At 30.7% G+C, this 115,343-nt stretch carries 80 protein-coding genes, 17 pseudogenes and 2 other annotated features (2 of these 99 only partly in view); of the genes and pseudogenes, 75 read left to right on the forward strand and 22 right to left on the reverse strand.

Going from position 1 to position 115,343, the window contains the following annotated elements:
- From MPTP_RS09835 to MPTP_RS01560, 6 genes and pseudogenes are all read left to right on the forward strand, one after another.
- Positions 1-22, forward strand: partial view of a PTS sugar transporter subunit IIA gene (locus MPTP_RS09835; protein ID WP_268746625.1) — the end only. It extends 257 nt beyond the left edge of the window; the window shows 22 of its 279 coding nt (coding positions 258-279); its start codon lies beyond the left edge, outside the window; it ends in the stop codon at positions 20-22.
- Positions 22-303: a PTS sugar transporter subunit IIB gene (locus tag MPTP_RS01540; RefSeq protein ID WP_013773255.1), complete on the forward strand. Its 282-nt coding sequence runs from the start codon at positions 22-24 to the stop codon at positions 301-303. Before MPTP_RS09835 ends, MPTP_RS01540 begins: the two co-directional genes overlap by 1 nt.
- A gap of 29 nt (positions 304-332) precedes the next feature.
- Complete coding sequence (locus tag MPTP_RS01545) at positions 333-1,697, forward strand: PTS ascorbate transporter subunit IIC (RefSeq protein ID WP_013773256.1); 1,365 nt, start codon at positions 333-335, stop codon at positions 1,695-1,697.
- A gap of 582 nt (positions 1,698-2,279) precedes the next feature.
- Positions 2,280-3,341, forward strand: a complete 1,062-nt coding sequence (locus MPTP_RS01550) for a DUF871 domain-containing protein (protein ID WP_013773257.1) — start codon at positions 2,280-2,282, stop codon at positions 3,339-3,341.
- Positions 3,334-4,223 (forward strand): annotated as a pseudogene (gene murQ, locus MPTP_RS01555) (N-acetylmuramic acid 6-phosphate etherase). The gene MPTP_RS01550 and the pseudogene murQ overlap by 8 nt, the downstream one beginning before the upstream one ends.
- Positions 4,224-4,235: 12 nt before the next feature.
- Positions 4,236-6,193 (forward strand): annotated as a pseudogene (locus MPTP_RS01560) (PTS transporter subunit EIIC).
- Between the two features lie 587 nt (positions 6,194-6,780).
- On the opposite strand, the gene MPTP_RS01565 reads toward MPTP_RS01560, so the two are convergent.
- Positions 6,781-7,641 (reverse strand): MurR/RpiR family transcriptional regulator, encoded by an 861-nt coding sequence (locus MPTP_RS01565; protein ID WP_013773260.1) that lies wholly within the window; start codon positions 7,639-7,641, stop codon positions 6,781-6,783.
- 1,251 nt (positions 7,642-8,892) lie between these two features.
- Between MPTP_RS01565 and MPTP_RS01570 the strand changes: the two genes are divergently transcribed.
- The 5 genes and pseudogenes from MPTP_RS01570 to MPTP_RS01585 all read left to right on the forward strand — a co-directional run bounded on the left by MPTP_RS01570 (position 8,893) and on the right by MPTP_RS01585 (position 13,062).
- Positions 8,893-9,570, forward strand: coding sequence for a ribokinase (locus tag MPTP_RS01570; protein WP_013773261.1), 678 nt, complete (start codon positions 8,893-8,895; stop codon positions 9,568-9,570).
- 4 nt (positions 9,571-9,574) lie between these two features.
- Complete coding sequence (locus MPTP_RS10170) at positions 9,575-9,817, forward strand: PfkB family carbohydrate kinase (RefSeq protein ID WP_013773262.1); 243 nt, start codon at positions 9,575-9,577, stop codon at positions 9,815-9,817.
- A gap of 226 nt (positions 9,818-10,043) precedes the next feature.
- On the forward strand, positions 10,044-10,754 hold the full coding sequence (locus tag MPTP_RS01575; protein ID WP_231849650.1) for a hypothetical protein: 711 nt from the start codon (positions 10,044-10,046) through the stop codon (positions 10,752-10,754).
- A 226-nt stretch (positions 10,755-10,980) separates the two neighbouring features.
- Entirely contained in the window at positions 10,981-11,517 is a 537-nt protein-coding gene (locus tag MPTP_RS01580) for a PTS sugar transporter subunit IIA (RefSeq protein ID WP_013773264.1), read from the forward strand.
- Between the two features lie 730 nt (positions 11,518-12,247).
- Positions 12,248-13,062, forward strand: a pseudogene (locus MPTP_RS01585) (aldo/keto reductase).
- Between the two features lie 270 nt (positions 13,063-13,332).
- On the opposite strand, the gene MPTP_RS09035 reads toward MPTP_RS01585, so the two are convergent.
- Positions 13,333-13,596: a helix-turn-helix domain-containing protein gene (locus MPTP_RS09035; protein WP_158309119.1), complete on the reverse strand. Its 264-nt coding sequence runs from the start codon at positions 13,594-13,596 to the stop codon at positions 13,333-13,335.
- A 38-nt stretch (positions 13,597-13,634) separates the two neighbouring features.
- Positions 13,635-14,309 carry an AraC family ligand binding domain-containing protein gene (locus MPTP_RS01590; protein WP_013773268.1) on the reverse strand — a complete coding sequence of 225 codons (675 nt, stop codon included), beginning with the start codon at positions 14,307-14,309 and terminating at the stop codon, positions 13,635-13,637.
- A gap of 253 nt (positions 14,310-14,562) precedes the next feature.
- Between MPTP_RS01590 and rhaM the strand changes: the two genes are divergently transcribed.
- The 3 genes from rhaM (at position 14,563) to rihA (ending at position 17,826) form a co-directional block, all read left to right on the forward strand.
- Positions 14,563-14,874: an L-rhamnose mutarotase gene (rhaM, locus tag MPTP_RS01595; protein WP_048589654.1), complete on the forward strand. Its 312-nt coding sequence runs from the start codon at positions 14,563-14,565 to the stop codon at positions 14,872-14,874.
- Between the two features lie 590 nt (positions 14,875-15,464).
- Positions 15,465-16,646 carry a NupC/NupG family nucleoside CNT transporter gene (locus MPTP_RS01600; RefSeq protein WP_013773270.1) on the forward strand — a complete coding sequence of 394 codons (1,182 nt, stop codon included), beginning with the start codon at positions 15,465-15,467 and terminating at the stop codon, positions 16,644-16,646.
- A gap of 238 nt (positions 16,647-16,884) precedes the next feature.
- Positions 16,885-17,826, forward strand: coding sequence for a pyrimidine-specific ribonucleoside hydrolase RihA (gene rihA, locus MPTP_RS01605; RefSeq protein ID WP_013773271.1), 942 nt, complete (start codon positions 16,885-16,887; stop codon positions 17,824-17,826).
- Positions 17,827-17,989: 163 nt separating this feature from the next.
- Here the strand turns inward: rihA and MPTP_RS01610 are convergent, their stop codons facing one another.
- Positions 17,990-18,274: a hypothetical protein gene (locus MPTP_RS01610; protein WP_013773272.1), complete on the reverse strand. Its 285-nt coding sequence runs from the start codon at positions 18,272-18,274 to the stop codon at positions 17,990-17,992.
- A 653-nt stretch (positions 18,275-18,927) separates the two neighbouring features.
- Here MPTP_RS01610 and MPTP_RS01615 point away from each other — a divergent pair.
- The 3 genes from MPTP_RS01615 (at position 18,928) to MPTP_RS01625 (ending at position 22,991) form a co-directional block, all read left to right on the forward strand.
- Positions 18,928-19,365, forward strand: a complete 438-nt coding sequence (locus MPTP_RS01615; RefSeq protein WP_013773274.1) for a MarR family winged helix-turn-helix transcriptional regulator — start codon at positions 18,928-18,930, stop codon at positions 19,363-19,365.
- A 79-nt stretch (positions 19,366-19,444) separates the two neighbouring features.
- Positions 19,445-21,214: an ABC transporter ATP-binding protein gene (locus MPTP_RS01620; RefSeq protein WP_013773275.1), complete on the forward strand. Its 1,770-nt coding sequence runs from the start codon at positions 19,445-19,447 to the stop codon at positions 21,212-21,214.
- On the forward strand, positions 21,207-22,991 hold the full coding sequence (locus MPTP_RS01625) for an ABC transporter ATP-binding protein (RefSeq protein ID WP_013773276.1): 1,785 nt from the start codon (positions 21,207-21,209) through the stop codon (positions 22,989-22,991). The genes MPTP_RS01620 and MPTP_RS01625 overlap by 8 nt, the downstream gene beginning before the upstream one ends.
- A 500-nt stretch (positions 22,992-23,491) precedes the next feature.
- Here MPTP_RS01625 and MPTP_RS01630 read toward each other — a convergent pair.
- The 3 genes and pseudogenes from MPTP_RS01630 to MPTP_RS01635 all read right to left on the reverse strand — a co-directional run.
- Positions 23,492-24,805 (reverse strand): annotated as a pseudogene (locus tag MPTP_RS01630) (MFS transporter); the annotation flags it as partial.
- Positions 24,806-24,838: 33 nt separating this feature from the next.
- Positions 24,839-25,048: a hypothetical protein gene (locus MPTP_RS09840; protein WP_013773278.1), complete on the reverse strand. Its 210-nt coding sequence runs from the start codon at positions 25,046-25,048 to the stop codon at positions 24,839-24,841.
- Positions 25,049-26,710, reverse strand: coding sequence for a polysaccharide lyase family protein (locus MPTP_RS01635; protein WP_013773279.1), 1,662 nt, complete (start codon positions 26,708-26,710; stop codon positions 25,049-25,051).
- 451 nt (positions 26,711-27,161) lie between these two features.
- Here MPTP_RS01635 and MPTP_RS01640 point away from each other — a divergent pair, with 451 nt between their 5' ends.
- Together MPTP_RS01640 and MPTP_RS01645 are read left to right on the forward strand one after the other, a co-directional pair.
- A complete protein-coding gene (locus MPTP_RS01640) occupies positions 27,162-28,859 on the forward strand; it encodes an SGNH/GDSL hydrolase family protein (RefSeq protein ID WP_013773280.1) in 1,698 nt (565 codons plus the stop codon).
- A 547-nt stretch (positions 28,860-29,406) separates the two neighbouring features.
- A pseudogene (locus tag MPTP_RS01645) lies at positions 29,407-30,098 on the forward strand (MgtC/SapB family protein).
- A 317-nt stretch (positions 30,099-30,415) separates the two neighbouring features.
- Here MPTP_RS01645 and MPTP_RS01650 read toward each other — a convergent pair.
- On the reverse strand, positions 30,416-31,825 hold the full coding sequence (locus MPTP_RS01650) for a C69 family dipeptidase (RefSeq protein ID WP_013773283.1): 1,410 nt from the start codon (positions 31,823-31,825) through the stop codon (positions 30,416-30,418).
- Positions 31,826-32,155: 330 nt separating this feature from the next.
- Between MPTP_RS01650 and MPTP_RS01655 the strand changes: the two genes are divergently transcribed.
- Both MPTP_RS01655 and MPTP_RS01660 read left to right on the forward strand, forming a co-directional pair.
- The gene (locus tag MPTP_RS01655) at positions 32,156-33,238 is read left to right on the forward strand and encodes an ABC transporter permease (RefSeq protein WP_013773284.1); all 1,083 of its coding nucleotides are present in this window, start codon (positions 32,156-32,158) and stop codon (positions 33,236-33,238) included.
- Positions 33,239-33,249: 11 nt separating this feature from the next.
- Positions 33,250-33,933, forward strand: coding sequence for an ABC transporter ATP-binding protein (locus MPTP_RS01660; RefSeq protein ID WP_013773285.1), 684 nt, complete (start codon positions 33,250-33,252; stop codon positions 33,931-33,933).
- Between the two features lie 235 nt (positions 33,934-34,168).
- On the opposite strand, the gene MPTP_RS01665 is transcribed toward MPTP_RS01660, so the two are convergent.
- Both MPTP_RS01665 and MPTP_RS10335 read right to left on the reverse strand, forming a co-directional pair.
- A complete protein-coding gene (locus tag MPTP_RS01665; protein WP_331449790.1) occupies positions 34,169-35,194 on the reverse strand; it encodes a glycosyltransferase family protein in 1,026 nt (341 codons plus the stop codon).
- A gap of 929 nt (positions 35,195-36,123) precedes the next feature.
- A complete protein-coding gene (locus tag MPTP_RS10335; RefSeq protein WP_158309122.1) occupies positions 36,124-36,258 on the reverse strand; it encodes a phage tail tip lysozyme in 135 nt (44 codons plus the stop codon).
- Between the two features lie 186 nt (positions 36,259-36,444).
- Here MPTP_RS10335 and MPTP_RS01670 point away from each other — a divergent pair, with 186 nt between their 5' ends.
- From MPTP_RS01670 to MPTP_RS01700, 8 genes and pseudogenes are all read left to right on the forward strand, one after another.
- Positions 36,445-37,209: a DeoR/GlpR family DNA-binding transcription regulator gene (locus MPTP_RS01670; RefSeq protein WP_013773287.1), complete on the forward strand. Its 765-nt coding sequence runs from the start codon at positions 36,445-36,447 to the stop codon at positions 37,207-37,209.
- A 574-nt stretch (positions 37,210-37,783) separates the two neighbouring features.
- Entirely contained in the window at positions 37,784-38,215 is a 432-nt protein-coding gene (lacA, locus tag MPTP_RS01675; protein WP_013773288.1) for a galactose-6-phosphate isomerase subunit LacA, read from the forward strand.
- Positions 38,216-38,245: 30 nt separating this feature from the next.
- A pseudogene (lacB, locus tag MPTP_RS01680) lies at positions 38,246-38,761 on the forward strand (galactose-6-phosphate isomerase subunit LacB).
- 13 nt (positions 38,762-38,774) lie between these two features.
- Positions 38,775-39,707: a tagatose-6-phosphate kinase gene (gene lacC, locus MPTP_RS01685; protein ID WP_013773289.1), complete on the forward strand. Its 933-nt coding sequence runs from the start codon at positions 38,775-38,777 to the stop codon at positions 39,705-39,707.
- An 18-nt stretch (positions 39,708-39,725) separates the two neighbouring features.
- A complete protein-coding gene (lacD, locus tag MPTP_RS01690; RefSeq protein ID WP_013773290.1) occupies positions 39,726-40,709 on the forward strand; it encodes a tagatose-bisphosphate aldolase in 984 nt (327 codons plus the stop codon).
- A 228-nt stretch (positions 40,710-40,937) separates the two neighbouring features.
- Positions 40,938-41,828: an ABC transporter ATP-binding protein gene (locus tag MPTP_RS01695; RefSeq protein WP_013773291.1), complete on the forward strand. Its 891-nt coding sequence runs from the start codon at positions 40,938-40,940 to the stop codon at positions 41,826-41,828.
- Entirely contained in the window at positions 41,825-41,965 is a 141-nt protein-coding gene (locus tag MPTP_RS09645; protein ID WP_013773292.1) for a hypothetical protein, read from the forward strand. The genes MPTP_RS01695 and MPTP_RS09645 overlap by 4 nt, the downstream gene beginning before the upstream one ends.
- 14 nt (positions 41,966-41,979) lie before the next feature.
- The gene (locus MPTP_RS01700) at positions 41,980-43,497 is read left to right on the forward strand and encodes a hypothetical protein (protein ID WP_231849651.1); all 1,518 of its coding nucleotides are present in this window, start codon (positions 41,980-41,982) and stop codon (positions 43,495-43,497) included.
- A 331-nt stretch (positions 43,498-43,828) separates the two neighbouring features.
- On the opposite strand, the gene MPTP_RS01705 is transcribed toward MPTP_RS01700, so the two are convergent.
- The gene (locus MPTP_RS01705) at positions 43,829-44,989 is read right to left on the reverse strand and encodes an ROK family transcriptional regulator (RefSeq protein ID WP_013773294.1); all 1,161 of its coding nucleotides are present in this window, start codon (positions 44,987-44,989) and stop codon (positions 43,829-43,831) included.
- Positions 44,990-45,136: 147 nt separating this feature from the next.
- Between MPTP_RS01705 and xylA the strand changes: the two genes are divergently transcribed.
- Positions 45,137-46,441: a xylose isomerase gene (xylA, locus tag MPTP_RS01710; RefSeq protein ID WP_013773295.1), complete on the forward strand. Its 1,305-nt coding sequence runs from the start codon at positions 45,137-45,139 to the stop codon at positions 46,439-46,441.
- Positions 46,442-46,450: 9 nt separating this feature from the next.
- A complete protein-coding gene (xylB, locus tag MPTP_RS01715; protein WP_013773296.1) occupies positions 46,451-47,944 on the forward strand; it encodes a xylulokinase in 1,494 nt (497 codons plus the stop codon).
- 802 nt (positions 47,945-48,746) lie between these two features.
- On the opposite strand, the gene MPTP_RS01720 is transcribed toward xylB, so the two are convergent.
- Entirely contained in the window at positions 48,747-50,432 is a 1,686-nt protein-coding gene (locus tag MPTP_RS01720; RefSeq protein WP_013773298.1) for a glycosyltransferase family protein, read from the reverse strand.
- 534 nt (positions 50,433-50,966) lie between these two features.
- On the opposite strand from MPTP_RS01720, the gene MPTP_RS10175 reads away from it, so the two are divergent.
- The 7 genes and pseudogenes from MPTP_RS10175 (at position 50,967) to MPTP_RS01750 (ending at position 59,012) form a co-directional block, all read left to right on the forward strand.
- The gene (locus tag MPTP_RS10175) at positions 50,967-51,095 is read left to right on the forward strand and encodes a hypothetical protein (protein WP_013773299.1); all 129 of its coding nucleotides are present in this window, start codon (positions 50,967-50,969) and stop codon (positions 51,093-51,095) included.
- A gap of 295 nt (positions 51,096-51,390) precedes the next feature.
- Positions 51,391-51,655 (forward strand) — a binding site (T-box leader).
- Positions 51,656-51,713: 58 nt separating this feature from the next.
- Entirely contained in the window at positions 51,714-53,108 is a 1,395-nt protein-coding gene (gene asnS, locus MPTP_RS01725) for an asparagine--tRNA ligase (RefSeq protein WP_013773300.1), read from the forward strand.
- A 646-nt stretch (positions 53,109-53,754) separates the two neighbouring features.
- Positions 53,755-55,062, forward strand: a pseudogene (locus MPTP_RS01730) (Sapep family Mn(2+)-dependent dipeptidase).
- Positions 55,063-55,488: 426 nt separating this feature from the next.
- Positions 55,489-56,442 carry a N(4)-(beta-N-acetylglucosaminyl)-L-asparaginase gene (locus MPTP_RS01735; protein ID WP_013773303.1) on the forward strand — a complete coding sequence of 318 codons (954 nt, stop codon included), beginning with the start codon at positions 55,489-55,491 and terminating at the stop codon, positions 56,440-56,442.
- 49 nt (positions 56,443-56,491) lie between these two features.
- Complete coding sequence (locus MPTP_RS01740; protein ID WP_013773304.1) at positions 56,492-56,827, forward strand: PTS sugar transporter subunit IIB; 336 nt, start codon at positions 56,492-56,494, stop codon at positions 56,825-56,827.
- Positions 56,828-56,845: 18 nt separating this feature from the next.
- A pseudogene (gene celB / locus MPTP_RS01745) lies at positions 56,846-58,201 on the forward strand (PTS cellobiose transporter subunit IIC).
- A gap of 481 nt (positions 58,202-58,682) precedes the next feature.
- Entirely contained in the window at positions 58,683-59,012 is a 330-nt protein-coding gene (locus MPTP_RS01750; protein WP_013773305.1) for a hypothetical protein, read from the forward strand.
- A gap of 385 nt (positions 59,013-59,397) precedes the next feature.
- Here MPTP_RS01750 and MPTP_RS01755 read toward each other — a convergent pair.
- Positions 59,398-61,092: pseudogene (locus MPTP_RS01755) on the reverse strand (oleate hydratase).
- A gap of 356 nt (positions 61,093-61,448) precedes the next feature.
- On the opposite strand from MPTP_RS01755, the gene MPTP_RS01760 reads away from it, so the two are divergent.
- From MPTP_RS01760 to MPTP_RS01805, 10 genes are all read left to right on the forward strand, one after another.
- On the forward strand, positions 61,449-62,072 hold the full coding sequence (locus MPTP_RS01760; RefSeq protein ID WP_013773309.1) for a DUF998 domain-containing protein: 624 nt from the start codon (positions 61,449-61,451) through the stop codon (positions 62,070-62,072).
- Between the two features lie 741 nt (positions 62,073-62,813).
- Positions 62,814-64,025 carry a glycine/sarcosine/betaine reductase component B subunit gene (locus tag MPTP_RS01765; RefSeq protein ID WP_197535932.1) on the forward strand — a complete coding sequence of 404 codons (1,212 nt, stop codon included), beginning with the start codon at positions 62,814-62,816 and terminating at the stop codon, positions 64,023-64,025.
- 35 nt (positions 64,026-64,060) lie between these two features.
- A complete protein-coding gene (gene prdC, locus MPTP_RS01770) occupies positions 64,061-65,353 on the forward strand; it encodes a proline reductase-associated electron transfer protein PrdC (protein ID WP_013773311.1) in 1,293 nt (430 codons plus the stop codon).
- Positions 65,354-65,402: 49 nt separating this feature from the next.
- The gene (gene prdA / locus MPTP_RS01775; RefSeq protein WP_013773312.1) at positions 65,403-67,259 is read left to right on the forward strand and encodes a D-proline reductase (dithiol) proprotein PrdA; all 1,857 of its coding nucleotides are present in this window, start codon (positions 65,403-65,405) and stop codon (positions 67,257-67,259) included.
- 1 nt (position 67,260) lies between these two features.
- On the forward strand, positions 67,261-67,704 hold the full coding sequence (locus MPTP_RS01780; RefSeq protein ID WP_013773313.1) for a CBO2463/CBO2479 domain-containing protein: 444 nt from the start codon (positions 67,261-67,263) through the stop codon (positions 67,702-67,704).
- 14 nt (positions 67,705-67,718) lie between these two features.
- The gene (prdB, locus tag MPTP_RS01785) at positions 67,719-68,444 is read left to right on the forward strand and encodes a D-proline reductase (dithiol) protein PrdB (RefSeq protein ID WP_013773314.1); all 726 of its coding nucleotides are present in this window, start codon (positions 67,719-67,721) and stop codon (positions 68,442-68,444) included.
- An 831-nt stretch (positions 68,445-69,275) separates the two neighbouring features.
- A complete protein-coding gene (locus MPTP_RS01790; RefSeq protein WP_013773316.1) occupies positions 69,276-69,929 on the forward strand; it encodes a hypothetical protein in 654 nt (217 codons plus the stop codon).
- Positions 69,902-70,108 carry a hypothetical protein gene (locus MPTP_RS01795; RefSeq protein WP_013773317.1) on the forward strand — a complete coding sequence of 69 codons (207 nt, stop codon included), beginning with the start codon at positions 69,902-69,904 and terminating at the stop codon, positions 70,106-70,108. The genes MPTP_RS01790 and MPTP_RS01795 overlap by 28 nt, the downstream gene beginning before the upstream one ends.
- Before the next feature lie 589 nt (positions 70,109-70,697).
- Entirely contained in the window at positions 70,698-71,537 is an 840-nt protein-coding gene (locus MPTP_RS01800) for a hypothetical protein (protein WP_013773318.1), read from the forward strand.
- Positions 71,537-73,201 carry a heparinase II/III family protein gene (locus MPTP_RS01805; protein WP_013773319.1) on the forward strand — a complete coding sequence of 555 codons (1,665 nt, stop codon included), beginning with the start codon at positions 71,537-71,539 and terminating at the stop codon, positions 73,199-73,201. The genes MPTP_RS01800 and MPTP_RS01805 overlap by 1 nt, the downstream gene beginning before the upstream one ends.
- Before the next feature lie 430 nt (positions 73,202-73,631).
- Here MPTP_RS01805 and MPTP_RS01810 read toward each other — a convergent pair.
- Positions 73,632-74,677: pseudogene (locus MPTP_RS01810) on the reverse strand (LacI family DNA-binding transcriptional regulator).
- Between the two features lie 175 nt (positions 74,678-74,852).
- Here MPTP_RS01810 and MPTP_RS01815 point away from each other — a divergent pair.
- The 15 genes and pseudogenes from MPTP_RS01815 (at position 74,853) to MPTP_RS01885 (ending at position 90,577) form a co-directional block, all read left to right on the forward strand.
- Positions 74,853-75,245, forward strand: coding sequence for a hypothetical protein (locus MPTP_RS01815; protein WP_013773322.1), 393 nt, complete (start codon positions 74,853-74,855; stop codon positions 75,243-75,245).
- Entirely contained in the window at positions 75,242-77,038 is a 1,797-nt protein-coding gene (locus tag MPTP_RS01820; protein WP_013773323.1) for a DUF2264 domain-containing protein, read from the forward strand. Before MPTP_RS01815 ends, MPTP_RS01820 begins: the two co-directional genes overlap by 4 nt.
- Before the next feature lie 19 nt (positions 77,039-77,057).
- Positions 77,058-78,200 (forward strand): glycoside hydrolase family protein, encoded by a 1,143-nt coding sequence (locus MPTP_RS01825; protein WP_013773324.1) that lies wholly within the window; start codon positions 77,058-77,060, stop codon positions 78,198-78,200.
- Positions 78,201-78,245: 45 nt separating this feature from the next.
- Entirely contained in the window at positions 78,246-79,523 is a 1,278-nt protein-coding gene (locus tag MPTP_RS01830) for an ABC transporter substrate-binding protein (RefSeq protein ID WP_013773325.1), read from the forward strand.
- A 526-nt stretch (positions 79,524-80,049) separates the two neighbouring features.
- A pseudogene (locus tag MPTP_RS01835) lies at positions 80,050-80,953 on the forward strand (carbohydrate ABC transporter permease).
- Positions 80,954-81,095: 142 nt separating this feature from the next.
- On the forward strand, positions 81,096-81,836 hold the full coding sequence (locus MPTP_RS01840) for a carbohydrate ABC transporter permease (protein WP_375782333.1): 741 nt from the start codon (positions 81,096-81,098) through the stop codon (positions 81,834-81,836).
- 15 nt (positions 81,837-81,851) lie between these two features.
- A complete protein-coding gene (locus MPTP_RS01845) occupies positions 81,852-82,535 on the forward strand; it encodes a hypothetical protein (protein WP_013773328.1) in 684 nt (227 codons plus the stop codon).
- 288 nt (positions 82,536-82,823) lie between these two features.
- Complete coding sequence (locus MPTP_RS01850; RefSeq protein ID WP_013773329.1) at positions 82,824-83,549, forward strand: GntR family transcriptional regulator; 726 nt, start codon at positions 82,824-82,826, stop codon at positions 83,547-83,549.
- Between the two features lie 12 nt (positions 83,550-83,561).
- Positions 83,562-84,734 carry an SIS domain-containing protein gene (locus MPTP_RS01855; RefSeq protein WP_013773330.1) on the forward strand — a complete coding sequence of 391 codons (1,173 nt, stop codon included), beginning with the start codon at positions 83,562-83,564 and terminating at the stop codon, positions 84,732-84,734.
- Positions 84,735-85,014: 280 nt separating this feature from the next.
- Positions 85,015-85,998 (forward strand): tagatose-bisphosphate aldolase, encoded by a 984-nt coding sequence (gene lacD, locus MPTP_RS01860; protein WP_013773331.1) that lies wholly within the window; start codon positions 85,015-85,017, stop codon positions 85,996-85,998.
- A 182-nt stretch (positions 85,999-86,180) separates the two neighbouring features.
- Entirely contained in the window at positions 86,181-87,974 is a 1,794-nt protein-coding gene (locus tag MPTP_RS01865) for a glycoside hydrolase family 35 protein (protein WP_013773332.1), read from the forward strand.
- Positions 87,971-88,453, forward strand: coding sequence for a PTS system mannose/fructose/N-acetylgalactosamine-transporter subunit IIB (locus MPTP_RS01870; RefSeq protein ID WP_013773333.1), 483 nt, complete (start codon positions 87,971-87,973; stop codon positions 88,451-88,453). The genes MPTP_RS01865 and MPTP_RS01870 overlap by 4 nt, the downstream gene beginning before the upstream one ends.
- Before the next feature lie 12 nt (positions 88,454-88,465).
- Positions 88,466-89,361: pseudogene (locus tag MPTP_RS01875) on the forward strand (PTS mannose/fructose/sorbose/N-acetylgalactosamine transporter subunit IIC).
- Positions 89,348-90,157 (forward strand): annotated as a pseudogene (locus MPTP_RS01880) (PTS system mannose/fructose/sorbose family transporter subunit IID). The pseudogenes MPTP_RS01875 and MPTP_RS01880 overlap by 14 nt, the downstream one beginning before the upstream one ends.
- 15 nt (positions 90,158-90,172) lie before the next feature.
- Positions 90,173-90,577 carry a PTS sugar transporter subunit IIA gene (locus MPTP_RS01885; RefSeq protein WP_013773336.1) on the forward strand — a complete coding sequence of 135 codons (405 nt, stop codon included), beginning with the start codon at positions 90,173-90,175 and terminating at the stop codon, positions 90,575-90,577.
- 805 nt (positions 90,578-91,382) lie between these two features.
- Here the strand turns inward: MPTP_RS01885 and MPTP_RS01890 are convergent.
- The 3 genes and pseudogenes from MPTP_RS01890 to MPTP_RS01900 all read right to left on the reverse strand — a co-directional run bounded on the left by MPTP_RS01890 (position 91,383) and on the right by MPTP_RS01900 (position 94,725).
- Positions 91,383-92,536, reverse strand: a pseudogene (locus MPTP_RS01890) (cation:proton antiporter).
- 96 nt (positions 92,537-92,632) lie between these two features.
- Positions 92,633-92,682, reverse strand: a sequence feature (sodium ion sensor (DUF1646 type); this cis-regulatory element may regulate processes involved in with the transportation of sodium ions).
- Positions 92,683-93,150: 468 nt separating this feature from the next.
- The gene (locus tag MPTP_RS01895) at positions 93,151-93,492 is read right to left on the reverse strand and encodes a hypothetical protein (RefSeq protein WP_013773341.1); all 342 of its coding nucleotides are present in this window, start codon (positions 93,490-93,492) and stop codon (positions 93,151-93,153) included.
- Between the two features lie 540 nt (positions 93,493-94,032).
- Complete coding sequence (locus tag MPTP_RS01900) at positions 94,033-94,725, reverse strand: GntR family transcriptional regulator (RefSeq protein WP_013773343.1); 693 nt, start codon at positions 94,723-94,725, stop codon at positions 94,033-94,035.
- A 98-nt stretch (positions 94,726-94,823) separates the two neighbouring features.
- Here MPTP_RS01900 and MPTP_RS09040 point away from each other — a divergent pair, with 98 nt between their 5' ends.
- The 8 genes and pseudogenes from MPTP_RS09040 to MPTP_RS01940 all read left to right on the forward strand — a co-directional run bounded on the left by MPTP_RS09040 (position 94,824) and on the right by MPTP_RS01940 (position 101,406).
- Positions 94,824-95,756, forward strand: coding sequence for a PTS transporter subunit EIIC (locus tag MPTP_RS09040; protein ID WP_013773344.1), 933 nt, complete (start codon positions 94,824-94,826; stop codon positions 95,754-95,756).
- Positions 95,717-96,136 carry a PTS transporter subunit EIIC gene (locus tag MPTP_RS10180; protein ID WP_268765773.1) on the forward strand — a complete coding sequence of 140 codons (420 nt, stop codon included), beginning with the start codon at positions 95,717-95,719 and terminating at the stop codon, positions 96,134-96,136. Before MPTP_RS09040 ends, MPTP_RS10180 begins: the two co-directional genes overlap by 40 nt.
- 23 nt (positions 96,137-96,159) lie before the next feature.
- Positions 96,160-96,705, forward strand: coding sequence for a PTS sugar transporter subunit IIA (locus MPTP_RS09845; RefSeq protein WP_231849652.1), 546 nt, complete (start codon positions 96,160-96,162; stop codon positions 96,703-96,705).
- 28 nt (positions 96,706-96,733) lie between these two features.
- Positions 96,734-98,161 (forward strand): annotated as a pseudogene (locus MPTP_RS01920) (6-phospho-beta-glucosidase).
- A 791-nt stretch (positions 98,162-98,952) separates the two neighbouring features.
- Positions 98,953-99,135, forward strand: coding sequence for a hypothetical protein (locus tag MPTP_RS01925; RefSeq protein ID WP_013773347.1), 183 nt, complete (start codon positions 98,953-98,955; stop codon positions 99,133-99,135).
- A gap of 519 nt (positions 99,136-99,654) precedes the next feature.
- Positions 99,655-100,274 (forward strand): annotated as a pseudogene (locus MPTP_RS01930) (ATP-binding cassette domain-containing protein).
- A gap of 3 nt (positions 100,275-100,277) precedes the next feature.
- Positions 100,278-100,994: an ABC transporter permease gene (locus MPTP_RS01935; protein WP_013773349.1), complete on the forward strand. Its 717-nt coding sequence runs from the start codon at positions 100,278-100,280 to the stop codon at positions 100,992-100,994.
- Between the two features lie 220 nt (positions 100,995-101,214).
- A complete protein-coding gene (locus MPTP_RS01940) occupies positions 101,215-101,406 on the forward strand; it encodes a hypothetical protein (RefSeq protein WP_041363302.1) in 192 nt (63 codons plus the stop codon).
- 721 nt (positions 101,407-102,127) lie between these two features.
- Here MPTP_RS01940 and MPTP_RS01945 read toward each other — a convergent pair.
- Positions 102,128-103,048, reverse strand: a complete 921-nt coding sequence (locus MPTP_RS01945; RefSeq protein ID WP_013773350.1) for a helix-turn-helix domain-containing protein — start codon at positions 103,046-103,048, stop codon at positions 102,128-102,130.
- Between the two features lie 739 nt (positions 103,049-103,787).
- On the opposite strand from MPTP_RS01945, the gene MPTP_RS01950 reads away from it, so the two are divergent.
- Positions 103,788-105,434, forward strand: a complete 1,647-nt coding sequence (locus tag MPTP_RS01950; RefSeq protein ID WP_013773351.1) for a peptide ABC transporter substrate-binding protein — start codon at positions 103,788-103,790, stop codon at positions 105,432-105,434.
- Positions 105,435-105,915: 481 nt separating this feature from the next.
- Here the strand turns inward: MPTP_RS01950 and nagB are convergent, their stop codons facing one another.
- From nagB to MPTP_RS01965, 3 genes and pseudogenes are all read right to left on the reverse strand, one after another.
- Positions 105,916-106,617 carry a glucosamine-6-phosphate deaminase gene (nagB, locus tag MPTP_RS01955; RefSeq protein ID WP_013773353.1) on the reverse strand — a complete coding sequence of 234 codons (702 nt, stop codon included), beginning with the start codon at positions 106,615-106,617 and terminating at the stop codon, positions 105,916-105,918.
- A 574-nt stretch (positions 106,618-107,191) separates the two neighbouring features.
- Positions 107,192-108,892 (reverse strand): cellulase family glycosylhydrolase, encoded by a 1,701-nt coding sequence (locus tag MPTP_RS01960; protein WP_013773354.1) that lies wholly within the window; start codon positions 108,890-108,892, stop codon positions 107,192-107,194.
- Between the two features lie 268 nt (positions 108,893-109,160).
- Positions 109,161-109,544 (reverse strand): annotated as a pseudogene (locus tag MPTP_RS01965) (hypothetical protein); the annotation flags it as partial.
- A 388-nt stretch (positions 109,545-109,932) separates the two neighbouring features.
- Between MPTP_RS01965 and MPTP_RS01970 the strand changes: the two are divergent.
- From MPTP_RS01970 to aspD, 3 genes are all read left to right on the forward strand, one after another.
- On the forward strand, positions 109,933-110,148 hold the full coding sequence (locus MPTP_RS01970) for a hypothetical protein (protein ID WP_231849653.1): 216 nt from the start codon (positions 109,933-109,935) through the stop codon (positions 110,146-110,148).
- A gap of 510 nt (positions 110,149-110,658) precedes the next feature.
- Positions 110,659-112,365 (forward strand): hypothetical protein, encoded by a 1,707-nt coding sequence (locus MPTP_RS01975; RefSeq protein WP_231849654.1) that lies wholly within the window; start codon positions 110,659-110,661, stop codon positions 112,363-112,365.
- Positions 112,366-112,674: 309 nt separating this feature from the next.
- Positions 112,675-114,315, forward strand: a complete 1,641-nt coding sequence (aspD, locus tag MPTP_RS01980; RefSeq protein WP_041363466.1) for an aspartate 4-decarboxylase — start codon at positions 112,675-112,677, stop codon at positions 114,313-114,315.
- A gap of 405 nt (positions 114,316-114,720) precedes the next feature.
- Here the strand turns inward: aspD and MPTP_RS01985 are convergent, their stop codons facing one another.
- Positions 114,721-115,343, reverse strand: the 3' end of a protein-coding gene (locus tag MPTP_RS01985) for a beta-glucoside-specific PTS transporter subunit IIABC (RefSeq protein WP_013773359.1). It continues 1,252 nt past the right edge of the window; 623 of the gene's 1,875 nt are visible here — the last part of the coding sequence; its start codon lies beyond the right edge, outside the window; its stop codon occupies positions 114,721-114,723.

Raw genomic sequence — 115,343 nt, forward strand, 5'->3', positions numbered from 1 at the left:
TATTAAAGGAGAAGATGAATAATGAAATTTGCGGCTGTATGTAGTTCTGGTTTAGGATCGAGTTTTATGGTAGAGATGAATATTAAAACAGCATTGAATACTTTGGGTATTCATAATATTGAAGTTACCCATTATGATATGGGAAGTGCTTCAGAAGGATTAGCAGATGCATTTTTTATAGGTGCAGACTTAGCAGAAAGTGCTACCCATTTAGGAAACATAGTTATACTGCATAGTATTATTGATATGGATGAATTAATAGTAAAAGTTAAAGCTGAATGCCAAAAACAAGGATTGCTATAAATAATTAATAATTAAAGGAGGATACATTTATGAAAGGCCTATTAAGTTTTGTTATCGATATTGTCAGTACACCAGCCTTATTAGTTGCATTTATTGCAATTTTAGGGAATATCTTACAAAAGAAAGATATTGCATCAATTGTAAAAGGCGGTATAAAAACATTTGTAGGATTTCTTGTTGTCACTGCCGGTGCAGGTATCATTGAAAATTCATTGGCTCCTTTTGGAGAAATGTTTAAAATTGCTTTTAATATGAAGGGAGTAGTGCCAAATAATGAAGCTATTGTTGCTTTAGCATTAGAAAAGTTTGGAACCTATACGGCATTAATCATGTTAACAGGTATGGCTTTTAACCTTTTAATAGCAAGATTTACCAAATTTAAATATATCTATTTAACAGGACATGCTACTTTGTATATGTCTTGCATGGTAGCAGTTATTCTAAGTATTAATAATATGAAAGTTATTCCATTAATTATTTTTGGTGGCTTGGCGGTTGGTCTGATTAATACTATTTCACCAGCAATATGTCAGCCATTTACGAAAAAAATAACCAATAATAATACCGTAGCGCTAGGTCATACAGGTGGACTTGGCTATGCTTTAAGTGGCTGTATTGGTCAAATGATAGGTAATAAAGAAAAGTCAACGGAAGATATTCGTTTTCCTAAGGGACTAGCCTTTCTAAGAGATTCTACTGTAAGTATTACGATTACTATGTCTGTTGTTTATATTATTGTAGCATTATTTGCTGGAAATGATTATATTACAAAAAATTTAAGTAATGAGACAAATTATATTATTTATTCATTACAACAAGCCGGATTATTTGCTGCAGGTATTTTTATTATTTTAGCAGGTGTACGATTAATTTTAGCAGAAATTGTTCCTGCATTTAAAGGAATATCTGAAAAATTAGTGCCTAATTCAATTCCTGCACTAGATTGTCCAATTGTATTTCCATATGCACAAAATGCTGTACTTATTGGTTTTTTAACCAGTTTTCTTGGTGGGATCGTTAGCTTAATTATAATGATATTGACTGGAACAACTGTAATTATTCCAGGTGTCGTCCCTCATTTTTTCTGTGGAGCAACTGCAGGCATCTATGGAAATGCTACAGGGGGAGTGAGAGGTGCTGTAGCAGGTTCATTTGTTCATGGCATTTTAATAAGCTTTATGCCATTACTATTGCTGCCAGTCATTGGAGGTTTAGGGCTGCAAGGCTCTACTTTTTCGGATACAGATTATAGTGTAACTGGTATTATTCTAAGCCAACTAGCAAATATTTCTGGGCAAGCTGGAATCATTATAGGTATTCTAATTTTGTTATCTGTATTGTTAATGCTAACAAAAATAAGTAAAAGGAAAAAAGAAACATCAATGGCAGAATAATAGAAAAAATCATAATAGAAATCAAAGCAAAAAAATTCAGTTAAAATATGAGCAATAAAAATAAATATATATAGCAATCAAAGATGTTAGAATATATCCTATAAGTAATATGATATTAACGAACTATTATATGATTATCTATTTTATATAAAAAATAAATTAAATGTTGAAAATTTAAACTATCTTATAGTAAATAAAAATAGAAATTTAGTATTCAAAGAAAAAGGATTGATTGTCAAAGAGAAATAATTTTGATAATCGATCCTTTGTTTATCTATTTTGATTCAACGCATGATTAAAAATGGAATTTTAACTGTTTCTATGGGTTGATAAATGATTAATTATTTATTTTAATACAGATTATTGGATTTATTATAACTATAAATTTTAACAACAAATAATTAAATTATCTGAGTATCATTCAATAAATAGATCACCAATATTGCCTTAAAAATCTAAACATAATAATAGAAATGTAATTTCATTATAAAATAAAATAATTGAAATATCATTGCTAATTAATGTAATAGTAGGTATAATTAATTTATAAATTGAAATCGATTTCAGAAAGGAGTTATCTAAATGTTTGGTTTTTCTATTTTTTTAAATGAAGAAATTAGTCAAAATACTAAAAACTATATAGAAAAAATGACTAATCATGGGTTTAAAGGAATCTTTACCTCGCTGCACATTCCAGAAGATAATGCTACTTGCTATAAATCTCGTTTAGTCGAACTAGGAAAAATCAGCAAGCAATTTAAGCTTGATTTAATGGTAGATATATCTGGAGAAGCGTTAAAACAAGCTGGTTTTTCTTTTGATAATTTAATAGAGATAAAAGAAATTGGTATAACTGGATTTAGAATAGATGACTGCATAAGCAACCAACTTATTGCAAAGTTATCTCATCAAATACATATTGCTCTAAATGCTTCAACAATTACAGCAAAGGATATGGATGAACTAGTTGATTATCGGGCAAATTTTGAAAATTTAGAAGCATGGCATAATTATTATCCACGTCCGAACACAGCTTTGGACCAAACTTGGTTTGATGAAAAGAATACTTGGTTAAAGAAATTTGGATTTAAGATTGAAGCCTTTATTCCAGGAGATAAGAATTTACGCGCTCCCTTGTATCAAGGTTTACCTACATTGGAAGCACATCGCTATATGAATCCATTCCCTGCAGCATTAGATCTAGTAGGAAAAATAGATAAGATTTATATTGGGGATGGTGGTCTTTTAGTTAATTGTTTAAAACAATTTGCCTGCTATAAAGAAAAAGAAATGATATGTCTAACTGCAGAAATTTATGATTCTAACATGGCATTTGTTTTAGGAGAACATACGAATAGGCAGGATGAAGCACGTGATGTCATTCGTAGTCTAGAAAGTCGATTCAATAAAACTGCCGATATTATGCCTGCCTTACCTGCTAAAAATCGAAAAATAGGTACAATAACTATTGATAATATAAACTATTTACGTTATCAGGGAGAAATTCAAATCATAAAAAATCAATTACCCGCTAATGAAAAGGTAAATATTATTGGTAGAGTGATAGAAAAAGATCGTGATTTGTTACGCCATATTAAAGGTGGACAAAAATTTAGAATAGAAAGTGTGACATGCCATGATTGATTTAGAAAACTTAACAACAGAAAAAAGAAATGAAACAACATTTGATTTGGATGAAATGTCTATTGCTGAAGCAGCAAGAATTATGAATCAAGAAGATCATAAGGTTGCAGAAGCAATTGAAGAACAAATAGAGAAAATTGAATGTGTTATTGAAGCGACAATTCAAACATTTAAACAGAATGGACGTTTAATTTATATGGGTGCCGGAACTAGTGGCCGACTAGGTGTTTTAGATGCTGCTGAATGTGTACCTACATTTGGTGTCACATCAGAAATGGTGGTTGGATTAATTGCTGGAGGAGAAAAAGCTATGACAATAGCAGTTGAAGGAGCAGAAGATTCAACTATGCTAGGAACGGAAGACCTAAAGAAAATCAATTTGACAAAACATGATATGGTTATCGAATTGCTGCAAGTGGCCGAACGCCTTATGTCATTGGTGGGCTTGATTATGCCAAAAATATGGGTGCAATGACTGCTGCATTGTCTTGTAATAAAAATGCAGAGAGTTCAAAACATGCGGATTATTTTATAGAAGTTGATTGTGGACCAGAATTTTTAACAGGTTCGACTCGTTTAAAATCAGGTACGGCTCAAAAATTGATTCTCAATATGATTTCAACTATCAGTATGATTGGAATTGGCAAAGTTTATAATAATTTAATGGTTGATGTTAAGCCGACAAATAAAAAATTAGTTGAACGTTCAAAACGAATTATCATGCAAGCAACAGAAGTGGATTACCAAACTGCTGAAAAATACTTTATAAAAGCACAAGAAAATGTAAAATTGGCTATTGTCATGATTCTAACGGGAAGCGATTTAAAAGAAGCCCAAACAAAATTAAATAAGGCAGATGGTTTTATTAAAAAAACATTATAGGAAGTGAATAAAATGGCCAAAGAAGAAATATCAATCAATGAATTAGCTGAAAAGATCTATGCAAGTGTAGGTGGTATGGACAATGTTCAAAGCATTGTCCATTGTATGACTAGAGTTAGAATGAATATACGAGATTTTAACAAAGTTAATGAAGAACAATTAAAAAATGTATCGGGTGTTTTGGGCGTGGTAAACGATGAACAATTGCAAATGATTATCGGTCCAGGCAAGGTAAATAAAGTGGCACAAGAAATGGTAAATTTAGTAGGTGTAAAATTAGGAGAAGAAATTTTAAAGAGTCATTTATCAGGTAAGGATAAGGTAAATGAAAAGGCTAATGAAATGAAAGCGAATCAAAAAGCGAAACAGAAACCTACTTTAATGAAACAATTATTAAAGGACGTTTCTAATATATTCGTTCCAATGATTCCAGCCTTTGTAGGTTCAGGATTAATTGCTGGAGTTGCTGCAATTCTTACAAACTTGGTTACTTCTAAAACAATTGATGGAACAACCTGGGGACAATTGATCCTAATTTTAAATATTATTAAAAATGGTATGTTTTCTTATCTAGCAATTTATACAGGCATTAATGCTGCTCAGGTATTTGGTGCAACTACAACACTTGGAGGAGTTATTGGAGCAACCATTTTACTTACAGGCATAGAAACAAATGCACCCATTAAAAATTTATTTACCGGACAAGCTTTAGTGGCTAATCAAGGTGGTATTTTGGGTGTTATCTTTGCAGTTTGGTTACTTGCCCAAATAGAAAAAAAATTACACAAAATTGTTCCCAACTCAATCGATATTATTGTGACGCCAACAATAAGTCTTTTATTAATAGGTTTAGCAGAAATTTATCTAATTATGCCTTTAGCAGGGGTAATTTCTGATCAATTGGTAGGTAGTATCAATTGGATTTTAAATATGGGTGGACCATTCGCAGGATTCGTACTTGGTTCATTATTTTTACCAATGGTTATGTTTGGACTACATCAAATCTTGACACCTATCCATATTCAAATGATTAACCAAACAGGTAGTACTTTACTTTTACCTATTTTGGCAATGGCAGGCGGGGGTCAAATTGGTGCTGCCTTTGCACTCTTAATCCGCCTTCGTAAAGACAAAGAATTGACAAAAATGATTAAAGGAGCATTACCAGTTGGAATTTTAGGAATTGGGGAACCTTTGATGTATGGTATTACCTTGCCATTTGGCAAACCTTTTGTTACAGCTTGTTTAGGTGGAGGAGTTGGTGGTGCTGTAATTGGTTTAATTGGAGGAGTTGGAGCAATTGCAATTGGACCTTCAGGTTTTCCTTTATTCCATTGATTGCAAATGGAAAATGGTGGGGATATGTACTCGGCTTATTTGCTTCATATCTAGGTGGTTTTATTTTAACCTATTTTTTTGGAATACCTCAAGATAAATTGATAGCAACTAATAATGCTATAAATCAGACTAACGATACATCTCAACCAAAGCAAGTAGTAACTAAAAAAGCAACAGAAACAAAAACAGAAATATAATTAAATGTGGCAAATGATGAAGTATACCAATTGTAGAAACAACAGATCAAGTTTTTTTACAAAAGATGATGAGCAATAGCTATTTTGTTATTTCAAGAAATGAAATATTTACTCACTAGTAAATGAGATAGTCACAAATATTTTTAAAACAAAACATACGATTAGCATCACTTAAGATAATGGATTAGAAATATTAATTCATATGGGTATTAATACAGTAGAACTAAAAGGAATGCCTTTTGAAATTCAAATAAAAGAAAGGTAAAAAGTTTTATTAAAAACGTTACTAGCAACAATGAATCTAGAAGAAATCAAACAATTAAAACATGCAACCGATATTTTAACTGTTATAACAAATATGGAAAAAAGCCAAAAATCTTCTTACTAACAACGGGTAGGCAAGCGGCAAAAGTAAATGTTTTGAAAGTAAACTAGATCGTTTTAACAAATTAGTCATTTTTAATTAATGAAATATAAATAGTAAACTAATTTATATAATAAATTCTATCAATTAATTAGAAAATAAAGTATATCAGATAGTAGTGAAAGTAAAATTGCATTATAATACTTTATTAGATATAAAAAAAGAATTGAAAGAAGAATTAAAAGAAATCAAAGAATTTATATAAACGAGCCAGTTTAGAAAAATAATCAATTTGGTAGAATAAAATAGAAAAACTTAAAACAAATATTTGGTTGATTCTCAATTAATAGTTAGTTAAATTTATTGCTATGTGTAAAGAGATTGATGAAAACTATCAATCTTTTTTTTATACATATATGATTATAGGAAAAGATATTTTCAGTTATTTTAAATATTCTTAAAATTTAGTTTTTTAAATTGTCCTATACTTTAATCAATTTTTATTAGAATAACCTAAAAAATTTTAGACTCTAAATTACTAAAGATATTTTGCTTTAAATTTCCTTGCTAAATTACTAAATATAAAACTGATTAATTTGTTGAAACTCTTTTAAATAAGTACTGATTATTAATAAATCATACAAAATCACACGTTTTTTCAATTTGGATTAAAGATATTTTTTCGATAATGTTCTATGATTTTTCTTGTTTGATAAATTCTTTTAGCATTTTCTGGATTACGACTAATGTATAAATAAAAAAGTAAATCAACTGTGACAAGTTGAGCAAAAATAGAGTCTGTTGCCGCACTTCGCAAAGCTGTTTCTTTAGGTCTAGACGTTTGTAGCTGTACTTCTGATACTTTAGATAAAGAATTTTGACCAAATTGAGTTAGTGTAATAATAGGAATGTTCAATTCTTTTGCTGTAGCAGCCAGAGAAATAAGCTCTGGTGTTTCACCAGAATTTGAAACGAGCCATAATACAGTGCTTTTTTGATGGGTAACTAGCTGTGGTAATAAAAAGTTATAGTCTGAATCAGTACTAATATTCTTCCCTAAACGTGCCCATTTTTGGACGATATCTAAAACAGCCAAACTGGAAGCACCACTTCCAACTACATAACAGAATTCTTTTTCTTCTAATAAAACACAAGCAGATAAAAAATCTTGTTCATTAAAAAGCTCTGTTGTTTTATCAATGGTAAAACGTGCATTATTGGCAAGTTTGTATTTTAAATTATAAAAAGATTCATCAGATTGGACATCACTATAGTTTTCAAAGACTCTTCCATGAATTGTTTCAGCAGATAAACTAATTTTAAAATCAGTTAAACTATTATAACCCATTTTTTTTGAAAAACGAACAACAGTTGGAGCACTTGTATTTGTTGCTTCTGCAATTTCACTTGCGGTCATGCTTGCTGTTTTTTCTGTATTTTCTCGAATAAATAGATAAATCTTTTTTTCAGCTGCTGACATTTCTTTTTGCATGCTTTCCATTTGCGAGAGAACACTCATTCTGTTTGCTCCTTACTTCTTTTTTCAAAGATAGTATCAAAAGTTTAATTCGTTTTAATCCTATCTTTGATTTTCAGCTAAATTGTTACTAATTCGCCTATGCTCAAAGATAAGTATAACGTATATTGAAATAAAACGATATATAAGAGAAAAATAGAATTAAATTAATTAGTAAACGATTAATGATCACTATTTCATTTTATAATGCTAGAACAATGGTATAAATTATAAATTTTATTTAATATTAAGGGTTCTTAATTGGATAATCTATTGATTAGATTTGATAAAGAACTTCTACTGATTAACAATGATAAAAAATAAATAGAAAAAATTTGGAAAGTAATAAGGGTATAATAGATAATAGGATCTGTATTATTTTATCTTTTTATTTAATTTATTTGAAACCGATTTCATGTTAAAATAACTATATAGGAATACTTGTATGAATTTTGTTGCAGATGGGCGAATAGAAAAATAGATTATAGATTTGTACGAAATTGTTAGTACACAGTATTTGTTTTCAGCGTAGGATATTCTACTAATGTTAAAAACAGTAAGAAAGATTAAATCAAATTGAATAATCGTAGTATTTGGTTAGGATCTGATCGATTCATATTCGGCTGAATATTTGGTTCACCTGGAAATTCAAAGCAAACAATAATCGATAGATTTGCAATTCAACAAATAATCTTCTTAGACACAAACTTGCCATTGATTAGAATCAACTATTAGAAATTTTTTTGTCACATATATCAAACTATTCACTTATCCTATTGAAATAATAGAATTAGCAGTGAAAAATAACCTAATTCTTTTTACTATATTTTTATCACATCTGTAGACACTTAATAAATTTCATTAATGAAATAATTGTAATATTGATAGTTACTTTTTCTTCATCTCACTATTAAAAGCTAGCTAGGTTTGTAAGATAAAACTTTTGATTATTCTTGTTTTTATTATGAGAAATCGCTTTTTAATCAATTTTATATTTTATATTATATGTTATTTAGCATTATGTATATATTCATATAATGTTCTATTACTCAATAAAAATATAAATTAAAATAGATATTATATATGAATTTAGATATTAGTAACATTTACAAAGATAATTCTAATAGTAGATGTCTTAAAATTATTTAGCATGATACTAAGGATTATGGGTTTAAAGCTTAGATAGGTATTTTGTTATTTCATCAGATAATAAATAGTCCCCCCATAAATTAACTTAATAAGAAGGAGAAATCAATGAACAAGGTAACTATTTTAGGTAGTAGTAATATCGATTTAGTAATTTCAACTAAAAGTCTTCCACAGGTTGGAGAAACGATTTTGGGAGATCAACTAGACTATTTTTATGGTGGAAAAGGCCAAAACCAAGCTATTTCTAGTGTGAGAATAGGTGCCAATGTTCAATTAATCGGAGCTGTAGGAACAGATTCTTTTGGAGAAAAAATTCTAGCAAATTTAAAAACGGAAGGGATATCGACTGAAAACATTAGGCAGGTAGAAGGAGCATTTACCGGACTAGCAATGGTTTTAAAATTACCTCAAGATAATTCTATTATTGTAGCACCTGGTGCAAATGAACTTGTTAATCCAGATTATTTAACTAACTTTACAAAAAAAATAATTACAAGTGATGTCTTGTTGGTACAAATGGAAATTCCTTTTGAAACTGTATTAGCGAGTATTAAAATAGCGAAACGAAATCAAGTCATTACAATTGTAAATCCAGCTCCCTATAGCGAAAGATGTCATGAATTGCTAGAATTTACTGATGTTTTAACACCAAATAAAACAGAATTTGAATATTTATATGGTGAAAAATTAACGAATGAAGCGATGCTTGAAGAGGCAATGCTGCATTTTGTGAAAGGATATGCTGTTTCTTTAGTTGTTACTCGAGGAAGTCGGGGGAGTTAGCTTTGTGGAAAATAATAAGGTCGTTACTTTTTCTTCCATTCCAGTTGAGGTTATTGATACAATAGGTGCTGGTGATACATTTAATGGTATTTTATCCACCTATTTATCTCGACAGTGTTCATTAAGAGAAGCCGTCAAGTGTGCTTCAATCGGTGCTTCATTATCTATAACAAAATTAGGAGCTCAAACAGGTATGCCAACAACAAAAGAATTAGAACAAGCCATTAAAAAATATACTATGAACTAATTTTGAGTAATAACAAGAATGTTAATAAGATATTATTTTTTATATTGTTTTTTAATTTATTAAATTATCTTTTCTTAAAAGAGAACAAAAATTATTAATTTTTTAAAGATGAATAAAAGAAATACTAATTTCATCATATAAATATTTAGTTTTTGTTGTATAAAATAAATTTGATTTATTAAAAAACAAAATAATTTTTTCTAATAAAGGGGCAATGAATTAGGTAATGAGTAAAAAAAAAGATTATCAAAAAATACACCATTCTAAAAGAAAGAAAAAATACTATAATTTGGCAATTGGAATTGGAATAAGCAGTATAATTTTACTTAGTTTATTTGCTATTTTTAATTACTTTTACCCAATAAGAAATATTATGAGAGCTTCAAAGGATACTTTTTCAACTACAACACAGTATTCAGTTGAAAATACAACAAAATATTCAAATTCTACTATGAATACAACTCAAACTGCAGAGAATACAATAGATACAGATCAAATAAATAATGAAGCTACCTTTGTATCAGAAGAAATATATGAGCAGCCTGATAGCTTAAACGAAAGATCCGTTGATTCCCAAACGACAAGCGAATCAGCTGAAAAGTTAGAAAATTTAAAAACAGTATCCCAGGAAGCAATTGTAGCATATTATAAAAATTATAATCGAACAGATTACCAGCAAGCATTAGAATTACTTACTCATTTGTATGGCATGGACTCAAGCAATAATGTAGAAAACCAGGTATATATCGATAAGAATCTTAACACATTGGGACAACCAGTTTCTAATGGTCAATTTCCACAAAAAATTTCAGCAAATATAATGGGTGGTGCTGGTGGCCCACATTGGAAATATAAGGGAGAGGAAGATTATGATGTCATTATGGGAACAAATTTTAGTGGGAAATATGCGAATAACTTGTTTGCAGATGCAAAGTAATTAAAAAGAAAGAATGTAATTTAGAATAATAAAATTTTATCTTCATCGCTATCTATTTGTAATCTATATCATTTATCGATAAGTTTGGCGAATCTGTAACTTAATCAGAATGTTAAACCATTTATATACGAAAGTAAGACAGACGAATATGTTGAAATGAAAATAGATCTAATTATAAAATAATTATTGATGAATGAAAAATAATTTAAAGAAAGAAGAATATTTTATGTTTAAACGACTAAGGAAAGCTAAAGTTCAAGAGAACAGAGGAATAGAAGATACTATTGAGCTGTATTCAATTGGCACTGGTGAAGCAATTGCCATTACAGAAGTCAATGATCCAGTGTTTGCAAACAAAATGTTAGGTGATGGTTTTGCTATATTACCAGAAACGGGTGAAGTCTTCTCACCATTTGAAGCAACAATACTGGCTATTTCACCAACAAAGCATGCATTTAGTCTAAAAACAGATCATGGAATAGAATGTCTAATCCATTTGGGTATCGATACAGTTGAATTAGCAGGACAGCCGTTTGAAATTTATGTAGAAGAGGGGGAGCGAGTAACAAGAGGAGAAGCCTTGGCAACAGTTGATCTGAGTTATTTAAAAAATGCTGGAAAATCTGCTGATTTGGTTATTGTTTTTACAAATAATAAAGATCAAGGTTTTTCTATGCAATTAGATAAATTAGGTAAAATTGATAAAGATACACGAATTGGAAAGGTAAGAATAGAGGATTACAAGCAGAAAAATGATTTATAATAGAAAAACTGACTGGAAAATAAAAATTATTCCATTAGGTAGTTAATTTTTACTAATAATTATATAGAAGAAAAAATGAAAGATTGCCCAGTTATTCATAATCTGCATTTATTTAAAATAAATAGGTTACCAAATATGAAAAATACCTAAATAATTTATCATCTTATGCTATAACTAAATATTTATACTTCTTTCATTCATGAATTATTACTTAATATTTTCTAGGGCTATTTTTAAAGGCTGTTACTATTTTTTGAATCAAATATAGGAAAAGTTAGCAGTGGGAAATTCTAACAATAGTTCAATTCCTAATTTTATAAGTGGTTTATCCTATATAGAAAAATATAGGTTATTCATAGTTAATTATTGTTTTTGATAAAAAATCAAATAATTAACAATGTTTATTTGTGTATTTAAATAACGATATGTTTAGTAAATTGATTACTAGTAATTTTTATAGAGATAGTTCAATTCACGATTTTATAATGAAATATAATATTATTAACATATTAATTGATGAAAAGTATCTTTTTTGAATAATTTTTATAAAAAGAGTACACTTAAATTGTAAACGATTTACTAATTTGTTATGTAGGTTATAAATTTTTAAATGAAACTTTGGTTTACTAGTAATTTAGTTATCATAAAAGGATCAAAACAGTAAGAATAAGTAAATAACCAGCTAGTATAAGATAGCTAAATAATAAAATGAAATAAATTGGAGGAAATAATAATGAATGAAACATTTACATTGGCAAATAATATAAAAATCCCTAAAATTGGTTTTGGCACATGGATGATCAAGAATGAAGATGCGGCAAAAAATGTTCAGGATGCTATTCAGGTCGGTTATCGACATATTGATACAGCAGAAGCCTATCAAAATGAACAAGGTGTGGGTGAAGGGATACACGCATCTGGTATAAATCGCAAGAAATTTTTGTGACAACCAAACTTGCAGCAGAGATTAAAAATTATCAAGAAGCAATTTCTGCTATTGATCAGTCGCTTAAAAATTTAAATTTAGATTATATTGATATGATGATTATTCATAGTCCAAAACCTTGGGAAGAATTTCAAGGAAAAAATCATTATTTTGAAGGCAATCTTGAAGCATGGCATGCATTAGAAAAAGCTTATCAAGATGGCAAACTTCAAACCATTGGTGTATCAAATTTTGAAATTGTAGATTTAGAAAATATTCTGAAAAATGGACATATCAAACCAATGGTAAATCAAATTCTCGTTCACATTGGACATACACCAATGGAATTAATTGAATTCTCGCAAAAAAATCATATATTGGTTGAAGCTTATTCGCCAATTGCTCATGGTGAAATGATTCATGACAAAACTATTTTAGCAATAGCGGATAAATATAATGTAACTATTCCTCAATTGGCAGTTCGTTATTGTTTACAGTTGGGCTTACTTCCCCTACCAAAAACAGAAAATATTGAGCATATGAAAAATAATAAAAATGTTGATTTTGTTATTTCTAATGATGATATGATGAAGCTAAAAAAGATTGATCATTTTGATTAGAAAAATAAGACATTGTTAGTTTTTTAAAGAAATCAATAAATGATGAACAGGATAATATCCTTATTTGATTAATCTTAGTCTTAGACTAAGATTAATTTTTCAATTTTTGAAAAAATATTGTTGTACTGTAGTATGAAGCAATCAATGAATAAAAATTAAACTCGGATAAACAAAAATTAGAAAGGAAGTAAGATTATTTATTATATTTAGGAAAGAGTTAAGAAACTGAAAAAACCTGGTTAGAAAATTGAACTAGCTAATTTATTTTTCTTAATATTTTGACTTTCTAAAAGCTGCTGGAAGTTTATGATAAGTTTCTTTAAATTGCTTATAAAAATAACTACGATTTTTAAGGCCTATCATTTCTATAATTTCACCAATTGAAAATTGTGTATTTTCAATTAGAAATTTTGCTTGTTTCATGCGTCGCTTTGTTACCAGCTCAGAAAAGGTAAAATCTGTTTTTTTCTTAATAATGTTACTTAGGTAGTTTTTATTATAGCCGAGTCGTTGGGCTGCTGTGTTTAAGCTCAAATTAATGTAATCGTTTTCAATTAATTTTAGAGTATCTACTACAATTTTGTGGTTGATTTTTTCTTTTTTTCTTGATGAAAGTCATAGGAACAATTACTGATTAATTCTGTAAAAAGAATTGGAATATATAATGAAATAATTTCATTAGCAAGGATTGTTTTTGTAAAATAAATATCGAGAATTTGATCTAAGATAACCTGTATGTGCTGATTTTTAGCACAGCGAAAAATCAGATAATTTTTATTTGAATTTGCAACAAGAGTTTGTGCTAAAAAATTAAATAATATACTGTCTTTGTTACTAAGATTTGATAACCAATTAATATCAACATTATCACTAGGAAAAATAATATTAATTAAGATATCATTTTTTTGATGTAATTCTAGAGCATGAGAGGTACCTTTGTCTAATAATAGAATCTCACCTTTTTTAATAAGTTCCTTTTCTCCATTGATTGTCTGAATGGATTGTCCAGAATACACATAATTTAACTCTAAAAAACGATGACTATGTTTAGGATATGAAGCAAAACGTGTATGTTTACTAATATAAATAAAATTATTTTTCAAAAAATATTCTTTTAGTAGAATGATGTTTGTTTCGGTATTTTGAAATGCTGCTAAAGGCAAATCGAATACAAATTTATTTTGTTTTAATTGTTCATGTTCAATATGTGTATAACCATGTAAATAATCAATTACTATTTTATTCATTTAAATCACATCCCTATAAATTCGTCATATCTATTCTATAACCTCATCATTGAAAGCGCAATCTAAAAATGGTAATCTAGCTATAAAGCGAAAAATAATCTTAAATTTTATATTTTTTATTTTATTTATCTTATTTATTTTATTATTATCCATTTAAAAAATTATGTTTTGATTAAATAAACTAATTAAGCTAGTTAGGAGCAGTCAATCATTGTTTTTTAGAAAAGTTTTATTGATAAAGGAGAGAAAATCATTGATAAAGAAAGCCATTCGAATGAAATTATATCCAGAATGTAAAGAGGTGTATATTCAACGACATCAACAACTTTGGCCGGAAATGCGACAAATGCTTAAAGAAAAAGGAATATTGAGTTATTCAATTTTTCTGGATTCAGAAACAAATTATCTGTTTGGATATCTTGAAATTGAAGATGAAAAAAAATGGGAAGAAATCTCTTCTACTAAGATTAACCAAAAATGGTGGCGATTTATGGAAGAAATAATGGAAACAAATCCTGATCATTCTCCGATAACACAGCATCTGGAAATGGTATTTGATCTTTAGGACAATTAGTTAATTTATTTTAAATGTTAGAGAGAATGAAAAAATTTATATTGTAATTATTGAAAATAGTAAAATAGCAAGGTTTGCTATAAACATAATCTTTTAAAAGTTAAATCTAGATTTTTAAAAAGTTAAGCAAATGATCTAACCTATTTTTTCAAAAATCTACTTTCTTTAATAAAAGAAATAAACAAAGAAAAATTTATATTTACTATGATTAAATCTACCTTTAAAAGAGAATAGGCTTAATGAATGTTAATCTAAATCTACGTTAATGGTTTATTGTTTGAAGCAGTAAGAATTAAATAAATAATAATATGAAAATAACAAACTTTCCTGACAATAATAGATAGCGAACATAGATAATTAGGCAAATGATTTAGAATATATAAACACAAAATTAAGAAAATGAAATGACATTTAACCAGTGATTATGGTATTCTTAATGGCAATGGGTAAAATGATTAGGATTATTATAGATGATATGATCTTTTCAAGAAATTCCATTAAATTATCAGAAATTTTATATTAAAAATGTATTTATAATAATTGAGAAACAATCAATTATTTTCAATACAAGGAGGAAAATGATGAATTTTGTGTTTCTTATTACTGGTTTAGTATTTATTTATGTTATTGGTTGGCTAATAAGTAGTGATCGGAGAAATATTAAATATAAACGAATAGGAATCTTACTAGTTTTACAATTGGTTATTGCCTTTTTATGTTTTCATACATCGGGTGGTGTTAAGGTATTAGCTGGGATTTCTACATTTTTTGGCTGGTTAATGAATCAAGCAGCAGGTGGTGTTGATTTTGTTTTTGGTGGTTTGATGATTAAACCTGGTAGCAGTGTATTCTTTCTCAATGTTCTGATGCCTATTGTCTTTATTTCTGCTTTAATTGGTATCTTAAACTATATTAAAGTATTGCCTTTTATTATTAAATGGACTGGATGGGCACTGAACAAGATTGCACATATGGGAGGGTTGGAAAGTTACTTTGCTGTTTCTACTGCTATCTTGGGTCAGCCAGAAGTATTTTTAACGATACGGGATCAAATGCCAAAATTGAATGAGAGACGACTATATACGATTTGTGCTTCAGCAATGAGTGCAGTATCAGCTGAAATGTTGGCTTCTTATATGAAGATGATACCTGGTAAATATGTTGTTGTGGCTGTTTTTTTGAATATTCTTTCGGCTTTGATTGTTTCATGTATTATTAATCCATATGATATAGATGCAAATGATACACTTGTTGAAATTCAAGAAGAGAAAACAGGTTCTTTCTTTCAAATTTTGGGAAACTATATTACAGATGGGTTCAAATTAGCTATCACTGTAGGTGCTATGTTGATTGGTTTTATTGCTTTAGTGACCTTTTTGAATAATTCATTTTTAGCTATTATTCATGTCTCCTTTACAACTATCCTTGGTTATATCTTTTCACCAATTGCGTGGATTATGGGCGTACCTGCGCATGATATAATAAAAGTAGGTAGTCTAATGGCTACTAAATTACTTACCAATGAATTTGTAGCAATGGGTGATTTACACAACCTAACAGGATTAAGCACTAAATCTCATGCAATTATTTCTGCCTATCTTGTTTCATTTGCCAACTTTGGTACAATTGGAATTATTACAGGATCTATTAAATCTATCAGTGAAAAGCAGGGTAGTTACGTGGCAAAATTCTCAATGAAATTATTGTTAGGAGCTACTTTAGCCTCTGTATTGACAGGAACAATTGTTGGCTTTTATTTTTAATTAAATAAATTTAATAACAATATTCTATATAAAAGAATAAATAGACCTACCTATCAAATAAATAATTAAATTTAAGTGCCCCTTGTTTGTATTAAAAGTGATAGAAGGTTTTATGAATTTCTGTTAAATGTATTTCAGTCATTTTTTTAATTACTTAGAATCATTTATTTTTACACTATTTTCTGATAATTAATTTATAAGTATTAAACAATAATAAATTAAAGGGTTGGTGTTAATAATGAGGAAAAGGATTATTTTAGATTGTGATCCAGGACATGATGACGCCTTAGCTATGTCTCTGGCGATTGCTTCTTCGAAAATTGATCTATTAGCTGTTACGACTTCTGCAGGGAATCAAACACCAGATAAAACATTGAAGAATGCTATGAATATATTAACGTTGCTGAAGCGTGAAGATATTCCAATTGCTGGTGGAAATCAAACGCCATTAGTTAAAGAAGAATTGGAAACGGCTGGTAATGTGCATGGTAAAAGTGGAATTGATGGAGCAGAATTGCCAAAAAGCCATTTTGAAGCACAAAATATGACAGCAATTGAACTAATTGCAAAGGTATTACATAAAAGTTATGAACAAGTTACACTAGTGGTTACAGGGCCAATGACAAATATAGCATTATTTCTACGTATTTATCCAGAATTGGCAAGAGAAAAGATTGATCAAATTGTTTTTATGGGTGGAGCTATTGGCCTAGGAAACTGGACACCGACCGTTGAATTTAATATTTTTGTAGATCCAGAAGCGGCTAAAGTTGTTCTTAATTTTGGTATTCCTTTGGTGATGACCCCATTAAATGTTACACATAAGGCACAAATTTTAAAATCTGAAATTGAAGAAATCAAATATATTGATAATCCAGTAGGTAAAGTATTTTATGGATTATTAAATTTTTATGAGACTTACCATGAGAATCCTAAATGGGAATTTGAAGGTACTCCATTACATGATCCTTGTACAATTGCTTGGTTGATCCATCCAGAAATGTTTAAAACTAAAAGAATGAATGTTGATGTGGAAATCCAGGGCACCTTAACAAGAGGGGAAACGGTTTGTGATTATTATGAACTTACCGATAAACCAAAGAACGTAGAGGTAATGTTAGACATTGACCGAGAATATTTTATTCAGTTGTTGATGAGTTCAATTTGCTCTTTTGATTAAGAGAGAATAAATGAATATACTTAAAAAACACTCCTGCCTAGTTAGGCTTGAGTGTTTTTGGTTCGTCTTTATAGTAAAAAAATATTTAGGTTACATAAATAACTGTTAATTCAATATGCAATGCAAATATATTAATAGTTAAAGCCAAACATATGAATTAAAATTAACGACGATGGGAAAGAAAATTTCTAATTATTCTAGTTGCTCTTTCTCCACTTAATCGATAAACAGCATTGAATATTGTTAAAGTTATGATAAGCCAGATGATTGGAACAATCCATAGAGGATTGTGATGAGGAAAATATTCCTTAAAAAGTTCATAGGTTAAAGAAGTTCCCTTAAAAAATCCAGCTAATGAAACAAAAAACCAAGCTGAAGCTCTATCAGAAAACATTAATAAGCTATAAAGGTCATTTTCATTCATGTTTCTTTCACGAACAATTTCCAATGCTCTTCTCCTTTCTAAATAAGGTTTTAGAAAAGGAACTACCCAAAACCAAGGAGATACTTCTTTATAGTTAGGATCTTCTCCAATTAATTTAGTTCACTAACTTGTTCCATAATTTCTAAACAACCTTGATAAAAAGGAAATGTATAAAGCAACCATTCTCCAATGAAAGATAAAAAATCCATAAAAGCATTCATTAAACTTCCTCCTAACAATTACACGATAGACATATAATACATAATTGAACGAATTATATCAAGTTTAACTGATGATTAGTTTTATTTTAATTATTTTTAGACACAATTTGTTTATATGATTTACTTTTTGATCAATTTAGGCAAGTAAAATATTATACATACTAAAATTAAGAACTAGTAGAAAAAATTTAATTGTTGAGGATATTAAATGGATGTTTAGCAAAACGATGCTTACTTTAAATGATATACACAACTAGATTAGCAAAGTCATTTAACTGAAGTCATAAAAAGCTTCAATTAGATAGTTGTTCATGATTATTATTAATGTCATGCACAACTATTAATTGATTTAAAGAAAAATGAAAACTCTAATGAAAATTTTTATAAGTATTGACTTATTATTTTTTATGTTTAAAATAGTTAGTGTATTAACTATTTTAGTGGGAGGTGAACAAAGTGGCAGACGAACAAAAAGATCTAGGATATGAGATTCGAGAATTAGCTATTTTGTTTGGGCGACGTATTAAGAAAGAAGCTTGTAAACGAAAAATAAAAAAATTAATGGGCCCTCAAGCAATGGTCTTAAATTTTATTTATTATAATCCAGAGAAAATTATTTATCAAAAAGACATTGAAAAAGAACTATCTATCCGAAAATCAACGGCTAGTCAACTGCTTGATCGTATGGAAGCCAATGGTTATGTTCATCGAATTGTATCAAATAAAGATAAACGCTTAAAGCAAATTATTTTAACAAAAAAAGCGTTAGAACAAAAACAAGCAATTAATGAAATGACGAAGCAAATTGAAAAGGAATTAATGAAAGATTTATCTGCAGAAGAAGTTGACGCTTTCTTAAAGACAGTTAATAAAATAAAAAATAATCTCAACTAATTATTAAGTAGATGGATTTTTACTTATAAATAATTAGGTAACTAACTAATTTAAAATCCCTTTTAGGAGGAAAGAATAAATGTTTAAAGTTTTAAAAAAAACCAATCGAACGGAGCGATTGCTTGTTGTTCTTAGTTTCCTATTTGTCCTTATTCAAGTGGGATTAGAATTAAAAGTTCCAAATTATATGTCAAAGATTACTGAACGGTTACAAGAACCAGGAACAACGACTTCAGATATTTTATCGTTAGGGCTAAAAATGGTTGCTTTATCATTATCTGGATTTGTTTTAGCTATTATTGTTGGTTTTTTTGCTGCTAGAATTTCAGCAAGTTTATCAAAAAGAATACGTGGCGAACTATTTGATCAAGTTGTTGATTATTCAACAAATGAAATTCAACATTTTTCGGTACCGAGTTTAATTACAAGAACAACCAATGATTTAACACAAATTCAATTAGTTATTGCAACGGGACTTCAATTACTAATTAAGTGTCCGATTACAATTATTTGGGCATTTACAATTATTGCAAATAAAAATTGGAAATGGACAGCAATGACTGGTGTAGCTATATTTATTTTGTTAATGATAGTTACGATTGTTATGACATTTGTTCGTCCAAAATTTATCCAAATTCAAGGCTTAACTGATGATTTGAACGGCGTGACAAAAGAAAGTTTAACAGGAATCCGAGTTGTACGTGCTTATAATGCTGAGAACTATCAAGACAAAAAATTTAAAAAAGTAAATGACAAATTAACAAATGCTAACTTGTTTACTGGTCGAATCATGGCAATATTTAATCCGACAATGACCTTGATTTCCAGTGGCCTAACATTAACCGTTTATTGGATAGGTACTTTTTTAATTCAAGCAGTAACAGGAATGGATAAAATTAATTTATTTTCTGATATGGTTGTCTTTACTTCTTATTCTATGCAAATTGTAATGAGCTTTATGATGTTGATCTCTGTTTTCTTTCTTTTACCAAGAGCAGCAGTTGCAGCAAAACGTACCAACGAGGTACTAGCCCTTTCCTCTTCTGTTCATTTTTCAAAAAAATCAATACAAAAAGAAGAAACGACCAACAATGGAAGCTTATCATTTGAAAATGTTTCTTTTACTTATCCAAATACTAGGGATGCTGTATTACATAATGTTAGTTTTTCAGCTAAAAAGGGTCAAACGGTTGCAATTATTGGTTCTACAGGAAGCGGAAAAAGTACAATTCTTAAGTTAATGGTACGATTGTTTGATCGTTCAAGTGGAGAGATTTGTTTAAATGGTAGAGAGATTAAAGATTTTAGTCATGAAGAACTGAATAATATCATTGGTTATATTCCACAAAAACCTATCCTTTATACGGGAACTATTCGTTCAAACATGGAACTAGGTAAAAGTCTTGCTACACCATTAGATGATCAAAAAATTTTAAAAGCTATTGAAATCGCCCAAGCAAAAGAGTTTGTTGATGAACAGGCAGATAAACTTGATGCCCATGTTTCACAGGGAGGAAATAATTTTTCTGGCGGACAAAAACAACGTTTAGCAATTGCTCGAGTCATTGCTCGTCAACCGGAAATTTTACTTTTTGATGACTCATTTTCAGCATTAGATTATAAGACGGATAATAAACTTAGAGCAACATTAAAAGAACAATTACCAAATACAACTAAAATAATTGTTGCTCAACGAATTAACACAATTATAGATGCTAATTTGATTGTAGTTTTAGAGAACGGTAAAGTGGTTGGTAAAGGAACTCACAAACAACTATTAGCTGAAAATAAAGCTTATCAGGAAATTGCTTATTCGCAATTATCAAAGGAGGAATTAGCAAATGAGTAAAAATAAATCCTCAAAAAAAATTAGTTGGACAAACTTAAAAAAATATGCTAGTTCGTATACCGTGCCATTTATCGGTGCGATTATTCTTTCGGCCTTGAGTAGTATAGCTACAATTTCAGGGCCAGATAAATTAAGTGAGATTACTGATACGATTACAGCTGGGTTAAGGACTTCTATTGATACAGATAAGGTTGTTCGAATTTGTATCTATTTAGCTTGTTTATATGGTATTGGTGTTTTGCTGAATTATTCTCAAGGATTTATTACAGCAACAATTGTTCAAAAATTTTCACAAAAATTGCGACGAAATATTTCTGAGAAGATTAATCGTTTGCCTTTAAAATACTTTGATTCAAATAGTCAGGGAGATACATTAAGTCGCCTAACAAATGATTTAGATACGGTTGGACAATCTTTAAACCAAGGATTTAGTATGCTAATACCTGCTACGACTCTACTTATTGGTTGTATTATTATGATGCTTCATAGTAATTGGATGTTAAGTGTTACAACTGTTTTATCTGTTTTAGTTAGTTTTGCTATTGCTATTGCCATTTTGTTGCTTTCACAAAAGCATTTTGCTGCCCAACAAAAGAAACTAGGTTTGATCTCTAGTTATGTAGAAGAAATTTATTCAGGACATAATACGATTTATGCCTATAATGCGAGACAGGAAGCAAAAGAAAATTTTAATGAGTTGAATGAAGATTTATATTCAAGTGGTTGGAAAGCACAATTTCTATCCGGTATTACACAGCCATTAATGGCTTTTATTGGTAATTTTGGTTTTGTCATGGTTTGTGTAGTAGGTTCAATCTTAGCATTAAAAGGAACCATTCACTTTGGGGTTGTTGTTGCCTTTATGGTTTATGTTCGGTTGTTTACAAACCCACTTTCTCAATTAGCACAAGCTTTTACGGTATTACAACCAGCTGTTGTTTCTTTGGATAGAGTATTTGAATTCTTGAATGAAGAAGAAATGGCAGATGAATCAACAAAAACATATCAGCTAACTAATGCGAAAGGAAATGTTTCTTTTGAACATGTAAGTTTCGGTTATCTTCCTAATCAAACGATTATTCATGATTTTTCAGTTAGTGCTGCTGCAGGCAGCAAGATTGCGATTGTAGGACCTACTGGAGCTGGTAAAACTACTATTGTAAACTTATTGATGAAATTCTATGAGATAAATAAAGGAAAAATTTTAATTGATGGTAAATCGATTAATGACATGACGCGGGAAGAAGTTCATGATCAATTTTGTATGGTGTTACAAGATACCTGGTTATTTGAAGGAACGGTAAAAGAAAATTTAATCTTCAATCAAAAAGATATCAGTGATGAAGAAATCATTAAAGCCTGTAAAGCAGCAGATGTCCATCATTTTATTACAACTTTACCGAAGGGATATGATACTGTATTAGATGATAGTATCGAATTATCAGCTGGGCAAAAGCAATTAATGACTATTGCTAGAGCACTCATTAAAAAAGCGCCAATGTTGATCTTAGACGAAGCAACTAGTTCTGTCGATACAAGAACAGAAATACTGATTCAAAAAGCAATGGATAAATTAATAGAAGGAAAAACCTCCTTTGTCATTGCTCATCGTCTTTCAACCATACGGAATGCAGATAAAATATTGGTTATGCAACATGGAGATATTATTGAACAAGGGAACCATGAAGAGTTATTACAAAAGCATGGTTTCTATGCAGAACTTTATAATAGTCAATTTTCAAAACAAAAAGATGTAGAAGCTATCTTTAATCAATAATAAATTGAATGATCACAGGTTGTAGAGGAAATGATGAATAAAACTAATTGAAAAAATCTTCTAATTAGTTTTCATTAAAATTATGAAAGAAAATGTTTTACGTATCTATTAAAAGCAAGATTTTGATAGATGTAATCAAGATAGCTTATTTGTTTTTTATAAAATTTTTTAATAAAAAACCAATTGCATGGTGAACGTATCTTTGATCGTTCGCCATGTTTTTTTATCTAATTGTTCAGTAAACGATTAGCCATTTATTTTATGATTGTCTGATAAAAAATGATAACTCTTTATTAAGTATATCTTTATTCTGATAAAAACTATGAATTTTTCAAGCAAAAAAATTAGAACTAATAAAGATAATTATTAGTTCTAAGAATTTTATTTTTAGTAAAGGGATTAATAATGAAAAGATTGTTCATTTTTAAAATTTAACGATTGAATAAAACTGCTTTAATAGTCATTTTCTGGTTATCAAAGTTTCAACTATGCTTTTTTAATTAGGTTGTTGTAGGACCTTCTTGCGAATGATCATTACGGGCACCTAGTTCTCGCATCGAATTATTCCCCCAACATTCTTCATAATTAAATCCAGTGAGCATTTCTACTACTTCCCTTGTTTCATCATCTACATCAGCCATCTTACCATGATTACGCAAACGAGAAATTTCTTTTAGTAAAACTTTATGATTATTAACAGTCAATTTAAAGAAATGAGCAATAATAATTCCAAGGATAGCGCATACAATTGGAACACCAACATATAAAATTAATAAGGCAGTTACCGTTTGAGAACTTTGAATTTTTGCTTTTTCGACAAAACCGGTTGAGGATAAAATAACGCCAATGACAATTGTTTCTAAGGTTGAAAATAAAACATCCAAGGTTTGATTAACACCACAATATTGGCCTTCTCTACGTTTGCCTGTAACCATTTCATCGATATCAGGAATAAAGGTAAAAATAAATTGAGCAGAATTAACGACACCTGTTTTTCCAAAATTCATGGCTATTGTAAGAACAATAAATAAGAAACTTAAATGATCTGGCTTAGTTAGGGCTAAAAATAGCATTCCTATACTAACAATAATAGTTGTAATGGATCCCATGATATAAGTAAAGGGACTATTTGTTTTTGCAGTTAACCAAACGTAGAAAAGTAAGAATAAAATCCCAAAGACGAAACCAACACTAGTGGATACAGAGACAGAAGTCGGACTCAGAAGTAGAACAAATATGACAAAATAAGTGTTAATGGTACAAAGTAAAGAACGAAACATTTGTTCTGAAAGATACATGCCTAAATAATAACGATATGATTTTAAGCGAATGGTAGAAAAGAAATTCCAAAAAACCGATAATACTGTTTTACGAATTGCTTTTCCAAGTGGAATTGACTCTTTTTTTTCTGATAGGATGGTTGATTCATCATAAGGACGTTCATAAACAGAAAAATAAAAGATCACTAGGAAAATAAAAGAAAGAATATCATAGATTAAAGCAGCGTAAAAGTAAGTACTTGCATGATCTTGCCCTAATGCTTTGAATAAATAAACAGTAAATAAAGAGGCAAAAATACCAGCACAAGCACCACCAATTTGATTAACTCCCGCTAATTGTGCACGTTGGCTTGAATCTTCGGTCATTTCGCTCATAAAGGTTAATTGAGAAAGTGACAAAATAGGCATAACAGCGTAATAAATCAAAAATAATAAGAAATAGGTGGCTGTTCCTAAGTTTGGAATCCAAAGTGTAATATACAAAATGGTTTTCAAGGGAATTCCTATTAAAAGGAGACCTTTTCTTCTACCAAAACGCCTACCAAATTTTGTTTGGTATAAGTGATCTTAGATATAACCATAGACTGGAGTAACAATTGAGCCAATGATTTTTCCTAATGAGAACATTACTGTAACAGTAACAATTGAAATACCAATGTAGGTAGTAAAATAATACATTTGCCATGTAGTGATCATTACTTCTGCTACTTGTGCTAATTGGAAAGTTGAAAAACCTAACTTATGTTTAAGTGTTAAACGATTTCCTAAATTTTCCATTTAATTGTTTTCCTCCTCAAATTTAATCATGTCATATAAAATGTAGCCGTCCGTTTCAAAATCAATTACATTTATATTTGTTAATTGTGCGGCATCAATTACTAATTCAAGTTTATGACTTTTACCGTTGGTAACGGTTGAACGATAGGCACTACGATCATTTTCAAAACTATACTTTTTAAGTAGATGACCGTTTAAACTTACAAAGAATTGTACGCCAGTCGCAGGTTCCATTTGCTTTTGGGTTGCTCCAGCCAAACAGATCGTTAAAAGAAATTTTTTATTTAATTTTTCTGGTTTAGAAAATTTAATTTGCCATTTTCCATGATCGTTTTGCAGATAATACCAATCCTCTGATGAGCCAACATGATAGGTCAAAGAGTTGGGTACTAATTCTTTCCAAATATAGTTTCTAAGCTGGTCACTGAATTTAAATGGTTCAGTTGTTTTAGAAAAATATCCAATTTTCCAGATAAGTTTTTTCATTTGATAGGGAATATCAAGTTGACCTAAATCTTCATTTTTAGTTAGTTTAAAACTACCCAGATAAAAGTCTTCTGAAATCTCTGTTCCTTTAATATAAGCATATAAATGGTATATACCTGGATGAATATGAGGAATGTGAAAGTGATTATCTTTATGGGTCTCTGTATAAAAAATTCGTCCAGCTTTTTGAGTATAAACATCTCCCTTTGTATCGGTTAAAATGACTATCCAATCATTAGCATTCTCCTTTCCTGTCAAATTTAGCTCTCCTGTGAGCTCAACTAAAAAATTTGGATAGCGTGGTTCTATTTTTGAAAACCAAGAACTATCTTGTTTTTTTGTTAATTGGTTAACTTTATTTTTAACATCACTTATTTTTTGCTCGCCTTGGTTAAGGTAGATACACCAAGGACCATAGAATTTTTCCCAATGTTTTGGTAGTTGAAAATTGCCTGTACCAAAATGGGCACCTGTTAAATAATTTAAAATAATGCCATCATAATGGACTAATAAATCTTGTTTTAAAGGACCGGATGGAAAATAACTTTGATCTATTGGGATAAACCAACAACCAAATTGGTCGCCATATTGTCCCCAAAAATTATTGTCCTTAAAATAACCAGCATAATCATACTTTGAATAAACTGAACTATTTGTATACTTACTTCCATCAGGCAATTCAAATGTCTCATCCTGTAATTGTTTAAACTTGGCTAAATAACTTGCTTTAGGTTGAATGCCTTGTCTTTCAGAAGTATAAGCAATAGGAAAAAGTGAATGATTTAAGCGATAAACGGTTCGCAATTCGCCGATTGTCATTTCTTGCTCGGTTGTTTTAGCAACGATATACCCATAAATACAGGCTTCATCATTTAATAAGAATATATGATATTCTAAATTTAGGGGACTTGTTAGATCAAGATAAGCGATATGCAGACAATGATCCGAATTTTCAATAATTTTCAATTGAGTAGGTTGTAAATTTCTAGGCTTTCCATCATGATAGTCACAATAGAAACTACTTTTTTTATTTGGGTCATTTTTTGCACCATCTAGATTTCCTAACAATTCTTTTCCTTGATACTTTAGTGAATGAACCGTACCATTTTGAGAAAATGATACTTGCAACTGTTTATTTTCTAAAAAACAATTTAAACCTTGAACTTCTAATTTCATTTTTTTCCTCTTTTATCAAATTTTTTATTTATTTAATAAGCAAAAAATCTAGCAATTTTAAATAGAATAAAAGAATGAACGATATTTTTATTGACCTTTTTGCTGATAAATAACCAATAAAATTGGACTTGCTTTCTATACAGAAAACGGATACATTATTTTTAGGGATTGCTTTTTTATGTATCTACCTTTAACCATACTTGAATTTTTTTTGTTTTCAATAATCAATATTAGGTTTTTGTGTATCCAATTTACATGTATAGGAAAACGCTATCTTTAATTTATAAGAGAACTAAAATTAGTAAATTGAAAAGGAAGGATTAGCATGGAAAAAATTGATAATAATGAAACAGCTAGATGGGAATTTTTTGATCGTTCGTATGCATAATCTGCTTTAGGGTGGGTAGATGAAGTTTATCATCCAAGAGAGGTAGTAGATACACAATTACAAGTGGATCAGTTATTTCCAATTTTATTTCAATTTCATTATTTTGAAGAAGAATCAGCACCTCTAAATCACGATACAGCTACAATTGGTACATTTCATTATTTTGAAGGAACACATGCGAGAATAATGACGCTAGCAAAAAACTATTCTATCAAATTACGTGTTCAAAATAGTCAAAATGCTTATGGGTCTTATCAAGTAATGATCAACAATTTGGTTAGCTATACTTTTTCGCTCAATGCTAAGGAAGAGAAGGAATTAACATTTGAAGTTTTTTTATCACAACATCAATTGGAATTAACCTTTAAAGCGATTGAAGCAGCAACGGAAGAACTTTTGGTCCACTCACTTTCCTTGGAAGAAAAAAAACAAGAAAAAGCAGATAAACCAACCATTTATATTGCTTCTGATTCAACCGCTCAAACTTATGAACCAAAAGATTTTCCACAAGCAGGTTGGGGAGAGTTTCTTTATTTTTATCTTTTTGAAGGACATAACGCTACAATAATTAGGGATAAAACAAGTAGCTATCCTCAGGCATACAACTATTCATCAGAAAACCTAACAATTGTTAATAGGTCAATTGGTGGAAGAAGTTCACGGTCATTTATTGAAGAAGGAAAATTTGCTCAATTATTAGCTTTCTTAAAAGAGGATGATTATTTATTGATTCAATGGGGAGACAATGACGCAACGACCTTTCGACCAATGCGTTATGTGGCAAGTCAAGATTTTGCAAAATATTTAGAACAATATATTTTAAGTGCTTTAGACCGAAAGGTCCATCCTGTATTAATTACTCCACCTCCTAGATACCATTTTGTTCATCCCTTTGAAGCAGTTATCAGTTTTGATGATTATCGACAAGTCACATTAGCAATGGCTGAACGTTACCAGATTCCAGTAATTGATTTAGGCAAGATGGGAGCTGAATTCTTGTCTTTATTAGGAGAGAAAAAAGCAAAATGTTTGTTTATGCAATTACCAAAACATCAATATAAAAATTTCGAGGATGGTTTAACAGATGCGACATATTTTAATCAATTAGGTGCAAAAATGATGGCAAAATTCATTGCTAAAAAGTTTACAGAAGAATTTCCTGAAATTCAATTTCAATCAGAACATTTTCCTGTTTTGCTAGATAAACCTACAAACCTAACTGCAACAATCTTAGAAAATAAAATTTTTGTTCGTTGGTCAGCAGTTTCTAATGCACTTTATTATTCTGTTAAAGTTATTCAGGAAGAAAATATAAAGACCATCATTACCTTACAGCCTTTTTTCAATGATATTGCTGTTAAAAATCATTATCACGTTTGCTATGAAGTAAGTGCTCATACGTTTAAATGTGGTTCACCTGTCGAACAATTCACTTTAGTGCATGAATTTATGAATAAAAAACAAACGAAAGAGAAAATAACAGGAGTTAATTTATATGAAAAAGATACGGATACTTTCCCTGATAAATTTGCTTTTTCTCTTCGGTTTAACCATTATACAGGCATAAACAATTATCAAATTATTTTAAAAGACATTATAAACGAACAAGAAAGTATTTTAGAAGAACTACCTGCTACCAGAGTAACAGATCTACACAGTTATCAAATCAAAAAAGGCAACCAATATGCCATAAAGGTTAGGGGATACAATGAGAAACAACATCAGGAAATATTTAGTGATTTAATTCCAATTACCTCGTAAATAACGAAGAACTATTGAAGAATAAATTAGGAAAATTACGGATTGTTAATAGCTAAAATTTGATGTCTTGAATAATAGATAAAATAAACCTATTTAACGATTAAATGGTATTTACTTGTTTCTAATCTGTATTGTTTTAAGCTATCTTAGCTATTTTCTAACTATAACTAGCTTTCTTCATAATTATTAAAATATTAAAATTATTCAATATATTTTGATGATACCTTATTTAAACATTGTATAGAATATTAATATTTGTAAAATACCTGTCTAATTTATTATAATAAGCAAAAAATAAAGTAGTTGACTATAAAGCTAATCTATTCTACATTGAATAGATTAGCTTTTTTTATGAATAATTGATAGAGCTAGACATGAATAAATAGAAAATATAAATTAAGTAAGTTCATTATCCTAATTTAGTAGTAAATTCTAACGGTCTAGAGATTAATACCTAGTAAATATGAACTAGATTAGAACGATTTATAAATATAAAAAAACTTAATATTTATTGTATATACTAAGAAAAAGAAAGAAGAGATGCATAATGACAATGCATGAAATTATCTTGCGCTTGGTTCTTGCATCTTTTGTTGCTGGAATCATTGGATTTGATAGAGAATTTAAGAATAGGCCAGCGGGAATCAGAACGTATATTCTAGTTTGTTTAGGAGCAACCATTGTTGCAATGATTCAAGAACAAATAGCGATTGATTCATTAAAGGTTTCACTTGCCCATCCAAAAACATTAGAGGTAATTCGTTCTGATCCGGCAAGACTGATTGCGCAAGTTGTTAGTGGGATTGGTTTTTTGGGAGCAGGTACAATTGTTGTTACAAAACATTCGGTTTCTGGATTGACAACAGCTGCATCAATTTGGGCGGTTGCAGGAATTGGTTTAGCTATCGGTATGGGTTATTATAAAATTGCAATTGCTGGATTTATTGCTATTACATTAATATTAACTTTTTAAAAAAAATCATCAAAGTCCCAACATTGAAGAAAGTTGAAGTGAAATATGTTCATCGAGTAGAAACAAAAGAATTTCTTACAGAATATTTTGTTGATAATCATGTAGAAATCAAAGACATCAATTTTGCAGTTGATTTACGTACAGACCATAAAGTATATACGAATATTTATACAGTTTCTTTGCCCAAAGGTATGTCCTATACAAGTATAATTGAAGATATATCAAAAAATAAAAATATAATGAAAATTCGTTTAATTACAGCTTAATGAATTGATTAGTCATTGAATGTATTATTTTAATATATTTAAACTGTTATCTTCGTAAAGTGTATTGTTTGTTAATAATAATTACTAGAAGATGATTGGCGAAAATAAATTTATATTATCTTTAATTGGATCATGAAGATATCTATCGATTATAGTGGATATAGAAAATCATCTAATAAAAAATAGAGACAGAATAAAGTTTATATTTTAACTTTGTTCAGTCTCTATTTTTTATTAGATGATTAATTGTGAAAGTCAATTAACCGAATTAGTTGGTAATAGCTCAATAATTAGAATTTCCTTTTACTTATATTTACCTAATCATTTAGTGTAAAGCGAAGATTCATATTTAATGTACCAACCTGAACCATTTCATAAAGCAATTTTTTTAGATTTTCCAAAGAAATATTTGCCATTTTTTGGTTGGCTTCTTCGAGTTCAGCTATAGTCATTTGATGGGTTAGTGCTTTGTCATCGATAGCATAATGAAGTTGTTTGCAAGCAGCCATTGTCTTTAGCTCATAATCATTTACTAGGTCACTATAAAGATGATAGTTAGCATCACCAATTACTGCAACAACTCTTGTTAACCAATAAACTGTTGTTGGATCAAATTCATGAACGGCACTATTATAGATTGCTGGTGTTTCTTCAATCATTGTATAGAAGGGAACCATCGCATTAAAGGTATTCGGACCAAAAGCAAGCCAATGAATGCCAGCAATTTCATCAGGCACGTTTGAACGGATTTGTAAAATATGTGCTTCTTGGTTTCTGTTAATACCAATTGGACGATAAAGTTTCTTTTCAATTTTTGTTCCATTCCCATAAGGATCAAAAGGAGTATTTTGAAAATGAGAACTTAATGCCCATTTTATATCCTCAATACTGATTTTTTTCTCTGGATAACAAATAAATGGTAAATCTTGATCTTCTGGTGAAATTTTATCAGAAATACTTGGATTAAAGTGCTTTTGAATATACCAAGCTCTAGGATTGTTATAAATAGTATCTTTCTCAGAAGAACTACCAAAAATATGGCGAAGATTGACTCCCTCGAAATCTGGATTTAATTGATATTTTTCAATCATGTCAGGTAAGTCATCTGAATATAAGGTATCAGAAGAATTAAAATCAAAATTATCAATATTCAATCGATTGGGTGCAACAACATAGGAAGCATCCGGAATTTTAATTGCTGCCCAATGATGGCCACCAAGTGTTTCAAGGTACCAGATTTCATTTTTATCTGAAAAGGCAATTGCATTTGGTTCATACGTACCATATTTTTTTAAAAGTGAACCTAAACGAAGCACACCTTCTTTAGCAGAATGAATATAAGGCAAAACAATCGTTAGTAAATCAGCTTCACCAATACCATTTTCTACAAATGGATCAATACTTTGCACTCTTATATTTGTGGTAATTGTTTCAGTAGCTGTCATTGCTACATTGGCACTATTAATGCCAGAAGCTCCCCAGACACCTTCAGAATCATCAGAATCTGGCGTTGCTGTATATCTTAATGGATTATCAGGTAAAGGAATATCAATGTTAGTAACGACTGAGTGAAAAATGTTTGGTTGCTGATCGGGTGTTATAACAACAAATTTTTGCGGATTTGGTTGTCCAAATGCATCTTCATTTCGTGCAATTAAAGTACTACCATCTAATGATGCCTTTTTTCCAACCAATATAGTTGTACAAGAACCAATTCTTTTCTCCATAATTATTACTTCTTTCTATACGCTATAGTTAATGAAAGTATATAATTAAAAAAAAGAAAAGCAAATAGCAGTAGATTCTAATGGTTCTATTTTTTATTTATTTTGAAAATCTGAAGAAACTACTGAAAGATCATTTTATTTTTCGTCTAATTTTGTTAAAAATATAAATGAATGAACATAACTATCCAAAATTGAAAATCTACATACACAACAATACTTAGAATTTATGAAACATTTTTCACAGGCATAGTTCTTTTCTAAAGGTACCTAATAATCTTAAAATAGAATTGATAGCTCACAGAAGTGACCGATAGAAGCGGAGGCAATTTAATGTTTTTAGCAATCAATGAAATTTTTTATTCTAAATTACGTTATATCTTAATTATTGGTGTTGTTATGCTGATTGCCTATTTGGTCTTTTTTTTAACCGGATTAGCTTATGGTCTAGCAGAGGAAAACCGTGAAGCAATTGATCGGTGGCAAGCAGATCAAATCGTTCTATCTCAAGATGCAAATGCAACATTAGATACATCTAGTATTGCTGAAAAAAGTGCACAGGCAGTTAAAGCAAGTCAAAAAGCTTATTTAACACAGACACCTGAAGTTATTGTGAGTAATCAACAAAAAAAGCAGCCAAAAAAAATTAATGTTCGTTTTTTAGGTATTGAAAAAGAACAATTCTTGATGCCCAATTTAATTGGAGGTAAGGCTTTTACAAAAAATGATGAGGCGATTGGCGATATCAGTCTAAAAAAGGAATACGGATTACATATTGGTGATACTATCAAGCTTGCTGGAAATTCAGAGACGTTTAAATTGGTCGGTTTTACCGAATATGCAAAGCTTAGTGTCTCACCCGTTGTTTATATTTCATTATCTGCTGCACAGCAGCTTCATTCTAAAGATAGCTATTCTAGTTCTGAGAAAAATAAAAAGATAAATGCAATTATTATAAGAGGAGAAGTTCAAAGATTGCCAAATACACTTGAGAAAATTACCATTTCTACATTTATTAAGCATCTTCCAGGGTATCAGGCACATCTGTTAACATTTGGTTTTATGATTGGTTTTTTAATTGTGATTGCAGCCACTGTCATTGGAATTTTTATTTATGTATTAACAATACAAAAAAGTAATATTTTCGGCATAATGAAAACACAAGGCATCACTGAAGCATTTATCACATGGTCATTATTTGTTCAAACCTTTTTATTAACATTTACAGGTATTTTACTTGGATTTATCGGAACTTTGGTAACTTCACTTTTACTGCCAGAGGTAGTTCCCTTTCAAAATAATTGGTTATTTTTTAGCATTATCGCCTTTTTGATGCTACTTATGGCATTGTTGGGAACACTTTTTTCAGTTAGAACCATCATTAAAATTGATCCCTTAAAGGTAATTGGGCAGTGAGGAGAAAAAAGATGCATACAATTGAATTTAAAAAGGTGGAAAAAAGGTTTAAGGATGGCGATCAAATAATTCAAGCTTTGAAGCAAACAAGTATATCGATAGATCAAGGAAAATTTATTGCCATTGTTGGTCCATCGGGTTCCGGTAAAAGTACCTTTTTAACTTTAGCGGGTGGACTACAGCAACCTTCAAGGGGAGAAATCTTCATTAATGGTCAGCCGTTTAGTTCAAAGAATGAAAGGGAACGCAGTAACTTGCGTTTTAAAGAGATTGGTTTTATTTTACAATCCTCAAATTTAGTTCCTTTTTTGACGGCAAAAAAACAATTAATTTTAGTAGATAAGGTGAACCGAACCAACCATCAATCTTATGCGATAAGTCTTTTTAATCAATTGGGAATTGCTCATTTAGCAAATAAATTCCCAAATCAACTTTCAGGTGGCGAGCGTCAACGAGTAGCCATTGCTCGTGCCCTATATAATGATCCTACAATTATCTTGGCAGATGAGCCGACAGCCAGTTTGGATTCAAAAAAAGCTTATGAAGTAGTTAAAATTTTAGCAAATGAAACTAAAGAAAAAAATAAAGCAATTGTAATGGTTACTCATGATACCCGTCTGGTTCATCTATGTGATACAGTATTTATCATGCAAGATGGTGTTTTACAAAAAGCAAATCACCCACTAGAAGAATAATTTTTAGAATAATTGTTTTTAATTAAAAAGAATAAATTATTGTTGTCCTATGTTATCTTCCTAGTAACCAAATAAAATAAATAAAAAAAGACAATAAAAAACTAATTTTTAGGTTGTCTTTTTTATTTATTGTTCTATAAGTATTAAATTTTATTCAGTTATTTTTTTAAATTATGATTTATTTCTAAATTGAGTCGTCGGTATAACTTGTTATATTTTCTAATTTTTAGCTTGTTTAAAATACTGGTTGTTCATCTGAAATAGAAAAATGTCTAGCATAACCCAGACCAGCTAAAAGATAAAACATTGGTAAATATTGAATGAGGTATCTAGAACGTCCACCTTCAAATAGCAATAAGAAAAGGAGACCTCCCAAAATTGATAGTTTTAATATTAATCCAATTTTAGCATTTTTTATTTCTTTATATGAGAAAAGCATGCCTACTAAAACAACGAGCCAAATACATTGCATAAAGAAACGTAAATCTTTATTTCTCGCATGTTGGTAAGAGTAGACTTCGTGGATGAACAGTTGAAATTTATTCTTAGCGGGTTTATTAAAGATTGGTTTTCCATCTTTTGACCAACCAAAATCACCATTTTGTGTGTTATACGCGTATTTGTTAAATAGAAATTTAACATATCCCATTGGACCATAATCTTTTAACCGATGAATAATTTCCTTTTTTGCATAAGCTATTTTTTGTTCTCTAGTTGGAATGGAAAGAATTTTAGCTGTGTCTTCACCATTGAAACCACCAGTTCCATGTAATCCCATCATCATAAAGAAAAGGCAAGGTTTCGCTTGATTTTGTTCTGTTTCAAAAGATACTAGATTTTGATGATTTTTAACATAAGAAAAACTCAGAAAAATACAGAAAAAGGAAAATACAAATAAAATGGTTAACATACCTTTTTTCCATGTTAAATTTTTATCCGTTCTTTTATTTTGAACGAATAAAGAAATAATAGGAAGAGCGATCAAGAATACAATTGAAGATGGTTTAAGCAAAAATTCAAACCCAACAAATAATCCTAAAAATATGTCTAATAGTAAGACAAATAAATACCTATTTTTTTCTAAATTATGTTGCAATAAACTATAAATAAAAAAGACACAAGAAGTTAAGAAAAAGGCAATTGTATCTGTATAGGGAACCAAAATCCAAGGTGAAAAGCCTAAAGAAAAAAGCGATAAATAAAAAACAATATAGGCCGTTTTTTTATTAAAAATAATAGTAGCTGTTTGAAAGAGTAGCAAAAATGAAAGATCTAAAATTAAACAATTAATCAGTTGAAAATAATTCCATAAGCTATCCGAGTCTAAAAAAATAAAATTTTGTATTCTGGAAAAAAAGCTTAAAATAAAAAAATATAAAGCATTATTTGGATTTTGAGATAAATAATTATTAATATTAGAACTAGGTGCTTTATTTATCCTGGAGATCAAACTAACATCCCAATTAAATTCACCAGTATAATTTAAAATAATAAGCATTTGAATGAGGATTAAAGAAACAAAGACAATCACTTGACATATACGGGCATTTTCTTTAAAAAAAAATAAAAACTTTATAAACCTTTTTTTTTCATTAGTTGATTTTTGGGTCATAAAAATAATCAGTAGACCAATTAATAATATAAAAAATAAAAATTTATTTGTTAACTGTGATAAATCAAAATTTTGTGATCGAATGGCATTCCATAAAATCAATAATATAGCTAGAAAAAAAAGATAGTTTATTGTATGTATTATTTTTGGCCGCAAAATAACATTCCTTTCTAATCATTACTTTTTTATTCATCTAAAAATTTATATACATAAGTTACATTATTTTAAATACTAAATAGATATAACGAATAAGTAAAAAGAAAATATCATTGAATTTGCTGCGATATTCTCTGTTTTTCAATTTATTATTAGCACCTCAATTACCGTTTTATTATACTTGATAATCGTTACCAAGTCGATAGACTTTATCAGTCATTTAGTAAAGTATAGAATTTAACTTTGAATTCCTAAATTGTTAATAATATTTGTAGCTAAATTGCTTAAATTAGGGATAAAATTATTCAATAATATCCTGATAAATCAATCTATTTGTTTTTGGCTTAATTAATGTATTTATTGGTAGATGTCTATTGAACTAATTCATAATCACCATTCATATTACCAATAATATCTGATTCCTAATGCTTAGCAATATTTCCACTTTCAGACTGTATATTGCCTAGAATGCCTATTACTGATTCTTTACTCCAAGTTTTGTTTGTTAGGTAATTCCAAACTTTTATTGCTATTTTTGTTGTAGAGTCGTTTTTTATCTAATAGATGGGATAATTTACATTTATTATTTCATTTATAGATAATTTGATTTGAAGATTTTTTTATGGTCATGATAGGTGTAAATCTTTAGAAATATAGGTAATTTAGGTATACTAGAAGCAAATAAGCTGACTGAGTAGAAAAGTGTCTAAATGAGGACTTTAAGATAGAAAAGAGGAAAAAAGTTGATAAGAGATGAACGATACAAGGCGATTATGAACTTGTTAACTATGTCAGATACTGGAACAATTAAGGTAAATGATATTATGGAAAAACTAAGTGTTTCTGATATGACAGTTAGAAGAGACCTGGCAACTATGGAAGTACAAGGATTGCTTAAAAGAGTTCATGGGGGAGCAAAAATTAATACATTTAACGAGGAACTATCTCATAAAGAAAAGCAAATTATTAACATAGCAGAGAAAAAGGCGATTGCTCAAAAAGCAGTTGAACTGATAAATGAGGATGAAGCTATCTTTTTAGGTCCAGGTACAACGATCGAACTTGTGGCAAAAGCAATCAATAAAAAAAATCTTTTGTTGGTAACGAACTGCTTACCTGTGTTTAAAATTTTAAACACAAAGAGAGAACAAAATCAGATTTATTTGATTGGTGGTGAGCTAAGAAATAGTACACAAGCTTTTGTAGGAGAAATTCCTAATAAAATTTTGATGACTATGAAATTTCATAAAACTTTTTTTAGTTGTAATGCATTGAAAGAACAAGCAATTATGACCGCTACTTTGGAAGAAGGGCAAACCCAGGCGATTGCCTTAGATAACTCACAAGAACGTTTTTTATTAGTAGATGCTTCTAAAATTGGAAAAACAGATTTTTGTGTTTATTATGATCTAAATAAAATGACCAAAATTATTACAAATAAAGACACACAACGGCATTACGAACAAATTAAAAATGAACATGTGTTATTAGTGGAAACTGATTTGTAGGAAATTTGAAAAAATAATACTTAAATAAGAAAAATAGACACATAAAATTTTGTTATTCTAGCTAATAAATTTAAATCAGTTAAGGATATTCAAAAAAATCCTTAACTTTGCATTAATAAGAAACATAATTTAATGAGCAATAAAGAAAAAATTAACATTTTTTAATTTTTGATCATTTTTTAACTTTGAATTATTTAATAAATTAGGTTGCTTTAATATAAATTAACAAAAAAAATCAAACTTAAAATGTTGATAAATGTTTATTTATCATTTATCATAAAGATATAAATTTATTTAGTAATGAAAAGTATAATTGTATTTATTTTTATTAGTAAAGAATACTTTTTTGTAAGGGAATTCATTAAGCACAAAAGATTTGATGATTAAGAAATAATCATAAAGAAAAAATAATTTAGCTGGTCATAAATGAAACTGCTTACTTTGCTATTGTTAATTTATCAGTGAAAGAGAATGTTTGATGGTTAACGAATCATTTAGTATAAGTAACAACGATGAAACGATATAACTAATAAGCATTTCTGACTAGTTTTAATTAATAGAGGAGGGAAACTGTATGAAGCGAGTTGTGATAGGAGCAGATACTGAAGGTATGATGTTAAAAAATTATATCAAACAGTATTTAATAGAAAACGGGTTTGAGCTCATCGATAAAAGCGAAGAACCTTCTGAAGACTTTGTTGAATCAACGGTTAAGATTGCTCAAGAAGTGCTAGCTAATCAAGAAAGTTTAGGAATTGCTTTTGATGGGTATGGTGCTGGGAGTTTTATGGTAGCAACAAAAATAAAAGGAATGATTGCAGCAGAAGTATCTGATGAACGTTCTGCTTATATGACACGTGAACATAATAATGCTCGTATGATTACTATAGGTGAAAAAATTGTTGGAGAGGAATTAGCCAAGAATATTGTAAAAGAATTTTTACGCGCAGACTATGCAGGTGGTCGGCATCAAATTCGTGTGGATATGTTAAATAAAATGGCATAAAGTAAAATTAACAAGAAAGGAAATAAGTTTATGAAAATTGCTATCGGTTGTGATCATATTGTTACAGATACAAAAATGGCTGTATCTGATTTTTTAAAATCAAAAGATTATGAAGTCATCGATGTGGGCACTTATGATTTTACACGAACCCATTATCCAGTGTATGGTAAAAAGGTGGGTGAAGCTGTAATAAATGGTGAGGCGGATCTAGGTGTTTGTATTTGTGGAACAGGTGTTGGAATAAATAATGCAGCAAATAAGGTGGTAGGTATTCGGAGTGCACTTGTTCGGGATATGACAACAGCCATTTATGCAAAACAAGAATTAAATGCAAATGTTATTGGTTTTGGCGGACGCATTACAGGAGAGTTATTGATTTGTGATATTATTGAGGCTTTCATTAATACAGAGTATCATCCAAGTGAAGCTAATAAAAAATGAATTAATAAGATTAATTCAATAGAAAAAGAACATCCTGAACAATTAGATTCACAATTTTTTGATGAGTTTATTGAAAAGTGGAAACAAGGTGTTTACCATGATTAAAGGAGAGTAGCAAATGATTGTTACGATTACAATGAACCCATCGATTGATATTTCCTATCCACTTGAACAGTTTCAACTTAATACTGTCAATCGGGTAAATCATGTGAAAAAGACAGCTGGTGGAAAAGGTCTAAATGTTACACGTACCTTAAAACAATTGAACACTGATGTTATTGCAAGCGGTTTAATTGGTGGCTTTTTAGGAGAACAAATTAAAGCACAATTAAATGAACAAGGAATTCAACATGCATTTTCTAGGATTGCTGGTGAAACAAGAAATTGTATTGCCATATTGCATGATGGAAAACAAACGGAGATTTTAGAAAAGGGACCTAAGATTACATCTGAGGAAGCAGAAAATTTTCTAAAGGAATTTAAGCAATTGGTTAAAAAGGCGGATATTCTTTCGTTTTCAGGAAGTTTGCCAGAAGGGCTCTCCAAAGATTTTTATATTCAGATGATTAAGATTTGTAATGAACAAAATAAACCTGTTGTTTTAGATTGTTCAGGTGAATCATTAGAATATGTATTAAAAGGTACTGAAAAACCTCTACTCATTAAGCCAAATGTTGAAGAGCTCTCAGGTTTGTTAAATAAAAAGTTACCAGAAGATCTAAATGAATTCCGATCCATTTTAGACCAACCGATTTTTTCAGGAATTGAGTGGATTGTTGTTTCAATGGGAGGTCAGGGAGCATTCGCTAAACATCAGGAAAATTTTTATCAAGTAAAAATACCAAAAATTGAAGTTAAAAATCCAGTCGGCTCTGGTGATGTAACTGTGGCTGGGTTAACTTACGCTCTTTCAGAAAATAAATCTGATTTAGAAGTCTTAAAAATCGCAAATACTCTAGGAATGTTGAATGCACAAGAAGCAGAAACTGGCGGAGTAAATATGGATCATTTTGACGATTTATCAAAACAAATCGAAATAATTAAATTTTAATAGGAAGGAATGGATTTTATGCGGTTAATATCTGAAAAAAAAGCTATCATGCAACAATTAGTCAATGAGAAACAAGTTATTAGTGCTATAGCGATTGATCAACGAGGAGCATTAAAGAAAATGATCAGTAAATTTCAGTCAGAAGCAGCTAGTGACAAACAAATTGAACGATTTAAAGAAATTATTTCTTCCGAGTTAACACCAGATACTTCTGCCATTTTATTAGATCCGGAATATGGATTACCTGCAGCTAAAGTGCGAGACAAGCAAGCTGGATTATTACTAGCCTATGAAAAGACCGGTTATGATGCAGCGACACCTGGACGTTTGCCAGATATCTTACCCGTTTGGTCTGTTAAGCGATTAAAAGAAGCAGGCGCTCAAGCATGTAAATTCTTATTATATTACGATATCGATGAGCCAGATGAAATTAATGAACAAAAAAAGGCATTTATGGAACGAATCGGTTCAGAATGTTTAGCAGAAAAATTACCTTTTTTCCTTGAACTTATTTCCTACGATGCAGGTAATCCTGATGCTAATTCAAAAGAATTTGCTGTAAAAAAACCAAATAAAGTTATTGCAACAATGAAGGAATTCTCAAATCCTCGTTATGCAATTGATGTATTAAAAGTTGAAATACCTGTAAATATGAATTATGTTGAAGGAATTGCAACAAGTAAGGAAGAAATCGTTTATTCTAAAGCAGAGGCAGCAACTTATTTTAAAGAACAATCAAAAGCAACCGACCTACCATTTATTTTTTTAAGTGCAGGCGTTACTGCTGAACTTTTCCAACAAACATTGCAATTTGCCAAGTCAGCTGGATCAACATTTAATGGCGTGCTCTGTGGTAGAGCAACATGGGCAAATGGTGTAGAATCCTTTGTCCTTCAAGGCGAAGCAGCAGCCAGAAAATGGATGCAAGATGTTGGTAGAAAAAATCTTTCAGAATTAAATGCTATACTAAAAGAGACAGCAACACCGATTGAGTGGTCGTAAAAGGTGGATACAAATAAAATAATGATAGCTATTTAGTCGACTTAATAACTAAAAATACTAATAATTCACGCACTTGTTGTTAAAACCCTTGTTAAAATTTTCTTAGCAAGGGTTATTATTTATATTGTTTACTTTAAAGATCAATCCTATGATTTTTTTAACAATTTGTTTAAATGAACAGTTTGTCCTGTCGTTTTTATGATAAAATCTATTTAAAAGGAGATTTTCATGGAAATCAGTATTGATAACCTAATAAAATTTTATACCAATGAATCTGTTGTACTTAAAGGAATAAATACAAATCTAAAAAATGGTATTACTGGTCTGATTGGGCCTAATGGTGCTGGAAAATCAACATTAATCAAAATTTTGGTTGGTTTGGAAAAAGTTAGTAGTGGTCATATTCATTATCTTGATCATTCGGAGCCTTCTTTTAACTTGAAAGCATCTTTAGGTTATGTACCTCAAAATTTCCAACTACCCAATAATCTGACTGGTGAAGAATTCTTAGATTTTATGAGTACAGCAAAGGGAATTGGTTATAGAACGGCAAAACAAAACAGTTTGCAGCTCTTAGATTTACTTAATCTTACCCAAGTTGCGAGAAAAAGGATTTCCACGTATTCTGGTGGGATGAAACAACGGTTAGGAATTGCTCAATCTCTGTTAAATCATCCAAAATTGTTGATTCTGGATGAATCAACAGTTGGACTTGATCCTGATGAAAGACTGAATTTAAAACATATTATGACCGAACTTGCTGAGAATACAGTCATTTTATTGTCTACCCATATTGTTTCAGACATAGAATCAGTAGCAAATCATATTATTATCTTAGACCAGGGTGAAATACAAGTACAAGGAAATACAGATGCCTTATTAAAGACGATAGACGGAAAGGTTTGGGAGTTAACGGTTTCGCCAGAAGAATATCAAAATAAGCAACAAGAATATTTTATCATCAATACGTTCCATAAACAAAACAAGATAGAAATGCGCGTTATTTCTAAGAAGCAACCAAAAGATGAAGCAAACTTAATCTACCCAACATTAGAAGATCTTTACCTATATCATATTCGTTATAAAAAGGCTAATCGAGAAAAACAGGTAGCATTATGAAAAACTGGTTATTTAACGTATGGAATGTTGCAAAAATAGAGTTATTACAAAAAATTCGTCAAAAAAATACCTTGGCTATTCTTGTTTTCTTAATGCTGTTTACCTTTTTTGTTTTCCAGATCGAAATTCAACATTAAATTTCTCTATTTCTTTGCGACGTGAGGATATCTTGTCTGCTCGTGGTTTTTATAACTCAGATTGGATAGGAATGTTGATCATCATTTATTTTTCAACAGTTTTATTATTTATTGGTATTTTTTTAATTCGAAAAACAATGAGACGAGAACAACTAGATGGATATGGTATGTTAATGGCGAGTAGTAATGTTAATAAATCGGCATTTTTTGAAGGGAAGCGCTTAGGTAATTTTCTTTATCTAGCAGGGTTAATGCTTATTATTGAATTTTTCGGTATGATTATTCAATTATTGCGAAATGAATCTTCGATGATCACTATTTCATCTTATCTTATTCCCTATCTAATCATCATTCTCCCACTTGTTTATCTATTGAGTACTCTTGAGATTATTTTTGAAGTTATGCCATTGTTGAAAGGGACCTTAGGTAATTTTTTTATTTTTATGGTAGCAATGATTCTAGTTTCTTCTTCGCTAATTAATCTAGAGTATAGTAAAAATAGCAATATTCTTGTCGAAATTTTTGATATTGGTGGTTTTAAGTATTGTTTGAAATTGGTACTTGAATCATTTGTTGCTACTTATGGAGGGAGTATTCCCGGCTTCAATATCTTTGGGATAAGTCCACCTACGAATACTTTTTTTACTTTTCATTTTAAATGGGAACCAGCATTTATCGTGACTCGTGTCATTTTGATTCTATTTACGTTCAGTTTATTATATTTTGTTCAATGGGTAACACCATTAGTCTCTATTTTTTCCATAAAAAATAAACATAAATTAAAGAAAAAAATAGCAAATACAATTGAAACTACCAATTTACAAACTGCTTACCAAACTTGTTCATTACAACCTAAGAAAAAAATAGAAATATCGGTTAAATATGTATCCTCTCTACGTCTCTTTTACTATCAAGCATTGTTAGTTATTCGTGAGAGACCAATCGCTATCTTTATGGTTGCACTTATCTTTATTGCGCAATGGGTTCTTATTCGTACAAAATTTAATGAACAATTATTAATACTGGCGACTATCATTCCTATTTCCATCTGGGCTAAAATGGGTTTTAAAAAAGCAGAAGATTACTTAAAAACAACACTCGCTTATCCAAAGTATTTCAGCTGGCGTCTATTACTGATTGAATGGCTAGTTTGGCTTCTCTATTTTTCAGGGACTATTGTGAAATCACTTATGCTACATAACCTAACAGGAGTTGGTATCGTTAGTATAAGTTCTTTACTTGTTGTGTCATTTGCATATGCAAGTAATAGTATTTTTCATAATGAATTACCTTTTGAGATTTTATTCTTGTTTGTATGGTACATTGATATTTTTCAAAAGGCTAAATTCATTAATCTTTTTAACCCGTACACTCAATCAATGCGTGCACTAATTTTTCTATTGATCGGTTGGATTGGCTTTACTATATTAGGAATTATAAGTAACTATCTAGTCATTAGTAGTACGAAGAATTTTCGATCGATACAATTACCTTGGAAAAATAAATTAAAAAAGAAGAAATTATCTCCATGATGTTATGGATCGTTAGTAGAAATAGAGTAACAAAATTAGTAGATGAAACATAAAGATGATATTAAAGGATCTTTATGTTTCATAAATAGGTGTCTGGTTAAAAGTTAAGTACCTACAAAGAAGTAGTCAACATTAAATTTGTTAATTTTCTATTCCATTATTCTCTATTTTTGATTTTTGGCAGATTTTTTTCAGAGATATTTCTAGCTTTACAATCTATTTACTGAAAATAATCAAAAACTGTTATTAGTCCGCCATCTAAAGTAATTTATTTTCATAAAATAACAGGAAGGTATAAATCGTTTTTCTCTATTTTATTAATCGTTATCTGTTATTTCCAATCTATCAATTTTAATTGTTTAATATTTAAAAATCGCTGGGCAGAGTAAGCTAATGCACCATAAATAGCTGGATTCCAAGTGGTTGCACTATTCATAATAACAACATCTTTAGAAAAACGATTTGTTAATTGTTTCTTAATCAATGCAACCATTTCAGGTAAAGCCTGTGTCAATGAACTATTGAAAATAACAAGTTGTGGTGCATTGATGGCAATAATATTATTAATGCCAATGGCAAGTAATTCAGCATATTTTTCTATTTGACTGACTAGTAAGGCATCATTGTCATGATAGGCTTGAACGAGACGGTCCATATTAAAGTCATGCCATTTTTTCTTTTCTTTTATTTCATCACAAATTATTTTCATTGAACAATATTGTTCAAGACAGCCCTTATTTCCACAAGGACATTGTCTGCCATTAGGAATTAGGATGGTATGCCCAATTTCACCAGCATTTCCTTGGTAGCCAATCGTTAGTTTTCCTTGTTTTACAATTCCCGCGCCAATCCCTCGATGGAGACTAATGGTGACTAAAGATTCATAGTCAGAAGAAAATGTATATTCACCAAGTGCAGATAAATTTGCTTCGTTCTCAAGATAGACAGGAAATTCATACCGATCGTTTAAGCGTTTAGCAAGGTTAATATTTTCCAAATCATAATAAGGTGTAAATCGAATCATCTCTTTAAATACCTGACCATGAATACCAATTGTTAAACCGACAATGCCATGTGGTGTTTGGGGAGCTTGTTTTTCACACTCAGTAATAATTGTATGAATGATTGTTTCCACATTCTTTGCATGAATAGTGCTATTTTTCAATTGTATTCTAGTAATTTCTGTGCCATCAATGTAAGAAAGAAGAGCATCTATATAATTATCTCCTAAATCAATTCCTATTAACAATGCAGTCGTTTGATTAAAAGTAAGTAAAATAGGTTTTCTACCGCCTGATTCAGAAGATTCTCCAATCTTTGTTTCTAAAATAAATTGTTCATCGATTAATTTTTTGACAATGGATGAAACGGAAGCTTTATTTAGGGAGGAAATTTCTGCTAATTTTGCTCGGGAAATTTCTTTATTCTTAATAATATAATTTAAAATGGTTGCTTCATTTTGTTCACGAATTGTATATTTGCTATACACCATAGGTAGACTCCTTTAGAATTGATCATTTATTGATAAATAATTTATTATGAAAGCGTTTGACTTTTATCTTTTTATCAATTATAGTTTATTTATAAGATAGTTTACTGTACTAACTAACTTAAATCAAGTTATTTTGGAGGTTATCCTATGTATTTTCCTGAGGTAAAAAAAGTGACATTTGAAGGTACTACAACAAACAACTCTTTTGCATTTAGACATTATAATCCGGATGAAGTTATTTTAGGTAAATCGATGAAAGAACATCTGCGATTTGCTTTAGCGTATTGGCATACAATGACTCAAGATGGTACCGATCCTTTTGGCGATCCTTCCCATATTCGTACTTGGTTTGGAGAAACACCAATGGAGACAGCTAAAAATCGGGTAGAAGCCTTTTTTGAAATTTTAGAAAAATTAGATGTTGATTATTTTTGTTTTCATGATGTTGATATTGCACCACAAGGAGATTCGTTAGAAGAGTTTTTTAATAATATTGATGAGATAACCGATTTAATCAAAGAAAAAATGGAAAAAACAGGTAAAAAATTACTATGGAATACGGCAAATTTATTTTCGCATCCAAGATTTACCAACGGTGCTGCTTCTTCAAACAATGCAGAAGTATTTGCCATCGCGGCAGCTCAGGTAAAAAAGGGATTAGATATCAATAAAAAATTAAATGGTGAAAATTATGTTTTTTGGGGAGGACGTGAAGGATACGAAACCTTGTTGAATACAGATATGGGATTTGAACAAGACAATATGGCTCGCCTGTTTAAAATGGCGATTCAATATGGTCAAAAAATCAACCATAAACCACAATTTTTAATCGAACCGAAAGCCATGGAACCTTCAAAACACCAATATGATTTTGATGCAGCAACAACCATGGCATTTATTCAAAAATACCAGTTAGAAGAAGACTTCAAATTAAATTTAGAAGCGAATCATGCCACATTAGCTGGCCATACATTTGATCATGAATTGACGGTTGCTCGTACGTATCATGCGTTAGGCTCTATTGATGCAAATCAGGGAGACCCCTTACTTGGTTGGGATACGGATGAATTTCCTACAGATATTTATGAAGCAACGTTTGCGATGTATCAGATTTTGGAAAATGGTGGGATTGCACCATGTGGTCTAAATTTTGATGCTAAGGTGCGTCGTTCCTCATTTGAAATGGAAGATTTGTTATTATCTCACATTGCTGGTATGGATACTTATGCAAGAGGATTAAAAGCAGCAGCAAAATTAATGGAATCAAAATTTTTAGAAAATATAAAACAGGAACGTTACAAGAGTTATCATGAAGGCATAGGACAACGCATTTTAGACAATAAAGAAGATTTGGAAAGTTTAACAACCTATGCACTTCAACACGATCAAGTAAAATTATCGTCTAGTCATATTGAACATGTGAGATCGCTTTTAAATGACTATTTAGTGTAGGTGAAAAAGATGGCGTACGTAATAGGTTTTGATTTAGGTACCAGTAGTTTAAAAGGAATATTAATGAATAAGATGGGTGTAGTGATTGATACACTGTCCTATTCTTATCCAATTCTCATGCCCAAAACGGGATTTAGTGAACAAAATCCTGAAGAATGGATAAATGCTTGTCAACGAATTATAAGGCAGTTAATAGAAAAATATCCTAATTTAAAGCAAGATTTGATGGGAATTAGCTTCTCTGGACAGATGCATAGTTTGGTTGTTTTGAATAAAAACAAAGAAATCTTAAGAAATGCTATATTATGGAATGATGTCAGAACCACTGTACAATGCAAACAAATTCAAGAATTGCTTGGTGATCGCTTAATAGAAATTACCCAAAATAAACCATTAGAGAGATTTACTTTACCAAAACTACTTTGGTTGCAGGAAAATGAACCAATGATTTGGGAACAGGTTCGACATATCATGTTACCTAAAGATTATTTAAGATTTTGGTTAACCGGTCATATTGCTACTGATTATTCAGATGCAGCAGGAACTTTACTGATGGGCCTTAAAGGTAAAGCATGGTCACTGCCTTTATTAGATTTATTTAAGGTCCCTCAAGACTATTTACCGGAAATTAAAAAATCAACCGATATGGCTGGAAAAATGCGTAAGGAACTAAAAGAAGCCTTTGGCTTAACGCATGATATCATGATTTATACAGGTGGGGCTGACAATGCTTGTTCTGCTATTGGTGCTGGGATTTTAAATTCAGAAACGGCAATGGTAAGTATTGGTACTTCTGGTGTTTTCTTATCTTACGAAGCAGAAGCAGAAGTTGAATACAAAGGCACATTGCATCTCTTCAATCATGCTGTTGATGATGCTTTCTATTCGATGGGAGTTACCCTATCAGCGGGTAGGAGTCTAGATTGGTTTAAAAATACTTTTGCTAAGGAAGCCAGCTTTGAAGAATTAACGAGCCAAATAACAGATGTAGAGCCAGGTGCAAATGGTCTATTTTTTACTCCTTATATTGCTGGTGAAAGAACACCCTATGCAGATAGTACAATTCGAGGAAGTTTTATTGGGATTGATGCTTCACATACATTAAAATACTTTACCCGGGCAGCAATGGAAGGAATTACTTTTTCATTAAAAGATTCACAAATGCTCATGCAGACGATTGCGAATAAATCGTTCAAAAAAATTATTTCTACAGGCGGCGGAGCAAGGAATCCCAATTGGTTACACATGCAAGCTGATATTTTTGATTCACCGATCGTATGTCTGAAAACAGAACAGGGACCTGGGTTTGGAGCAGCTATGTTAGCGGCAATTGGTTTAGGTTGGTATCGAAGTATTGAGGAATGTGCCAAGCAGATTGTACATTATACAGAGCCAATATTTCCTAATCCAAAAAATGTTTCTATTTATACACCAATTTATGAACATTATCGAGCAATTTATCCAGCAATTCACTCCCTTTCCTCCTATCAAAAAATTAAGTAAAAATAATACCAATAATAAACAACAAAGATAATGATATCTTCTCAATAAAATAAAATGCAATGTTATAGATATTGTAAAAATAGTCAAATATTAGAGTACGTCTGAGAACAACTGAGTTATGTAGAGTACTTTGGTAGAAATGGTTAAAGTCAATCATCATGAAACAGAACAGATATGAATAACCAACGGGATGATTAAAATTTATGGAGTAAAAGAACTTCGAGAATAGATTGCTTCAAAACAGAATTTTTACACTATTCCTTCATAGGAAAATAGCTTAACTCCTTGGAAAATGGATTAGTATTTATATAAAGAAACGACATCATATGGAGTGCTTCTTCGATCAGATTAAGCACTTTTGTCATGTAGCTACTCGTTATGATAAACTTGCTACGTCTTTTTTTGCATTTGTTTATATCTTGCTATCTTTAGATTCACTCAATAGCAAGTTTCTAGATACACACCAATAATATTTGTAGAGAATAAATGGTAGTTTTATTGAAATGAAGTTCATTTTTACATTTTGCTACTTATTTGAAATAGATTTCAGAAATCTATGATAGATAGTAGATTTTTAGCTTAAACTAAAATTTCAACCCAACTATATAGAAAGCGTAAATTTTCTATATAGTTGGGTTGAACCAATTTATTTCTTATTTTTTAATAAAATTAAAAATCATATATAAAACTTCTTAAAGCCAGATAAAATCAGAAATTGAATACTCTCTAATTTATGAAAAAAGATAAATTAAATATTAATTTATTTAAAACTATATAAAAAATAGATTCATTAATCTGCTGTTTAGATAGTGTTAACTTGATAATTATCTTCTGACACATTTGTAACAGTCTCTATATTTTTAGCATTCATTATTCTGCTTACTAAATATCGTATAAATAAAAATAAAAGGGTTCCTACACTTAACAACAAAGCTAGGATCATTGTTGTTGGATAAGTAGATGAAATCTCAACAATTGTTATTCCTTTCTTTCCTTTAATTGATACTAAGCCGTCATCATTTTCCATTCTAGTTTTTTGACCATTTACTTTTGTGACTGTTCCCCAATAATTGAAAACAGGTAACGTAATTTTTTGTGCTTCCGATTCTTCTACTGTATAGACTATTTTTGCACCATAGGCTTTATGGGAGGCATTTTTCCATTTATTTCCAACTTTCACTTCATGTTTTTCTAAATGCCCTGCATGATTCATCGCATCTAGTGGGACATAATCATGGGTTCCTCCAATCCGTGAAGTAGTATAATGTGTAACAGCCTCTTTTGTCATAATCAAGCGACCTGGATATGATTGGATTCTGTGCGAATAATTTACTTTTGTTGCCATGGTCATTGTAAAAAGGAGAATGAAAATGCCTACAATGCTTCCTATCCGTTTTTTCTTAGTTGTTTCCCATTTCAAAAATGCTATGACTAAAATTAATGACCCAAAAAGTATTTGAAAACCTAAGATTCTCCAAGGAAATTGAATCAATTGAATGGGTGTTTTTTGTAAAAGTTGCCATGGAAAAAGATTAGTTGATAAAAACCAAGTGATTACTGCACAAAAATAAATGATTTTTTCTTTTTTACCAAATTTTTTAAAAAAGAAAAGCGGAAGAATTAATGAAGCCACTCCAATAATTCCCATGGTAAATGTTATCAGATCATTGTTTATTGCACCAATCAAACTGTCAGAGAAGTTCAATGCCCTATCTTGCAGGATTGGCTGAAAAGGACGCTTTATTTTTTGATGTCGAACTTGCTGTAGCATTGGATACCAAAAATACATTGTTAGGAGAATCGTCCATCCAACGGCTTTTGCCAGCCTTAGAATCAAGTTGAAAATTTCTTCTTTATTTTTTCGCTTAGAAAATATAGAACCAATAAAGAGTAATCCAATAACAATAACACTCATGAGCGTGGAAATAACGTGGGTATAAAAGAGCAAACTCATACTGATGGCTAAAGGAATTACACAGTTCTTCTTTTCAAAAATAAGAGCATACGTGTAATATAGGACAACTGGCATAATCGTTAGAGCAATTGATTCTGCAATGGCTGAACGTTGATAGATATCGATTAGACGATAACCATAAAAGGTATACAGACAACTGAATAAGAATGCTGCATCTACCCGTTTAAAAAACTTTTGACCGTAATAATAGGTTACTAAAATTGTACAAACATTCAGTATCCAAACATATAGAACATAACTTAAAATCAAATTATTTGTCATCCAGTAAAAGATCACGGCTGGAAAAAGTGTTAGGTAGGGATAAAAAAAGTTTACGCCACCACCATAACTGTTAAATGTAGTAAAATTGATTGGACCAGAAAATACAGAGGACAATCCTTTTATTCTAGAAAAATGAAAGGGTAGATCCCCTGTTATCAAGATTTGTTGTGTATTTCTAAAAAATAAAAAGGAAAAAACGCTAGCAATAACTACCAGCAGCACAAATAAGGTTATTTCTCTATTTTTTTTCAAGATATTCTCATTTCACCTTTCATAAATAATTTTATATAACATAACTAATTTATTAAATGGGTTTGTAACGATTTCAGTTTTTATTTATCTTTTCATATGAAGAAACCTGTTTGATAGGTTTTTTCTATTTAATAATAATCTTTATACTCTTTCACACATTCAGTATTTTTATCCCTGGAATAATTAACCAAATATGACTGTTTTCAAAATATATGTTTTACTACATAAATAAAATTCCTAAACTATTCCTATCTCTCTACCGACAAATGTATTACAACATTGATTTATCCTCCCTGTGTAAATTGTTTGTTTATTTTTTGTTAATAATCTTAATTGTATCAAAGAATCGTTGTGTTTGTCATTTAAATTTTTAAATTATTGATACTAGAGTGTATCTAAAAATTTGCTATTGAATTAATCTGAAAATAGCAGTGATATGAATAAATGAAGAAAGGGACGTAGCAAGTTTATTATAAAGGGTAGCTACATGACAGAAGTGCTTAATCTTATTGAAGAGATACACTACAAAATATCATGATTTATATAAATATAAATGTAAATGCCAATCCCAATCCACTTTCTAAGGAGTTAAGCTATTTTTCTTTGAAAGAGTATAGAATTCAATTAGATGATTCAGTGATTCAGGGATATGAAGTCTTATAATAAATGAAAACTTGATAAGATAAGAAGATCTGGAATTATTCACTTTTACTTGATTAATGAAAGATGATTCTTTATTTTTAATAAATTTGACGATCAATTCTTGGTTGATTAGAGTTTATTCATTTTATGAATAAAATTAATTTATTAAAAAATCTAAAATGATCATAATAGAGTTGATTTAGTAATTATTTTATATTGATAACTCGTTATTTTTTGCTTGTTATTTTAGTAAACATTGAAAAATAATTGTCAAGTCACTATTTTTATGGTAAATTTAATTAAAATAATAGATAGTTGAAAGACAATGAAAAGGGTAAGTATTAAGCAGTTTGAACTATCAGCGAGTTAAGGGCAGTGAAAGCTTAGCAGACAAATGTTTAAGAAAAACACCTTGGAGTCTCGAACTGAAATGATCGATTAAGCCAGTAAAAATTTGATCAAAGTAGGTATAGACGTAACCAATACGTTAAAATTGGTGAGTATAATTGTACTCAATAAAGTCGGCTTTTTCATTAAAGCAAGATAGGTGGTACCACGGAAGATAACCTTTCGTCCTTTTTAGTAGGGATGAGAGGCTTTTTTATATTATTTTTTAAATTATAACTGGAGGGTTAAGATATGCATACGGTAAGAATAAAAGACTTATATGAAAATCTTCATCTTTTTGATAACCAAGAAGTTGAAATCAATGGCTGGATTCGAACAGTCAGAGGATCAAAGAAGTTTGGTTTTATCGAATTAAATGATGGTTCATTTTTGAAAAATGTTCAGATTGTATTGGATCGTTCTGTGATAGGAAATTATGATGAAGTAGTTAAACTACCGATCAGTTCAACCATTAAAATAGTTGGAATAGTGGTTTCTACGCCAGATGCCAAGCAAGCATTTGAAATTCAGGCGCAACGTGTAATTTTGGAAGGGACTTCCAATTCGGAATATCCTTTACAAAAGAAAAAGCATTCTTATGAATATTTACGAACGATTGCACATCTACGTCCAAGAACCAGCACTTATTATTCCGTGTTTCGTATTCGTTCACTCGTTTCTTATGCCATTCATCGTTTTTTCCAAGAAAGAGACTTTGTCTACGTACATACTCCTTTAATTACAAGTAGCGATAGTGAGGGAGCTGGAGAAATGTTTCGAGTTACGACGCTTGATTTAAATAATCTTCCAAAAACTGAGACGGGAGAAGTAGATAATAGTGAAGACTTTTTCAGAAGACAAACGAATTTGACAGTCAGTGGACAATTGCCAGCAGAGGCATTCGCATTAGCTTTTGGAAATACGTACACTTTTGGTCCAACCTTTAGAGCAGAAAATTCTCATACCGCTCGACATGCTTCTGAATTTTGGATGATCGAACCAGAAATGGCATTCGCTGATTTAACAGATAGTATGGATATTGCTGAAGCATTACTTCATTATGTCATTGAATATGTATTAGAAAAAGCACCAGAAGAATTAGAATTTTTAACACAAAACATTGACCAAGGATTACTGACACGTTTGAGAGAAACAGCGAAAACTAGTTTTGCACGAGTTACCTATTCTGAAGCGATTGAATTATTGCAAAAAAGTAATCATACTTTTGATTATCCTGTTACTTGGGGAATCGATTTACAAACTGAGCATGAACGCTATATCTGTGAAGAAATTTTTGATCGTCCAGTCTTTATTACAGATTATCCAGAGAAAATTAAAGCATTTTATATGCGTCAAAATGAAGACAAAGAGACAGTTGCTGCTATGGATTTGTTGGTTCCAAGAATTGGGGAATTGATTGGTGGTAGTCAACGTGAAGAGAGAAAAGATGTACTGGCTACCCGCATGGCAGAATTTGGCTTAACTGTTGATGATTATGAATGGTATCTAGAGTTACGTGAATATGGTGAAACGGTTCATTCAGGATTTGGTATTGGGTTTGAACGTCTAATTATGTACGTAACAGGTATGGAAAATATCAGAGATGTTATTTCTTTCCCAAGAACACCTGGGAATGCTGATTTTTAAAAATTGATTTTTAAATGATATTATGTGATAAATGGCCTATTTATTCAGGTATTTAATCATTTTTTAATCAGCTGTATTCATTAAGTAGAGATAAAGAAATAAGATACAAAGATATGGAAAATAATTTTTCCATATCTTTGTTAATGTATAAGGATAGATAATTTTACTATATAAATTTACTAAATACATGTATAAAAAATGATTAAATTTTTTAGCCAGTGTAACAATTTTCGGGGAGATAAATAATCGATTCTATAGATAGAAAACACTTAAATGTTTTATTATTTATTTAAATTCAAAAGTAAGCGGTTTAAAAAAGATAATAAAATTTTCTTTTTCTAGGTATTAATAAATAATGTATAGCTATTTTTCATATTTCAATCAGATATAAATAAAAATCTAGTTTAAGAGAACTTCACATTATAAAATTATTCATTTTATTTAGATAATTTATAGAGTTAAACAGTTAGTATAACTATTTTTTTAACTACCTAAGTATAGATGAAAGAGAGTAATATAATTAGGTTATAGCATGCCAAATAACGAAATAATGCTAAAAAGAAATTCAAACCTTGTTATATTTTAAAATTAACAGTATATAGAGCTAATGATTTATTTAATGGTCATATTATATAGGAGGACATTTATGAAAAATATAGATATCAAAAAAATAATTGAGGAAAATAAAGAAACATTTTATCATGACCTAGCAAAAATTATCGAAATTCCTAGTGTTAAAAGTGAAGCAAAAATGAATGCACCCTTTGGTGTAAAAACAAAAGAAGCATTAGAAGAAGTTATGAAATTAGCTAAATCTTATGGATTTGAAACAAAGATAGTGAAATATGCTATGGGATATGCACAATGGGGAAATGAAGGTGAGTATATAGGTGTGGTGGGACATTTAGACGTAGTACCAGCTGGAAGCGATTGGTCCTTTCCACCCTTTGCATTGAGTAAGGCATCTGATCGACTATATGGACGGGGAATTTTAGACAATAAGGGACCTATCATGGCTTGTTTATTCGGAATGAAACTTTTGAAAGATCAAGGAATAAAGTTAAAACGAACGATTCGTATTATTTTTGGGACAGACGAAGAAAGTGGGAGTACAGATATTCCAATGTATTTGAGTGAAGAGCAACCTCCCTTATTTGGTTTTACACCTGGTTGTAAATATCCAGTAGTTTATGGTGAAAGAGGTATTGTAAATTATAAAATTACAACAACATTGCCAGCTTCAGAATTAGCACACTTAGGCGAAATTTTAGGAGATCAAGCAATGGATCATGTACCGGATCTGCTGGAAACAACGGTGAATGGACATTTAATTAACGTAATTGGAAAGCGATCGCCAACTAATGCACCGGAAATGGGTATCAATGCAATTACATTACTTGCTAAAAAATTATATAAAGAAGACTTAGTTTCTGGTCAGTTAAGGCATTATTTTGGTTGGTTGAATACTCATTTAACTGATAAACATTATGGTGAAGGGTTGGGTCTTAATTTTTCAGATAAAGAAAGCGGTTCACTTATTTTAACTCCCTATAAATTGACAAAAGAAGAAAGTCAAATTTCTCTAGAAATAGCTATTCGATATCCAATATCAGTTACAGAAGCTGAAATTACCAATATACTAAAAAAACAATTACTACAAACAAGCAATCTAACAATTGTTCGACAAATTAAAAGCCATCATTTTCCTAAAGAAGATAAACATGTTCAACTTTTATCTAAGGTATATGAAGCAGTTACCCAGAAAGAAGGTACGCCGGTTACAACTACTGGTGCCACCTATGCTTGATTTATGCCAAATCTAGTGGCTTTTGGTCCTTCGTTTCCAGGCCAAAAAGGTATTGCTCATAATAAAGATGAATATATGGATGAAATAGATTTACTAAAAAATATGGAAATTTATATGCATGCGTTAATCGAATTAGGACAAAACTAATTTTATGTCTGTTCAATTTTAAAGAAATAAGTAGAAATTAAAAAGAAGAATTACCTATCTTTTTAAAAATCTATTTTAAAAAATGGTATTCAATAGTTCACTCAATTGGTTTTTGATTATTTTGCTAAATAAAGAAGATTTATCAAACATAATGAATGATATGTCATTAAAATTTTTATGTCTAAATCATTTGTTTTTGCTAAATCACTATTTTAATAGATTGAGTTTATCAATAAGAAAAAGTTATTTTTTTTGAGATTTATTTCTCTATATTTGTTAATAGTTATCAAATAAAATGAATTTATTTGTATATATTGTAAAAATAGATAGAAAATTTGAATATTCTATTTTTGATAAATATATAATAGTATATACTATATGTAGTAATTTTATAGAAACAAACAAGAGGAAAAGAAAGGAGAAAAAATGGTTTTTGGTACGATTGCTACATGGCGGATGGCTCATGAAGGAGTGATTGAGGCACTTCGCTTATTAGAACAAGGAGAAAAAGCAGGAAATGCTTTAGAAGTATTAATTAAGACTGTTGAAGATTATCCATTTTATAAATCGGTTGGTTATGGAGGATTGCCAAACGTTGAAGGAATTCTTGAAATGGATGCAGCTTATATGGATGGAAATACTTTTAAGATAGGTGCTGTAGCTAGCATTACAGATGTAAAAAATCCGATTTCTGTCGCAAGGCAACTAAGTGAAGAAAAATTCAACAGTTTTCGTGTTGGACAAGGCGCTACTAGATATGCTATGTTAAATGGTTTTGAAAGAAAAAATATGCTGACTGAAAGAGCACATAAAATTTGGGAAAAACGATTGAGAGAAATCCATGAGAATCATCTAAATCCCTATGATGGACATGATACAGTGGGAGCAGTTACGCTTGATAAAATGGGAACAATGGCAGTTGGGACATCAAGTTCAGGCTTGTTTATGAAAGAACCTGGGCGTGTTGGTGATTCACCATTATCAGGATCAGGATTTTATGTAGATAGTGCAATTGGTGGCGCTGCAGCAACTGGATTAGGGGAAGATTTGATGAAGGGATGTTTGGCTTATGAGATTGTTCGTTTGATGGGAGAGGGTAGACGACCACAAGAAGCTTGTGATTCTGCAGTCTACTCGTTTCATGACAAATTAACGAAACGCTATGGTAAGGCAGGTGCTTTTTCATTGATTGCCATGAATAGTCAAGGCGAGTGGGGAGTTGCTACGAATGTTGAATTTACCTTCAGTGTGGGGACCGATCAAACAGCCTCACAAATTTTTATTGCAAATGGCTTGTCCGATCATAAAACAAAAATACAACCGATTACAAAACAATGGTTGGATGCTTATGAACAAAGAATTAAAGCACCAATAGACTGATTAACTGTAATTAAAATTGAAAGAAGTAATGAGATAAAGGAGATAAAAAATGGAAAATAAAAAAGTTTACTTATTTTGTGATGCAGGCATGTCAACAAGCATCATGGTTAATAAAATGATGGAAGTGGTTAAAGAACATCAAATGCCTTTAGAAATTAACGCTTTTCCCATTGCACAAGCACAAGAAATGGTTGATAGAGAAAAACCAGTAGCGATTTTGTTAGGTCCACAAGTGCGTTTTTTGTTAGAAAAAACCAAAGAGCAATTTAAACAGCAAAACATACCAGTAGCTGCTATTGAACCAGAAACTTATGGCATGATGGATGGTGAAAAAGCAGTGAAAGAGACACTTAAACTAATTAAACAACATAAAAACAAGAAATAATTGGAGGAAAGAAACATCATGCAAAAGTTCTTAAATTGGTTGGAAAAAAACTTAAAACCATTAGCAAAAATCATTGGTGAAAACAACTATTTAGTTGCAATTCGAGATGGCTTTTTACTGACAACACCTTTACTTATTGTTGGTTCATTATTTTTATTAATTGCGAACTTTCCTTTGCCGAATTGGAATACCTGGATGACAAGTATTTTTGGCGAGCATTGGGCAGAGGTGATGGCAGTGCCAGCAAGTGCTAGTTTTGACGTGATGGCAATTTTGACTGTTGTAGCGATTGCTTATAGTTTAGGAAAACAATTCAAGGTCGATGCTATCCAAGCCGGAATTATTGCACTTGTTTCCTTTTTTATTTTAACTCCCTATACAACTTTGTTCACTCCTGAACATAGCAAAAAAATCTATGAAGTGAATAGTTTGCCATTAAAATGGATGGGCTCAAATGGATTATTTTTGGGAATGATTGTTGCACTGATTTCTACACGTTTATTTGTAGCAATGATTCGCAAGGGTTGGACTATTAAAATGCCAAATGGTGTACCACCTACCGTTGTGAAATCCTTTGAAGCATTGATTCCAAGTTTTGTTGTAGTTGCCATTATGTTTTTGATCAATTGGCTTGTTTCTTTAACGAACTATGGTAATTTACAAGAGGTTATTTTTAAATTCCTACAAGCGCCATTATTAAGTCTTGGAAATACATTAGGTGCTATGGTTGTTGCTTATTTGTTTTTACACTTTTTCTGGTTTTTTGGTATCAATGGCGGTAGTGTCGTTGGTGCTGTTTTTAATCCTGTTTTACGGGCATTGTCAGTTGAAAATCTACATGCATTTAAGGATGGCCAGCCAATGCATAATATTATTACAGGACAATTTCAAGATATGTTTGCGACTGTAGGTGGTGCTGGTTCCACCTTATCATTAGTGATTGTCATGATCTTTTTTTGCAAAAGTCAGCGGATTAAAAAGCTATCCCAACTATCTATCATTCCAGGAATCTTTGGAATTAATTAACCGATTATTTTTAGATTACCAGTTGTCTTAAATCCGATCATCTTAATTCCATTTGTATTGGTCCAAACAGTGAACATTGTTATTACCTATTTTGCAATGCGTTGGCACCTTGTGCCATTAACAAATGGTATTCAACTACCCTGGACAACACCGCCGATTATTTCTGGATTTTTAGTTAGTGGTTGGCAAGGTGGCGTTTTACAAGGATTATTATTTCTTTTAGGAATGGTTATTTATTATCCATTTGTTAAAGTTATGGATGATCAATATGTGAACGAAGAATCAGAGGCGGAAGAAAATGAATCAGAAGAAATAGATCTTGATGGATTTGATTTCAATGATATCTAAAAATAATTTGGTGTATTTGTTAAAAAATAGAAATAATGATTAAATATATTAATAAAAATGGCTAGATAAGATACAAACAATTGAGAAAAAAGTACAAGTGTTTATAGAGCAAAGGGTATGTTGATCAAATGCTCAAATGATTGGATGAGTTAGCTAAAAATTTCAATTAAAATAATAGTTGTTATTTTATTATATTAAGTGTTTCATGAGACACCATTATGTGGGTGTTTTGAATGATTTGATCAATTATCTTAAAGGCACAAATTTATTTATAGAGTTTTGCTTGATTGTAAAATAAAATTGACTAATTAAAAATTGATTAGTCATAAAATAGTAAAGGTATTTAGTTTATTTGTTTCATCTATTCATAATATGAACTTCTATTAGCTATTTATTAAAAAATCACTAATATTGCAAAAGCCCTGATAGTATGTGAGAATTAACAATAATAAATCTATTAAAAAAGATGGAGGAAAATAAAATGTCCATGGAAGATAAAGATGTTATTACACAACAAGTAAAACAACTGGCAGAAAGTGCTGATAAGTCCTTGGATCTAGAAACAATAAAAGAATTAATTTCCTTTGATCAATCAAGTGATGGCATGTTAGCAGATGATGAATTTGAAACAATATTACTAGTTACCAATATTCAAAAAATTCAAGCAGAGAAAAAACTTAATGATGAGGTAGTTTCTAATGAACTAGCGATTACATCAGATGATCTAGAAGAACTATTGAATGGTGAGAGATTTGCAACTCCCAGTGAATTAATTGCAATGAGAAATTTTCTTATGAATAATTATCTATGAAAATGAATTAATAGACCTATCAATAATAATAGATTGAATTCATAATTAGGTAGTAAAATAGAATCTAAAAATTTTATTCAGTAGTTTAATAATGATTATTATCATAATTATTGTAGACTGACTAGTAACAAGCGATTGCTTCATTCAGTTTGTTAAAGTAGTATAATGGAATAATTAAAACCAATAATTTTGATTGTTTAATTGTCATGGGCGATCAGTCATTTGCATAATAGAAAGAATAAGCTAAATTACGTCTCTTTGTTTAGAAGAAATTGTTCATAAAATCAATTTGGTAAGCGATAATTCAAAAAATTTAAAAAAATCAGCAGAAAATGGATGGTTACATTTTTTACTGATTTTTTTATTTTTCTTTTAACTCATTTTGTTATTCAAACATTTTTTTAGCTGCTCGTGCTAATGTTGGTAAATCTTTATCATAACGAGGTGTTTTGACTAAACGGGACATTGGAACACCAGCAAAATGAAAGGCAGCAATTTCACCTGAACGAACAGCGCTTTGTTCTGTAAAAATCATTTGATAAGGTTGTTCAACAAATTCGCCAGTGAATGCTAAATTAGTTGAATGTTCTGGAATTATTTCAGGTCTATCACTTTTGGCACGATTATTAAATAAAGCAGAGGCATAAGGCATATAAACTGGAATACAATTAATAATACTCGCTAAAATTTCTTCCTCTTTATCACGAATATTTCCCGGACCAGGATCTACCTTTGATAATTGTCCAATCAATTCTTGTGCCATTTCTTTCCCGTTCATTTTGATGTATTGTTTATCAATGAATTCACCACGACGACGTGGATAAAGAAAGTAGCCCATAGAACAGTTTCATTTGGCTTTTGCTCAGTAAAATGAGGTTGATGGTGAACAACAATTGACATAGTAACATCTTTTTGGCCGAGTGGTGTAATTGGAGTAGTTGAAATAAATGAATTTAGGGCATTTCCTGGAACTTGTGTAGTAATACGAACAATTTCATTGACAAATAAATGGTTTTTAGTCGTTAAGGTAAAACTAACCCATTCACTTGCATCTCGATCAGCAAAGAATTTATCAGGATTTCCTAAATTATAAAATTTTTCACTTGCTTTTTTCCATAAACTAGATGCGGCACCATAATCCATATTTTCTATAATAGGTGTTTCGAAATCACCTAATGTTGCAGAATCGGTAATAGAACCATTCGTGAATAAAACGGCAGTATCATTGTCTACTTCAATCGTTTCTTCAGTATTGGTTTCTGTATTTACCATAATCAGCTCTGTAACTGTAATCTCATCTTGCATAGGTGTTTCTTTAAATTTCCAATCAATGACACGACGATTTAAAATAATCTGACAGCCTTGTGCCTTTAAATAATGAATGAGAGGAAGCATGATACTTTCATATTGATTATAGCGTGTTCGATTAACACCTACTAAGTGCTCAATTTGGGTAAATTCATAAATCATTTGATGCATATATCGACGTAATTCTTGAGCAGAACTACGTGTTCGAAAAGCAAACGTTGTTTCCCACATAAACCAAAAATTTGTTTCAAAAAAAATGCGGACTTTTTTTGAAATAATCTTCAATTGTTATATTGTCCAATATTTCTTCCTCTGAATCTGGTATTGAAATTAATTTAGTTAGTAGCAAACGATCTTGATTGTTAAACCCCATTTTTCCACTATCAACAATACCAATGCCTTCCTCTAATAAACGTGCTTTATCGAAAGTTTGATGCTTCGAATCAAAATACCGGGTATCTTCCTCTGCAGTCATTCCAGGCTCAGTTACAGAAGGTATTCGGCTCAATAGATCCATTAAATCCACATAGGTTCTATAGTTTAGCATACGACCACCACGAGCAACATAACCTTTACGATTACTTAGAGGATGATGTTCATTCCAATATTCCTCTGTTTCTGTTTTTGCTAAGTCACCATCATTTGATCCATGTTCATCAATAGTATAAAAGGTAATCTGATTGCCACGCCATTTTCCTTCTTGAATCAAATAAACAGCTGCTGCCATATTTGCAATTCCTGCACCAATCATAATTGCCTTGTTTTTTCTCATCTTCCTACCCACTTCAATTTTTTAAATTATACGATTCCTTATTTGAATTTTTATGACGTCTATCAATGAATAATTAAGGACTCTTTTAAATAACATAATAGCTACTATAAATGATAGACCTCTTTATTTTGGTACGCAAATAATCGAAACAAAATAAGCTGATTATGCCTTAAAAAGTTAATAAAAGGATACTATTTTAAAGGATTGTAAAAGTAAGATGTGAATGCTATAAAAATAAATAATTCGATAACTTTCAGCAAAAAAATAGGTTTTTTTAAAGTTATTTGATATTATTTTTAATATTCTAAAAATAAAAAATAGGTTATGATAGTAAAAACAGTCATTAGGAGAGAAAAATGAATTTTTGTAAGAAATATGGTTATTATTTTTTATTGTTGGGAATAATGAGTGATTTTTTAACTCCCTATATTTTAGGAATCTTTTATCCAGGTATGAACCAGATGACAATGGTGATGAGTGTTTCTGGTGATATAAATAGTCCAGTTAGAGAAGCTTTTTTGATTATTTCTCTTATTACTGGTTGTTTTTTTGTTTTTGCCTTGCCAGCTATTTATCAAACTTTTTCACAAAATTCACGTATCCTTACTGTTTTATTAGTAAGTTCACTGGGTTCCTATGGTATAGCAGATTGTATTTTCACTGGTTTATTTAGTATTAATACAAATCAAGTTGTATGGGGAATTTCAACATGGATACATAATATAGGATCTGCTGTAGGCTATTTAGGTTTTTTGCTATTTCCCTTTTTCTTATTTTTACTTTATTTTAAGCGAGAAGGAAAAATACATAAATATAGTCGTCTTTATTTGATCACATGGTTTATTAGTTTATTCTTTGCTGGTATCTATGGATTGGCAAGAATTCCTTTGATTAATCATTGGACAGTAATCAATCAAATTGGCCTGTGTCAACGTGTGAGTTTCTTTTTTAATTATTTACCATGTTTGTTTTCACGATAGATCAGATAAACATAAAAAATTTTGATAGATTATAAATTTTAAAAAGTAAAATGAAAATTATTTAATGAAAAAAATTAGATATTTAAAATTACAGGTATAATAAAAAAATGTTTAATACATAATTATTAATCATAGTAAATGATAATAATGTAAAAAATTTATTTGTGTTTAAATAATTATTTTTTAAGCAATTAAAATTAATAAACAGCTATTTATTTATAGCTGTTTATTGGTTTTATTGTATAAAACTGAATGTGTCTACTTTGAAATTTCCTATTGACAGGATAAGTCTATAGATGGTAATCTCTTTTTGTAAACGGTTGCTATAAATGTGAAATATTGATCATTTTTATGATTAATAAAAGAAATGAGGTGAGAAAATAAATTTAAAAGGCATACTAGAAACAAAATGATTAATCTTAAATATATATAAATAAATCTGTATATTTTAAGAATTTATGTAATCAAATAGGTGTTTATTTATTTTATCTAAAAATTAAAAATTAAAAAATTTTCTTGAGCTTTTTATTGGTTAATATTTGTTAAAATAATCACATTATCAATTTGATAAATCGGTGGTTAGAAATTATTTATTTTATTGAAATCCTTCGTTCACTTTTATTGATAAAAATTATTAATAAGAGATTTATGTGCTTATTATTTAATTGATCACTTTATTTTTATAATTTAATTTTTAAAAAAAGGAAAATAAAAATTATGTGGTTGGGACCAAGCACAAAAATGACAACGTTATATCACTTCAATTGTCCGATAGTAAAAGAAATGTATCTACATAGCGATGTAGAAATTCCAGGTGTAGTGGTTGCTGGCATTTCTGAAAACTATCAGGAGAAATTGGCAGTTGCTCAACAGGTAGGAATTCTAGTTGAACAGCTGCAAGCTGAAGGTGCCATTGTTGTAACAGATGGTTGGGGAAATCATCATATTGATTTTGTCAGTGTTATCGAGGAAATTGAAAAACGTGGACTTCCCACCGTAGGACTGAGTTTTTTTGGATTACAAGGCAGATCGGTTTGTACAAACGAATATTTGAATACATTAATTGATTTCAATAAGGGAACTACCGGCTATGAATCTTGTAAGGTTGGAGAAAATTATTTGTCATCATTGGATGCTCATAAAGCTGTAGCTATTTTAAAAAATAAGATTGAAAAATGCAAGGTTCATAACAAAAAAACTATGAATCATTTATTAAAAAACAAATTAGTAAAAAAGTATTTTGAAATTCATTCTATTCGTTTTGGTAAAAAAACAAAAATAGAAAATGAAACCTTAATCATTGCAGAACAAATTCCTGATATTTCTTCTTTTAGTCAATGGATTAAACAGGTAAACATAACAATTATTGATCCACAAAAACACGATCCAATTGTTAATTCAAATTTGGATTTTTTCCCCATTGCTTACAAATCGGAAGGTTTACTTGGTGAGGGGATTACCTATATTCTAGATGGCGTTGTAGTAATGATTACGGGGGTTGATGAAGTGGGAATACAGCCCGCAAATGTCGGTTCTTCAGAAGGTTTGTTATCAAAACATGTCGTTTTTGATACGCCTGGTACACCAAAGAAAACGGATAAGATTATTGCAATTGATCTATTATTTCAAAAAGGTGCAAGCAAAAGCAAAGAAGGCGTTCGGTCGGCACATGAGGTAGCCGATAAGATGATTGAAACAATTCGAATAGAAATGAAAAAACTTAATAACAAAGCGAAAAAAATGGATACGTATCAAGAAAAATCAATCACAAAACCTAAAAGAATAGCTCTGGTAAAAATGGTTTCTGGTCTTGGAAATATGTATGAAACAGTCTTATTTCCAAAACAGCCGGGTGGGTATATTGGTTCTTATTCAACAATGACTGTTTCCAATCGGCCGATCGTTGTTTCTGCAAATCAAATCATGGATGGTGTGATTCATTCGCTTCTTTAATAGAATTGCTAGAACAAAGTTAAGGAGAACAAACGATGAAAGAATTGTATGACTTTGCCTTAAAACAAGGGGTTGGTATAGCTAGTGAACCTGTTGTTTCAAAAAATGAGACAATCAAACGCGGACAACTGATTGCATGTTGTCCAGCAGGGAAATTGGGAAATAATATTCATAGTAGTGTTTCTGGTATTGTTAAGGAAATTAATGAGACAGATATTTTAATACAACCGGATGACGTACAGACAAAAGAATATCTTCCTTTGTCTAGGGAAACTCCATTAGAGCGGATTCAGGAAGCTGGTATTATTGGATTAGGTGGTGCTGGTTTTCCAACAGCAAAAAAACTTGATTATACGTTTCAAGGAGATGGGACTCTTTTAATTAACGCAGCAGAATGTGAACCAATTTTAGATCATAATATTCAACGTATTGAAGCCAATATAAAAGAAATTATTCAGGGAATTAAAATCGTTATGACACTTACCCATGCTACAAGAGCTATTATAGCGATAAAACATTGCCATACAGCAACGATTGAGATTTTAGAGAAAAATTGTTCGAAAAATATTTCTATTCATGAATTACCGAGTATCTATCCTGTTGGTGATGAGCGAGCATTGGTTAGAGAATGTTTAGGAATTCTTTTAAAAGTAGATCAACTGCCACTAGAAGCAAACGCGATTGTCAGTAATTTAGAAACAATTTTTAGAATATATGAAGCAGTTGAATTAAGAAAACCTTTTATTGATAAAGATTTAACAGTAGCTGGTAAATTAAAAGAATCTGGATCTGTAAATGTTTTGTTGGATGTTCCAATCGGAAAAAAATTTAATGAAGTTTTTGAACTTGTAGGTGGTATTGGTAAAGAATACGGGGAGATTATTGAAGGTGGTCCATTTATGGGAAAACGTACCACCCAGGAAAATTATCTTCAAAAAAATACAGGTGGATTGATTGCGGCTGAAACATTCCTAAATGGACCAAAAAAACTAGGATTATTGGTCTGTGCTTGTGGAGCAGATGAAGATCGATTAAAAGAGATTGCTGGTAGTATGAACTCTGAAGTAGCAGGTATTGAATATTGTAAGCAGGCAGTGAAAGTGAACAATAAGTTAAAATGTACAAACCCAGGGATTTGTCCAGGTCAAGTTCAAAAGATCATGGCACTAAAAAAAGCAGGTGCCCTAGGTGTATTAATTAGTAATTGTACGGATTGTTCAAATACTGTAATGTCTTGCGCACCAAAAATGAAATTACCTGTCTACCATGCAACAGACGGCGCTTTAAGAGCTTGCAATATGAAATTAGTCCGGAGAATAAAAGAATAGTCTGAATAAACGAAAGCATTAAATTTTTATATATAAAGGAGAGAATTTTATGTCAATAACAAAGGAAACATTAGAACAGCATTTAAAAGATCCAGCAGTTCTCTGCTGTAGAAGAGACAAAGGAACAGTAATTAGTGAACAAGATTTAGAGGATCCTTCTTTATTTGATGATATGGTTGATGCTGGGTTGGTGACTTTAACAAAAAATGGCTTAACGATTGAACAAGTAATGGGTGCAACATTAACTGAAGATAGTGAAGCATTAGTGCAGTTAACGCCAGAATTGCTAGATGGAATCAAAGAAAATACAGATGTTTCTAATCAACCAAAATCAAAAGAAGCACAATCAATGTCAAATTCAATGGATCTATCAATGGAAAATTCCCATTGTGATTGTAATACACATAAAACTGACTCAAATCAAATGATTGAAATGGAAATAGCAAAACTTGAAGGTTTAAAATTAAAATTACCAGTAAACTTTGCTGCTGGCTATTCATTTGGCCCATTTGGTCCTCATTCTCATCCTCATCCTATGCCTATGCATATGCCAATGGATGAAAAGTCAGGAGTAAAAGAAAACAGAGGCGAAAAAAAAGTTATTCATCGTTTGAAAAAACAACATATTAAAATTACAGATGCAGAAATTACAGATAAAACAAGCATTGAAAATGGTAAGATCACGATTGATCGTAATTTAATTGAAGGGGCACTAAAAGAAGACCAATTAGTTAAAAAAATAAAATTGGATGTAATTAAACCAAATGAAAGACATATCTATACAGATACAATTATGGATGTTTGCCCAATTGCAACTAAGGTTGAGGGTGAACTTGGTGAAGGAATTACAAAAGTTTGTGATGGTGTTGTCTTCATGTTAACAGGGGTTGATGAAGAAGGAACACAGGTGCATGAATTTGGTTCCTCTGAAGGATACTTAGATGAAAAAATGTATTTTGGTCATCCAGGTTGTGCGGATAAGAATGACATCATTATTCGTTGTGAAGCAGTCATTGAAAAACTTTCAGGTATGTCTCGTCCTGGACCTTTAGCAGCGCATAAAGCTCAAGATTATATTGTTCAGGCGGTACGTGATGAGCTAAAAGAATACAATGGTGAAATTGTGCGTGAAGAGATCTGTGAAGATATTAGAAGAAAAGGTAATCCACGAGTTGTATTAGTGAAAGAAATTATGGGACAAGGCGCAATGCATGATAATGTGATCTGTCCTTCAGAACCTTGTGGAATTGCTGGTGGACAAATGAATGTCGACTGTGGAAATGTTCCGATTGTACTGACATCAAATCAGGTAAGAGATGGATCCATTCATGCTTTAACTTGTATTGGACCTTCAACCAAAGAAATGACGCGTCACTATATACGTGAACCATTAGTTGAACGTTTAGCAGCAGATGAAGAATTAGACTTGGTTGGTGTTATTTTTGTTGGTTCCCCACAAGTTAACGATGAAAAACTTTGGGTGTCAGAAAGACTAGGTTCGTTATTTGAAAGCTTAGATATCGATGGCGTAATTATTACTACGGAAGGTTTTGGGAACAATCATATTGATTTCATCGAACATATCGGACAAGCAGGCAAACGTGGTATTCCTGTTGTCGGTGTTTCTTTCTGTGCAAATCAAGGACAATTAGTTGTTGGAAATAAATATGCGGATGCTATGGTTGAAGAAAACATGGATGCTGGTGGTTTTGAAGATGATGTTGCAGGCACTTCTTGTGTAACAAAAGCAGTTGCAGAACGTTCTGTTCAAATGCTTAAAAATAAAATGTCTGGTGTAGCCATTGAACCAGCACCGAAACATTGGAACAATGAAGTCATCAATGCGAACAATCATTTACTAAACTTACCAGATAACAAATTACTTGATACAGGTACCTTACATTAAAATGGAGATGGCTGAAAAATATCCTATCAATCCCACCTTAATGATGGGAACGGTGAAACAAGTCATTGATGATCAAGTTACGCTTAATTTACGTGGACGTCTAGGATTAATCACGGTACCAGAAAAACTTATTCTATCCGATGAACCGATAAAGGTAGGACAAAAATTGCAATTTTATTTTAGTTATATTTATGTTGTCAATGATCCACTTGATTATGATTTTAAAGAGATCATTCAACAGACAGAATGTTTTTCTTGTTTAATAGGTGGTCATATTATTCATGTGGATGATACGGCTGTCCTCGTTCAAGTAACTGATAATCTAGGAAGTATTTATGTACCTAGAAGGTGGATTTTCACAAATGTATCATTAAAAGAAGGATTACATGTTGAATTTTATTTTAGTAAAATGATTGAAATAGCAGAAGAAACGAATAAATATTAGGAGGATGAAAAGAAATGAGCTTAACAACAGTTAAAGGTATGAGATCTGAAATCTTTGTACCAATTACCCCAAAACCTGTTTTTACAGAACTTAAAAAATCTTTAAATGAATGTAAGGTTGCTTTTATTACAGCTGGAGGTATCCATCTGAAGAGTCAAGAGCCATTCAACACCTCTGGTGACTTTAGTTATAGGACAATACCTTTTGATACACCGTCATCTGAATTAATGGTGACACATGGTGGTTTTGATAATTCAGATATTAACAAAGACGTAAATGCAATGTTTCCAATTGATCGTTTGCATGAGTTAGTAAATGAGGGCTTTATTGGTTCTTTATCTAAGGAAACCTACGCATTTATGGGTGGCGGCGGAAACGTTGAGAAATTTCAAAATGAAACGGGACCAGAAATCGCAAGAAAATTAAAAGAACAAGACGTAGATATTGTTCTTTGTACAGGTGGTTGTGGTACTTGTCATCGTTCAGCTACTATTGTTACTCGTTGTTGTGAAGAGGAAGGTATGAGTTGTGTTGTTATTGCAGCACTCCCACCAATTGCTCGTCAACAAGGTGCACCAAGAATTACAGCGCCACACGTTCCAATCGGTTCAAATGCTGGGGAACCTAATAATGTTGAACAACAAATAGCCATTTTAAAAGAATCTTTAGAATGGGTGCGCGATTGTCCAAGCTATAACCAAACGAAGGTTCTTCCTTATGAATATAGGCACAATGTTTAAACACAAGTGATTAAGTTGGTTGATTTAAAAACAATATAGGTTAAACTAATCGGGGAATGTTAAAAGTTGAAAATAGATGGTTTCTTTTATTTTACAAATATAGAAAATTCATCTATAGTTTAACTAAGGCAATGATATAACATTAATAAAAAGAAATTCCAAGTAAAAAAGGAATCTATGAGATAGGTTTATTTAAACTATCTTAATAGATTCCTTTTTTCATTAAAAACTATCTACCGATTCTTATGACAATACATAAGACTATAAATATAGCTTACCTAACCATTGATATTTACAAGGCAGAAGCCTATAAAAAGAATTAAATAATATGTAGGTTGTTGATATAAATACATTATGAAACAAACAAGAAAAACATTTACTATTTGAGAATTTATAATAAATGGCTAGCTGATCTATTTTAAGAATGATTTCATATAAACATTTTATTTGTTTTATTGAATAAAAAATATAAAAATGGTTATAAAGCAATTGGAAATAATTTGATCGATGAAATGCTAATTATTTCAATTGTTAAAAATAAACCATCTTTTAAACTGTAATACATTCTATTTACGTTATTCTGTTTAAATTTTTCCATTTTAGCTCATAAGAAATTCCTATTCATATATTTGCTATGAATAAGAGCAATAGGAATAGCCAGGTCATAAGAACAATTTTTTTGGATAAAAACAAAAGAAACTTTTACTCGCTTTCTTTTTCATAAAAATAATTATAATTCCTTAATTATAAAATGATCATTGGTTTGTTGTTCGTGCTATAAATTTTAGGAAATTGTTATCATAAACATTTAGAAAGGAGAAATTTAATATCATGAAACGAAAATTCGCTTTTTTAACGATGATCTTACTTGGATTTTTTTCTCTGTTTCTATTTTTAAAACCTAACGTCAAAGGAAAGGTAAATCAACAAGTAATAACGGCAGAGGAATTACTTGCTTATGGAGAAAAGAATGAAAATAAGGTCGCTGCAACGTTTATAGATACTCATAAAATTTCTTCTCTTAAAAAAGATTTTTGGCAAAAAGATTTTGCAGGAAAACGACCAATTGACACACTTTACCAGGTAGCTATGAATGATTTAATTAAGCATAAAATTATTTTACAGACAGCAGAAGATTTAAAAATTATAAAACCATTAACACCCAAAGAGGAAAAAAAACAGTGGCAACAAAAAAGCAAGGAATTGATGTTTTGGCAATATTTAGATACCGAGGATACACAATTGACTGATCAGATAAAAACAACCTGGTTAAACACACAGCCACCCAATAAAGTCCAATTAAAAAAAGCTTTTGAACATTTGAAAGATACAGATAAGAAAACAGATTATTCAATTGAAGCAATTGAAATCACGAATTATTCAGGTTCAGTTGATGAACTAAAAAAATTAGCAAAAACAATGGATTTGTCAAAAAATTTGAAAGAAGTAACAAATCAATGGAAAAAAAATTACCTGAAAGTTTAATTTCACCTTTTCGTATAAAAAGTACTGAAACACAGAAAAATACGATGTATCAACAAACACTTGGAAGACAATTAAATGGCAAGGGAGAAGGAGAAATCATAGTTGGGAACCAAGAAAATCAATTTTATTATGTTGTTCATAAAGAAGGCGGAAGACTACTTACACTTAAAGAAGCTTAAGAACTTGCAAAAAATCAGTATATTAATGAATTATACCAAGAAAGAATAACAAATTATCAAAAACAAGCCAAAGTTAAACGATTAAAGCAAATGAAACAAAAATTTATTAACCATTATCTATCAAATAACACAAACAGAAAGGAAACAAAAAATTAAAATAGCAATCTGTAAAGCTATCTTTTCTATTTAATATTTATTATCTTTGATCAATTTTATAATGTCTGAATTGAAAATAACAGTATTCAATGAATGGCATTAGAAGGATATAAAAAATAAATACTGATATTCAAAGAAAAATTTATTTTTTAAGACAAATACCAATAGTCAAATTCAGAATAATTATTTAGAAACCATTGTAGATAGGGAATGTATTTTTATCTAAGTAACTAGCAGAAAATTGGTTGAAAGTAATATGGTTGCCTAAGGGTATTTGTGCTGATTATGATGTACATTATTAGGTTGAATTTGGACCCTATCAATTGAAAATAGCTTATTTTATTAAAATAAATTTTAGTAAAATTTACGAAAAATTTTTAATTTTTCTAATGAAAGCGTTATAATGGTAGAAAAGTATGAAGGAGAATACTTAATGCGTAACATTTCATTGACAATTTTTAATAAAAAACATCAATTGAAAAAAGCTAAATTAGACGAGGAATTAACAATAGGAAATTTAACAGCAACAGGTAAAGATTTTGTTTATTTAGCTGCCCATGAATTTTTTTGGGAAGAGGGTGATTTTATTCAAGTATTCGTAGATCAACCAAATACTTACTTGGTGGTTAAATTAGATGAGACATTGGATTCAACTTTGATTTACCTAGCTGAAAAAGAATGGATTTATCCTGTTAGTCTTACTAAAAATGCACAAGAAGCTCATTCAGAAAGACGTTTTAAAGGAAGTAGCCATTATTTAAGTGTACGTACAGCTACTTCAGAAGAAATTGGTAGTTATCGTAATTTAGCCTTAAATCCACATGATCAACAAAACTTTGCTGGTGCTTATCCTCACGCCTTTGCCAATGTAGAAACAAGAAACGATGCGACATTTTACGCTTGCAATGCCGTTGATGGTGTCTATGCAAATCGTTCTCATGGTGCCTATCCATATCAATCATGGGGAATTAACCAACAGCCTAATGCGGAGTTAACGATTGATTTTGGTCGGCAGGTGATTCTTGATAAAGTTAGCTTTATTTTACGAGCAGATTTTCCCCATGATAATTATTGGCAAAGTGTTTCTTTGTTTTTTTCCGATGGAACAAAGGAAGTATTTAAAACAATAAAAACAGAACAACCTCAGGTATTTCATTTTACTAAACGAATGATTACCACTGTTACCTTAGGTGAACTCATTCAATCAGAGGAGACATCTTTATTTCCAGCTTTAACACAAATCGAATTATTTGGAAAAAATAGGAGTGAATAATGAATAACCGTAAAATACAAGATTTACAGGAAGAAATCAGTCAGGCCGCTGCAAATTATGTAGCGGATAATCAGGTGGTTTCTTTGCCATTTATTGGATATGAATGTTATTTAACAACAGGAAATCGTTTGGATTTTGAAAAAAGTTATTTTTCTAGACGTCGTCAATTAACTGTTTTAGGACTTGCCTATTTATTGAAAAAAGATCAACAAGTCAAGCAATTACTAGAACAAGTCATTTGGGAAGTATGTAACGAGTTTACCTGGGCTTTACCGGCACATTTACCAGTTATCGGAAAAACTTTTGCTGCTGCGAGTTCTACTTGGTTAGATTTATTTGCTGCTGAAACTGCTCAGACACTAGCTGAACTATTGGAATTGACGGATGATGCGTTTTCTCCTTTACTTCAACAAAGAATCAAGGGAGAAATTGATCGGCGTATTTTTCAATCATTTGAGAATAAAGCTTGGGATTGGGAAGAAAAAGAAAATAATTGGTCTGCTGTTATTGGTGGTTCTATCGGGATTTGTGCACTTGCTATTCTGCCTAAAAATTCATCTCAGCAAAAGAAAATTATTCAGCGATTAGATAAAGCAATGCAAAGTTATTTACGTGGCTTTGGCTCAGACGGCGTTTGTGTTGAAGGATTAGGTTATTGTAGCTATGGTTTTGGCTATTATATTTACTATGCTGAAAAATTAGCAAGAATGCTGGGAAATTATTCTTATCTTGATCATAAGAAAGTTAAGAAAATTGCAGCTTTTCCCTATTATGTTCTAGTGAATAAACAGGATTTTGTTCCTTTCTCAGACTATTCTGCTGTTCAACCGCCAAGTGGGTTACTTAATTTTTGTCATCATTATTTTCAATTACCAATACCAAAATTGGCAACAATGAATGCCTTAGACTTTGATCCTTGCTATCGCTTTGCACCGTTATATCGTAATCTGATTTGGAAGAAACCGACCATTTCAAACCAACAAACAAAGACAATTGATCATTATTTTCCTGATGCACAATGGTGGGTAGTTCGTAAACCGAATCAGTTATTCTTTGCTGCTAAGGGTGGGAGTAATGATGAAAGTCATAATCATCTAGATATTGGTCATTTTGTTTTTGGCACACCCAGCGAATTATTTTTGACAGATCTTGGTGCTGGGGAATACACAAAAGATTATTTTGATGAAGAGAAGCGATATCATATATTTCCATGTAGTGCAGATAGTCATTCAGTTCCATGTATCAATGGCACAAAACAGGCAGTTGGAAATGTTAGTGCCAAAGGGGTTCAAGCTAATCATCAATTTTCTTTACAATTAGCTCAAGCCTATCCAGCCGGGAAAATTCATTCATTTGAACGTTGTTTTAAACTCTTAGAAACTACTTTGACTATTCAAGATACCTTTTTATTTGAACAAAAGCAAAATAGAATTATTGAAAATTTTATTACCAATTATTTACCTAAAATTGTATCAAATCGTGTAATACTGACTGGTAAAAAAGCACAATGTACTTTAATCATGCCAACTAACAATCTAACGTACATTTCACAAGTTTATAAGGATCATCAAGGCAAGGATCAGGTGACCTATCAAATACAAGCGACTTATCAAACAAAGCAACAAGCAAAAATTACAACAAAACTAACGGTTGATTTATTATAACTTTTTAAAATGAAATCATAGAAAAAATTTTTGAAGCATTAAAATTAGTAAATTTAAGATAGATCGGTTGTTCAAAAATAAGCTACATAGAGATCAATAGAACAAATGCCTAAAAAATCATTCCAGTCTTCTTTCTATTTGAAATAATCTATTTAAATTTATAAATCTTGCTATCTATCATTGGCTGGATTGATTCTGAATTTTAATCATTTTAAACGTCATCGATCTACTGATATCACCAATGTTATTTTTTTATAGTAAAGCAGCCAGTTGGGTAATTGATTCGAATTACCTAACTGACTGCGTTATTTATTTAATGTGTAAGATAAATAGTAATTGAAACAAGATAAAAAATATAAATTTCTCTAAGTTATTAATGATTCGTTTGATTGTTTCTGATCTTTTCAATTATTAAGATACTTCGGGTAAATCAAATCTTTTTCCTTGGGCTACTGGTTGAGTGGCGCACGACTAATTCTGTACTTAAAAATACCCGTCGAGCAATTTCTGATCGGGTGATCCGCTGATGAAGAAGCTCAACCCCTGTTTTCCCCATTTCTTCGGTGAATACTCGAACGGTAGAAAGGGCAGGAGAGATGTATTGAGAGATAGCCAAATCATTAATTCCCATCACACTTATTGTTTCTGGAATACGAATATGATGTGCGGCTAGTGTATGCATAACACCAATAGCCACTGCATCATTGACAGACAAAATAGCAGTAGGTAATGTGTGTTTCCATTGTTTTAAGGCCATCTCTGTCAATTGTTCACCAACGTGTACATCTAATCGGCTATTTTTTTTTAAGATAAAGAACTTTTTATTAAACAATTGATAATGCTGCATCATATCGATATAAGTATTGACAGTAGGTGTTTTATAGTTACGATAACCATGCATATTATGACTTTCTTCTGCACCAATTAAAGCAATGTTTTTATGTCCTAGGTGTAATAAATGATTGATAGCCAATTCGGTTGCCTGATTAAAGTCAGTATTGACAGAATCATAGTCGTTTAAAGGGAAATTACTGCCAATGACACAAACATTTGGATGAAATTGGTGAAATTCTTCTAGTTTTTCTTGTGTAAATTTGCTAATAGCTAATAGACCAGCCAATTCGTGAACATGTTGTTCATTTATTTGAGATAACTTAACAACATTATAGCCTAATTCAGCAGCTTGTTTTTCTACACCTAAACGAATGGCCATATAATAGAGATCATCTAGTTCTTCATCTGCCGAACGCCATGGAATAATTCCGATCACTTTTTCCTGTTTTGAAAAAGAAGCAACATGGGTTTTAATTAACTTATTTTTGTTTTTTATTTTGTATAATTTAACTCTTCCGCCAATTCGAAAATTTTTCGTTTGGTTTCTTCTGTAACTGATAAATTAGAATCATAATTTAAAACACGTGAAACTGTTGAAATAGAAACACCTGCTTTTTTTGCAATATCTGTAATTGTTGCCAAAAAAGGCCGCTCCTTTTCTTTGAATTTAATTCACTGTTAGTATAAGACTTTCTAACGAAAAAAAGCAAGATAAAAAGTTTACTAAAATTTATGATTTTTTAGTAAAAATAATTGATATTATTTTAAAATAGCTATATTCTTTTAATTAGAAAGCGCTTTAAAAATTGGAGGATCAATGAAAAATCGTCTAGTATGTAGTTTTATTCTAGTAATTTTTCTTTTTGTCGGTGGCTGTACAAAAAAAGAAACAGAAAAAACAACGAATCAATTCAGTCATGAAACAATTCAACGGATAAAAAAAACAGCAAAAAGTTATTCAGAAAATGAGTTACAAAGTGGTCAGGTTCCTCTTCACACCTATCTGCAATTGACAGGAAAAATCATTAAGAGTGACTCAAAAACAGCAACCATCAAAAGAGAAGATCGTTTTATTTTTGAAAGTGATCAAAATCACTACCAAGTATTTAATGAACAATCCATGAAATTGAAAATTGGTGATACTATCACGGTGTATGGTGAATATTATGGTTTTTTAAAAGCGATATTTGTTGAAAGGGTGAAAAAATGATTCATGCGCGTATCAAGGAAAATAAATTTGAAAGTTATGAAGAAGTAGCTGAAGGGTTTGAAGATTTAATGGCTCCCTTAGCTGATTTCTTCACTGATAAACATCTAGGTCATTTATATTTGGGGACTTCAGGAACGGTTTATCCAGAAAAAACACGAGCCATTGAGGCGTTTTTAAGACCACTTTGGGGTTTAGGGCCATATTTGACACAAAAAGATAGTAATTATTTAAAAAAATACTTAGCAGGAATTATTGCAGGAGTAGATCCAAAGAGTCTACATTATTGGGGAAAAACAAAAGAATGTGATCAATTATTTGTAGAAATGGCTTCTTTAAGTACCTTTTTATTGCTGAATAAAGAAAAAGTATGGCATTTGCTGACACATGCAGAAAAACAAAATCTATATAATTGGTTAAATCAAATTAATCAGCAATCATTGCCAAGAAATAATTGGCATTTTTTCCGTGTGTTAGTTAACCTAGCGATGAAGCATTGTGAGCTGGCTTATAACCAAGATCAACTGGATGAAGATTTAGCAATTATTGATTCTTTTTATATCGGAAAAGGTTGGTATTGTGATGGCAGTGAAACTCAAATTGATTATTATGTTTCTTTTGCGATTCATTATTATAGTTTATTATATTGTAGGTTTATGCCAGAAGATAAAGCACGAGTTGCAACCATGAAAGAAAGAGCGGTGCATTTTGCTCAAACATTTAAATACTGGTTTACTAAAAATGGAGAAGCCATGCCTTTTGGACGCAGTTTAACTTATCGTTTTTCTCAGGTGGCATTCTTTAGTGCCCTTGTTTTTGCAGATGTTGAGGCTTTGCCTTGGGGAGAAATTAAAGGCATTATTAGTCGGCATTTACATCATTGGATGAATCAAGAAATTTTTACACCAGAAGGATTACTTTCGATTGGCTATTATTATCAAAATATGATTTTTGCAGAAGGCTATAATGGTCCTGGTTCTCCTTATTGGTCATTTAAGACATTTACCTTACTAGCAGTACCTAAAGATCATCCGTATTGGCAGGCAGAAGCTTTGCCGTTAACTATTGAAAAGACAACATTATCCCTACCAGAAAGCAAAAATTACTACCAATTTAATGAAAAACGTGATCACACATTAATGTTTCCATCTGGTCAATTTCTTAAATTTCAATCTCATCCTAATGATAAGTATGGTAAATTTGTTTATTCTTCTTATTTTGGTTTTAGTACAGCTAAAAATGATTATTGGTATTATGAGGGAGGATTTGATAACTGTTTGGCATTAGCAGAAGATGATCATTATTTTCGAACAAAGGCATTAGATACAGCGTATCAATTGTTAGAAGATCGTATTATTCACAAGTGGATGCCTTGGCAGAATGTTACTATCAAAACGACGATTGTGCCACTTATAGGTTGTCATGTACGTATTCATGAAATTATAACCGAGCGAGAGCTTTTTGCTTACGAAGGTGGTTTCTCAATTCCTGTAAGAGAGAACAATTACAAGCAAGTAAAGGATTTAACTGCTGAAATAAAAAACGATTGGGGCATCTCTAAAATTAGCGGAATAACTGGCTTTGAAACAGCTGATATCATCCAAACAGAACCAAATACCAATTTATGTTATCCACTTGTAATGTTGCCTCATGTAAAAACAAAGCTTGGACGAGGCAAACATTTGCTCATTTCCTTAGTCACAGGATTACTTCTCAAAGAAAAAGAAGAGCAACCAACAATTGTTGTTCAATCCAATCAAGTAAAAGTTTCAGAAAAAATCATCGATCTATCTTAAATGGAAAGGCGCATGGAAAATGAAAAAAATAAATCAATTGGAATTTTTACCAAAACAACTGACATTTGTATTAAATAAAATACGTAGCAATTTACTTTTATTTAATGAATTGGTTCCACAAGCAGCAAGTCATCAATTGATTTACCAACCGGAAAAAAATCAAGATTGGACAGCAAGTTTTTGGTCAGGAATGTTATTTTTAGGTAAAGAACTAACTGGTTCAACAGAGTTTGATGACACTATTGAAAGCCAGATGGCTTCTTTTACCGAACGATTGAATCAAAAGATTGCTTTGGAGACACATGATATTGGTTTTTTATATACATTAACAGCAGTGGCAGATTATAAGGTGAACCATCATGAAACAGCCAAATACCTAGCAATGAAAGCAGCAGATTTATTATTGGCACGTTATTCTCCTAAAGCAGAAATTATCCAAGCTTGGGGAAACCTTGATGATCCTGATCAACGTGGACGTATGATTATTGATTGCTTAATGAATTTACCATTATTGTATTTTGCTACCAACATCACAGGACAAGAAAAATACAAAAAAGCAGCCTATGCACATGCAAAACAAACACAGAAATATATCGTTCGTGCTAACTATACCACCTTTCATACGTATTATTTTGATACAGAAACTGGTGAAGCACTTTATGGGAAAACACAGCAAGGTTTTTCTGATGATTCTTATTGGGCGCGTGGTCAGGCTTGGGGAATTTATGGGTTTACCTTAAGTTATCTATATACAGGTGATACAAGTTTTCTAATAACAGCGAAGCATTTGGCTGATTATTTTATTAACCATCTACCAGAAGATCAAATTTGTTATTGGGATTTAATTTTTAATGATGGAAGTGGTGAAGAAAAGGACAGCTCAGCTGCAACAATTGCCGTTTGTGGATTATTGGAATTATCAAGACAATTGCCAATTAGTGATCAAAAGAATCAAAAATATCAAGAAACGGCACTTACTATTATGCAATCCTTGGCAAAAAACTATACAACGATCAAGGTGCCAACATCTAATGGACTTTTATTACAAGGTGTTTATGATAAAAATACAAATAAGGGTGTTAATGAGTGTGTAGTTTGGGGCGATTATTTCTATATGGAAGCGTTAACTAGACTGGCAAAAAGCTGGTATTTATATTGGTAATAAAAAATAAATTTATTTAATAAAAATTAAAATGGAGGGATGAAAATGAAGTTTTGGAAAAAAGGGTTCGCTGTTGTGATGACCATGGGATTAATAGTGACGCTTTCGTCTTGTGGATCAAGTGGTGAAAAGGCTAGTGAAGAGGAAGGGAGTAAAGATAAACCAATAGAATTAACTGTGACTACCTGGAATTACGACACAACTCCTGAATTTAAAAAAATATTTGAAGCATTTGAAAAAGAAAATCCTACTATTAAAATTAAATCAGTCGATATTGCTTCAGAAGACTATGATACAAAATTAACCACAATGCTTTCTTCAGGTGACACCACAGATGTTTTAACTATGAAAAATTTATTGTCTTATTCAAATTATGCATTACGTGATCAATTGGTCGACTTAACAGATCATATTAAAAATATAGATACAAAACCAGCAAAAACAAGTTATGACATGTACAAAGTGAATGGAAAAACCTACTCACAACCTTACAGAACGGATTTTTGGGTTTTATATTACAATAAAAAAATGTTTGATGATGCCGGCATCGCTTATCCTAACAATATTACTTGGAAAGAATATGAAGAATTAGCAAAAAAACTTTCAAAACCAGATCAACAAGTTTATGGTACCTACCAATACACCTGGCGTTCAACTATACAAGCGATTGCAGCTGCCCAAAATAATGGCAATTTAATCAATCCTAAATATGGTTATATGCGCAGTTATTATGATCGTGCGATTAGAATGCAAAAGGACAAATCACAAATGGACTTTGGAACTGCCAAATCAACAAAAGTTACCTATCAATCTCAATTTGAGGATTCAAAAGCAGCTATGATGTGTATGGGTACTTGGTACATGGGCGGTATATTAGCAAATAAAGAAGATGGTAAAACAAATGTAGAATGGGGCATTACTTCAATGCCACAAAAAGAAAAAGGCAAATCTACTACCTTTGGTTCACCAACAAGTTTTGCTATTAATAAAAAATCAAAACATCAAAAAGCTGCACAGAAATTTTTAGATTTTGCTTCTGGTAAAAAAGGTGCAAAAGTTTTAGCTAAAGCTGGTGTTGTTCCTTCTTATAAAACAAAAGAAATTGATAACTTGTACTTTTCACATAAAGGAATGCCAACAGACGAAATTTCTAAAAAGGGTTTTAAACCTAAAAAAGTGGGCATAGAATTTCAAGTTGATAAAAAAGGACCAGCCATTGATAAAATCTTAACAGAAGAAAATGATTTAATCATGGTAGGAGATAGTACACCCAAAAAAGGAATTGCCAATATGGAAAAACGTGTTAAAGCAGAAAAGGAATAAAATTTCTAATTGGGTAGATTTGAAAAAACAAGTATCAAATTTACCCTTTTTTAGATTGTTGCTTCTTATGTTTAATTAATGCGGACTAAAAATGGATAATGAATTGGATGGTCAGCTTTTGAATTTAAGAAATTTATTAAAAAGCTAGAAAAATTTTAGGCATGATAGCTATTCTTTTCTCAACCTATAAGGCATTAATTTTATAAATTATTTTTTCACTGATTGAAATTAAGACGTAATAAAAAAAGAAGTACTGTCCAATGCATAGTCATTCTATTTTGTTCATTCAAAAAATTCTATTCAAATTAAAACCGAATCAATGATAAAAATTCGATTTATTGAAAAAATAAAGGAAATAGATCAATATTTATATAATATTTTTTCATTTATTTTTGTACCCATTTATTCTGAGATAGCTTATCGCAAATTTGATACATTCTAACCAGTAATGCTAATTATCTAACTATCAATAACATATATTCTGCAGCTTAAAAGGAGGAATTGCTAATTTTTAGAAGAAACGATGATGGAAATTACAAAAAAATCAAAAACAACAAGTAAATTACAACGTAAACATACCTTAATTGCACTTTCATTTATTGCACCAAATTTTATTGGGTTTCTGCTCTTTACGCTTATCCCAGTCGTTTTCTCACTAATCTTAGCATTTATGAGTTGGGATTCTTTTTCAAAACCAGAATTTGTTGGTTTTAAAAATTTTAATAAAATGTTTCATGATGATACATTTTGGATTTCTTTTAAACATACAATTGTCTATACAGTTGGGGTAGTGCCAATTACCATATTGTGTGCATTGGTTTTGGCTATTTTACTTAATAGAAAAGTTATGGGAATGAAATTCTTTCGAACGGCTTTCTTTTTCCCCTACGTGACTTCTTTAGTAGCGATCGCTGTTGTTTGGAATATGCTGTTTCATCCAAGTTTAGGACCCATTAATCAATTTCTAAAATTTTTTATTGAACACCCACCGGGCTGGACTTCTAGTTCAAAGTGGGCTTTAACAGGTATTATCATCGTAAGTATCTGGCGAGGAATGGGCTATTATATGATTTTATATCTTGCAGGATTACAAAGTATTCCTAGTGAATTGTATGAGGCAGCTGCTATGGATGGTGCCAACAAATGGAAACAATTTTTAAATGTAACTTTGCCTTCTCTCAGACCGACAACTTTTTTTTGTAACTATTATGCTGATTATTAATTGCTTTAAGATATTTGATTTAGTTCAGATTATGACGGCTGGTGGACCAGGACGGGCAACCAATGTTTTGGTCTATGAAATCTATAATGAGGCATTTGTAAAATTCAATTTTGGTTATGCTTCAGCCATTTCAATGGTATTATTTGTTATTGTTTTAGCCATTACAATCATTCAATTCAAATGGAATCAGTACCGAGAAAAAATATAGGAGAGGAGGAGAAAGGATGGTAACACTTACTGCAACAGAACAAACAAAAGTGAGAAAAAAAGAAAGAATAACAATAAATCGTCTAATTATATTTATTTTTTTAACACTGTTAGCACTAACGACGTTAATTCCATTTATCTGGATGTTATCTGCATCTTTTAAAACAAATAATGATGTTTTTAGTGTTCCAATTCAATGGATTCCAAAAACCTGGCATCCAGAAAATTATTCAGTCATTTGGGGAAGAATTCCGCTGCTTACTTTTTTTAAAAATACCTTATTTTTAAGTATCATTATTACAATTATCCAATTATTTACTTCTAGCTTTGCGGCTTATGGATTCTCTAAAATGCATTTTAAAGGAAGAGATATATTATTTTTAACCTATATTGGCACAATTGCCATTCCTTGGCAATCTTATATGATTCCCCAATTTATTATGATGCGTCAGCTGCATTTAACAGATACCTTGTGGTCATTAGTATTATTACAAGCTTTTAGTGCATTTGGTGTATTTTTATTAAAACAATATTATAGTAGTATTCCAGATTCCTTATGCGAAAGTGCTAGAATTGACGGCTTGAGTGAATGGGGCATTTATTGGAAAATTATATTACCACTGACCAAGCCAGCTTTAGCCAGTTTAACAATTATTACTTTCGTGGGTACCTGGAATGATTATATGGGACCTTTTATCTATTTATCATCAACAGAAAATAAAACAATTCAATTAGGACTTAAAATGTTCGTTGGTTTATTTGATACTGAATATGCATTAATTATGGCGGCTTCCGTTGTATCAATTTTACCAGTGGTGATTGTCTTTTTATCCATGCAAAAACATTTTGTTGAAGGAATTGCTACGTCTGGCATGAAAAATTAGGGAGGTTAGTTATACATGTTATCAAAGCAAACATTTGAAAATAACATTTATATGAAACTTTTCCGTTGGCTTTATATATTGTTAATGGGCAATCTCTGTTTATTAGGTGTGAATCTTCCCTTTTTTGTTGCAGCGATTTGTTTGGCGATCGATATCAGAAATTTACCTTTATTTATCTTCAGTTTATTCTTTATTGGTCCTGGTTTTATAACATTATTTGCATTACTAGACCGTTTTAAAGAAGAAAAAGAAATAGAACCGGTTCTTGTTTTCGTGAAAGAATTTCATCAATTTTGGTTACGTGGCATCATATATTGGTTTATTGGTTGGTTCGGTACTATCCTAGCAGTTACTGATGGTCTATTTTTTACGCAATGGTCTGTTGGTTATTGGATGATACCATTTTTTATACTTCTAACGGGAATGTGTTTAGCGAGTAGTATAAATTGTTGGTATTTTCAAGTCCGAAACCCCAAAGCGAAAAAAAGAGATATCTTACGAATAGCTATTTATTATACATTACGCAAATGGTACATTAGTGCATTAAATGTTTTACTTTTTTTGCTGATTTTTATAGTCATGCTATTAAAACCAGCTATTGGTTTTATGATCACTCCTATATTATTTATGGGCTTAATTTACCTAAACGTCAAAAAACAAGCAAATTTAAAAAATAAAGATAAAAATAAAAAAACTTGATAAACAAGCAATGAATTAGTGGTTATTGGACAACTATTAATTGTTCTTAGATGTAAGGAAAAATATGGTGTATAAGTCAATTGATTTATATATCATATTTTTTATGTTGATAAAATAATGTAACTACCTAATTTCCTACTAAAAAATTTACGAAAAAGATAAGGGAATGAAGTTTTAATAATGAAAATAAATTATAACCATTAGAAAACTAACTATTGACTATTTAACAAAATAAAATTATACTGGTTATGTGGTTATAACCAGTTTATCATATGAAGAAGGGGAAATATGGCTAAAAAAAATACATTGTATTGTCAGTTAGTCGATACATTAAAAAATCAAATAAATAATGAACTGGTGCCTCATAGCAAATTACTTTCCGAAAGAGAAATAAGTAAGAAATATGGAGTCAGTCGAATGACCGTTCGTTTAGCCTTAAATGAATTAGAGCAAATGGGCTATGTCTATAAACAACATGGAAAGGGAACTTTTGTTTCTGATTTAAAAGGAAATATTTCTGATATTTCTCAAGCTTATAGTTTTACTGAACAAATGCGAGATTTAGGAAAAGTACCACAAACAGAAGTACTCGAATTTAATCGCATTGAGTCATCCTCTTTAGTTAGTCAACAGTTAAATCTCTCATCTAAAGAGACTGTTTTTAAGTTAAAACGTCTACGAATGGCAGATGATATTCCATTAATGATTGAAGATACCTATTTGCCAGCCAAAAGGTTTTTTGCATTGAATGAAACAATGATCAAACAAAAACCTCTGTATGATTTATTTGCAGAAGATTTCGATCAAAAGATTCGTCTAGCCGATGAGGAATTCTATGCGAGTATTGCAAATCAGGAAACAGCTGAACATCTACGAATTAGAGAGGGGGCACTGATCCTCAATTTTGTGCGTACAACATACAACACACAAAATGAAGTCATCGAATTCACTACTAGCAGTGCACGTGCCGATCAATTTCATTATAAGGTACGTCATATACGAAATAAAACTTAAAGGAGTATCGTTATGTATTTACTGTCAACAGAACAACTCGAACAATTAGGTGCTGAAATCACGACGCGTGAAATCAAACAACAGCCGCAATTATGGAAGGAGACTTTTATTAATTATGGTGAAATTATGGAGGGAATCACAAATTTCTTAGAAGAAATCAAACAAGAAAGTAAAGGAAAGGTTCGTGTTATTTTTACTGGAGCTGGAACTTCTCAATACGTTGGAGATACACTTGTGCCTTATCTAAATTCACATGGTGATCATCAAAATTATATTTTTGAGAGTCGGGGAACGACAGATATTGTTTCAGCACCTTATGATTATTTGATTGCCGATGAAACGATATTGCTTGTTTCATTTGCAAGAAGTGGGAATAGTCCTGAGAGTGTTGCTGCTATAGAGCTGACAAATCAATTGATTAAAAGCGCTTACCATTTAGTGATTACTTGTGCACCAAATGGCGATTTGGCTAAAATGGCACAAAAAGATTCGAATAGTTTTCTATTTTTAATGCCAGCAGCGTCAAACGACCAAGGATTTGCAATGACAGGCAGCTTTACTTGTATGACGCTAGCTGGGTTGTTGATTTTTGATCAAACTGCTTTAGAGATGAAAGAAAAATATATACAAACGGTTGCTGCTTTAGGAAAGGAAGTTGTAAAGCGTGAAGCAGAAATTCAAAAATGGCTAGCAGATGATTTTGAGCGAATTGTTTATCTAGGTTCTGGTAGTTTAGCTGGACTTACACGCGAAGCACAATTGAAGATTTTAGAATTGACAGCTGGAAAAATTGCAACTATCTATGATTCTTCAATTGGATTTCGACATGGACCAAAATCATTTATCAATAACCAAACACTGGTTTTTGGTTTTATCCAGAATGATTCTTATACTCAATTATACGATCTGGATATTTTAAATGAAATTGAAAATGATGGTATTGCAAAAAAGGTGGTTGGTATTAGTCAAAAGCAAGAAAACAGACTTACTGCTGAATGTTTTGAATTGGATACAGAAAAAATTACCTTACCAGAAGGCTATCTAGCTCTTGTTTATATTATGGTGGCTCAAACAATTGCACTTCTTACTTCTGTTAAAGTCAAAAACACACCAGATAGACCCTCAGCAACAGGTACGGTAAATCGGGTGGTTAAGGGAGTTACCATTCATGCATATGAATCCTAGTCAAATAATATTCTAATAAAACGAACACATTGAATGTTATTTAACTAAATACAGACTATTTTATATTTTGAACAAGACATAGTGCTATCCGCTCTATAATTTTGTTTTTCAGGTAAATTGAATTTATTTGTTTTATTCTATATTAGATTTTCAAAAATGATTGCTATAATTGGCTTGTTTTACTTAAATTGAAAATTTTGTTAAAAAACAACTGAGAAATGAATCATGATTATCAATTAAGTTTAGAAGGAAAATAAGCATAATATGTAAGGGGGAAAAAATGTTAAAACTAACCAAACAGAAAAAAGCAGCCATGGATCGTTTATCAACAAAGAATGGGTTAATTGAAGCGTTGGCAATTGATCAACGTGGTGCTTTAAAACGAATGATGGGAACAGAAATAAAAGAAATACAAGTAGAGGCATTTAAGAAGTTAGTTGCAGAGGATTTAACGCCATTTGCTTCTTCTATCTTGCTAGATCCTGAATATGGATTGCCAGCTGCCAAAGTGCGGTCAGAAAATGCTGGACTTTTACTTGCTTACGAAAAAACGGGTTATGATGCTTCGACGCCAGGTAGATTACCGGATTTGTTGCAAGACTGGTCTGTTTTACGCTTAAAAAATCAGGGAGCTGATGCGATCAAATTTTTATTATACTATGACATAGATGAAGATAGTTATATCAATCATTTAAAACATGTATTTGTTGAACGTTTAGGAAATGAATGCCTAGCAAATGATCTACCATTTTATTTAGAATTAGTTTCTTATGATACAAAAATTAAGGACACTACCTCTACTGCTTATGCCAAAATAAAACCTCATAAAGTGATTCAGATGATGAAAGAATTTTCTAAAGAAAAATACAAGGTAGATGTCTTAAAAGTAGAAGTACCTGTAAATATGAACTATGTAGAAGAATTTGGTACAGAGGAGATTGTCTATACAAAAGAAACAGCGGCTAATTATTTCAAAGAACAAAGTGAAGCAACGAATTTGCCATTCATTTTTTTAAGTGCTGGTGTGTCAATTGAATTATTTAAAAAAACATTGCTTTTTGCAAGAGAAGCCAACTCTTCTTTTAATGGTGTTCTTTGTGGACGTGCTACTTGGCGAGATGGCGTTACTCCTTTTATTGAAAGCGGAAACGACCTAGCTAGCCAGTGGTTTCAGACAGAAGGAAAAAATAATATTCAATCACTAAATGAAGTCGTTGAAAAAACAGCAACCTCTTGGCATGAAAAAGTAATCGTTGAAGGATAAAAATCTTAAAAGAAATTGTCTGAATCGTATTATTCATCAGTCTAAGTAGACAAAAGAAAAATAAAATTTATTAATTTCATATTTTTATTTTTAGTAAAAGTTATTTTTATTTTTGATATTTATTTATAACTAAATACTAATGTAACCGCTTAAAAATAAGGATAAAGAAGGGAAGGGATGAATTGCAGAGATTTGAGATAAAAGATGAATTTTTACTTAATGGGCAACCGTTTAAAATTTTATCTGGTGCGATTCACTATTTTAGATTGCATCCAGATGACTGGTATCATTCTCTCTATAATTTAAAAGCATTAGGTTTTAATACAGTGGAAACCTATATTCCTTGGAACTTACACGAATCACAAGAGGGAAATTTCCATTTTGATCAGCAGTTAGACATTGAACAATTTTTAAAAGTAGCACAATCACTAGACTTGTACGCCATTCTAAGACCTTCACCTTATATTTGTGCTGAATGGGAATTTGGTGGACTACCTGCTTGGTTATTGAATAAAAATTGCCGAATTCGTTCCTCTGATCCAAAATATCTCGCTTGCGTGTCTACCTATTATCAGCAAATATTACCGAGATTAGCGAAACATCAACTAAGTGAAAATGGAAATGTGTTAATGTTTCAAGTTGAGAACGAATATGGCTCATATGGGGAAGATAAAGAATATTTAACTGCATTAAAAAAATTGATGAAAGAAAATGGCATAACGGCACCACTTTTTACTTCGGATGGTCCATGGCAGGCGACACTTAGAGCAGGTAGTTTGATTGATGAAGATATTTTGGTAACAGGAAACTTTGGGTCAAATGCTCAAAAAAATTTTACTGAAATGAAAAAGTTTTTTAAGACACATGGGAAAAAATGGCCGCTGATGTGTATGGAATTTTGGGATGGTTGGTTTAATCGTTGGGGTGAACCAATCGTTAAAAGAGAAACCAAGGAATTGGTGGAAGCTTTTCGTGAGACGATTGAACTTGGTAGTATCAATCTTTATATGTTTCATGGTGGTACCAATTTTGGTTTTATGAATGGCTGTTCAGCTCGAGGAAATACAGACCTACCACAGATTACTTCCTATGATTATGGTGCTCCTTTAAACGAGCAAGGAAATCCAACCGATAAATACTATGCCTTGCAAGAAACAGTGAGAGAAGTCTGTCCAGTATTAGCTTCTTCACAAAAAATGCCATTAATCAAACCGACAATCGAAATTAAAGATATTCCTTTAAAAAATAAGGTCAGTCTTTTTGCAACAATAACCAAATTAACTACACTATTACAAACAAAATATCCAGTAACAATGGAAGCGATGAATCAGACGACTGGTTATATCATTTATCGAACCATTCTGCCAAGGGATGCAAAAACGGAAACCCTACGAATTATTGATGGAAGTGATCGAGCACAAACCTATTTAAATGGCCAACATATTGTGACGCAATACCAAGCAGAAATTGGAGAAAATATTTTAGTTGAACCAACAAAAGAACAAAACCAGCTAGATATTTTAATAGAAAATATGGGACGCGTCAACTATGGTGCGAAATTAACAGCAAATACACAGAAAAAAGGGATCCGAACGGGAGTTATGGCAGACTTACATTTTATTAATGATTGGGAACAATTTTCTTTACCTTTAGATACGATTGAATCAGTCGATTTTTCTGGTGAATGGGTAAAAAATCAACCTAGCTTTTACCAATATGAAGTTGATTTAACCGAAATTGAAGATACTTTTATTGATTTAGCAAACTTTGGTAAGGGTGTAGTTTTTGTAAATAATCATCACCTAGGTCGTTTCTGGGAAATTGGTCCTACTTTATCCTTGTATATTCCAAAAGGCTTTTTGCATATTGGGAAAAATGAAATTGTTATTTTCGAAACAGAAGGGAAATATGATTCAAAAATCGATTTATTGAATCAACCAAAATTTAAATCAAAGAAAAGAGGAAACAAAAAATGAGTATTATTGGTGTTCGAATTGATGGTCGTCTCATTCATGGTCAGGTAGCTAATTTATGGACAACAAAATTAAATATTAGTCGTATCATGGTTGTGGATGACGCGGTAGCTTCAGATGCTATTGAAAAAAGTGGTCTGAAACTAGCAACGCCAGCTGGCGTAAAATTAAGTGTTTTACCCGTTGAGAAAGCTGCAGAAAACATTTTAGCTGGAAAATATGATTCGCAACGGTTATTAATTATTGCTCGCAAACCATATCGATTATTACGGCTCACTGAATTAGGCGTTCCAATAAAAGAGATTAATGTAGGCAACATGTCTCAAACATCAGATACCAGATCAATTACAAGGTCAATTAATGTGATGGATACAGATGTTACAGCATTTAATCAGTTACATGATAAAGGTGTTCACCTGATTGCTCAGATGGTACCAAGTGATAAAGCAGAGGAATTTATGCCTTTGTTAAAAAATAAATAAGGAGTTATTACAATGCATATTCAGTGGTGGCAAATACTTATCTTGTCGTTATACGCAGGTTATCAAATTCTTGATGAATTGCAACTTTATTCATCTTTAAGTGCACCCGTTTTTGCTGGACTTTTTACTGGTTTGGTTATGGGTGATTTAAAAGTTGGCTTAATTATTGGTGGTAGTATGCAACTTACAGTGTTAGGTGTTGGCACGTTTGGTGGCGCATCTAAGATTGATGCAAATTCAGGTACAATTTTAGCAACTGCTTTTTCAATTGCTTTGGGAATGGATCCAGAACAAGCAATCGCTGCAATCGCTGTTCCTGTAGCAAGTTTAATGATTGAGTTAGATATTTTAGCTCGTTTTACGAATACTTACTTTGCGCATCGAATTGACAAGAATATCGAAGAAATGAACTATAAAGCAATCGAACGAAATTTCTTGTTGGGTACTTTGCCTTGGGAACTTTCTCGCTTGATTCCAGTTTTCTTAGCATTGGCATTTGGTGGTAGGCTAGTGGAACAGGTAGTTGCTGTTTTGAATGGACAATTAAAATGGTTAGGAGACGGACTTTCAGTAGCTGGAGCTGTTTTGCCAGCGGTAGGTTTTGCTATCTTATTGCGTTATTTACCAGTAAAAAACATTTTCCTTATCTCATTTTAGGGTTTACCATTACAGCATTACTAGCAACTCTCTTCAGTAATATTCAGCTGCTTGGCGAAAATGTGGCAACTGTTGTCAAGAATTTCCCAGCTACATTCAATGCACTTCCAATGCTTGGTATTGCGCTGATTGGTTTTGCTTTAGCAGCAATCAATTATAAGAATAATCAACAAACAGAAATTCATTCATCAACTAAAGCTAAAGCAAGTGAATCCACAGCAGGAGGAGAGATTGAAGATGACGAAATCTAACTATAAATTAACAAAAGCAGATTTTAAACAAATCAATCGTCGTAGTTTGTTTAATTTTCAACTTGGATGGAATTATGAAAGAATGCAAGGACCTGGTTATCTTTTCACCATCCTCCCACAACTACGTAAACTCTAAGGAGATGATACAGAAGAATTAAAAGAAATGATGAAGACGCATACTCAATTTTTTAATACTTCTAACTTTTTTAACACAATCATTACAGGAATCGATCTAGCTATTGAGGAAGAAGAAGGCTATGCAGGAAAGGAAACGGTATCTGGTTTAAAAGCAGGCTTGATGGGTCCTTTTGCTACAATTGGTGATTCAATTTTTGCTGCTTTAATCCCAACAACCTTTGGAGCTTTAGCAGCAAATATGGCAAAAGATGGCAACCCAGTGGGCATATTTATTTGGATTGCTGCTCAAGTTGCTGTTATGGTTTTTCGGTGGAAACAATTAGAATTTGCTTATAAAGAAGGAATTTCATTAGTAACGACCATGCAACATCGCTTAACTGCATTGACAGATGCTGCTACTTTAATGGGTGTATTTATGGTTGGAGCTCTTTCAGCAACGATGGTGAATGTAAAATTAGCTTGGGCACCAAAAATAGGAGCAGTTGTGTTGAATATGCAAAATAATGTAGATATGATTTTACCACGTTTACTCCCAGCTTTAATTGTTGGTGGTGTATATTGGATGCTCGGCAAGAAAAAAATGACATCAACAAAAGCAATTTTTATTGTCTTAATCATCTGTGTTGCTTTGTCAGCTCTTGTTGTAATCTCTAAATAGGAAGGGAGTAGTAAAATGGGCAAATCTTTGGTGTTAATCAGTCATGGAGAATTGTGTGAAGCATTAAAAAAAGGTACAGAAATGATTATGGGAAAACAGGAGAATATCTATGCCGTTCCCTTATTACCCTCAGAGGGACAAGAAGAATATAAAGAAAAATTTTTACAAACGATTAAACCTCTAAATGATTTTATTGTTCTTGCCGATTTAATGGGTGGAACACCTTGTAATATTGTTTCTAAACTGATTCTAAGTGGAGCAGCGATTGAGCTATATGTGGGCATGAATATGCCAATGGTGATTAGTTTTATTAATAGCGAACTCATTGATGAGAATGCAGATTTAGTTACCGAAGGACAGAAAAATATCTTTTCAGTAAATGCAAAATTAAAAGAAGAACCAACGGAAGATGATGAATAACTGAAATAGGCTGCTTATAAAGAAAAGCGAAGACAGATAAAAAGCAAGCTTGCTTTAGATTTAAGTTTTACTTATTATTTAATACTCCTTTCTATACAAATTAGACGTTGACTAATTTTCTTCTTTAGAACAAAGAAAAATAAAAAATGGAAATATCCTAGCATTATAGAGTATAACCTTTTTAAGAATTCTGATTGAATACCAAAGCTAGTATTAATAAAAAGTAGTTAAAGGTGACATCCTTTAACTACTTTTTGTATTTGTATTTTTCTTTATTGAGTAACATTTATATTTTGTAAATATTTTAATCTTGCTTTATGACACCTAAATAATTGTTTACAGATTAGAAGCAATCAAACGATATAGTATTTAATAAAATATCCTGATTTAATAGTATGTTATCGATCTTATATAATAGAATAGAAAGATAAAAAAGTTATAAAGTGGTAGCTATTCCATAGGATGTAGTATTTACGAAAGTAGGTATTGAAAATCTATGCAGAGAGAAGCGAAGTGTTTGTATTTGGAAACCATTCAAATAATTTTAGGATTTGATCCATTTACCATTATTTTAATTTGTTTGATTGTTAAACTACTGAAAGAAGACAATAAAAAATAACCAGCTCTTCAACTTTTGAAGTTAAACTGGTTATCTTATTAAACTTTTATACTACTATTGTTTTAAACGGTTATACATTAAGGAGATATGTTTATGCCTGTCTTTTTTTATACTCTGATTATGTCACAATGATTCATCTTGCAAATATATTTCCTCAATTCCTATTTACATATAAAAAATCAAGATTTATTTAGTGGTTTTTGTGTGTTTAACAAAATATTTTAAAATAAATGGAGCGATTAGAGTCGTTAGAATAACTACCAAAACCATGCTAGTATAATATTCTTCCGATAGTAGTTTAGAAGTATAGCCAATTTGGGCAATAACTAGGGCCATTTCCCCTCTAGAGATCATGCCGGCACCTACAATGAATGATTCATTCATTGAAAAATTAGAGAGTTTTCCGCCTAAGCTACCACCTAAGAACTTAGTGATAATAGCTAAACAGGTCATTATTAGGATAAATAAAAAATTCTTACTTAAAGTATTGAAAGTAGTTGCTAAGCCGATATTTACAAAAAAATAGGGATAAAGAAAGTATAACCAATCGTTTCAATTTCTAAATAGCTATTTTCTTTTAAGGAAACCTGCCCGACTGCTATACCTGCAAAAAAAGCACCCAAGATAGAACTTAGACCAACAAAATCAGCAAGATAGGACATTCCAAAACAAATAGCTAACATTATTATAGTCATTGAAAAAGGAATAGTTAATTTTTTCTCTCGCTTTAAAAGGTAAGGAACAATCCAATGAATCGCTAAAAAAATAATTATAAAATAACAGAGTTGTTCTAATATCGTAATTGACAATATTGATTTGTTATCTGAATTTATATCAAATAAACTAGTTGTTATGCCTAATAAAATAACTACTACAATATCATCAACAATAGAAGCGCCCAGGATTGATGTACCTGCCTGTGTCCTTAAAACATTTAATTCCCTAAGTACTTCAACTGAAATACTTACAGAAGTGGCAGCTAATAATAAGCCTAAGAAAAAAGCTTCCTGCCAAGAAAAATGAAATAGAAGGCTTACTGGCATGGTTACCAGTATTGGAAAAAGAATACCTAAAATAGCAATCAGTAAGCTAGGTTTTAATTGTTTTTTTAGTAATCCTACTTCACATTCCATACCAGCGATAAACATTAACAATATAACGCCAATCTCAGAGCAATTTTCAAAAAATATAGTTGGGTGAATAATACCTAGTAGCGCCGGCCCTAATAGAACTCCAATTAATAACTGACCAATAACTCTAGGTATGTCGAATCGTTTACATAGTACACCAATAATTATTATGCAAACTAAAATTAAAAACAAATCAGCTAGAAAATCCATGTTATCATCCTCTTTCTTTTATAAACAAAAAAGCTCATTTTCAAAGAAAATGAGCCATTGTTTTTTAATAGCTAGACAATTCTTTAAAATCTTTTACTTTTCTCACCCCTTGAAAAGTCAAATCCTTGAAAGCAAAAGCTCCAACCATTAAATTATTTAATTTTATTTCTGAATCAATATTAACTAATTTACAACGATGTCTAATTAATGTCAAATTTGATTTAAGTAATTTTGAATGTTTGTAGAAAATTATAGTAAACACTTTCTTTTTATTAAGATGATAATATAAAGGTTGAGTGATATTAAAAAATAAATAGATAAATAGTATAATATCTTTATTGATAACTAGTTACATCTAGGTAATTTACAACTAAAAACATAATAAAAATGGGTAATTCTATCACTTATTAGTAGATTAATTTTTTTATAATTTGTAAAAAATGACATTGCAATCAATAATTATCCTTTGATGATCAATAAATGATTCAAAAACTATTTTTCAAATAAATATAATAACGATAATTTTTTTATCATTATCAATATGGATAATCAATTATTTAACTATATCTTATTAAAAGATTCCAATAAGCTTCACTTTAACCTATAAAAAATAGTTATAAATTATCGATCAATCTATAGATTCTATCAAGCGATACAGAGAAAAATTCATCTTCGGTTAAGAGGACTATTTGTGGTAACTTTTCTTTAACTTCTTTCTTTAGGTAAGGAGAAATTAAAACTAAAGCTTCCTCTTTTTCTAATAATTCTTCTGGTGATTGTGAGCCATCACAAACGTCAACATAAATATCTTTTCTACAACTTGAATGAATATAATTTTCTAATTTGTTTTTTAGTGTAGTAGAAAACTTTTGTAATGAAAGACCTTTATGATCTAATCCAATTGCTACACCACGTAAACCTACATTGGCCTTTGGATAAATATAAATCGTTGTCATCACTTTTTCATTCTCCTTGCCTTTTGTGTCAAATTAATAATTGATAGTTAAAAAAATTGAGCTTTTTCTTTTTTATCGTTAGTTTCAATTATACTAGCATAGTGATCAATAATTTCCTTATTATTATGAAATAAAGTATCTTGTACAGCCTTCACAATCAGGAAATCCAAGCTAATTGTGACTTCAAAAATTAACAAAGCAATGCTTAGAATTTTTTGATTTTAATCGTATAACACTCTTTAATAAAAGTATATCGCTTACATTTTTGATCGTCAATGCTAGATCAGCATTTTAGTAAGCAGTTACAAATAGCATGTATAAATGAAGATATATTTTTTCTGACCTTTTTAGCTCTCTTTGGTCTTGAAATCCATCCAATTTTGTTTGATGATTTTCAAGTTTTATCGAAATATATACCTTGATTAAATTTAATTCATTTGCTATTTTTATGTTGACTTTTAATCATCCATTTCAAGTGAAACTTTTTAAACCTATCTCTATAAAAGAGCTGGGATACTTCGTATCCAGTAAAATCATTTTTTAGCTTTGTAGGAAAAATTGAGAATGTTCATAGTGATAATAATTTTTAGTAAAATCAAAAGGTTCCCCATTACTTGTGTAATAAATTTCTTCAAGAAGCAGCATTGGTGAATTTTCAGGAAGTTCTAAATAATAGGCAATCTCACCTTTAGTTTTATGGACACTTAAATATTTGTCCGAAAACCCAATATTTATATTTAGTCCTTTCTCAAGATATTGAAAAATTGATCCCTCAGCAATAGAATCACTTAAAAATGGTACAATACTAGTTTTGTAGTAAGATTCCTCTAAACATAAAGTTTGTCCACGAATAGAATGGACACGTTTGACCCTATACACTTCTTCCGCTTGACTGCAATACAAGTTATTAGCAACTTCCTCTGGTGCTGGTATTAAAGAGACATTGATAACTTTAGATATTACATCAAAATAGGTTAAATCACCTGAAAATCCTTGGTTTTCTAATAAGGTGATATAGCCTTTTCTTTTTTTACGACGAACAAAAATACCGCTGCCTTGAACTTGATAGATTACACCCTTTGATTCAAGGACTTTCAATGTTTGTAAAATGGTATTCTTGCTAACTCCATATTCTTTTACCAACTCACTCACACTCGGAAGTTTGGTTCCTTGTGGAAGATTGTCTGCTTGAATATGTTGGATGATTTGTTGAGCTATTTCCTGATATTTCATGATAAATTCCTCCAAAAACTAACTTCTAATTTAGTTTACCAGTTAATTAGTAATTGTAAATGTAAGGGTCTAATTTAGAGAAAAGAGGTTTTAGTAGTGTGGGTGAAAAAGTAAGAGATTATTCAAAATTAGCAGAAGAGATACTAGCTGTTGTTAAATCTGATAATATTGTAAGCGTTGCCCGTTGTGCAACACGATTACGATTGGTTTTAAGAGAAAGTTCACCAGAAATGAAAGAGCAACTATCTAAATTATCTGGTGTTATCACTGCTGTTGAATCAGGTGGTCAAATGCAAATCGTCATTGGCACGCATGTCGGTGAAGTATATGATGCATTTATTAGTTTAGAAAATATAGACACATTGTCTAGTGAAGAAGAGGCACCGAAAAGTTCTATCTTGAATCGTCTGGTGGCAACAATGTCTGCCGTCTTTGCACCATTCATCTACATATTAGCTGCAGCAGGAATCTTGCAAGGCATTTTGATTTTATTGAATTTAGTGTTTCCGCAATTTGCTAAAATAGGAACATACCAAGTATTCAGTTTTATTTCTTGGGCACCATTTACCTTTTTACCAATCTTCATTGCAATAACGGCATCTAAGCATTTTAAATCTAATATGTACATTGCAATTGCTTGTTGTGCGGCATTAGTCTCACCAACATGGGCAGAAATGGCTGGATCGATTGCTTCTGGCAAGGTGATTACATTCTTTAATATTCCATTATCTGAAACGGTTTATACATCTTCAGTCTTACCACCCTTGATTTTAGTTTGGTTTTTGTCCTATTTAGAGCATTTTATTGAAAAAAGAATTCCTAGTGTCATTCGTTCATTGGTCGTACCCTTGATTTGTTTAGTGATCATGGTGCCTTTAACAATTCTGATTATTGGACCCATCTCAGCGGCAGCTGCATCAGGAATTGCAAATGGCTATAACTTTTTGGCTGAAAATGTACCATTCTTAGCTGCTGCGCTCATTGGTTTTTTTTGGCAAATCATTGTTATATTCGTGTTCATTGGGGAGTGACACCAATGGTTTTGGCAAACTTCGATATGTATGGTCGTGATTCATTCCAAGCCTTTCAGACAATTGCAGTTATTGCACAGGTTGGTGCAGTCCTAGCTGTATTTTTAAAATCACGCAATAAGGAAATGAAAGGAGTGTCCTTGTCTGCCTTTATTACTGGGATTTTTGGTATTACCGAACCAACAATTTATGGTGTTACGCTACGATTGAAAAAACCTTTTATTTATGGCTGTATTTCTGGAGGAGTAGGTGCCATTGTGGCTAGTTTCTTCCATCCTTATTATTATGCTTATGCAGGTTACCAAGTGTTCTTACTACCGTTAATGCAATCAATCCTAAAAATTATGGCTCATTTATTGGTATTGTCATTGGTTCTCTAATTGCATTGGTTGGTCCCATTATTTTGACACAGCTTTTTGGAACAGGCGAAACGGTTGTTGAAGAACAAGAAATGGCACAGGAATTAAATGATAGCGACCATTCTTCTGTTAATAGCATGAAAGCACGAATCCTAACACCGATCGAAGGAACGATTATTCCGCTTGACCAAGTGCCAGATGAAGTATTCTCAACAGGTATGATGGGTGCAGGAATCGCTATTGAACCTAGTACAAATGAAATTTATGCACCTTTTTCCGGAACAGTCACTTCTATATTTGATTCAAAACATGCAATTGGATTAACATCAGAAGAGGACGTAGAAGTATTGATCCACATAGGAATCGATACTGTTAATTTAAAAGGAGAAGGCTTTGAGTATTTTGTTAAACAAGAACAACAAGTAGAACAAGGACAATTACTTTTACGCTTTGATCAGGAAAAGATCAAGAAAGCTGGTTATCTAGTAACAACAATGATTGTCATAACAAATAGTGGACAATTGAATGAAGTATTGTTAACTAAAAAAGAAACCGTGACACATGCAGATACATTGATAGATTGTCAATAAAAATTTAAATAAATTAGGAGGAAAAACAATGGTACAAAAGAACTTTTTATGGGGTGGCGCATTAGCCGCACATCAATTTGAAGGAGGCTGGGACGCAGGCGGCAAGGGACCTAGCGTAATCGATGTGATGACCGCTGGAGCACATGGTGTGCCAAGAGAAATTACGGAAACAATTGAAGAAGATAAGTTTTATCCTAATCATGAAGCCATTGATTTTTATCATAACTACAAAGAAGATATTGCACTATTTGCTGAAATGGGCTTAAAATGTCTACGAACTTCTATTGCTTGGACGCGTATTTTTCCAAAGGGAGATGAAGAAGAGCCAAATGAAGAAGGACTACAATTTTACGACAATGTGTTTGATGAATTGTTGAAAAATGACATTGAACCGGTCATTACGCTTTCTCATTTTGAAATGCCACTACACCTAGCAAGAGAATATGGTGGCTTTCGTAATCGTAAAGTCATCGACTTTTTCGCTAAATTTGCAAGAGTTGTCTTTGAACGTTATCAAGATAAAGTTAAGTACTGGATGACATTCAATGAAATTAATAACCAAATGGATGTTAATAATCCGATCTTTTTATGGACCAATTCTGGTGTCTTGGTGAAAGAAGGCGAAAATCCTAAAGAAGTGATGTATCAAGTGGCTCATAATGAATTGGTCGCTAGTGCAAAAGCCGTAATGATCGGCAAAGAAATCAATCCTAATTTCCAAATTGGCTGTATGATTTCTCATGTACCGATTTATCCTTATTCATGTAATCCGGAAGATATTATGGCTGCTGAAGAAGCAAACCATCAACGATTTTTCTTTGCAGACGTTCATGTACGAGGAAAATATCCTAATTATGCCTTAAAAGAATTTGAACGTGAAGGGTACAACATTGATATTCGATTAGAAGACCTTGCTGTGCTAAAAGCTGGTACTGTTGATTATGTTGGCTTCAGCTACTATATGTCAACGGTCGTAAAAGCAGATGCGAAAAATGATACAGAGAACAATATTGTAAATGGTGGGTTGTCAAATGGGGTAGAAAACCCTTATATTCAATCAATAGATTGGGGATGAGCCATTGATCCAGAAGGATTACGTTTTACATTGAATCGCTTGTATGATCGCTACCAACTTCCTTTATTTATCGTTGAAAATGGATTTGGAGCCATTGACGTCTTGGAAGATGGTGCTGTCCATGATCAAGAACGAATTGATTATTTAACCAAACATATTAAAGCAATCGAAAAAGCAGTAAATTATGATGGTGTTGAACTTTTAGGATATACGCCTTGGGGAATCATCGATCTTGTATCTTTTACAACAGGTGAAATGAAAAAAAGATATGGCATGATTTATGTCGATCGAGACAATGAGGGCCATGGAACAATGAAACGATACAAAAAAGATTCATTTGACTGGTATCAAAAAGTGATTGAAAATAATGGCCTTTCTTAAAAATTTATAATGAATAATGGTAGTATCTCTGAAAAATAATAAGTAAAAGACATGATACCTAAAAAGTTAGGTATCTCATTGCGTTGGATAGTTATAGTTGGATGTATTGCTATATATTTATCTTATATCCTATAAACTAGTAATTATTTACTCAACTTTCATGATCACTAGTAAGATAAATGTAGTCATTTATTAGAAATTAAAACATTTGAATAATGAAGTAAGTCGATTGGATGAAAAATAATATTTATCAATTAGTATGAAGGTCAATCCATTGGATAAAAAAGCTACTACGATTATTAAACAAAAGGATTTATAATTCGTAAAAATAGGAGGAGAATTTAAAAACGACAAAATGCTTAGAAAGCGAAGAAGTATCTTTAACTTTCTAAGCTATTTTTTTATTTATCTTAAATTTAAAAAAGACCAAAACATCATATATTTTTCATAAAAATTTCAGCAGTTAGGAAAAATGCTTGTTGGTTGTTTGAAAAAATAGGCATAAGCATTATGTACTAAGAAATCATTGTTAATATTTGTATAAAAAATGGTATATAATGTATTATAAAAAATTTGAAATAAATTTTATTCAAAGTTCCATAGTTATATAAGAAATCAAGCTAAAATAAAGCGATATTGATAATTATTTGTATAAAAATTAATAACATGATTAAAATAGTGACAATTTATTTTTAATAAAGCCTTTTTGAATAGAATAAAAATTCTCCAGTTAAATTAAAGTATAATAATAAACATAACAACTTAAAGCTAAATACCAAAGAATGAGCTGTATGAATATTAAAATTACTTTTTTCGTTTTTTCTTTAAGTAGAGCCGTTAATGTAGAAAGAATAGAAATTTTAGAAATTATATTTTTATTAAATATTAAATTAAATACAAAAAATATCAATGGAAATGTCCAAATAATGACTTTTCCACCTGGATTATTTGGTGGACCAAATAAGGGAAAGTAGGTAGGGACAATAGAAGGTAATTTAGGATATAGATATAGATTGCTTATAAATAATAGAAGGGTGAATAATAAGTTTATATTCGTAATTTGCTTATATTTGCTTACTACAAAGTTAATCATTTTATCTCCTCATTTGTTTATAAGTTGTTTTATTATTATATCTATAGGTAGCATACTACTAAATGAATGCAAGTTAAACTTATTTGTGCTTTTATTCACTTGAATAAAAAATTTTTTAATAGTAATATAATAATATATAAATGTTTAAAATATATAGAGAAAATTTATGGATAGGATTATAGTTGTGTCTATAATTACCATAAAAAATTTTCAATGAATAAAAATGTGAATTTAAAAAATTTTATAAAAAAGAAATTAAGATTAGTTAAGTAATTTATTTTGTAAAAAACTAATGGAAATAGATGGATTGCAGGTTCCGTTCATTAGAAATATAAAATAATTAATATATTTTATATATTATAAATTAAGACTCATACAAGTAGGGAAGGGAGATAGAAAAATGTTTATTGATCATTTTTATCTAAAAGTTGGAAATAAACTTTTATTAAAAGATACTACCTTACCTTTTTCAGAGGGAAAGATCAATCATGTCCTTGGGCAAAATGGTGTAGGAAAATCCCAGTTAGCCAAAGAATTTATTTTAAATAGAAGTAAATTAATTCCTAAAAATATCATTGAGGATACAATTATTTTATCAAGTTTTTCAAATGTCCCTTCAGAACTAACATTATCTGATCTACAACTATTGAAAAATAGATTATCGGATGAAATTTACAAATTGCTTAATTTGGCATCGATTGATTCAAAAATAAAGATAAAAGACTTAAGTGATGGACAAAAACAAAAAATAAAGCTTTATTTATTTTTTTCATCTAATAAAAATATTGTCATCCTTGATGAGATTACAAATGCCATAGATAAAAAAACCGTGCTTGAATTGTATGATTTTTTAAATTTATATCGTAAGCAAAATCCTCAAAAAACAATTATAAATATTACACATAATTTATCTGACTTAAAACATTTACAAGGAAACTATTTTTTATCAATGAATATAAACTGACAAAGGTAGACACAATCGGACAAATCATTGATCTTTACATGGGAGTTGGCGTATGAAATATGTTTAGAATGGAATTTAAACGAACCATTAGAAGTAAGATTTTCATTTATATAGTAGCAATAACTTTGGCGGTTTTTCTACTTGGTTACATTCTTCCAGTTGGAATAGACAAACAATCTTCTCTTAGTTATAGTGACTATTTATTTAGTACTTATACAGTAATGACACAGTTTGGTTTTTTACTTTATAGTTTTGTGATTAGCATTTTTTTCAATAAGGATTATACCAATAAAACGATTTTATTTTACAAAAATTTTGAGATAAATTACTTCAACTTTTATTTATTTAAAGTTATTTTATTATTTTTAGAAATTACTTTCAGCCTTTTCGTTTGTTTAGGTACGGTATCTATTTTTTATGATAATTATCAACCATTTATTCCAAATGTTTTACTTTTTTCTGCTGTCAGTTTCCAATATATTATCATTATTAGTATTATTAGTTTTTTGTTTTCGAATGTATTGATAAGTTTGGGAGTAAGTATTATTTATTGGCTAACATCTATGATTTTCGTTTCTTTCGGTTCGTTCTTTAAGTATATTGCATTATTTGATGCTTCAAATTTTCTTTATCCACAAATAGACCGATTTTTTAAAACAGGTATTTTATCATTAGACAATATAGTTACTATACTGATTTTTCTAGTTTCCATTTTTTTGATTTCTTTCTTTATTTTATTTCTTTCAAGAAAAAGATGGGAAAAATTAGGAATTTAATCACTTATAATATTAAAATACTTTTAGTAATTTTTGTTTTGAAGCATCTTGAAAGATATAATTTGCTAGTATTTTACATACCATTTAAAAAAGTGAATTTTAGCTATCAAATTATTATTAAAAACACAAAAGCACCTTGTAAACATTGTAAAAATTATAATTCTGCATTAAAAATTATTTGTTCAATTATTATATAAAATGAAAGGAAGGATTCTTTTAAATGACAAAATATCTTCTTTTTACAATATTGGTTAGTCTCGTTATCACCCATCTTATTATGCAATGTTTAAAACCATTTTCAACCAATCTTTTGGTAGATTTTCTTGTTTATATTATTACAGTTTCAGTAATTACAGTAATATTGTATATAACAAGTAATAAGTTCAAAACAATCATGCATGGCGGAAAATAAGAACAATTCTTATAACAATTCCATGATAAATTTTTAGATCTGTCTAGTAATAGAATTTTTTTATTCGACAGATCTTTTGATTAGGATTGATCATTCATTTTTGTTTAATTTAAGTATTGCTATTAAAAAACAGTAATAACATTAAAGAGGGATAAAGAAAAAAGAAATTGACCAATGGATGAATGAAAGTGATTAAGAAATATCTAAACACAATTCTAATAGAAAAATAATTATCTAAATATCATAAAAAAATAACTGATTCTAATGATTTAAATAAAGTTTCAATTTATCTGCCTCTTTTTATAGCTCCCTATATATTTTTGATACTCTTCACTATATTTTCGTAAAAGCAAGATAAACGGTGCTATATCTATTAAGCTTGAATGACAAGAGTAGGGAATTTTAGTAAGTAAAAATTAAATTAGGCAGGTATCAATCATCAATCTAAAGAATAAGATAAGGAGGAATCTGAATTCAGATTTCTCCTTATCTTATATAGACTCATTCAATTTAACAGAAGTGTCTTTTAACAAAGCAATGAACCATTCCTAAAAATATGCCAAACTTGCTGAATCAGTTACTGCAATTACCTGTTTTGCAAATGATCATTTAACTTTGCAATAGTATCTTTCCTCTAATAAAATTCATATCTCATCCAATAGTTCCAATTATTTTTAAAAACATACCATAGGTTTAGACAGTATAGAACTACCATTATTGATTATTGGTTTGTATAGAGTATTTTTGTAATTTGATTGAGATTCAATGGTACCTTTGATGTAATTAAATCGGAAAATTCTTCTTTAAATGCATTAGCCATTTGTTTTCCATAGACTGTTTCGAATGCTTCAATGATCTTTATAACTTTGTTATAGTCACTTTTCTTTGAAGTTTCTAGATAATTTAAAGTATATTCTAGGTAATTTAAATGTAAGTTAATATATACATAATCAATTTTTATAACTTGTAATTTGCCTCTATTCACATAGTAACGCGCTTTTTTATAATTTCTGGCATATAAATACTTTGTTGCTAGATTCGGAAAGACTGAATAAGCCATATACATGGTTTGGTAACTTCTTTTATTTGGGTCTGTAACTGGAAATAATTTTTTCATTAATATATTTATTGTTTCTTCATCTAGATAAAGCAATGTATTAGCAAACATATAGTAGTCATAATGAGTGTATATAGATTGTTTGAATAATAAATCTTTAATTAATTCAATATCTTGTGAATTAATTGGCGATACCTCTTTCCAAGTATCATAAAAAGCTACCTTAATGTTTAGATATGTATTTAGTTCACGAATGGATTTATCCTTTTTATTAGTCAACCAATAGTAGTCATTTAATAATTTTTGTTTCCCTAATTCAAAGGTTGGATCATTACAGCATTTTTTTAATTGTTTTTCTGTTTGATTGATTCTATAATTTTCGGTATCTAGATCATCAACATTTAGAAAGAATTCAACCAATGTAATATTTAATTTGTTGCAAAAGTTAATTAAATTAGCAACCGTTAAATTTGTTTTTCCTATTTCTATATTTCTATAAGCACCTGGGGTATGGTTTGGTAACATATCTTTTTGTTTTATCTTTTTTTGTGTACGAAAAAATTTTAATGTTTCTAAAATATTCATAAGTACTCCTTTTTTGTCAAATTAATAATATTTTTTTTATTAAAATTTATGAGTTATATATCAAAAAAATGACAACTATATATATATTCTAGTTTATTTTTATTAACTTTATATATAATAATGTTATATTAACAAAAAACAAAAAATATTATATGTGCTTTTTTTTATTGAAAACGCCTTATAACTAGTCTAAAATATAATTATTCATTAAGGAAATGATACCTTAAAAGGAGTGATAAATATGTATGTATATAACGTTATAATCAGTAATTTTCCATGGATTCTTCCATAACTTTTTTAATATATTAAAAAGGTTAAAAAATAGCCGACTCTGTAATAGATTCGGCTACAATGTTTAATTAGTTAACTAGGGAGGATAATATGTGTATCACTTTACTTTAATGGATGATAAAGATAAACATGATCGGGGAAGTATTATCCTCTCTAGTTAACTAATTAAATGATTAACATATTGGTATTTTATCATAGAATAAAAAATAAATAAACCTTAGGCTGGTTTATAATAAAAAATGTTTCCGCTTTACTTTTTGAAAACAAATAGGTAGCTAAAATGCTTCCTCTGAACAAGCTTTCTTATCCGCAATTATAAACTAAAAATCATTTAAGATGTGTTAGACTTATTTTCTGATTAGGAAAATAGGAGTGATCATAAATGATTTTTTATTTGTCCAGATTATTTTCATGATCAATAATAAACGATTTATAAAGGAGTCTATTTATGAAGATAAAGCTATCCAGTTTGATGATTCTCTTAGTCAGTAGTATCGCACTAACAGCTTGTAGTAGTACAACAAGTACAATTAGGAAAGTTGGACATCCTAAACAGGCACTGAATTACATAGAAAAAGCAGTCATAACAACAACCGATCCTTCTTTGGCAGCTGATGAAGTCAGCTTAAATGCATTAAATAATGTAGATGAAGGAATCTATCGTTTAGATAAAGATCATCTTCCACAACCAGCTGGTGCGGCTGAAAAAGCAACGCTTAGTAAAGATGGAAAAACCTATACGATTAAATTAAGAAAAAATGCGACTTGGTCAGATGGTAAACCGGTGAAAGCCCAAGATTATGTGTATAGTTGGCAACGCACTGTTGATCCGAAACTTGCTTCAACGACCACTTATTTTTTCAAACCGGTTAAAAATGCTGAGGCCATTGCTGAACGCAAGATGGATAAATCAAAATTAGGTATTAAATCCATTGATGATTATCAATTAGAGATTACCTTGAATAAACCAACACCCTACTTTGAGTATCTATTGACACTGCCTACTTTCTTTCCACAACGAAGTGATATGGTAAAGAAATTTGGCGACCAATATGCTGCTAAAAGTCAAAATGCTGTGTATAATGGCCCATTTGTACTAAGTGGCTATCAAGCAACAGGTTCAAACGATACTTTGTCTTATGTAAAAAATACTCACTATTGGGACAAGCATCAGGTAAAATTAGACAAAGTCAACCTGAGTGTAGTAAAAGAAGGAGCGACTGCTTTAAATCTATTTAAACAAGGTCAAGTGGATACGACTTATTTGGCAAGTGAATTTGTCCCTCAAATGAAAAATGATCCAAGCTTTTTATCGATAGATCGTTCTTCTACTTCTTATCTTGAGTTTAATCAAAAGGAATCGGATTCACCTTATCGTAATGTAAATTTGCGTAAAGCAATTTCTTATGCCATTAATCGAAAAGAACTGGTAAATAATGTATTAGCAGATGGTGCAACAGAAGCAGTTGGATTAGTGCCTAAAAAATTTGTGAGCAATCCGAAAACACATCAAGATTTTACGGAAGAAACAAATTCTGTTATTCAGCATGATGCAAATCAAGCAAAAAGTGATTGGGAGAAAGCAAAGAAAGAACTAAATTTTTCTTCATTAGAGATGAATATTTTAACCGACGACATGGCAATGCCTAAGAAAATGGCAGAGTATTTACAAGCAACTTTATCAGAGACGTTACCGGGATTAAAGGTCAGTATCACCTCGATTCCTTTTTCGGTTTTACTGGATCGGGTAAACAAGGGTGATTTTCAGGTAGCCATTGCTGCTTGGGGAGCTGACTATGCAGATCCAACAAGTTTTCTTGAATTATTTACAACCAAAAATTTTAATAACCATAGTAAATATACCAATAAAAAATATGATGAACTGGTAGATCAGGCTATGAATAGTGAGAGAAATCAACCAGAAGAGCGATGGAATAAGCTAGTGAAGGCAGAAAATATACTGATGAACGATATGGGTGTTGTGCCATTGTATTATTCTGTCGATACACGTTTGTGTCAAGCAAAAGTCAAAAACATTATCTATCATCCAATCAATACTAGATATGAACTGAAATGGGCATCAATTAATGAATGATTGTATGTTTTTAAAAGATAGCTATTAGGTGTATTTAAGAATATCATAAAAGCATTTAACCAATGAAGCAATCATTAATAATCAAACAGTGAGGCTATTTATGATTGATTTTACAATTGCTAATAAAATGCTAAATAAACAAAAGTAAAATAGGAATTCCATTGGATCAAAAGCATTTTAAATAGGAATTTATGTTATCTTAATGTTGAAATATGAACTAGACAATTGGGAAGGAACGAAGGAACCCATAAGCAAGATAAACAATAAAAAACGATCGAATGAGGCTATGATGCCTAATTCAATCGTTTTTTTATTGCTAATGATTTTTATCATCTATTCCTATTTTATCTAGAGATTTAGTAAAATAAAATGTTCTATGTGCTTTGCTTTTTTAAGTGTTATAAGCAAATGTTGAATACAGTAAATTAAATTTATTTCTATTTACTTTCTTCTATATGTTTAGTTGTTCATGAAACATGATTTATAATTGGGCTGCAGCAGCTGCATCAAGGATAACTGTAACATTTTGATGCTTTTGTAGGCAGCTAGCAGGTACCCGCTCAGTTATAGGACCATTGATTAATCCCTTAATTGCTTCAGCTTTTTCAGCACCATAAGCCATTAGGATAATTTGTTTGCTTTGCATGATAGACTGAATGCCCATCGATATAGCATGTGTAGGTACGTTTTCATTCTTGTCAAAGTAACGTTTGTTTGCTTCAATCGTTGATTCAGTTAATTGAACAATATGAGTGGTTGTTGTAAAAGGCGTTCCAGGTTCATTAAAACCAATATGACCATTCCGTCCAATTCCTAGAATTTGAATATCAATTGGATATTCAGCAATAATTTGATCATAACGTTGACATTCCGCGGCTAGATCTTCAGCTTTTCCGTTTGGAACAAAAGTTTCCTTAAAGGATTTTTTATTAAATAATTTTTCATTCATAAAATGACGATAACTTTGGCTATCCGTACCGCTTAAGCCAGCATATTCATCTAAGTTAATCGAAGTTATAGCTGAAAAATCTAATGAGCTATTTCTCATTTGTTGATAGAGCGTTTCAGGTGTACTACCAGTGGCTAATCCTAAAACGTGGATGCCTTTTTCCATTTGTTCTTGGATCATTGCAAAGGCTTTTTCTCCGCCCTCATCAGCATTCTTTACACGGATGATTTGCATAATTAAACACTCCCTTATTGCTTGGTATATACCGATTTTAACACACCTTATAAAAAGTTGCAAGAAATGTCTAGACCAAATTAACAAAAAAATTTTAACAAAATAAGCTAAGAATATTTTGTTATCAACCGCTAATGAATAGCATAAATAATTATTAAAACTAAAAATGAAGGATGAATAGCAGTTAGAAACTAAGCTTGTCTTATTTTCGTTTTTAACCATCATTTTCCAGTAGTAAGATAGGCAATAAACTAAATCAGATAATAGATTTAAAATAGGCATTGATTGTATTTATTCATATTTTCCATTTCGATTTATTAAATGATTGACAGAAATCATAAACGAATTTTAGATATATTAAAAATTAATAAACCTATTTTAGTTGATTTACCAGCAATAAGGATACTTGTAAGATTCTAATCAATCATCTATTTCTGTAAATAAAATCAATTTTTAAAGAGAAAAATCATTCTAACGAATAGGGAATAGTGTTCAGGCGATCAAACACAAAAATAGTAAAGCTATAAAAATTCTCAAATTGTTTTAGAGAATTTTTATAGCTTTACTTTATGGATTATTTGAAGTTTTTACCAATTAGTTGTCCATTGACTACTCTAATTTGATAGGTATAAGATTCGCCTTGATAGGTTTGAATGGTTAATGTATAGGTCATTCCTTCTTGCATTAACTTTGTGAGGTCACTTGATAAAGTTAGGTTATTTTTTTGATAATTCGGTGAAAATTCTTGGTAATTGATCAGGTAATTCCACCAAGGATTACTTGAGATGATTTGGCCATTGGCATTTTTTAAAGAACCATTTTTAAATCGTTGTCCATTATACTTTACTGGAATAGTGAACGTTTGACCTAGATCGCCTTTTGCATCGAATAATTCAGACTGCTTGCTATAATAAATCTGTTGTAACCAGTTCGCACCACCATCAAAAACCAAGGTCAATGTGTCTTTTCTCTCAAAAGCACCCTGTTTTTGTTGGGCAACAAAGTGAGGAAGTAAGGTAATACCAACTGTTGTACTTGAATAGTCGCTACCTTCTTTTAATAATTCCCCATTATATTGGATGTTTTTAAGTTTGTGATGATTCCAAGTTATTGGAATATCAATTTGTTGTGTCTGTTGCTTGATAAAGGTATGTTGATAACCAGTGGCATAAGCAGAGCGTTCATCGATTGATTTTGTTACAATATCACCAAAGAAAGGTTTTTTCCAAGTATTTTTTAAGCGATCAAAATGTTGTCCATTATCCCACAACATTAAGGATACTTTATTCTCACTGGCTTTTTTATTCATATATTCAATATATTTATAAGTTTCACCCGGATCGTTCGCTTCTTCTGATAGATCATAACCTAATAAGCCATACTCACCAATAACTACGCCAATACCTCGATTGATTAGTTGTTCATTCATTTGCTGAAATAGCCGATCAGCACTTTTCCTTGATGTTGTCGTGTCCCATAAAAGATCATCAAACCCCATAATGCCTAAACTATTACTATAAACCCACTCACTATAATAATGAACGGTTGCAATGAGATAGGGATCATTGAATGCTAAGATGGACTGGTATAAAAGATTCATTGCTTCTGGATTCGCATCACAGTATAAGGTAGGCAAAATTAAATAACGAGTTGCATTTTTACCACCAGAGTCTCTTACTGTTTGATAAAAAGCTTGGTTAATCGTTTTCAATTTTTCATTTGCCTGTTCTTTACTTCCCTCAAACGTTGGTTCATTGATGGATTCAAAACTGACTTTTCCTGATTCATCTTTAAATTCATTAGCAAGTTGCTGCCAAATAGTCACATAACGTAAATACTCAGATTGGTTTTTATCCCCATTCCATTTTGCAAGCCACTGCCAAGAATCGTGATGTAAATTAACCATAACATAGAAACCTTCAGCAACTGCCCAATCAACGACTTGTTTATAACGAGCTAGAAATTCTGGATCGATTTTTCCTGCTGTATTTTGACGATTAATCACAGAAAAGGGTAACCGAATACTAGTAAATCCTTGTTGCTTAATTTTTTTCAAAAACTCACGCGTGATTCGTGGATTTCCCCAAGCTTCTTCATAAGCATGCTGATTATTCAGATCAAATCCATCAAACGAATTGCCTAAATTCCAACCTTTTCCCATCTTTTGAACATAATCGATAGAAGAAGACTCTTGTGCTTCAGCAGAGCTACTGTTTAGTATTCCCATTAAGCTAAACAGTCCAACAAACAATAAACAAATAATAAATTTTTTCATCTTTCTCCTCCATTCATTTTTGTGTAAAAACTAGTAAGATGAATAATATATAAGAAATAGCGATTAGACCATTGAGTGAAATGGAAATAAATAATAATGGTCAACTATTTGTTATTTATTTTGCTGTTGCTTCGATCTTGTTGATAGCTATGATTCTAATTATTTATTCCAATCGGTTCAATAAATTACACTATAACTTTTATCGATTAAGGAGAATGTTTTCTATTAAAAAAATAAATGCATCAAAGAAATTTTGAAATTATTTTTGTTAAATCTTTAGGTGTAAACCAAAATTTTCTAAATTGAAAAAATGACGTAACAAAAGTGCATAGCCACCTAATTGTGTTGCATATTTAGAATTGTTCGAAATTTCTAATGGTGTTGTTCTGATTGTTAATGATGAAGTTTTATGTTTGATATCAATTAATAGAGAAGGGATTTCTTCCAATAAGAAAGAGGTGAAAATAATCACTTCAGGATCAAAACTTAAGCAAACATTATTAACGACATTGGCTATATTTGTAGTAAATTCATCAAGAATGGCATGAACCATTAGATTTTCCTGATTATATAATTGACAAAGAGTAGTAAATGAAAGAGAAGAGCGATCAAGCTTTTTCTTTACTTTTTCTATTACAGCTGTCTGTGAACCATAGTCTTCAACTTTTTTCTTGACTTAGGAGAATTTCCATATATTAGGTTCAACTGTCCAATTTCACCAGCAGCACCATTCGCACCTAAATAGATATGTTTATTTAGGATAATTCAATAGTTTCTAGTTTCTGTACTGGTATTAGTACTGATACTAATATAGATTAAACTATTTGACGCCTTTTCACCACTGGAATCTCTTTGATAAATAGAAATAGTTGCCAAATTTGTTTCATAATTATTCATAAAGAATTCATTTTAGCACCTAATGAAAAATTTATTGCTTAGAAGAACGATTGACAAATTTTGTAAAAAATGGTCAATCTGTTGAAATTTAGAATGAGAATGAGAATGATGGAATGAAAAAGGGATAAAAGATAGTTTAGTTTTTGTCCGTTCTGCCACTGTTGGCAGTCAAAAATATTCTGTTCATTGAGCATAAATTTGGAAAACAAGCTACTATAATAAATTACCATCGCCAACAAGATGAGTTACTCATTCAGACAACCAATATTAAAAATGTTGAATTAGTTATTCATTTTTCAGAAAAACCTACAATAAAACAACGAATTACTGATGAAAAAATAACTGTTCAATTAGCTTAAACTAACTATAAATCGTTGATTCATAACAAGTGATAAACCATTAGTGAAAAAATACTATATAGAAATTAGGACCAATCAGCCTTAATTTTTATATAGTATTCTTTATTTGAGAATTCTTCATTAGATAATAATCGAGCGATAGATATAGAAAGATAATCTTTTACCAAACCATACATTGAAATCAAGCTGCTTCATTTAATCAAGTAGCTGAATAAGCAATAAAAATAAATATATAGCTATTGCTATGTTAGATAAAAATAGTTAGTCACAAATATCATTTATTTGTCAGTTGATAAAGATCAAAAGTTTTTTAGTAATCAAATAACAAAATTTCTAAATGTAATTAGATACATTGAAGTAACAATGGATTAGATAGATCTATCTAATTCTGTTTAATCTTTTGATGAAAGCTACTCAAGATTGTATAGTGAAAGAAGAGATTGCTTTTAATAACTTAGCTTAATGTTTATAAGTTATACAGCTAGGAAACTTTAATAAATAATAGAAAGTGTGAACAAATTGGCGAATCATCCATTAAAAAAGTCTATTCCATTTAGCATTATTGGATTTGTAACTTTCTTATTTATACTTCCTAAATGGTTATCAAAAAGTATGATTATTGGTTCGGATGCAATGATTCATTTTAATCGTTTTTATGAAACCATGATGCAAATAAAACAAGGGAATTTTTCTTATTATCTGTCTTTGTATGATTTTCAGCAATCAGGTAGAATCGTTAATGCACTTTATGGACCATTTATGGCTTATTTTCAAGGATTATTGGCATTAATGGGTGGTTCATGGTTTCATTACCAACTACTCTCAAATAGTGTACTTTACTTTATCGCTGGTTCAATGATGTTTTTATTTTTGAAAAAAGCCATTCAATCTAATAGGCTTGCTTTATGGGGAGCACTTATTTATATGAGCACCTATTCTATTCAATACTGGACCATTCGACAAGGATTTTCTAGTTGGGGAGCCGCCTTTTTTCCACTTTGTTTACTTCCAATGCTTACTTTGGTGAATCAAAAGAAAATACCAGTAATACCATTAAGTTTAGCAGTTGCTTTGATGTTTCAAATTCATTTATTCAGTGCAGGTTTGTTAGTTGCTTGTTACTTGCCGGTTATTTTTTATCTATTCATTCATAGTTCAGAAAAAGGACGTTTTTTCTGGGATAGCCTTTGTTCACTTTTTTTATTTATTTGTTTAACTTTAAATATCTGGTTAAGTTTATTTAGTATTTATGGTCAAAATTCTATTGCAACAGTCTATACGAATACCAAAATGAGTGAATCAACAATTAATCAACATTCCTTTTATTGGTTAATTAGTCCAATCATAATAAGTGTTATTCTAGTTTTGCAATTCGTTTTAAGTTTAAAATACTGGAAAAAAATGAATCTGTTATCCAAGTTTGCATTTCTACTTCTGCTTGTTTTCTTACTTTTATCGAGTAGTTTAGTTCCCTGGGATGATTTGATCAGAAAAAAATTTTGGTTGGCAGAACTTACTCAATTCCCTTTTCGCTTTTTTATTCCTGCAACTAATTTGGGAATTTATTTATTTGCATATTCACTAAAAGAATCGTTTATTCAAATGAAAAATTTAAAAAAAATTGGTAATCTTATTATCATATTAAGTGTATTGCAAACAGTTTTACTGATTCATTCTACTTCCTTACGTTGGCATCAAACCAATCAGTCAATCGCTCGTCGAGGATCAACATTTATAAAAAAGCAAGAAATAATAAAAACAAAAAGTTCTTTCTTCTCTACAAAGATGGACCAATCGCTCAGAGCCGTTCAAAAACCAACACCAGATTATTTGCCAATCTATCAAAAAAAGAATCGAAATATGTATCATGTTTATAGAGATACCATCATTCATGCTTCTAATCGGTTTACAAAAAAGGTAGTTGGAAATCAATTAGTTGTTACATGGCAGTCAACATCAACGAAAAAAGTTTCAGTTCCTATCATCAAGTATGCTGCAACCCAACTAACATTTAACGGTAAACAACTAAAAAGCACTGATTTTACGCTTGGTGCAATAGGAACACCAATCATCAATCAGAAAAAAGGCACCAATCAATTGATGATTCGTTATCAGTCTCCTTCTTACTTTACTTTATGTTTGCTGATTACAATAGGTAGTTGGGTGTGTCTGCTTATTGTATTCATCGTCTGTAATCATGGCAAAATAAGAAAATAAATTAATGAAAATGGCTAAAGGACAATTCAGTTAGAATTTCTAACTGAATTGTCCTTTTTATTCTACTTTCCATTTTTAACCTAAATATTAATCATGAAGTTAGAAAAAATAAAATGCGTATTAGTTGTAATTATAGTAGACAAATAATTAAAATTGAATAGATAGTTGTAAATGCAATAATAATGAAAAAATTTCTATTATTTTCTATTTTCTTTGTTATTTTTAATAAAATTATCATAAACATCTTGCAGTCGATCCGTCAAACGAGTAATGTATAGTGTAATGATGAATTTAGATAAGGGTGAGAGAATGAGTGAAAATAAGGAATTTGCTGAAAGTTTAAGCCCATTTGAACTAAGCTTATTTTTAGAAAAGAAAATTCATGAAAAAAATCAGAATATTGAAAATTGGTTAAATGCCGGACGAGGAAATCCGAATTGGACAGCGCCAACACCAAGAGACGCTTTTTTCTTACTTGGACAATTTGCCGTACAAGAAACATTGATTGATGAAAATAGAGCAACAGCAGGCATGGTCTCTGAAAGTGAAACACGTGCAGAGCGCTTTTTAGCTTTTCTCACACAACATTCTGGTAAGGGTAGAGAATTTTTAATCAATATTTGGAATGATGGAAATGATTATCTAGGGATGGAAAAAACAGAATGGTTAGATCAGATTTTAGACGCTATTATTGGTGATAACTATCCAAATCCAGCTAATTGTTTATCTGCTTGTGAGCCAGCCATAAAAGCCTATCTGAATCAAGAATTATTTTCAGATCAAGCAAAACCATTTGATATTTTTGCCGTTGAAGGTGGTACAGCAGGAATTTGTTATTTATTTGATACATTAATAAATAACTTTTTGCTAAAAAAGGGAGATAAAATTGCGTTAATGTTGCCAACTTTTGCACCCTATTTAGAATTAACAGAGTTAGCACATTATGATTTTGAGGTTGTTAAAATCACTGCAGAACAGACACAACTAGATGAAAAGAACAGTTGTCAATTTTCAGAGGAAGAAATTGATAAATTAAAGGATACAAGTATTAAGGCTGTTTTTGTTGTAAATCCAAGTAATCCTACTGCCAATGCAATCTGTTATTCAACAATGAAGCAAATTAAGAAAATTGTGTTAAATGATAATCCTAAATTAATGATCATAACAGATGATGTGTATGGTACATTTGTAGATGACTTTCATTCCTTATTTGCCGAATTGCCATTTAATACTGCCTGTATTTATTCTTATTCTAAGTATTTTGGTGCAACTGGCTGGCGTATAGGGACGATTGCAGTTAGCCATGAAAATCTGTTTGATCAACTACTACACCAACAATCATCTGATCAGAAAAAACAGCTACAAAAGCGATATTGCTCATTAAAATCAAATGTAGAAGAATTAACTTTTATTGATCGCTTAGTTGCAGATAGTCGGGATATTGCATTAAATCATACTGCTGGTTTATCTTCAGCACAACAAGTAATGATGACTTTATTTAGCTTATATGCCTTATTAGATAAAGGAAAAAACTACAAACAAGAAGTTATGAACATCTGTCGTTCACGAGAAAAATTACTTTATCAAACTCTTGATTTAGAAGAGCCATTAGAAGAACTCAATACTTCTTATTATTGTGAGATTAATTTTAAAGAATGGCTAGAAAAACGTTATGGTAGAGAATTTTCAGAATATTTTAAAAATGATTGGACTGTAACAAAATTTCTGACATCGTTGGCGGAAGAAGAACAATTAATGCTTTTAAGGACCAATGATTTTGGCAGTGATGATTGGTCAATCCGAATTTCACTTGCTAACTTATCTACTAGTCAATATAAGGAAGTTGGGAAACGAATTATTCATTTAGCAGATACCATTCAAAAAAAATGGCTGGAAAACAAAGACAAATCCGCTAAAGTAATTACTGTAAAAAAGAATCTTGCTGAATAATAATACCAAAAATTCAAATCTATTTGTTTCGTTTAAAAGTTTTAGTTTATATTATGCATCATTTGGGATACAAGCTAAAAAGCTGATATAGAAAGTTTCTTTCATATCAGCTTTTTTATTTAATTTTGGGATACGCTAAAGGAACGATTGAATTGTTTTTTCATGGGGGTTAATGATTTATTTTCAGGTAGTTATTCATCCATAAGAGAAAGGTAAAAAATTAAATTATTGTTATTTATTAGATTTTTCAAATGAACGAATTAATTATAATAATTTGTCATTCAAATTAAGACATACATCAAGAGAACTATTAGCAATATTGATTAATAGTTACCCTATTTTTTTGAGAAATAACTTGATTTAAAGAATTTTTTGGGTAGATTTATATTTTCGTTTCATTAATGCTTATTTTAAAATTGATAAAAGACTCTCACCAACTACTATTTCATCTTGATCCATATCAAGTACTTCAAAGTATTGAGCTGAATTCGTAATAACAATTGGTGTAAGAGGAGAATATCCCGCCGTTTTAATCGTTTCAAGATCAAAAGTTACTAGTCGGTCGCCTTTTTTAACCTTTTGTTCTTGTTTTATATCTAGATTGAATCCTTTTCCTTCTAGCTCAACTGTGTCTAAACCAATATGCATTAGTATCTCTATTCCGTCTGTTGTTGTTATGCCAACAGCATGTCCTGTGGGAAATAAAGTCGTAATTGTTCCATCAGCTGGATCATACAACTCACCAATACTTGGATCAATAGCAACACCTTTACCTAAAGAATTTGAAGAAAATACTTGGTCTTTAACCTCTGTTAGTGGAATAACCTTTCCTGCTAGAGGACTAGCTAAAATCATTTGTTTTTTCTTGGATTCAACAGTTGAAGCATGTTTAGTATGATTCGTTTCTGAAGTAATAGTTTCAGCTTGTGGTTCTTCACTAAATCGTAAAATAAATGTTAGTACAAAAGCAAGGATAAAAGCCATTGCTGTACCAATTGCCGTTGCCGTGAGTCCAGCCATGTTTTTGC

It is taken from the genome of Melissococcus plutonius ATCC 35311 (assembly GCF_000270185.1).
Lineage (GTDB): Bacteria > Bacillota > Bacilli > Lactobacillales > Enterococcaceae > Melissococcus > Melissococcus plutonius.

Coding starts and splice junctions, on each gene's coding strand:
- MPTP_RS01540 (WP_013773255.1), top strand. CDS start 22: ATGAAATTTGCGGCTGTATGTAGTTCTGGTTTAGGATCGAGTTTTATG.
- MPTP_RS01545 (WP_013773256.1), top strand. CDS start 333: ATGAAAGGCCTATTAAGTTTTGTTATCGATATTGTCAGTACACCAGCC.
- MPTP_RS01550 (WP_013773257.1), top strand. CDS start 2,280: ATGTTTGGTTTTTCTATTTTTTTAAATGAAGAAATTAGTCAAAATACT.
- MPTP_RS01565 (WP_013773260.1), bottom strand. CDS start 7,641: ATGAGTGTTCTCTCGCAAATGGAAAGCATGCAAAAAGAAATGTCAGCA.
- MPTP_RS01570 (WP_013773261.1), top strand. CDS start 8,893: ATGAACAAGGTAACTATTTTAGGTAGTAGTAATATCGATTTAGTAATT.
- MPTP_RS01575 (WP_231849650.1), top strand. CDS start 10,044: ATGAGTAAAAAAAAAGATTATCAAAAAATACACCATTCTAAAAGAAAG.
- MPTP_RS01580 (WP_013773264.1), top strand. CDS start 10,981: ATGTTTAAACGACTAAGGAAAGCTAAAGTTCAAGAGAACAGAGGAATA.
- MPTP_RS01590 (WP_013773268.1), bottom strand. CDS start 14,309: ATGAATAAAATAGTAATTGATTATTTACATGGTTATACACATATTGAA.
- MPTP_RS01600 (WP_013773270.1), top strand. CDS start 15,465: ATGAATTTTGTGTTTCTTATTACTGGTTTAGTATTTATTTATGTTATT.
- rihA (WP_013773271.1), top strand. CDS start 16,885: ATGAGGAAAAGGATTATTTTAGATTGTGATCCAGGACATGATGACGCC.
- MPTP_RS01620 (WP_013773275.1), top strand. CDS start 19,445: ATGTTTAAAGTTTTAAAAAAAACCAATCGAACGGAGCGATTGCTTGTT.
- MPTP_RS01625 (WP_013773276.1), top strand. CDS start 21,207: ATGAGTAAAAATAAATCCTCAAAAAAAATTAGTTGGACAAACTTAAAA.
- MPTP_RS09840 (WP_013773278.1), bottom strand. CDS start 25,048: ATGGAAAATTTAGGAAATCGTTTAACACTTAAACATAAGTTAGGTTTT.
- MPTP_RS01635 (WP_013773279.1), bottom strand. CDS start 26,710: ATGAAATTAGAAGTTCAAGGTTTAAATTGTTTTTTAGAAAATAAACAG.
- MPTP_RS01650 (WP_013773283.1), bottom strand. CDS start 31,825: ATGGAGAAAAGAATTGGTTCTTGTACAACTATATTGGTTGGAAAAAAG.
- MPTP_RS01655 (WP_013773284.1), top strand. CDS start 32,156: ATGTTTTTAGCAATCAATGAAATTTTTTATTCTAAATTACGTTATATC.
- MPTP_RS01660 (WP_013773285.1), top strand. CDS start 33,250: ATGCATACAATTGAATTTAAAAAGGTGGAAAAAAGGTTTAAGGATGGC.
- lacA (WP_013773288.1), top strand. CDS start 37,784: ATGAAGCGAGTTGTGATAGGAGCAGATACTGAAGGTATGATGTTAAAA.
- lacC (WP_013773289.1), top strand. CDS start 38,775: ATGATTGTTACGATTACAATGAACCCATCGATTGATATTTCCTATCCA.
- lacD (WP_013773290.1), top strand. CDS start 39,726: ATGCGGTTAATATCTGAAAAAAAAGCTATCATGCAACAATTAGTCAAT.
- MPTP_RS01695 (WP_013773291.1), top strand. CDS start 40,938: ATGGAAATCAGTATTGATAACCTAATAAAATTTTATACCAATGAATCT.
- MPTP_RS09645 (WP_013773292.1), top strand. CDS start 41,825: ATGAAAAACTGGTTATTTAACGTATGGAATGTTGCAAAAATAGAGTTA.
- MPTP_RS01705 (WP_013773294.1), bottom strand. CDS start 44,989: ATGGTGTATAGCAAATATACAATTCGTGAACAAAATGAAGCAACCATT.
- xylA (WP_013773295.1), top strand. CDS start 45,137: ATGTATTTTCCTGAGGTAAAAAAAGTGACATTTGAAGGTACTACAACA.
- xylB (WP_013773296.1), top strand. CDS start 46,451: ATGGCGTACGTAATAGGTTTTGATTTAGGTACCAGTAGTTTAAAAGGA.
- MPTP_RS10175 (WP_013773299.1), top strand. CDS start 50,967: ATGATTTATATAAATATAAATGTAAATGCCAATCCCAATCCACTTTCT.
- asnS (WP_013773300.1), top strand. CDS start 51,714: ATGCATACGGTAAGAATAAAAGACTTATATGAAAATCTTCATCTTTTT.
- MPTP_RS01735 (WP_013773303.1), top strand. CDS start 55,489: ATGGTTTTTGGTACGATTGCTACATGGCGGATGGCTCATGAAGGAGTG.
- MPTP_RS01740 (WP_013773304.1), top strand. CDS start 56,492: ATGGAAAATAAAAAAGTTTACTTATTTTGTGATGCAGGCATGTCAACA.
- MPTP_RS01750 (WP_013773305.1), top strand. CDS start 58,683: ATGTCCATGGAAGATAAAGATGTTATTACACAACAAGTAAAACAACTG.
- MPTP_RS01760 (WP_013773309.1), top strand. CDS start 61,449: ATGAATTTTTGTAAGAAATATGGTTATTATTTTTTATTGTTGGGAATA.
- MPTP_RS01765 (WP_197535932.1), top strand. CDS start 62,814: ATGACAACGTTATATCACTTCAATTGTCCGATAGTAAAAGAAATGTAT.
- prdC (WP_013773311.1), top strand. CDS start 64,061: ATGAAAGAATTGTATGACTTTGCCTTAAAACAAGGGGTTGGTATAGCT.
- prdA (WP_013773312.1), top strand. CDS start 65,403: ATGTCAATAACAAAGGAAACATTAGAACAGCATTTAAAAGATCCAGCA.
- MPTP_RS01780 (WP_013773313.1), top strand. CDS start 67,261: ATGGAGATGGCTGAAAAATATCCTATCAATCCCACCTTAATGATGGGA.
- prdB (WP_013773314.1), top strand. CDS start 67,719: ATGAGCTTAACAACAGTTAAAGGTATGAGATCTGAAATCTTTGTACCA.
- MPTP_RS01790 (WP_013773316.1), top strand. CDS start 69,276: ATGAAACGAAAATTCGCTTTTTTAACGATGATCTTACTTGGATTTTTT.
- MPTP_RS01795 (WP_013773317.1), top strand. CDS start 69,902: ATGGAAAAAAAATTACCTGAAAGTTTAATTTCACCTTTTCGTATAAAA.
- MPTP_RS01800 (WP_013773318.1), top strand. CDS start 70,698: ATGCGTAACATTTCATTGACAATTTTTAATAAAAAACATCAATTGAAA.
- MPTP_RS01805 (WP_013773319.1), top strand. CDS start 71,537: ATGAATAACCGTAAAATACAAGATTTACAGGAAGAAATCAGTCAGGCC.
- MPTP_RS01815 (WP_013773322.1), top strand. CDS start 74,853: ATGAAAAATCGTCTAGTATGTAGTTTTATTCTAGTAATTTTTCTTTTT.
- MPTP_RS01820 (WP_013773323.1), top strand. CDS start 75,242: ATGATTCATGCGCGTATCAAGGAAAATAAATTTGAAAGTTATGAAGAA.
- MPTP_RS01825 (WP_013773324.1), top strand. CDS start 77,058: ATGAAAAAAATAAATCAATTGGAATTTTTACCAAAACAACTGACATTT.
- MPTP_RS01830 (WP_013773325.1), top strand. CDS start 78,246: ATGAAGTTTTGGAAAAAAGGGTTCGCTGTTGTGATGACCATGGGATTA.
- MPTP_RS01840 (WP_375782333.1), top strand. CDS start 81,096: ATGTTATCTGCATCTTTTAAAACAAATAATGATGTTTTTAGTGTTCCA.
- MPTP_RS01845 (WP_013773328.1), top strand. CDS start 81,852: ATGTTATCAAAGCAAACATTTGAAAATAACATTTATATGAAACTTTTC.
- MPTP_RS01850 (WP_013773329.1), top strand. CDS start 82,824: ATGGCTAAAAAAAATACATTGTATTGTCAGTTAGTCGATACATTAAAA.
- MPTP_RS01855 (WP_013773330.1), top strand. CDS start 83,562: ATGTATTTACTGTCAACAGAACAACTCGAACAATTAGGTGCTGAAATC.
- lacD (WP_013773331.1), top strand. CDS start 85,015: ATGTTAAAACTAACCAAACAGAAAAAAGCAGCCATGGATCGTTTATCA.
- MPTP_RS01870 (WP_013773333.1), top strand. CDS start 87,971: ATGAGTATTATTGGTGTTCGAATTGATGGTCGTCTCATTCATGGTCAG.
- MPTP_RS01885 (WP_013773336.1), top strand. CDS start 90,173: ATGGGCAAATCTTTGGTGTTAATCAGTCATGGAGAATTGTGTGAAGCA.
- MPTP_RS01895 (WP_013773341.1), bottom strand. CDS start 93,492: ATGACAACGATTTATATTTATCCAAAGGCCAATGTAGGTTTACGTGGT.
- MPTP_RS01900 (WP_013773343.1), bottom strand. CDS start 94,725: ATGAAATATCAGGAAATAGCTCAACAAATCATCCAACATATTCAAGCA.
- MPTP_RS01925 (WP_013773347.1), top strand. CDS start 98,953: ATGAATATTAAAATTACTTTTTTCGTTTTTTCTTTAAGTAGAGCCGTT.
- MPTP_RS01935 (WP_013773349.1), top strand. CDS start 100,278: ATGTTTAGAATGGAATTTAAACGAACCATTAGAAGTAAGATTTTCATT.
- MPTP_RS01940 (WP_041363302.1), top strand. CDS start 101,215: ATGACAAAATATCTTCTTTTTACAATATTGGTTAGTCTCGTTATCACC.
- MPTP_RS01945 (WP_013773350.1), bottom strand. CDS start 103,048: ATGAATATTTTAGAAACATTAAAATTTTTTCGTACACAAAAAAAGATA.
- MPTP_RS01950 (WP_013773351.1), top strand. CDS start 103,788: ATGAAGATAAAGCTATCCAGTTTGATGATTCTCTTAGTCAGTAGTATC.
- nagB (WP_013773353.1), bottom strand. CDS start 106,617: ATGCAAATCATCCGTGTAAAGAATGCTGATGAGGGCGGAGAAAAAGCC.
- MPTP_RS01960 (WP_013773354.1), bottom strand. CDS start 108,892: ATGAAAAAATTTATTATTTGTTTATTGTTTGTTGGACTGTTTAGCTTA.
- aspD (WP_041363466.1), top strand. CDS start 112,675: ATGAGTGAAAATAAGGAATTTGCTGAAAGTTTAAGCCCATTTGAACTA.